The 108045-nt window shown below is 64.9% G+C and carries 113 protein-coding genes, 1 tRNA gene and 1 pseudogene (2 of these 115 cut by a window edge); 43 read left to right on the forward strand and 72 right to left on the reverse strand.

The window, feature by feature from the left end:
* On the forward strand, nucleotides 1-36 hold the end of the coding sequence (locus KJJ24_RS12150) for a molybdopterin molybdotransferase MoeA (RefSeq protein WP_214339052.1). The gene continues 1218 nt to the left of window position 1, outside the view; only the last 36 of its 1254 coding nucleotides appear in the window; the start codon falls outside the window, past its left edge; its stop codon occupies nucleotides 34-36.
* Between the two features lie 2 nt (nucleotides 37-38).
* Here the strand turns inward: KJJ24_RS12150 and KJJ24_RS12155 are convergent, their stop codons facing one another.
* Complete coding sequence (locus KJJ24_RS12155; RefSeq protein WP_214339055.1) at nucleotides 39-491, reverse strand: molybdenum cofactor biosynthesis protein MoaE; 453 nt, start codon at nucleotides 489-491, stop codon at nucleotides 39-41.
* A 10-nt stretch (nucleotides 492-501) separates the two neighbouring features.
* The gene (locus KJJ24_RS12160) at nucleotides 502-762 is read right to left on the reverse strand and encodes a MoaD/ThiS family protein (protein WP_214339058.1); all 261 of its coding nucleotides are present in this window, start codon (nucleotides 760-762) and stop codon (nucleotides 502-504) included.
* Between the two features lie 68 nt (nucleotides 763-830).
* Here KJJ24_RS12160 and moaB point away from each other — a divergent pair, with 68 nt between their 5' ends.
* Genes moaB through KJJ24_RS12175 form a run of 3 tightly spaced genes read left to right on the forward strand, consistent with a single transcriptional unit; the run spans nucleotide 831 to nucleotide 2604 of the window.
* Nucleotides 831-1337 (forward strand): molybdenum cofactor biosynthesis protein B, encoded by a 507-nt coding sequence (gene moaB, locus KJJ24_RS12165; RefSeq protein ID WP_214339061.1) that lies wholly within the window; start codon nucleotides 831-833, stop codon nucleotides 1335-1337.
* Entirely contained in the window at nucleotides 1334-1867 is a 534-nt protein-coding gene (locus KJJ24_RS12170) for an HPP family protein (protein ID WP_214339064.1), read from the forward strand. The genes moaB and KJJ24_RS12170 overlap by 4 nt, the downstream gene beginning before the upstream one ends.
* Nucleotides 1864-2604, forward strand: coding sequence for a sulfite exporter TauE/SafE family protein (locus KJJ24_RS12175; RefSeq protein WP_214339067.1), 741 nt, complete (start codon nucleotides 1864-1866; stop codon nucleotides 2602-2604). Before KJJ24_RS12170 ends, KJJ24_RS12175 begins: the two co-directional genes overlap by 4 nt.
* A 10-nt stretch (nucleotides 2605-2614) precedes the next feature.
* Here KJJ24_RS12175 and KJJ24_RS12180 read toward each other — a convergent pair whose 3' ends face one another.
* Both KJJ24_RS12180 and KJJ24_RS12185 read right to left on the reverse strand, forming a co-directional pair.
* Nucleotides 2615-3643: a GTP 3',8-cyclase MoaA gene (locus KJJ24_RS12180; protein WP_214339070.1), complete on the reverse strand. Its 1029-nt coding sequence runs from the start codon at nucleotides 3641-3643 to the stop codon at nucleotides 2615-2617.
* A complete protein-coding gene (locus KJJ24_RS12185) occupies nucleotides 3643-4185 on the reverse strand; it encodes a molybdenum cofactor guanylyltransferase (RefSeq protein ID WP_214339072.1) in 543 nt (180 codons plus the stop codon). Before KJJ24_RS12185 ends, KJJ24_RS12180 begins: the two co-directional genes overlap by 1 nt.
* 380 nt (nucleotides 4186-4565) lie before the next feature.
* Between KJJ24_RS12185 and KJJ24_RS12190 the strand changes: the two genes are divergently transcribed.
* Together KJJ24_RS12190 and KJJ24_RS12195 are read left to right on the forward strand one after the other, a co-directional pair.
* Complete coding sequence (locus KJJ24_RS12190; RefSeq protein ID WP_214339075.1) at nucleotides 4566-6122, forward strand: NarK family nitrate/nitrite MFS transporter; 1557 nt, start codon at nucleotides 4566-4568, stop codon at nucleotides 6120-6122.
* Nucleotides 6123-6212: 90 nt separating this feature from the next.
* Nucleotides 6213-8468, forward strand: coding sequence for a molybdopterin oxidoreductase family protein (locus tag KJJ24_RS12195; protein ID WP_214339078.1), 2256 nt, complete (start codon nucleotides 6213-6215; stop codon nucleotides 8466-8468).
* Here KJJ24_RS12195 and KJJ24_RS12200 read toward each other — a convergent pair.
* Entirely contained in the window at nucleotides 8429-8893 is a 465-nt protein-coding gene (locus tag KJJ24_RS12200; RefSeq protein ID WP_214339082.1) for a nitrate reductase associated protein, read from the reverse strand. The genes KJJ24_RS12195 and KJJ24_RS12200 overlap by 40 nt on opposite strands.
* A gap of 241 nt (nucleotides 8894-9134) precedes the next feature.
* On the opposite strand from KJJ24_RS12200, the gene KJJ24_RS12205 reads away from it, so the two are divergent.
* Entirely contained in the window at nucleotides 9135-9344 is a 210-nt protein-coding gene (locus tag KJJ24_RS12205) for a hypothetical protein (RefSeq protein ID WP_214339085.1), read from the forward strand.
* Nucleotides 9345-9346: 2 nt separating this feature from the next.
* Here the strand turns inward: KJJ24_RS12205 and KJJ24_RS12210 are convergent, their stop codons facing one another.
* Complete coding sequence (locus KJJ24_RS12210; protein ID WP_214339088.1) at nucleotides 9347-10432, reverse strand: anthranilate phosphoribosyltransferase family protein; 1086 nt, start codon at nucleotides 10430-10432, stop codon at nucleotides 9347-9349.
* A gap of 272 nt (nucleotides 10433-10704) precedes the next feature.
* Here KJJ24_RS12210 and cynS point away from each other — a divergent pair, with 272 nt between their 5' ends.
* On the forward strand, nucleotides 10705-11118 hold the full coding sequence (gene cynS / locus KJJ24_RS12215) for a cyanase (protein ID WP_250545028.1): 414 nt from the start codon (nucleotides 10705-10707) through the stop codon (nucleotides 11116-11118).
* A gap of 56 nt (nucleotides 11119-11174) precedes the next feature.
* Here cynS and KJJ24_RS12220 read toward each other — a convergent pair whose 3' ends face one another.
* The 5 genes from KJJ24_RS12220 to KJJ24_RS12240 form a co-directional block, all read right to left on the reverse strand.
* Complete coding sequence (locus KJJ24_RS12220; RefSeq protein ID WP_214339091.1) at nucleotides 11175-11972, reverse strand: hypothetical protein; 798 nt, start codon at nucleotides 11970-11972, stop codon at nucleotides 11175-11177.
* A gap of 3 nt (nucleotides 11973-11975) precedes the next feature.
* On the reverse strand, nucleotides 11976-12866 hold the full coding sequence (locus tag KJJ24_RS12225) for a formate/nitrite transporter family protein (RefSeq protein ID WP_214343660.1): 891 nt from the start codon (nucleotides 12864-12866) through the stop codon (nucleotides 11976-11978).
* Between the two features lie 67 nt (nucleotides 12867-12933).
* Complete coding sequence (locus tag KJJ24_RS12230) at nucleotides 12934-13068, reverse strand: ferredoxin--nitrite reductase (RefSeq protein WP_214339094.1); 135 nt, start codon at nucleotides 13066-13068, stop codon at nucleotides 12934-12936.
* 87 nt (nucleotides 13069-13155) lie between these two features.
* Nucleotides 13156-14730, reverse strand: a complete 1575-nt coding sequence (locus KJJ24_RS12235; protein WP_214339096.1) for a ferredoxin--nitrite reductase — start codon at nucleotides 14728-14730, stop codon at nucleotides 13156-13158.
* A gap of 282 nt (nucleotides 14731-15012) precedes the next feature.
* Nucleotides 15013-15231, reverse strand: coding sequence for a hypothetical protein (locus tag KJJ24_RS12240; RefSeq protein ID WP_010305959.1), 219 nt, complete (start codon nucleotides 15229-15231; stop codon nucleotides 15013-15015).
* Between the two features lie 9 nt (nucleotides 15232-15240).
* On the opposite strand from KJJ24_RS12240, the gene KJJ24_RS12245 reads away from it, so the two are divergent.
* Entirely contained in the window at nucleotides 15241-15900 is a 660-nt protein-coding gene (locus tag KJJ24_RS12245; RefSeq protein WP_250544773.1) for a CbiX/SirB N-terminal domain-containing protein, read from the forward strand.
* Entirely contained in the window at nucleotides 15897-16691 is a 795-nt protein-coding gene (gene cobA, locus KJJ24_RS12250) for a uroporphyrinogen-III C-methyltransferase (protein ID WP_214339098.1), read from the forward strand. Before KJJ24_RS12245 ends, cobA begins: the two co-directional genes overlap by 4 nt.
* Here cobA and KJJ24_RS12255 read toward each other — a convergent pair.
* Nucleotides 16678-17052 (reverse strand): hypothetical protein, encoded by a 375-nt coding sequence (locus tag KJJ24_RS12255; protein ID WP_214339100.1) that lies wholly within the window; start codon nucleotides 17050-17052, stop codon nucleotides 16678-16680. The two genes, cobA and KJJ24_RS12255, sit on opposite strands and share 14 nt — an antisense overlap.
* A 237-nt stretch (nucleotides 17053-17289) precedes the next feature.
* On the opposite strand from KJJ24_RS12255, the gene KJJ24_RS12260 reads away from it, so the two are divergent.
* A complete protein-coding gene (locus KJJ24_RS12260; protein WP_214343664.1) occupies nucleotides 17290-17766 on the forward strand; it encodes a redox protein in 477 nt (158 codons plus the stop codon).
* 9 nt (nucleotides 17767-17775) lie between these two features.
* On the opposite strand, the gene KJJ24_RS12265 is transcribed toward KJJ24_RS12260, so the two are convergent.
* From KJJ24_RS12265 to KJJ24_RS12285, 5 genes are all read right to left on the reverse strand, one after another.
* Nucleotides 17776-17979 carry a hypothetical protein gene (locus tag KJJ24_RS12265; RefSeq protein ID WP_214339102.1) on the reverse strand — a complete coding sequence of 68 codons (204 nt, stop codon included), beginning with the start codon at nucleotides 17977-17979 and terminating at the stop codon, nucleotides 17776-17778.
* Nucleotides 17980-18116: 137 nt separating this feature from the next.
* A complete protein-coding gene (locus tag KJJ24_RS12270; protein WP_250544775.1) occupies nucleotides 18117-20162 on the reverse strand; it encodes a transglutaminase family protein in 2046 nt (681 codons plus the stop codon).
* Between the two features lie 58 nt (nucleotides 20163-20220).
* A complete protein-coding gene (locus KJJ24_RS12275) occupies nucleotides 20221-21090 on the reverse strand; it encodes a transglutaminase family protein (RefSeq protein WP_214339104.1) in 870 nt (289 codons plus the stop codon).
* Nucleotides 21075-22112, reverse strand: a complete 1038-nt coding sequence (locus KJJ24_RS12280; RefSeq protein WP_214339106.1) for an alpha-E domain-containing protein — start codon at nucleotides 22110-22112, stop codon at nucleotides 21075-21077. The genes KJJ24_RS12275 and KJJ24_RS12280 overlap by 16 nt, the downstream gene beginning before the upstream one ends.
* Nucleotides 22106-23545 (reverse strand): circularly permuted type 2 ATP-grasp protein, encoded by a 1440-nt coding sequence (locus KJJ24_RS12285; protein WP_214339107.1) that lies wholly within the window; start codon nucleotides 23543-23545, stop codon nucleotides 22106-22108. The genes KJJ24_RS12280 and KJJ24_RS12285 overlap by 7 nt, the downstream gene beginning before the upstream one ends.
* Nucleotides 23546-23657: 112 nt before the next feature.
* Between KJJ24_RS12285 and KJJ24_RS12290 the strand changes: the two genes are divergently transcribed.
* Nucleotides 23658-24056, forward strand: coding sequence for a PilZ domain-containing protein (locus KJJ24_RS12290; protein ID WP_214339110.1), 399 nt, complete (start codon nucleotides 23658-23660; stop codon nucleotides 24054-24056).
* Here the strand turns inward: KJJ24_RS12290 and ureC are convergent.
* The 5 genes from ureC to KJJ24_RS12315 all read right to left on the reverse strand — a co-directional run bounded on the left by ureC (nucleotide 24041) and on the right by KJJ24_RS12315 (nucleotide 27645).
* On the reverse strand, nucleotides 24041-25753 hold the full coding sequence (gene ureC, locus KJJ24_RS12295) for an urease subunit alpha (RefSeq protein ID WP_214339113.1): 1713 nt from the start codon (nucleotides 25751-25753) through the stop codon (nucleotides 24041-24043). The genes KJJ24_RS12290 and ureC overlap by 16 nt on opposite strands.
* A 6-nt stretch (nucleotides 25754-25759) precedes the next feature.
* Nucleotides 25760-26077, reverse strand: a complete 318-nt coding sequence (locus tag KJJ24_RS12300; RefSeq protein WP_214339115.1) for an urease subunit beta — start codon at nucleotides 26075-26077, stop codon at nucleotides 25760-25762.
* A 14-nt stretch (nucleotides 26078-26091) separates the two neighbouring features.
* Nucleotides 26092-26394, reverse strand: a complete 303-nt coding sequence (locus KJJ24_RS12305; RefSeq protein WP_214339118.1) for an urease subunit gamma — start codon at nucleotides 26392-26394, stop codon at nucleotides 26092-26094.
* A 105-nt stretch (nucleotides 26395-26499) separates the two neighbouring features.
* The gene (locus tag KJJ24_RS12310; RefSeq protein WP_214339120.1) at nucleotides 26500-26673 is read right to left on the reverse strand and encodes a hypothetical protein; all 174 of its coding nucleotides are present in this window, start codon (nucleotides 26671-26673) and stop codon (nucleotides 26500-26502) included.
* A 36-nt stretch (nucleotides 26674-26709) separates the two neighbouring features.
* The gene (locus KJJ24_RS12315) at nucleotides 26710-27645 is read right to left on the reverse strand and encodes an urease accessory protein UreD (RefSeq protein WP_214339122.1); all 936 of its coding nucleotides are present in this window, start codon (nucleotides 27643-27645) and stop codon (nucleotides 26710-26712) included.
* Nucleotides 27646-27743: 98 nt separating this feature from the next.
* Here KJJ24_RS12315 and ureE point away from each other — a divergent pair, with 98 nt between their 5' ends.
* The 8 genes from ureE to urtE all read left to right on the forward strand — a co-directional run bounded on the left by ureE (nucleotide 27744) and on the right by urtE (nucleotide 34942).
* On the forward strand, nucleotides 27744-28238 hold the full coding sequence (ureE, locus tag KJJ24_RS12320; RefSeq protein WP_214339124.1) for an urease accessory protein UreE: 495 nt from the start codon (nucleotides 27744-27746) through the stop codon (nucleotides 28236-28238).
* Nucleotides 28235-28900, forward strand: coding sequence for an urease accessory protein UreF (locus KJJ24_RS12325; protein WP_250544777.1), 666 nt, complete (start codon nucleotides 28235-28237; stop codon nucleotides 28898-28900). Before ureE ends, KJJ24_RS12325 begins: the two co-directional genes overlap by 4 nt.
* Nucleotides 28901-28946: 46 nt before the next feature.
* Nucleotides 28947-29552 (forward strand): urease accessory protein UreG, encoded by a 606-nt coding sequence (ureG, locus tag KJJ24_RS12330; RefSeq protein WP_214339125.1) that lies wholly within the window; start codon nucleotides 28947-28949, stop codon nucleotides 29550-29552.
* A 197-nt stretch (nucleotides 29553-29749) separates the two neighbouring features.
* The gene (gene urtA, locus KJJ24_RS12335) at nucleotides 29750-31027 is read left to right on the forward strand and encodes an urea ABC transporter substrate-binding protein (protein ID WP_250544779.1); all 1278 of its coding nucleotides are present in this window, start codon (nucleotides 29750-29752) and stop codon (nucleotides 31025-31027) included.
* Nucleotides 31028-31152: 125 nt separating this feature from the next.
* Nucleotides 31153-32310 (forward strand): urea ABC transporter permease subunit UrtB, encoded by a 1158-nt coding sequence (urtB, locus tag KJJ24_RS12340; RefSeq protein WP_214339127.1) that lies wholly within the window; start codon nucleotides 31153-31155, stop codon nucleotides 32308-32310.
* 3 nt (nucleotides 32311-32313) lie between these two features.
* Entirely contained in the window at nucleotides 32314-33468 is a 1155-nt protein-coding gene (urtC, locus tag KJJ24_RS12345; protein ID WP_214339128.1) for an urea ABC transporter permease subunit UrtC, read from the forward strand.
* Entirely contained in the window at nucleotides 33468-34238 is a 771-nt protein-coding gene (urtD, locus tag KJJ24_RS12350) for an urea ABC transporter ATP-binding protein UrtD (protein ID WP_250544780.1), read from the forward strand. The genes urtC and urtD overlap by 1 nt, the downstream gene beginning before the upstream one ends.
* Nucleotides 34235-34942: an urea ABC transporter ATP-binding subunit UrtE gene (urtE, locus tag KJJ24_RS12355; RefSeq protein WP_214339130.1), complete on the forward strand. Its 708-nt coding sequence runs from the start codon at nucleotides 34235-34237 to the stop codon at nucleotides 34940-34942. Before urtD ends, urtE begins: the two co-directional genes overlap by 4 nt.
* Here urtE and KJJ24_RS12360 read toward each other — a convergent pair.
* On the reverse strand, nucleotides 34932-36530 hold the full coding sequence (locus KJJ24_RS12360; protein ID WP_250544781.1) for an APC family permease: 1599 nt from the start codon (nucleotides 36528-36530) through the stop codon (nucleotides 34932-34934). The two genes, urtE and KJJ24_RS12360, sit on opposite strands and share 11 nt — an antisense overlap.
* 70 nt (nucleotides 36531-36600) lie before the next feature.
* On the opposite strand from KJJ24_RS12360, the gene KJJ24_RS12365 reads away from it, so the two are divergent.
* Nucleotides 36601-37083: a hypothetical protein gene (locus tag KJJ24_RS12365; protein ID WP_214339132.1), complete on the forward strand. Its 483-nt coding sequence runs from the start codon at nucleotides 36601-36603 to the stop codon at nucleotides 37081-37083.
* A 12-nt stretch (nucleotides 37084-37095) separates the two neighbouring features.
* On the opposite strand, the gene KJJ24_RS12370 is transcribed toward KJJ24_RS12365, so the two are convergent.
* From KJJ24_RS12370 to gcvT, 9 genes are all read right to left on the reverse strand, one after another.
* A complete protein-coding gene (locus KJJ24_RS12370) occupies nucleotides 37096-37911 on the reverse strand; it encodes an aminotransferase class IV (protein WP_214339135.1) in 816 nt (271 codons plus the stop codon).
* Nucleotides 37908-39239 carry an anthranilate synthase component I family protein gene (locus tag KJJ24_RS12375; RefSeq protein WP_214339137.1) on the reverse strand — a complete coding sequence of 444 codons (1332 nt, stop codon included), beginning with the start codon at nucleotides 39237-39239 and terminating at the stop codon, nucleotides 37908-37910. The genes KJJ24_RS12370 and KJJ24_RS12375 overlap by 4 nt, the downstream gene beginning before the upstream one ends.
* A complete protein-coding gene (queC, locus tag KJJ24_RS12380) occupies nucleotides 39239-39925 on the reverse strand; it encodes a 7-cyano-7-deazaguanine synthase QueC (RefSeq protein WP_214339140.1) in 687 nt (228 codons plus the stop codon). The genes KJJ24_RS12375 and queC overlap by 1 nt, the downstream gene beginning before the upstream one ends.
* Before the next feature lie 27 nt (nucleotides 39926-39952).
* A complete protein-coding gene (locus tag KJJ24_RS12385) occupies nucleotides 39953-40603 on the reverse strand; it encodes a 7-carboxy-7-deazaguanine synthase QueE (RefSeq protein ID WP_371811732.1) in 651 nt (216 codons plus the stop codon).
* Entirely contained in the window at nucleotides 40600-42261 is a 1662-nt protein-coding gene (locus KJJ24_RS12390) for a CTP synthase (protein WP_214339142.1), read from the reverse strand. Before KJJ24_RS12390 ends, KJJ24_RS12385 begins: the two co-directional genes overlap by 4 nt.
* A 23-nt stretch (nucleotides 42262-42284) precedes the next feature.
* Nucleotides 42285-43463: an RNA polymerase sigma factor, RpoD/SigA family gene (locus KJJ24_RS12395; protein WP_250544783.1), complete on the reverse strand. Its 1179-nt coding sequence runs from the start codon at nucleotides 43461-43463 to the stop codon at nucleotides 42285-42287.
* A gap of 75 nt (nucleotides 43464-43538) precedes the next feature.
* The gene (locus KJJ24_RS12400) at nucleotides 43539-44642 is read right to left on the reverse strand and encodes a transporter substrate-binding domain-containing protein (RefSeq protein WP_214339144.1); all 1104 of its coding nucleotides are present in this window, start codon (nucleotides 44640-44642) and stop codon (nucleotides 43539-43541) included.
* Nucleotides 44642-46471 (reverse strand): aspartate--tRNA ligase, encoded by a 1830-nt coding sequence (gene aspS, locus KJJ24_RS12405; RefSeq protein WP_214339146.1) that lies wholly within the window; start codon nucleotides 46469-46471, stop codon nucleotides 44642-44644. The genes KJJ24_RS12400 and aspS overlap by 1 nt, the downstream gene beginning before the upstream one ends.
* 43 nt (nucleotides 46472-46514) lie before the next feature.
* A complete protein-coding gene (gene gcvT, locus KJJ24_RS12410) occupies nucleotides 46515-47642 on the reverse strand; it encodes a glycine cleavage system aminomethyltransferase GcvT (protein ID WP_214339148.1) in 1128 nt (375 codons plus the stop codon).
* 140 nt (nucleotides 47643-47782) lie between these two features.
* On the opposite strand from gcvT, the gene KJJ24_RS12415 reads away from it, so the two are divergent.
* The gene (locus KJJ24_RS12415; RefSeq protein ID WP_214339149.1) at nucleotides 47783-48019 is read left to right on the forward strand and encodes a hypothetical protein; all 237 of its coding nucleotides are present in this window, start codon (nucleotides 47783-47785) and stop codon (nucleotides 48017-48019) included.
* Between the two features lie 111 nt (nucleotides 48020-48130).
* Nucleotides 48131-48526, forward strand: coding sequence for a cyclic nucleotide-binding domain-containing protein (locus tag KJJ24_RS12420; RefSeq protein ID WP_214339150.1), 396 nt, complete (start codon nucleotides 48131-48133; stop codon nucleotides 48524-48526).
* A gap of 1 nt (nucleotide 48527) precedes the next feature.
* On the opposite strand, the gene speB is transcribed toward KJJ24_RS12420, so the two are convergent.
* Genes speB through KJJ24_RS12435 form a run of 3 tightly spaced genes read right to left on the reverse strand, consistent with a single transcriptional unit; the run spans nucleotide 48528 to nucleotide 51995 of the window.
* The gene (gene speB / locus KJJ24_RS12425; RefSeq protein WP_214339151.1) at nucleotides 48528-49388 is read right to left on the reverse strand and encodes an agmatinase; all 861 of its coding nucleotides are present in this window, start codon (nucleotides 49386-49388) and stop codon (nucleotides 48528-48530) included.
* Between the two features lie 10 nt (nucleotides 49389-49398).
* Nucleotides 49399-50262: a polyamine aminopropyltransferase gene (gene speE, locus KJJ24_RS12430; RefSeq protein ID WP_214339152.1), complete on the reverse strand. Its 864-nt coding sequence runs from the start codon at nucleotides 50260-50262 to the stop codon at nucleotides 49399-49401.
* Nucleotides 50263-50288: 26 nt separating this feature from the next.
* A complete protein-coding gene (locus KJJ24_RS12435; RefSeq protein WP_214339154.1) occupies nucleotides 50289-51995 on the reverse strand; it encodes a hypothetical protein in 1707 nt (568 codons plus the stop codon).
* 8 nt (nucleotides 51996-52003) lie between these two features.
* On the opposite strand from KJJ24_RS12435, the gene arfB reads away from it, so the two are divergent.
* Nucleotides 52004-52486: an alternative ribosome rescue aminoacyl-tRNA hydrolase ArfB gene (gene arfB / locus KJJ24_RS12440; RefSeq protein WP_371811734.1), complete on the forward strand. Its 483-nt coding sequence runs from the start codon at nucleotides 52004-52006 to the stop codon at nucleotides 52484-52486.
* Here arfB and KJJ24_RS12445 read toward each other — a convergent pair.
* The 5 genes and pseudogenes from KJJ24_RS12445 to KJJ24_RS12465 all read right to left on the reverse strand — a co-directional run.
* Nucleotides 52468-52836 (reverse strand): annotated as a pseudogene (locus tag KJJ24_RS12445) (MazG nucleotide pyrophosphohydrolase domain-containing protein); the annotation flags it as partial. The gene arfB and the pseudogene KJJ24_RS12445 sit on opposite strands and share 19 nt — an antisense overlap.
* Nucleotides 52837-52952: 116 nt before the next feature.
* The gene (locus KJJ24_RS12450) at nucleotides 52953-53726 is read right to left on the reverse strand and encodes a Coq4 family protein (protein WP_214339156.1); all 774 of its coding nucleotides are present in this window, start codon (nucleotides 53724-53726) and stop codon (nucleotides 52953-52955) included.
* A gap of 44 nt (nucleotides 53727-53770) precedes the next feature.
* Complete coding sequence (mazG, locus tag KJJ24_RS12455) at nucleotides 53771-54607, reverse strand: nucleoside triphosphate pyrophosphohydrolase (protein ID WP_214339159.1); 837 nt, start codon at nucleotides 54605-54607, stop codon at nucleotides 53771-53773.
* A 10-nt stretch (nucleotides 54608-54617) separates the two neighbouring features.
* Nucleotides 54618-55316 carry a class I SAM-dependent methyltransferase gene (locus tag KJJ24_RS12460; protein WP_214339162.1) on the reverse strand — a complete coding sequence of 233 codons (699 nt, stop codon included), beginning with the start codon at nucleotides 55314-55316 and terminating at the stop codon, nucleotides 54618-54620.
* Nucleotides 55317-55332: 16 nt separating this feature from the next.
* Entirely contained in the window at nucleotides 55333-55848 is a 516-nt protein-coding gene (locus tag KJJ24_RS12465) for a DUF2227 family putative metal-binding protein (RefSeq protein WP_214339164.1), read from the reverse strand.
* Nucleotides 55849-55886: 38 nt separating this feature from the next.
* Between KJJ24_RS12465 and KJJ24_RS12470 the strand changes: the two genes are divergently transcribed.
* Nucleotides 55887-55958: transfer RNA gene (locus KJJ24_RS12470), tRNA-Val, on the forward strand.
* 31 nt (nucleotides 55959-55989) lie between these two features.
* On the opposite strand, the gene KJJ24_RS12475 is transcribed toward KJJ24_RS12470, so the two are convergent.
* From KJJ24_RS12475 to KJJ24_RS12490, 4 genes are read right to left on the reverse strand one after another with little or no spacing between them, the layout of a single operon-like run.
* Entirely contained in the window at nucleotides 55990-56676 is a 687-nt protein-coding gene (locus KJJ24_RS12475) for an AAA family ATPase (protein ID WP_214339167.1), read from the reverse strand.
* Nucleotides 56673-58250, reverse strand: coding sequence for an NCS2 family permease (locus tag KJJ24_RS12480; RefSeq protein ID WP_214339170.1), 1578 nt, complete (start codon nucleotides 58248-58250; stop codon nucleotides 56673-56675). The genes KJJ24_RS12475 and KJJ24_RS12480 overlap by 4 nt, the downstream gene beginning before the upstream one ends.
* Nucleotides 58251-58276: 26 nt before the next feature.
* Nucleotides 58277-58429, reverse strand: coding sequence for a hypothetical protein (locus KJJ24_RS12485; protein WP_214339173.1), 153 nt, complete (start codon nucleotides 58427-58429; stop codon nucleotides 58277-58279).
* Nucleotides 58430-58481: 52 nt separating this feature from the next.
* The gene (locus KJJ24_RS12490) at nucleotides 58482-59381 is read right to left on the reverse strand and encodes an oxidoreductase (protein WP_214339175.1); all 900 of its coding nucleotides are present in this window, start codon (nucleotides 59379-59381) and stop codon (nucleotides 58482-58484) included.
* A 52-nt stretch (nucleotides 59382-59433) separates the two neighbouring features.
* Here KJJ24_RS12490 and KJJ24_RS12495 point away from each other — a divergent pair, with 52 nt between their 5' ends.
* Nucleotides 59434-60399, forward strand: a complete 966-nt coding sequence (locus KJJ24_RS12495; protein WP_214339177.1) for a hypothetical protein — start codon at nucleotides 59434-59436, stop codon at nucleotides 60397-60399.
* Here KJJ24_RS12495 and KJJ24_RS12500 read toward each other — a convergent pair.
* Nucleotides 60396-61208: a methyltransferase domain-containing protein gene (locus KJJ24_RS12500; RefSeq protein ID WP_214339179.1), complete on the reverse strand. Its 813-nt coding sequence runs from the start codon at nucleotides 61206-61208 to the stop codon at nucleotides 60396-60398. The two genes, KJJ24_RS12495 and KJJ24_RS12500, sit on opposite strands and share 4 nt — an antisense overlap.
* 8 nt (nucleotides 61209-61216) lie before the next feature.
* Nucleotides 61217-61471 (reverse strand): hypothetical protein, encoded by a 255-nt coding sequence (locus tag KJJ24_RS12505; protein WP_214339180.1) that lies wholly within the window; start codon nucleotides 61469-61471, stop codon nucleotides 61217-61219.
* 56 nt (nucleotides 61472-61527) lie between these two features.
* Here KJJ24_RS12505 and KJJ24_RS12510 point away from each other — a divergent pair, with 56 nt between their 5' ends.
* From KJJ24_RS12510 to KJJ24_RS12520, 3 genes are read left to right on the forward strand one after another with little or no spacing between them, the layout of a single operon-like run.
* The gene (locus KJJ24_RS12510; RefSeq protein ID WP_214339181.1) at nucleotides 61528-61989 is read left to right on the forward strand and encodes a protein phosphatase; all 462 of its coding nucleotides are present in this window, start codon (nucleotides 61528-61530) and stop codon (nucleotides 61987-61989) included.
* Nucleotides 61990-62040: 51 nt separating this feature from the next.
* Entirely contained in the window at nucleotides 62041-62802 is a 762-nt protein-coding gene (locus KJJ24_RS12515; RefSeq protein ID WP_214339182.1) for an outer membrane protein, read from the forward strand.
* Nucleotides 62802-63428, forward strand: coding sequence for a 2OG-Fe(II) oxygenase (locus tag KJJ24_RS12520; RefSeq protein ID WP_214339184.1), 627 nt, complete (start codon nucleotides 62802-62804; stop codon nucleotides 63426-63428). The genes KJJ24_RS12515 and KJJ24_RS12520 overlap by 1 nt, the downstream gene beginning before the upstream one ends.
* On the opposite strand, the gene KJJ24_RS12525 is transcribed toward KJJ24_RS12520, so the two are convergent.
* The gene (locus tag KJJ24_RS12525; protein WP_214339186.1) at nucleotides 63406-64680 is read right to left on the reverse strand and encodes a mechanosensitive ion channel family protein; all 1275 of its coding nucleotides are present in this window, start codon (nucleotides 64678-64680) and stop codon (nucleotides 63406-63408) included. The genes KJJ24_RS12520 and KJJ24_RS12525 overlap by 23 nt on opposite strands.
* Nucleotides 64677-65945 (reverse strand): ABC transporter substrate-binding protein, encoded by a 1269-nt coding sequence (locus KJJ24_RS12530; protein WP_214339188.1) that lies wholly within the window; start codon nucleotides 65943-65945, stop codon nucleotides 64677-64679. Before KJJ24_RS12530 ends, KJJ24_RS12525 begins: the two co-directional genes overlap by 4 nt.
* A gap of 77 nt (nucleotides 65946-66022) precedes the next feature.
* On the opposite strand from KJJ24_RS12530, the gene KJJ24_RS12535 reads away from it, so the two are divergent.
* Complete coding sequence (locus KJJ24_RS12535; protein WP_214339190.1) at nucleotides 66023-68812, forward strand: valine--tRNA ligase; 2790 nt, start codon at nucleotides 66023-66025, stop codon at nucleotides 68810-68812.
* A gap of 7 nt (nucleotides 68813-68819) precedes the next feature.
* Here the strand turns inward: KJJ24_RS12535 and KJJ24_RS12540 are convergent, their stop codons facing one another.
* The gene (locus KJJ24_RS12540) at nucleotides 68820-70328 is read right to left on the reverse strand and encodes a hypothetical protein (protein ID WP_214339192.1); all 1509 of its coding nucleotides are present in this window, start codon (nucleotides 70326-70328) and stop codon (nucleotides 68820-68822) included.
* A 137-nt stretch (nucleotides 70329-70465) separates the two neighbouring features.
* Here KJJ24_RS12540 and KJJ24_RS12545 point away from each other — a divergent pair, with 137 nt between their 5' ends.
* Complete coding sequence (locus tag KJJ24_RS12545) at nucleotides 70466-71083, forward strand: TVP38/TMEM64 family protein (protein ID WP_214339194.1); 618 nt, start codon at nucleotides 70466-70468, stop codon at nucleotides 71081-71083.
* On the opposite strand, the gene KJJ24_RS12550 is transcribed toward KJJ24_RS12545, so the two are convergent.
* Nucleotides 71059-71271 (reverse strand): hypothetical protein, encoded by a 213-nt coding sequence (locus KJJ24_RS12550; protein WP_214343793.1) that lies wholly within the window; start codon nucleotides 71269-71271, stop codon nucleotides 71059-71061. The two genes, KJJ24_RS12545 and KJJ24_RS12550, sit on opposite strands and share 25 nt — an antisense overlap.
* Between KJJ24_RS12550 and KJJ24_RS12555 the strand changes: the two genes are divergently transcribed.
* A complete protein-coding gene (locus KJJ24_RS12555; protein WP_214339195.1) occupies nucleotides 71270-71560 on the forward strand; it encodes a hypothetical protein in 291 nt (96 codons plus the stop codon). The two genes, KJJ24_RS12550 and KJJ24_RS12555, sit on opposite strands and share 2 nt — an antisense overlap.
* Nucleotides 71561-71562: 2 nt before the next feature.
* Here the strand turns inward: KJJ24_RS12555 and ligA are convergent, their stop codons facing one another.
* Entirely contained in the window at nucleotides 71563-73641 is a 2079-nt protein-coding gene (ligA, locus tag KJJ24_RS12560; RefSeq protein ID WP_214339197.1) for an NAD-dependent DNA ligase LigA, read from the reverse strand.
* A 31-nt stretch (nucleotides 73642-73672) separates the two neighbouring features.
* Entirely contained in the window at nucleotides 73673-74092 is a 420-nt protein-coding gene (locus KJJ24_RS12565; protein WP_214343678.1) for a DUF4864 domain-containing protein, read from the reverse strand.
* A 326-nt stretch (nucleotides 74093-74418) separates the two neighbouring features.
* On the opposite strand from KJJ24_RS12565, the gene KJJ24_RS12570 reads away from it, so the two are divergent.
* Together KJJ24_RS12570 and KJJ24_RS12575 are read left to right on the forward strand one after the other, a co-directional pair.
* Nucleotides 74419-74964 carry a SprT family zinc-dependent metalloprotease gene (locus tag KJJ24_RS12570; protein WP_214339199.1) on the forward strand — a complete coding sequence of 182 codons (546 nt, stop codon included), beginning with the start codon at nucleotides 74419-74421 and terminating at the stop codon, nucleotides 74962-74964.
* A 131-nt stretch (nucleotides 74965-75095) separates the two neighbouring features.
* Nucleotides 75096-75626 (forward strand): hypothetical protein, encoded by a 531-nt coding sequence (locus KJJ24_RS12575; protein WP_250544784.1) that lies wholly within the window; start codon nucleotides 75096-75098, stop codon nucleotides 75624-75626.
* Here the strand turns inward: KJJ24_RS12575 and KJJ24_RS12580 are convergent.
* The 5 genes from KJJ24_RS12580 to KJJ24_RS12600 all read right to left on the reverse strand — a co-directional run bounded on the left by KJJ24_RS12580 (nucleotide 75578) and on the right by KJJ24_RS12600 (nucleotide 80049).
* Nucleotides 75578-76105 carry a hypothetical protein gene (locus KJJ24_RS12580; protein WP_214339201.1) on the reverse strand — a complete coding sequence of 176 codons (528 nt, stop codon included), beginning with the start codon at nucleotides 76103-76105 and terminating at the stop codon, nucleotides 75578-75580. The genes KJJ24_RS12575 and KJJ24_RS12580 overlap by 49 nt on opposite strands.
* 61 nt (nucleotides 76106-76166) lie before the next feature.
* Nucleotides 76167-76805 (reverse strand): chorismate lyase, encoded by a 639-nt coding sequence (locus KJJ24_RS12585; protein ID WP_214339204.1) that lies wholly within the window; start codon nucleotides 76803-76805, stop codon nucleotides 76167-76169.
* 32 nt (nucleotides 76806-76837) lie between these two features.
* Nucleotides 76838-77644, reverse strand: coding sequence for a hypothetical protein (locus KJJ24_RS12590; RefSeq protein ID WP_214339207.1), 807 nt, complete (start codon nucleotides 77642-77644; stop codon nucleotides 76838-76840).
* A gap of 54 nt (nucleotides 77645-77698) precedes the next feature.
* Nucleotides 77699-79630, reverse strand: a complete 1932-nt coding sequence (gene mnmG, locus KJJ24_RS12595; protein WP_214339210.1) for a tRNA uridine-5-carboxymethylaminomethyl(34) synthesis enzyme MnmG — start codon at nucleotides 79628-79630, stop codon at nucleotides 77699-77701.
* Nucleotides 79631-79839: 209 nt separating this feature from the next.
* Nucleotides 79840-80049, reverse strand: coding sequence for a hypothetical protein (locus tag KJJ24_RS12600; protein WP_214339214.1), 210 nt, complete (start codon nucleotides 80047-80049; stop codon nucleotides 79840-79842).
* A 115-nt stretch (nucleotides 80050-80164) separates the two neighbouring features.
* Between KJJ24_RS12600 and KJJ24_RS12605 the strand changes: the two genes are divergently transcribed.
* Together KJJ24_RS12605 and KJJ24_RS12610 are read left to right on the forward strand one after the other, a co-directional pair.
* Nucleotides 80165-80335, forward strand: coding sequence for a hypothetical protein (locus tag KJJ24_RS12605; protein ID WP_214339217.1), 171 nt, complete (start codon nucleotides 80165-80167; stop codon nucleotides 80333-80335).
* 184 nt (nucleotides 80336-80519) lie between these two features.
* On the forward strand, nucleotides 80520-81776 hold the full coding sequence (locus KJJ24_RS12610) for an IS256 family transposase (RefSeq protein WP_214339220.1): 1257 nt from the start codon (nucleotides 80520-80522) through the stop codon (nucleotides 81774-81776).
* Between the two features lie 355 nt (nucleotides 81777-82131).
* Here KJJ24_RS12610 and KJJ24_RS12615 read toward each other — a convergent pair whose 3' ends face one another.
* From KJJ24_RS12615 to KJJ24_RS12630, 4 genes are all read right to left on the reverse strand, one after another.
* Nucleotides 82132-83757: a hypothetical protein gene (locus KJJ24_RS12615; RefSeq protein ID WP_214339223.1), complete on the reverse strand. Its 1626-nt coding sequence runs from the start codon at nucleotides 83755-83757 to the stop codon at nucleotides 82132-82134.
* An 80-nt stretch (nucleotides 83758-83837) separates the two neighbouring features.
* Nucleotides 83838-85253: a replicative DNA helicase gene (gene dnaB, locus KJJ24_RS12620; RefSeq protein WP_214339225.1), complete on the reverse strand. Its 1416-nt coding sequence runs from the start codon at nucleotides 85251-85253 to the stop codon at nucleotides 83838-83840.
* Nucleotides 85254-85389: 136 nt separating this feature from the next.
* Entirely contained in the window at nucleotides 85390-85848 is a 459-nt protein-coding gene (gene rplI, locus KJJ24_RS12625) for a 50S ribosomal protein L9 (RefSeq protein ID WP_214339228.1), read from the reverse strand.
* A gap of 44 nt (nucleotides 85849-85892) precedes the next feature.
* Complete coding sequence (locus tag KJJ24_RS12630; protein ID WP_214339230.1) at nucleotides 85893-86822, reverse strand: fatty acid desaturase; 930 nt, start codon at nucleotides 86820-86822, stop codon at nucleotides 85893-85895.
* 51 nt (nucleotides 86823-86873) lie between these two features.
* On the opposite strand from KJJ24_RS12630, the gene KJJ24_RS12635 reads away from it, so the two are divergent.
* Entirely contained in the window at nucleotides 86874-87656 is a 783-nt protein-coding gene (locus KJJ24_RS12635) for a hypothetical protein (RefSeq protein WP_214339232.1), read from the forward strand.
* Here KJJ24_RS12635 and KJJ24_RS12640 read toward each other — a convergent pair.
* Nucleotides 87644-88507: a fatty acid desaturase gene (locus KJJ24_RS12640; RefSeq protein ID WP_214343682.1), complete on the reverse strand. Its 864-nt coding sequence runs from the start codon at nucleotides 88505-88507 to the stop codon at nucleotides 87644-87646. The genes KJJ24_RS12635 and KJJ24_RS12640 overlap by 13 nt on opposite strands.
* Nucleotides 88508-88775: 268 nt before the next feature.
* On the opposite strand from KJJ24_RS12640, the gene KJJ24_RS12645 reads away from it, so the two are divergent.
* The 4 genes from KJJ24_RS12645 (at nucleotide 88776) to KJJ24_RS12660 (ending at nucleotide 93799) form a co-directional block, all read left to right on the forward strand.
* Nucleotides 88776-90041 (forward strand): methionine gamma-lyase family protein, encoded by a 1266-nt coding sequence (locus tag KJJ24_RS12645; RefSeq protein ID WP_214339234.1) that lies wholly within the window; start codon nucleotides 88776-88778, stop codon nucleotides 90039-90041.
* A gap of 55 nt (nucleotides 90042-90096) precedes the next feature.
* Nucleotides 90097-90486, forward strand: a complete 390-nt coding sequence (gene gcvH / locus KJJ24_RS12650; RefSeq protein WP_214339236.1) for a glycine cleavage system protein GcvH — start codon at nucleotides 90097-90099, stop codon at nucleotides 90484-90486.
* Nucleotides 90476-93454 carry an aminomethyl-transferring glycine dehydrogenase gene (gene gcvP, locus KJJ24_RS12655; RefSeq protein WP_214339238.1) on the forward strand — a complete coding sequence of 993 codons (2979 nt, stop codon included), beginning with the start codon at nucleotides 90476-90478 and terminating at the stop codon, nucleotides 93452-93454. Before gcvH ends, gcvP begins: the two co-directional genes overlap by 11 nt.
* Nucleotides 93455-93595: 141 nt before the next feature.
* On the forward strand, nucleotides 93596-93799 hold the full coding sequence (locus KJJ24_RS12660; protein WP_214339240.1) for a hypothetical protein: 204 nt from the start codon (nucleotides 93596-93598) through the stop codon (nucleotides 93797-93799).
* On the opposite strand, the gene KJJ24_RS12665 is transcribed toward KJJ24_RS12660, so the two are convergent.
* Nucleotides 93787-93990 (reverse strand): hypothetical protein, encoded by a 204-nt coding sequence (locus KJJ24_RS12665; protein ID WP_214339242.1) that lies wholly within the window; start codon nucleotides 93988-93990, stop codon nucleotides 93787-93789. The genes KJJ24_RS12660 and KJJ24_RS12665 overlap by 13 nt on opposite strands.
* Nucleotides 93991-94222: 232 nt before the next feature.
* Nucleotides 94223-96040: a diflavin flavoprotein gene (locus KJJ24_RS12670; protein WP_214339243.1), complete on the reverse strand. Its 1818-nt coding sequence runs from the start codon at nucleotides 96038-96040 to the stop codon at nucleotides 94223-94225.
* 100 nt (nucleotides 96041-96140) lie between these two features.
* Between KJJ24_RS12670 and KJJ24_RS12675 the strand changes: the two genes are divergently transcribed.
* Entirely contained in the window at nucleotides 96141-97706 is a 1566-nt protein-coding gene (locus KJJ24_RS12675; RefSeq protein WP_214339245.1) for a branched-chain amino acid ABC transporter substrate-binding protein, read from the forward strand.
* 35 nt (nucleotides 97707-97741) lie between these two features.
* On the opposite strand, the gene KJJ24_RS12680 is transcribed toward KJJ24_RS12675, so the two are convergent.
* From KJJ24_RS12680 to KJJ24_RS12715, 8 genes are all read right to left on the reverse strand, one after another.
* On the reverse strand, nucleotides 97742-99484 hold the full coding sequence (locus KJJ24_RS12680) for a diflavin flavoprotein (protein WP_214339247.1): 1743 nt from the start codon (nucleotides 99482-99484) through the stop codon (nucleotides 97742-97744).
* A 165-nt stretch (nucleotides 99485-99649) separates the two neighbouring features.
* Nucleotides 99650-100096, reverse strand: coding sequence for an Hsp20/alpha crystallin family protein (locus KJJ24_RS12685; RefSeq protein ID WP_214339249.1), 447 nt, complete (start codon nucleotides 100094-100096; stop codon nucleotides 99650-99652).
* Between the two features lie 162 nt (nucleotides 100097-100258).
* Complete coding sequence (locus KJJ24_RS12690; RefSeq protein WP_214339251.1) at nucleotides 100259-100768, reverse strand: MEKHLA domain-containing protein; 510 nt, start codon at nucleotides 100766-100768, stop codon at nucleotides 100259-100261.
* A 5-nt stretch (nucleotides 100769-100773) separates the two neighbouring features.
* Complete coding sequence (locus KJJ24_RS12695; protein WP_214339253.1) at nucleotides 100774-101700, reverse strand: SWIM zinc finger family protein; 927 nt, start codon at nucleotides 101698-101700, stop codon at nucleotides 100774-100776.
* Nucleotides 101697-101993, reverse strand: a complete 297-nt coding sequence (locus tag KJJ24_RS12700) for a nucleotidyltransferase family protein (protein WP_214339255.1) — start codon at nucleotides 101991-101993, stop codon at nucleotides 101697-101699. The genes KJJ24_RS12695 and KJJ24_RS12700 overlap by 4 nt, the downstream gene beginning before the upstream one ends.
* Nucleotides 101990-102427: a nucleotidyltransferase substrate binding protein gene (locus KJJ24_RS12705; RefSeq protein ID WP_214339257.1), complete on the reverse strand. Its 438-nt coding sequence runs from the start codon at nucleotides 102425-102427 to the stop codon at nucleotides 101990-101992. Before KJJ24_RS12705 ends, KJJ24_RS12700 begins: the two co-directional genes overlap by 4 nt.
* Nucleotides 102428-102431: 4 nt before the next feature.
* Nucleotides 102432-105563 (reverse strand): DEAD/DEAH box helicase, encoded by a 3132-nt coding sequence (locus KJJ24_RS12710; RefSeq protein WP_214339259.1) that lies wholly within the window; start codon nucleotides 105561-105563, stop codon nucleotides 102432-102434.
* A gap of 19 nt (nucleotides 105564-105582) precedes the next feature.
* Complete coding sequence (locus KJJ24_RS12715; protein ID WP_214339261.1) at nucleotides 105583-106050, reverse strand: hypothetical protein; 468 nt, start codon at nucleotides 106048-106050, stop codon at nucleotides 105583-105585.
* 41 nt (nucleotides 106051-106091) lie between these two features.
* On the opposite strand from KJJ24_RS12715, the gene alaS reads away from it, so the two are divergent.
* Nucleotides 106092-108045, forward strand: partial view of an alanine--tRNA ligase gene (alaS, locus tag KJJ24_RS12720; protein WP_250544785.1) — the 5' portion only. The gene runs 686 nt beyond the window's last position; 1954 of the gene's 2640 nt are visible here — the first part of the coding sequence; the start codon lies at nucleotides 106092-106094; the stop codon falls past the right edge of the window.

Consider the following 108045-nt stretch of genomic DNA (forward strand, 5'->3'; position numbering starts at 1 on the left):
CTTTGGGCGCAGCTGTTGCGGTTACCGCTGCTCTGAGTTCATAACGGCGTGTTGCCGGTAATCCAGGTGCTGCGGCCGTCGGTGTGCCATTCGCGTTTCCAGAAGGGTGCGTCGTGCTTGAGCGCTTCGAGTAGCTCCTGGCAACAGCGCTGGGCGGGGCCGCGGCGGTCGGCGCCGATGGCCACCAGCACGATGGCTTCCCCAGGGAGCACGCGGCCGATGCGGTGCTGGATCAGGCAGCTCATGGCTGCATGGCGCGCCATGCAGCCATGAGCTAGCTGCTCCAGTTGTCGTTCGGTCATGCCGGGGTAGTGCTCGAGCTCGAGGGCCGCAAGGGCACTGCCATCGGCCGCTTCGCCGCGCACCCGGCCGATGAACAGGCTCTCGGCTGCGCTGGGGGTCTGTCCCCCGATCAAGAGCTCCTGTTGCCACTGGGACAAAGCCTCCAGGGGCTCGAACGCCGTGGCGTGAAGCGTGATGCGCAGCGGCATGGCTGTGGCCTCAGCCCCCACTGATGGGAGGCAGAAAGGCCAGCTCATCGCCGGGTTGAAGCGGGGTCTGCGGGTCGGCGAACTGGTGGTTGATGGCGATGCGCACGCTGCTCAAAGGGCCTGGCAGTTGCAGGCTGTTCCAGAGGTGCTCGGGGGTGAGTGGTTCCTGAGCGGCTGCCGCTACAGGCACGTGCTGCTCCGCCCAGCCCGCCTGCTCCCTGAGCCCGGCGAACAAGCAAATGCGGATCCCGTTCGCTTGCGATTCACCCATGGGAGCAACGCTAACCAGAGCCCCCGGCGGCTTCCTTGCCAGCATGGTGATCGCCTGCATGCCTGGTCTTGAGCCTCGCCATCGCTCTGCTCACGGTTTCCGACACGCGCACCCGGGCGGATGATCGCTCCGGTGATGCCCTGCAGCAGCGTCTCGAGGCGGGCGGCCACCGCTTGGTGGAGCGCCGCATCGTGCCCGATAACCGTTATCAGATTCGTGCTGAGCTGAGCCGTTGGATCGCCGATCCGGCCGTGCAGGTGGTGATCAGCAGCGGCGGCACAGGTTTGACAGGCCGCGATGGCACTCCCGAGGCGGTGGCGCCGTTGCTCGATAAGACGATCGAGGGCTTTGGCGAGCTCTTTCGCGTGCTCTCCTTTGAAACGATCGGCACCAGCACGTTGCAAAGCCGTTGCCTGGCAGGCGTGGCCAATGGCACGGTGATTTTTGTGCTCCCCGGTTCGCTCGATGCGGTGGAAACGGCATGGGACCGGTTGATTGCAGCCCAGCTCGATGTCTCCACGCGCCCCTGCAACCTGGTGCAATTGCTGCCGCGGCTCACGGAGCCGGCGGGATGAGGAGGCTGCGGCGCCTGCGCGTGGTGACTCGGCGGGAGCGGCGGCGGGGCCGGCGTTATCAGCCGCACTTTCAGCTCAATCAGATCGGGGTGACCTCCCTGGCGGCTCTGTGCGCGGTGTTGCTGCTGGGTGTGCTCTCGCTGTGGAGCGGACAGGTGTTGATTGCGGCCCCCTTGGGGGCCTCTTGCGTGCTCCTGTTTGGCTATCCAGCCACGCCTCTGGCGCAACCGCGCAACATCGTGCTGGGCAATGTGCTCGGCGCTCTTGTCGGGGTGGCTTTGGTGAGCGTGGCCGGGCAGGGGCCTGTGGTGTTGGCGCTGGCCGTGGCCCTCACGATTGTTCTGTGCCAGCAGTTGCGCTGTTTGCATCCCCCCGCCGGAGGGATGGCGTTTCTGGCGGTGTACCTGAAGGTGGGCTCGGGCTTTTTGCTGTTTCCAGTTTTGAGCGGATCGGTGTTGCTGGTGCTGTTGGCCTGGGGCTTCAGCCGTTGGGTGCCCGGGGCACAGCCCTACCCCCGCCACTGGTTGTGACGAGCGGTTTGATCGCAGCAGCTCTGGCTGTTGTGGCCTTCTTGTATGCCTGCGTCGGCCATGCCGGTGCGTCGGGCTACATCGCCGTTCTGGCGCTGGCCGGTTGGCCCCCTGAGCAGATCAAGCCGTTGGCGCTGCTGCTGAACACCCTGGTGGCAAGCGTGGGTTGTTGGAACTTCCTGCGGGCGGGACACCTTCCCTGGCAGCGCCTTTGGCCGGTGTACGTGCTGGCGATTCCGGCTGCTTTTTTGGGCGGCTGGCTGGTGTTGCCGGCGCTGTGGTTTCGGCGGCTGGTGGGGGTTGTGTTGCTGCTGTCGGCCTGGCGGCTGGGGCGCCGTTTGCAGGATCCCCCGCTGCTTCAGGAGCCCAGGCCCGCTGTGTTGATGGCGGCCGGCGGGGGGTTGGGCTTGCTGGCCGGTCTCACTGGCACAGGCGGCGGGGTGTTTCTTACGCCGCTGCTGTTGCTCTGCCGCTGGTGCTCCACGCGTCAGGCGGCGGCGGTGTCGGTGCTGTTCATCCTCGTGAACTCGATTGCAGGGCTGGCGGGATTGGCCTGGGCGGGCGCTTGGCCTGCAGGGGCCTTCGCCAGGCCCGATCTGCTGCTTTGGCTGGCGGTGGTGGTGCTAGCCGGCGGGCTGGGGTCGCGCCTGGGGAGTCGCCACTGGCCGGTGGCCTGGATTCGCCGGGCCCTGGCGGCCGTGCTGCTGCTGGCGTCGTGGAAATTGCTCGGGCTCTGAGCTTCAGGCCTCAGCCCCCCAGATAGGCCATCTCCGCATGGACGCCTGGGGGGGTGGCGCTGCTGGAGCGCTCTTCGCTGTAGCGATTGGCGCGCTGCCTCCAGAGCTGATGTAGCGCTGCCTGTAGGTCGCCCTGATCGCGGCCGGCCGCCAGTGAGGGCCTGAGATCCAAGCCACTGCCGGGTGCGGCAAACAGGCAGGTGTAAGCGATGCCATCGGCCGTGACCCGCAGACGGTTGCAATCCCCGCAGAAGGGCTCGCTCACCGACGCCACCATCGCCAGGCAACCTCGACCATCGCGGTAGCGCCAGCGGTTGGCGGTGCTGGACCCCGCGCGCCCGAGGGGCTCGATTGGCCACTGCTCGCTGATCGTGCGCACCATCTCAGCGGCTGGCACCACCTCAGCCCGCCGCCAACAGTTGCGGTTGCCCACATCCATGTATTCGATTAGCCGCAGTTCCAGCCCCTGCTGCCGGCAGAGCTGGGCCAGGGGCAACACCTGCTCCGCGTTGCGGTTCCGTTGGATCACGGCATTGAGCTTCAGCGCCCCTTGGGCTGGATCGAAGCCGGCCTGGCGCGCGTGCTCGATCGCCCGCAGCACCTGTTCGAGGGCCCGTTCGCCGGCGGCCGGATCCGCCAGCCCCGCCATCGCCGCCACGCTTGTGCCGGTGGTGCCATCGAGGCTGAGGGTGAGGCGATCCAGCCCTCCCTCGCGCAGCTGTTGGGCCCGCTCGGCCGAAAGCAGCAGCCCGTTGCTGGTGAGGGCGATCTCCTGCAATCCTTCGCGCCGCAGTGGCTGCAGCGCGCCGATCAGTTCATCGAGCTCCTTGTAGAGCAGGGGTTCACCGCCGGTGAGGCGCAAGCTTTTGGCCCCTAGGGCGACCGCCGCCTTCGCCACCTGGAGTCGTTGCTCCAGGCTCAGGAGCCCTGATGGTTCCTGGCCATCCGGCAGGCAGTAGGGGCAAGCCAGGTTGCAGCGGGCCGTCAGCGAGAGCCGCAGCACGCCAAGGGGCCGGTCCAGCAGGTCAGCGACCGTCATCAAAGGTGGGGCAGCTGGGCCAGCTCATCGGCGCTGTTCACGTTGCGGATCGCTGTTGCATCCAAGCTCACGCTGCGGCACCGCGCCGCGCTGAGCCATGTCTGCAGCCGCCGCTCGCCGGTGGCGATGGCCGATGCCAGCGAACGGCGTGAGGCCGCATCACTGGGATACACCCCCAGGAGGGGTTGGCAGCGCGTGCCGTCATGGGCGAGGTGAATGGCCTCTGGCTCAGCCTCGGCTGCTTGGCTCAAGTCTTGAAGTGCATCGCTGTTCAGCGCCGGCATATCCACGGGGCAGAGCAACAAGCGCTGATCGGGGAGGAGGCTCATCAAGCGGTGCAGGGCCAGCAACGGACCTTCCCAAGGCTCCGGTTCCAGCAGGGTTTGCAGCTGGGGGAGGGGGAGCGTCTCAGCCCGCATCAGATGCTCCGGCCAGCGACTCAACAGCGTGATTGGGGCTTGGAGGCTGGCCAGTTGCAGCAGGATGTGATCGAGCCAGTAGCCGCATTTGGGATGGGGCAAGAGCGCCTTGTCCTGGCCCATGCGGCGGCTGGCGCCTCCGCTCAGTAGGCAGCAGTGGAGGTTCAGAACACCACCCGGATGCTGAGCCCGACCTCGTGCTTGCGCAGCACGTATGAGGAGGATCGTTTTAGAAGCACGACTGAAGACGGAGGGACTAGCGGAGCATTCAGGACCGAGCAGGAATCAAGTCGTAGCGCTCGATACTAAAAGCGGGCGTTGAGTATTCGTCCCCTGGGCTAGGTCTCGAGAGGCTCAGTGTTTCTGTAGCAGTCGCCACATCTGAAGGCGTGGATTAAGTGGTGCAATCCATCCAACGGTTTGCATTGGCGCCGTTTTCATCATTGTCCCGGTCGCTGCTGTTCTGAGGGCCAGGGTTCGTCTCGTTCCATCGAAGCCCGTTCATGCTTGGCGACCTCTGGTCGTTCCAGGGGAGATATCGAACGCTCCATCTCACCTGGTTCGCCTTTTTCCTCACCTTTGTTGTCTGGTTCAACCTGGCACCTCTGGCCACCACGGTGAAGGCCGATTTCGGTTTGACCGTTCCCCAGATCCGCACCCTGGCGATCTGCAACGTGGCCCTCACCGTGCCGGCCCGCATCCTGATCGGGATGCTGCTGGATAAATTTGGCCCTCGCATCACCTACTCCACCCTGTTGGTGTTTGCGGCCATTCCCTGCCTGATGTTTGCTGCAGCGCAGGACTTCAGTCAGCTCGTGGTTGCCCGCCTGCTGCTGTCCATCGTGGGCGCCGGATTTGTGATCGGCATCCGCATGGTGGCCGAGTGGTTCCCGCCGAAGGAAATCGGTTTGGCCGAGGGTGTGTATGGCGGTTGGGGCAACTTTGGTTCTGCCTTCTCCGCGCTCACCCTCGTGCTGGTGGCCGGCTGGCTGTCGTTCTCCGGCGGCTTTGAGCTGCCCACCGGTGAAATCCTCAACTGGCGTGGTGCGATCGCCCTCACCGGCATCATCTCGGCGGTGTATGGCTTCATCTATTACGCCAACGTCACCGACACACCTCCCGGCAAGACCTACCAGAAGCCTGCGAAATCGGCTGGCCTGGAAGTGACCTCGATGAAGGACTTCTGGGGCCTGCTGGGGATGAACGTTCCCTTCGCAGCCATCCTGGCGGTGCTGGTGTGGCGCCTTCAGAAGGTGAAGTTCCTGGATGCCACCGGCTACACGATCGGTATGGCGCTGGTGTTGATCTGGTTCGCCTTCCAGACCTGGGGCATCATCCGCACCAATCGCGACCTCATCCTCGGTAACAAGACCTATCCCAAAGAGGATCGCTACGAGTTCAAGCAGGTGGCCATTCTTGAGCTCACCTACATCGTGAACTTCGGTTCCGAGCTGGCGGTGGTGTCGATGCTCCCCGCTTTCTTCGAGAGCACCTTTGATCTGCCCAAGGCAACGGCCGGGATCCTGGCCTCCTGCTATGCCTTCGTGAACCTGGTGGCCCGCCCCGGCGGTGGCTTGATTTCCGATCGCATGGGTAGCCGCAAGGGCACGATGGGCTTCCTCACCATCGGTCTGGGCCTGGGTTATCTGGTGATGAGCCTGATCAAGCCTGGAACCTTCACCGGAACGACAGGTATTGCGATTGCCGTGTTGCTCACCATGGCCTGCTCCTTCTTTGTGCAGGCGGGTGAGGGCGCCACCTTCGCCATGGTGCCTCTCGTCAAGAAACGTGTGACCGGTCAGATCGCCGGCATGGTGGGTGCCTACGGCAATGTGGGCGCCGTGGCTTACCTCACCATCTTCAGCCTGCTTCCGATCTGGATGGGTGGTGATGCGGCCGAGCCCAGTGCTGAGATCGTCGCGGCATCCAACAGTGCCTTCTTCCAGATCTTGGGGATTGCAGGCCTGATTGTGGGCTTCCTTTGCTACTTCTTCCTCAAGGAGCCCAAGGGATCCTTTGCCGAAGAACACTCCGACGAAACGGCCCTGGCGCAGGTCTGAGTCTTCGGCCATTCATCAGCACCCAGCGATTGATGGGTGCCAGTAGGGGAGCCCTCCGGGGTTCCCCTTTCTCAGTCTTTTGCTTGCTCGATGGCCCTCTCCTCAACCGGCAGTGTGCGCAGCCAATGCCCCTACTGCGGTGTGGGCTGCGGGCTTGAGCTGATGCCTCCCGCCCAGCCGGGGCAGGCGGTGAAGCGTGATGCGGAGGGCAACCCAGTGTGGACCGCCCGCGGCGATCGCCAGCATCCCTCCAGCCAGGGGCAGGTGTGCATCAAGGGGGCCACGGTGGGCGACGCCCTGGCCCGTGGCCGCTTGAGCGAGCCGTTGTATCGCTCAAGCCTGGATCAGGATTTCCAGCCGATCAGCTGGGATCAGGCCTTTGACCTGCTGGAAGGGCGGATTCGCAGCACCCTGGCCGCGAAAGGCCCCCAGGCCATCGCCATGTATGGCTCAGGCCAGTTCCACACCGAGGACTATTACCTGGCCCAGAAGCTGCTGAAGGGAGCCCTGGGCAGCAACAACTTTGATGCCAACTCCAGGTTGTGCATGAGTTCAGCGGTGGCTGGCTACACGCGCAGCCTTGGCTCCGATGGCCCGCCCTGTTGCTACGAAGACCTCGATCACTGCAGCGTTGCTTTTCTGATCGGCACCAACACGGCCGAGTGCCATCCCGTGCTGTTTCAGCGGCTGCTCAAGCGCAAGAAACGCACGCCGAAAGACGTGACTGTGGTGGTGGTGGATCCCCGCGCCACCGACACCACCAAGGCTGCAGACCTTCACCTCGCCATTAAGCCCGGCAGCGATCTTGCGCTGCTGCACGGCATTGCCCATCTGGTGATCGCGGCTGGTGGTTTGGATGCTGATTTCATCGAAGAGGCCACCGAAGGGCTCGCAGACTTCGCGCAACTGGTGGCCTCAGCTACGCCCGAGCGAACGGCTGAACTCTGCGGGATCAGTGAGCAGCAGCTGCGGGATGTGGCGGCGCTCTGGGCGCGGAACGACCGGATCCTCAGCCTCTGGTCGATGGGGGTGAACCAGCGGCGCGAGGGCACGGCTGTGGTGTGCGGATTGATCAATCTGCACCTGCTCACCGGCCAGATCGGTAAACCGGGAGCTGGCCCCTTCTCCCTGACGGGTCAGCCCAATGCCATGGGCGGGCGTGAGGCTGGCGGCCTTGCCCACCTGCTGCCGGGATACCGGCTCGTGGCCAATGCCGAGCACCGTGCCGAGCTGGAGGCGGCCTGGCGCTTGGAGCCGGGATCGATCGCGGCATCGCCGGGGCTTGCTGCCTGGCAGCAGGTGGAGGCGATGGAGCGCGGTGAGCTGGATCTTTGGTGGGTGGTCGCGACCAACCCGCTGGTGAGCATGCCCAACCTCGAGCGGGTGAAGGCGGCGATGGCTCGCTGCCCACTGGTGGTGGTGAGCGACGCCTACGCCGACACCGAAACGGCCCACTACGCCCACTTGCTGCTGCCCGCCAGCCAATGGAGCGAGAAAGCCGGGTCGATGACCAATTCCGAGCGGCGCGTCACCTACTGCCCGGCCTATCGCCCGCGCCACGGCCAAAGCCGCCCCGATTGGGAGGTGTTTGCGGAGCTGGGCCGGCGTCTCGGCTACGAGCAGCAGTTCACCTACAACTCCTCGGCGGAGGTGTACGCCGAGTTTGCGGCGCTCACGACGGGGCGGGTGTGTGATGTCTCCGGTTTGAGCCATGCGCTGCTGGATCAGGAGGGTCCGCAGCAGTGGCCGTTCCCCCAAGGCTCGATCGCCAGCAGCGATTCCAAACGCCTCTACGCCAATGGCTGCTTCCCCACACCATCGGGTCGGGCCCGGTTTGTGGCGGATCCGGTGCTGGGCCTGGCGGAGCCTCCCTGTGCCGTCTATCCCCTGGTGCTCACGGTGGGCCGCTATCTGGGGCAGTGGCACACGATGACGCGCACGGCCAAGGTGGATCGCTTGCAAACCATGCATCCCGAGCCACTGCTCGAGATTCACCCCAACGATGCCAAGCGCTTCGGTGTTGTGGATGGGGAGCTGGCGGCCGTGAGCTCCAGGCGTGGCAGTGTCACCGCCAAAGTGCAGGTGAGCGACCGCATTCGCCCCGGTTCAGTTTTCCTGCCGATGCACTGGGGATTCAGCCAGGATCAGGCCTGTGAGGCCAACGTGTTGATGCACGATCAGGCCTGCCCGATCTCCAAGCAGCCCGAACTGAAGGCAACGGCCGTGGTGGTGGCCCCTGCCGTGTCGGTGGTGAAGCCGCTGGAGCAGAGCGAAGGGCGCTTGCAGCGTCTGCGGCGCCTGTTCCTTCAGGCGAGCACTTCGGAGAAAGCGGCCTCCAGGTTGTGATGATCGTGGCCAGTCCGGGCCAGTTTGCAGAGGGCGAAGCGCTCCAGTTCATTGAGCTCTTGCCACTGCTCAACGCCGAGGGCGATGCCGCGTTCGCTGGCGGCGGCCACCACGTGTTCGGCCACGCTCGAGCCGAGTTGCCAGGCTTCGCTGCAAGCGGGCGGTAGGGGTTTGGCTTCCCCGTCGGCCATCGATCGGGTCAGGCTGCGGCAGTGCTCGGCCATGTCAGCGAGGGCTGCTGGTTGATCGTCCCAATCCACCAATTCCTGCCGCTGCGCCTGGCTCATGGCCAGCCAGTGGTTCAGCTTCAGCTTGAGGCCGATCAGATCCAACTTGCGGCGCACGCAGAGCGGAATGCAGCGCCAATTGCCCACAAAGTCTTGTTCGAAGTCGAAGCAGTGGTTGGCTGTTGGATTTGGTGTCATCGGTTGCCGCGCGGAAAGCTCACTCCCACGACGATGCCTCCATTCAAGTGATCAAGCGATGCGCTTTGCGATTGCCCTGGGAATGAGCCTTGGGGTTTGCCATGGCTGGATCACATCGGATCAGCGTCAGTTGACTCTTTCCAGCTGGGGTGTTAGCGCTGCCTCTGCAACGTTTCTCGCGCCGGCTGCTGGCACGGGCTGGGCTGAGTCTCCATAGTGACCGCAGTGATGCTTCGGTCTGATGGCCCTTCGTTCCTCAGCAGTTTCCACTGAGCGCAGCCCCATCACGGTGGCTGCTGGCTTTGTCGGCGCTTTTGTGGTCGCCTCCCTGGCGGTTCAGCTGGTGCGCAGCATGCAAACAGCGCAAACCGTTGCACCGGCTCAGGCCAGCGCCGTGCAGCCCGTGGTGGCCCATCAAGCCACCCTCTGGCAAGACCTCGGCAGCCGCTGAGTTCAGGCCTTAGGGCCTGCGTGTTCCCGGAGCTGCTGCAGGCGTTGCAAGACGGCGCCGCTCTGCAACAGCTCCCGCGCATGATCAAGACCGCTGGCCTGATCAGGGTCGAGGCCGGCTTGCCAGAGATAGGTGCCGGCATTCCAGAGCAGGGGATTCGCTAGCTCACCCTGACCGCCGAGTGCGGCCATCGCCTGGGATCCCCAGGTTTCGATCCCTTCCCAGAGGGGATCGTGGCCGAAGCAGCCATGGTCGCGCGGATGCAAGATTTGGCGCCCATCGCCACCGCTGCTGGGCCGGCCGGTGACGCACGCCCGGCTGATGGGGAGATCGGTGCTGCCTTCCAGGCCTTTCACGGTGAGCACGTTGGTTTCGCCCGCCAGCTCCAGGGCTTGCCACGCTCTCGCTTCGGTCGGCGGATGCACAAATCCGCTCACCAGTAGGTGATCACCGTGGTGGGCCGTCCACATCAGTTCCAGGCTGGCCACCGGTGGCCGCTTGCCCAGATCTTCCCGGTAGCTGATCAGGGTTTCTGCGGCGGGGAAGTGGTCGGGCTGATGCACCAGAGCCAGCTGCAGCTGATCCAGTTGCTGCTGCACCCAGCTCAGGCTGCGGCCCCCGAGTGAAACCCCCAGTGCCTCAAACAGCTCGACGGCGGTGACGCCGTATTTCACCGGCATGCGCCCCGCTCCCTGCAGCACCACGGGCAGCCCGGCTGAGGCCAGCACCAGAGCGGTGAGCGGGTAGATCGGTGCGGTGCGGGTGCGCCCATCGAAGGGCATCCCGAAACTGATGGCTGGTTGGCTGGTGCGCAGCTGGGGGCCGCGGCGCCTGTACACATCCAGCATCCCGGTGAGCTCTTGGGGCTCGGGCCGGCGGATGCGGTGGGCGATGAGGAAGGCACCGATCTGGGCAGGGCTGGCACCCCCATCCAGAATCAGCTCCATCGCATCAGCGGCCTCGTCGCGGCTCAGGCCGCTGCTGGTGTGCTCGCCGCTGCCGATTTTGCGCAGATAGGTTTTGAAGCGTTCCTTGCTGGCGGCGCTGCACGAACGTTCTGGGGCAGTGGCAGGGGCAGCGAGCGTCAAGCGGGTTTCGCTAAAGCTGGGTCTCAACTGCGATTCTGCGCGCCGGTGGGGCCGCTTCTGGTAGCGACCGCTACCGGACTGCGGCGGCATTCGGTTGCAACGGCTGCATTGTTGAAGCCTCGGATCGGGCGATTCTTGAACCCGGAACGGCGCTTCTTTTCTGAGCGTTCCGTTGCTGTTTTGCCGCGAATGCGGCTTTTGGTATGACTGTTACCCCCGCTGCAATGCCCTCCCTTGCGGCTCCCTCTCAGGCCACAATCACGGCGACGCTTATGGCGGCCAAGAAGGCCAAAGGTTTGAGCTTCGCTGATCTAGAGGCGGCACTGGGTCGCGATGAAGTGTGGATCGCTTCTTTGTTCTACGGCCAGTCCACGGCGTCGGCTGAAGAGGCCAGCAAGTTGGCTGAACTCCTGAGCCTTGATCCGGCGATCACCGAAGCGCTGCAGGCCTATCCCACCAAGGGTGGTCTTGATCCTGTGATCCCTACAGATCCCCTGATCTACCGCTTCTACGAGATTATGCAGGTGTATGGCATGCCGCTCAAAGATGTAATTCAGGAGAAGTTCGGAGACGGCATCATGAGTGCGATTGATTTCACCCTCGATGTCGACAAAGTGGCTGATCCTGCTGGGGATCGTGTCAAAGTGACGATGTGCGGCAAGTTTCTGCCCTACAAAAAGTGGTGAAGTAATCCTTCACCTAGAAAGCCCGCTCCGGCGGGCTTTTTTGATGTCTTACTGAATCAGAGCGTCAGATTCTGCTCGCGCAGCTGTTGCTCCAGCCAGGTGCGATGACGCACCTGCGCCTGGAGTTGTCGCCGGATGCAGTGTTCCAGCGGTGTGTGCTCCAGCTGTCTCAAGCGTGCAATCAGCAGGCGGCAGCTGTCGTGGCTGCTGATGCAGCCCAAGGCTTGGATGGCTGTTTCTGCCACGCCGGGCAGCTGGTCGGCATCGATGCAGGAATCCAGAACGGCCAGAACTTCGGGTTCTTGGCGGCGTTGAAGGAGCCTCAACGTGGCAATCACCACCTCAGCGCGCAGATCGCTCAGGAGGGGTTGGGTCAGCGTAAGGAACGCATCGGTGCTCAGGCTGCGGCTGCGGAAGGTGAGCAGGGCTAAGCCCGCCAGTCGCTCGGCTTGAGCGGGCGCGGTGAGGGCCGATTCAATGATGGCCAGATCAATCTCCTGGCCCCAGCAGGCCAGCGCTTCAAGCACGGCTGGGCGCAGGGGTCCTGCTGGGTCCAGCCACTGCAGCAATTGATCCTTCGCTTGTGGGTGATGGCAGATGCCCAGGGCGCGGATCAGCGGAAGGCTGCACCCTCCATCGCAGCAGAGGTCCAAGATCAACGCAATCGCCCCAGGGCCGGCCATCCCCAGCCGCTCGCCAACAGCGAGGGCCAGATCAGGCTCGGCGATCCGGGGCAAGAGTTCAGCCAGTTCTTCTGGGCTGAGGGGTTGCCGCCGCCATCGACCCAGCCGGGCAGCGAGGTCTGCGTGCTCCTCAGCAGAGAGCACGCGTTTGGCAGCGGCAGTGGAGGGCATGGATCAGCGGGCGCCCAGTTCGGCGGCGAGCTCACGCTCGAGCTTCTCATCGTGCTCCTTGGGCAGCACGTTGCTGATCTTGGTGCGGTGGGTGCTGTAGAAGAGCATCCCGATGAACACCATCCCGCCCACGATGTTGCCGGCGGTGACCGGAATGAAGTTCCACACAATCACCTTGCTGAAGGGCACCCCGGAACCCAGCAGGGGACCGGCGGTGTGCAGGAACTGGTTCACCACGATGTGCTCCATGCCCATCGTTTGGAAAGCAGTGATGGGAAGCCAGCAGGCCAGAAGTTTGCCGGGCACGCTCTTGCTCACCAGAGCCATGGTCACGCCCAGGCAAACCAGCCAGTTCGCCACTACGCCACGCAGGAAGGCCAGGAAGAAACCTGTGCTGCCGAGGGCTTCGTATTTGGTCACCACGTTCAGCTTGTTGAGCTTGATGATCGTGGCTGCCACCACCTGCCAGCCTTTGCCGCCATCGGCAGCAGCCAGAGGCTCAACGGTGCCGGCGCTAGTGAGGCTGGCCCACATGATTAGGGCGACAACGGCTGTGCCGATGAAGTTGCCGATCCACACCCAGATCCAGTTGCGGAAGGTGGCACTCCAGCTGCTCTTGCCTGCCCAAACGCTCATGGGCAACAACGCAAAGTTGCCCGTGACCAACTCCATGCCGAAGAGCACGATGCTGGCGAAGCCGAAGGGAAACAGCAACGATCCCAGGAAGGGCATGCCCGACTGTGCGGCCACAGTGAGAGCGAGGATCACGGCCAAGCCCAAGATTGCGCCGGAGTAGAAACCGCGGATCAGCAGGTTCTTCACGCTGACCGTGGCTTTTTTGCCTCCGGCGGCAATCATGCCGTCGACAAGTTCATTGGGTAGGACGTAGTCCATCTGTGAGGCTGTTGCACTCATGGGTTGCGTTGCGCTGGTTTGGGTTAACTGGAATGAACGGCTGAATTCAGCCGCTGATGCGGTTCATCAGGCGTGAGAAGAGATCGCGGCTGTTGCGGCTGATCGGGGGAGTGTCCTGGCCGCTGCTGCTGAGCCAGTTCACAAAGCGAGAGAAGAGATCGCGTTGGTTGGAGGAAGGCATGGCGTGTGGAGGATGGGGGTGCGGCAGGCAAGGGAGCCGGGCTTCAAAAGAGCAGCGCCGCGGCCGTGATCTGCGCACCAGGACCGATCAGTGCTGGCGCGGCTTGGCGCCGAACTGCTCGATCAGCAGCTCCTTGAGCACCTGTTTCACCTCGCTGGCGGGTACGGCTTTGCGGTGCAACTCGCCGATCTGAGGGTTGGCCCCCTGGGATCCACCGATGGTGATGTCGTAGCCCTCGCCCATGCCGCCCTCAGGGTTGCGGGCTTTGGTGCCGGTGAGGCCAATGGCCCCCATGTAGGCCTGGCCGCAGGTGTTGGGACAGCCGGTCCAATGGATCTTCAGCTCCTCGGGCAGCTCCAGCTCGCGGTCGAGTTCTTCGGCGGCGGCGAGGGCCTGATCCTTGGTGTTGGTGAGGGCGAAGCTGCAGTAGGTGTTGCCCGTGCAGCTCACGGTGCCGGCCGCCAAGTGGCTCGGGGCCAGGCTGAAGCGCTGCAGCAGTGGCTCGGCCTGCAAGGCAGGGATTTGCTCGGAGGCGATCCCGCTGAGGATCACGTTCTGGTCTTCGGTGAGGCGGATGTCGCCGTCGCCATAGCGTTCCGCAAGCCCCGCCAGATCCTGGAAGTCGTCGGCCTTGAGGCGACCCACCGGCACGTGCAGGCCGGCGTAGTGCAGGCCTTCCTGCTTCTGGGCATGAATGCCGTAGTGGCTGCGGGGTTCGTGATCAAACACCGAGCCCGGGTCCGGGGTGAGCGGGCCGAAGCGCTCTTCCACCATCGAACGGAAGGCGTCGAGCCCAACCTGATCGAGATACAGGCGGAAGCGGCCTTTGGGGCGCTTGTCGCGCTCGCCGTTGTCGCGCCAGATCTTGATCACCGCTCCGGTGATGGCGCAGATCTGATCGGGGCGAACCCAGGCGTTGAGGGGAATGGCGTAGGCATTCATCTGCGAGGAGAGAATGCCGCCGATCCACACCCCGAAGCCCAGTTCACCGTTGCGCTCCACCGGGTGGAACACGATGTCGTTGTGGAGCAGGAAGTTGTCGCGAGCTCCGGCAACAGCGGTGTTCCACTTGCGCGGCAGGTTGGAGAATTCCGGATTGCCGGCGCGGTTGTTGGTGAGGTAGTTCTCCAGCTCAACCGTGTAAGGCCGCGTGTCCACGATTTCGTGGGGGTCGATGCCGGCAATGGGATTGCCGGTCACGTTGCGGGGGTTGTCGAAGGCGGATTGGATGGTGGTGAGCCCCACCTCCTGCAGACGGCTCAGAATCTCGGGGAGATCCTCCAGCAGAACACCGCGCAGCTGGATGTTCTGGCGGGTGGTGATATCGGCACTGCCGTTCGTGCCGTAGCGGGCCACGATGCCGCCCACCACGCGCAGTTGTTCGGCGCTGATCGCACCATTGGGCACGCGCAGCCGCAGCATGAACAGCCCTGGCGTTTTCGGGCGCCAGAACATTCCGTACCACTTGAGCCGAAGTTGGAGGTCGGTCTCATCGACGTTTTCCCAGCCGAGCTGGGCAAACCGTTCGATCTCGCTGCCCACGAGCAGACCGTCTTTCGCGGCTTTGTTCTGCTCGATCTTGTTGAGTTTTTTGCCCTCGAGCCAAGACGCCAAGGCGCCGGGTTGAGGGGACTCGTCAGTGATGGATGGGCTAACCACCATGGCTGCTGTTGAGGAAATGGTCTGAGTGGAACTGGAGCCAGCGTTGTCGGGCTCGAACCGAGAGACGGTTCGGCGCGCTGCATGGGGATGCGCTGTCTCCAGGCCGCTTCAGAACGAACAGCACGGCTTGGTTGGTGTGATTAAGCCATTCCTGCCGGCAGGGCGTTTGTTGCTGTTGCTACGAATGTCGTGGGCTTGGCGAATGGTGTCAACCGCTACTTGAGAAGGGCGCGTCATCCGAGTTGATGATGCGGTTCTCAGATGCTCGTGGTGAGCCGATCTTCAGTATTGACGGCCGATTTCGCCGAGCATCCGCACAGCGCCGTAGCGGATCATCTGCCAGACCCGGCCCATCGCCATCAGATCGGCATCCAGCTCGCGGCGCCAGCGTGTGTCGGTGGTGTCGGCGTTGAACCGCTCGCTGGAGCGGCGAGTGCTCCTGCTTTGCGGCCGAGCGGTGCGGCTGCGTCTCGAGCTGGGGATGGGGCGCTGCGATGGCATGGTGAAGGCATGACAGGCGATGTGCCGACTTCACCAGTCCACGGCTCCAGGGAGTGGTGGCCGTTGCTACGGAACCTGCGGCGCCGTGGCCCCTGGTCGCTGTTGGTGGTGGTTCATGGCCACAGCGGTGGTGTGGTTCCTACCGTGCTCGAGCAGGCGTTGGGCGCCTTGGCTGAGCAGCGATCTGCGCCGGTGTGGGTGCAGCCGCTCACCGCTGATCCGGTGGCCTTGCCCTCTGGAGAGCGGCTGTTGGTGGTGCCGTTGCTGCTCACGCCCGGCAGCCATGCCCGCTTTGATCTTCCAGCCCTGCGGGCCCGGCTGCGCACGGCTGGCCATGAGGTGGTGCTGTTGCCGTTTCTGGGGGCTTGGCCTGCGTGGCTGGAGCACCTCCGCCACCAGGTGGCTACGGCTGGCTCTGGTTCGGTGTTGCACCACCCCTTGCGCCCCGGCGTGGCCGATCGCTATCTGAGCGCTCTGTCGCAGCGTGTGGAGCGGCCATTGATCAGTGAGTGGATGGTGGACGGAGCTGGTGGCGGCCCGTTCCCCCTCGCGTTGGCCCCCAACCGGATCACTGCTCAGCTAGAGGATGCGGGCTTCGACGCTCCGGCCTTGCTCGAGCGCCCTGCCACCCGAGACCTGGTGTTCACCCTGCTGCGCAACCTGCCATGACGGAGTCCAGCATCGGCAAGGTGTATCTGGTGGGCGCGGGTCCTGGCGATCCCGATCTGCTCACGATCAAGGCCCATCGGCTGCTGAGCAGCTGCGATGCCCTCGTGTACGACTCGCTCGTGCCGCGGGAGGTGTTGGCGCTGGTGCCCGAGACGGCCGAGCAGCACTTTGTGGGTAAGCGACGCGGTCACCACTCCGTGCCCCAACCGAGCACCAACGCGGTTCTGGTGCAGTTGGCGAGCCGGCATCGCTGTGTGGTGCGCCTGAAGGGTGGTGATCCTTTCCTGTTTGGTCGCGGTGGCGAAGAAGCGGCGCACCTAGAGCGCCATGGAGTGGCGGTTGAAGTCGTGCCGGGTGTGACCGCCGGCATTGCCGCTCCGGCCTACGTGGGCATTCCGGTGACCCACCGGCGCGCCGGCAGCTCGGTCACCTTCGTGACCGGCCATGAGGAGATCGATAAGGGCCGCCCCAGCGTGGATTGGCGTGCCCTTGCCGGTAGCAGCGATGGGCTGGTGATCTACATGGGCTTGCACAACCTTCCCCACATTTGTGAAGAGCTGATCGCCGGCGGTCTGGCACCCACCACGCCGGCCGCGGCGGTGCAACAGGGCACGGTGCGCGGGCAGCGCTCGGTGATTGGGGATCTCGCTGGCTTGGCTGTTGCGGTGCGTGAGGCGGAACTCGCCTCCCCCTCGATTGTGGTGATCGGTGAGGTGGTGAATCAGCGGGTGGAGAGTTGCGCGCCCGAGCCGGCCGCAGTGGAGATGCCGATTCCGATCAAGCAGGGTTGAGCGCTGCCTGCGGCCGCCGCAGGCCATGCCCCAGGTGCAGGTGCCGCAAACTCCAGCCCCGCGGCTGAAGGGCTGCATGCGCCTGAATCCAGGCATCATCCTGTTCGGCTACCGACTGGCGGTCGCTGCCGTCGAGGCCGCAATAGAGCAAATGGAGGATTCGATCCGGATCGATCTCCAGGGCAGCCACTTCCCGCCAGAGGCGATCCGTGCTTTTGGCATCGGCGCGCACAAACTGAGCATCCATGAGCTGCTGCGTCAGCAACAGAACCAACGCCTGCTGCTTGCGGGCCGTGAATGCTGCACTGGTGATGCCTGATCGCCACCCTTGATGGGTGCAACTGCTGGAGGGGGCCGTCATCGGGAGGCAGTGCGTGGAGGTAACCAACGCTACTGATTGCAAAACCACCTGATGCACTGGTCTATGGAAAGGTTGATTGCGTAGTGCTGCGAACCTTTAAGCATCGCGTTGTGCGGTTCATTGGCCCATTCCCAGGCCACCGCCTTTCGCCTTGCCATGGCAGCTCTACCTCTGCAGCAAGATTCCCTCGAACGAGAGAGTCGATCCCAGGAGCCCGTTTCGAGCGCGCGGGCTCCGATGTTTGAGTTGATTCCCTATGAGAAATTCCGTGATACTCCCGCGGTGCGGTTTTTTGATATCACCGTTGCCGAATCCAACGCCCGCGATCTGGTGATTCATGCAGGGCCCGCTGTAAGTCCTCCCGATGAGGAGAACACAGGTGCCTGGCAGTTTTATCTACACCCGCATCAGGAAGACAACCTGCTTGCGCTGCATGGCGGCCGCACCTTCTTCCTGGTGAACTTCGGCTGGAATTACCCGTACCACCTTGTTCGCCTGGAAACCGGCGGCGACATCCTGCGCATCCCGCCAGGCACCTTCCACCGCTCCGTGTCAGACCCCGATGGATCGGTGGTGCTCAATCAAGCCGTGCGTGAGGAAGGTGCCAGCGTGATGCGTGAGTTCAGGGTTTATAACAGCCGCTTGATTCCGCGCCTGTTCGCCACCACCTTCAAAACAGCTCCACTGCCGAAGCTGCACGGGGTGAGCTGGTAGGCCGCAGGCTCAGGCCTGTTCGCGGCGGCGAGGTAGCGGCACCACATCGCGCTGATTGAAGCGCTCGCACACGGCATAGGCAGCGGGGAGATTGGCCACCCGCTGCCAGGTGCCATCCACCTCCGCGTGGTTCACCACGTAGCCGCCGGCGCCATCGCGCGCGATTCGGCATCCATCGCCTGTGAGGCCAACAAGGTGCAGCTGCCCGCCCATGGATCGGCTCCGTACTGATCTGTTTCTACGTCTGCTGGAGGGGCGCTGGCATGTGTGTTTTTGCCCACGCAATCAATCTTGAGGCTCAGGAAAAAAAGCTGAAAGCGAAGCCTGATTCCCTTCCGATTTGCCCGCTTCTACAGCCGTAAATCCACTGTGCTGCAGTGCTCCCCAGCTCCGCGCAGGGTTGCTTGTAAGCCCTGGCCTTGCGCCGCGGCCTTCCGATGCGTCTCGTCGACGTCAGTGAGGAGCTCAAAACCCCTGGACTCATCCAGCCATTGCCAGCTCGCCACGGGATCACCGCTGCAGGCATCACACAGCACCAGCTGCAGTGGCACGTGGACCGGCAGGCAGGGATGCAGGCAGGGAAACAGCGCCTCCTGGCGGAAGCGCACGGCCAGCAGCTGATCCGCATCCTTGGGCCAAGGCAGCTGGCGCCCTTGGATGCGCAGCGCATAGCGCTGCTGGAAGCCGGGGGTGGCGATCACTTCAAAGCGGCGCAACGAGCTGTCCACAAAACGGCTGGTGCTGCCTCCTTCCACTGGCGTGTCGCACAGCAGGGGCCAAGGTTCAAGCGCCTGGCGAATGCTTAGCGCAGCCTCCCCTTGCTGCCAGTGCATCAGCTGCGGGAAGCGCCATTCCCAGATGGCGCGGAAGGGCTCGGGGTCGAGGGGCAGCCCATCAGCGGCGAGATCGGCCAGCAGCAGCTCCAGATCACTCCAGAGGGCACTGGGCAGTAGCGCGTGATCATGCAGGCTTTCGCCCCAGGGCCGTAGGCCCTGGGGGCGCAGCTCCGGCTTGAGTAGCCGCACCGCCAGGGCCCGGAACAACAGCGCTACGGCGCTGGTCCAGCGGTGATCCGGCAGGGATTCGAGCGCACGGAACTCCAGCAGGCCCTGGCAGCCGGCGGTCCAGGCGGGGTTCCAGAACTTGTCGAGGCTGATTTCGCTGCGGTGGGTGTTGCCGCTGCGATCGGCATGGAGATGACGCAGGGTTTCGCCGATGGCCACCCGCTGGTCGCCGGGTGGCAGATGCTCGAGGGCGCCGTGCGCTAGCCGCAGATCCAGCAGGCTGGCGCTGCCTTCATCGGGTCGTGGCGCCTGGGAGGCGGGGCCCACGCTGCGGCCGCTGAAGAGATAGGCCAAGCAGGGATGGTGCTGCCAGTAGCGCAGCATCCCCACCAGCCAGGCCGGCCGTGAAAAGAAGGGATGCTCGTCCAGGCTGGGGCCGCCCAGCAGCAGGTGGTTGCCGCCGCCGGTGCCCTCCGTGCGTTCCCCTTGTTGCTTCCAGCTGCGCAGGCCCACCGCTGCACCGGCTTGCTCCAGCAGCTCGATCCAGCCCGCGTACTCGTGCCAGCTGTGGCAGATCGGCAGGTTCACCTCCAGTACGCCGGGATCGGCGGTGAGCCCCAGCACCTGCCAATGCTCATAGGCATCCCAGGGCAAGACGCCACTCAGTTCCGGCTGCTGCCAGGCGTCGCTATGGGCGGCCAAGCTGCGCAGCAGCTGCTCCAGCGGTTCGCGCTCCAGCGGCGGCAGAAACAGTGCCCAGCTGGCGGCATCGCGCTCCAGGGTGAGCACCTGGCGTAGGGCACCAGGAGGGAAATGTTGGAGCGGCAACCGCAGTCCCGCCGGGCCTGGAGCGCCGCTCAGCTCCCGTAAGGCATCCTCCAGGGGCCAGGGGATGGAACGCCACTGGCCGTCTTCGCAGCTCAGGGGGATTGCCCACACCTGCCGGTCGCTCTGCAGAGGATCGCGCAGGGGCAGGGCCTGCAGCGGGCAGCCCAGATCGGTGCCGATTGCCGCCAGGAGCATCTCGAGCGCCGCTGGATCGGGGATCGCCGTTGCCGCGTCGGCTTCGGGCTGTAGCGGCACCAGTGGCTCGCCGCTGGTGCCGGTGATCAGGCGCAAGGCCCAGCGGGGGTTCACCTCCCCGTCGTATCGCTTACCTGGGCAATAGAGCAGGGTGCTGCCAGGCCAGGCGCGGCGCTGCAGTTCAGCTGCCAATCGCCGCGCGTAGCGGAGTTTGGTGGGCCCATCGGCCGCCACGCTCCACTCGGCACCCTTTGGATCGATCGGCACCAGCGTGGGTTCACCGCCCATGGTGAGGCGGATGCCTGCCCGCTGTAGCCGCGCTTCAACGGCGGCGGCTGTGGCCTGGTTGATGCTGGCGGTGGCTGTCACGGCCGATGGTGTCTGGCCCTGTCATCGCGCGGGTGCGTCGATCCGGCAGCACCAATCGCTACCGCAGTGCGGAACTGAGGATCTCGGCGCTGATCTCCCACTCCAGCTCGCTTCCCACCCCGGGGGGGCCGGAGAAGGTGCCGCTCACGGCCGCGGTGAGGTCGGAGCGTGAAGACGTGGCCACCGGGAGGTAGCGGTCGTTGACCGCGCCCTGGCCGCTCGGATCAAAGCCGCGCCAGCCGGCGCCTTGCAGATACACCTCAGCCCAGGCGTGCAGGTCATAGCGCTCGGGCTTGGGTTCTACCAGGTGGTAGCCGCTCACGAAGCGGGCGGGCAGCCCCACACTGCGGCAGCATTCGATCATCAACATCGCCAGATCGCGGCAGGAGCCCACCCGTTCCTTGAGGGTTCGGCCGGCGGGCCAGGCGGGTCCCACATGGCGCTGGGTGTACTTCACCCGGTCTTGGATCACCTCCACCAATTGCTGCAGGAAGTTGAGGCTGCGGCCATCGCTGCCCATCAGTGCTTCTTGGGCTAGATCCACCGCGGCGGCATCGTGCTGTCCGTTGGGCAGCCAGCCCTGCAGATTGCTGAGTAGATCGGGGTTGAGCTTGCCGATCTGCACCGGCAACTGCGCCATCTGCTCATCGAGGCAGGCCTCCAGCAAGGGAGGTGTGAAGGTTTCCACCTCGCTGGTGGCCACCACCGTGAGGTGATCGCTCTCCCCCAGAAATCGTGCGCGGGTGATCGTGTCGCCACCGGCGGCCATCAGCTCATAGAGCTGACTGGGGTCTGGGGAGATCTCCAGGCTGTAGTCGATTAGTCGTTGAAAGCCGTGGGGGCGGGGACGCAGGCAAAAGCGATGCGGCCCCAGCAGCACGGGTTTGCTGTAGCGGTAATCGAACCGGTGAATCAGGCGGGCGCGCATGCCAGGTGGTGACTGGTGGCGGTGACGGAGACGGAAGCCTGAGCAGGCATAAGGGCTGCCGCTTCCTCGGCTGTGGCCAAGCTCGGCAACACGAAGTAGCGCGCGTGGATCAGCTCGTGCAGGTTATTGAGATCGAGCTGGAGCGCGTCGATCGCTTCATGCAGCCCACCGGCCACCAACTCATCGATGCCCGTGTAACTCCAGCGGGCCCGGGTGAGGCCGCTCAAGCATTCGAGCGCGTCGGGTTTGCCGGGCACCGGGCTGGCGGCTACCACCTGCAGGGTTTCGTGAATCCGTTCGAGGCAGTAGCGCACCGAGCGGGGGAAGCTGGGATCCAGCAGCAGAAAGGCGGCCACAGCGCGCGGAGTGATCACTCCCTGTTGCGACTGGCGGAACATCTGATAGGCCCCAGCCGTGCGCAGGAGCGAAATCCACTGCAGTTCATCCAGCACGCCACCCACTTCTTCCGGGCTGGGCAGCAGCAGGAAGTACTTCACATCGAGGATGCGGGTGGTTTTGTCGGCGCGCTCGATCAGGCGGCCCAGGCGGCTGAACTGCCAGGAGAGATCACGGCTGAGGGTGGCATCGGTGATGCCATAGAAGAGCTGGCAGCCGCGCCGGATTTCGCGCAGTTGCTCCTGGGGTGGTTGCAGCCAGAAGCTGTCGCTTTCCAGCAGGGTCCAATACAGATCATTGATCTGCTCCCACATCTCGGTGGTGATCACATCGCGGATCTGGCGAGCGTTCTCCCGGGCTAGGGCAACGCAATTCACGATGCTGCTGGGGTTGGCTTCTGCTCGCACCAGAAACTCCACCACCTGATCGGGGCCACCGCCGGGGTAGAGCTCATCGAACAGCTCACGATCGCCGCTGGCATCAATCAGGGGCTGCCAGGGCTCGGCGCTGCCGGGGGGGCAGTCGAGCGCCATCGCTTCGCTCACCTCCACGAAGCGCGAGAGGTTCTCGGCGCGCTCCACGTAGCGATTGATCCAGTAGAGGGAGTCGGCAACGCGGCTCAGCATGCGGCTTCCTCCACGATCCAGGTGTCCTTGCAACCGCCGCCCTGCGACGAATTCACCACCAGTGAACCTCGCTTGAGGGCGACTCGGGTGAGGCCGCCGGGTGTCACCCAGGCGTCTTTGCCCCGCAGCACATAAGGCCGCAGATCCACGTGGCATGGATAGAGCTCGCCTTCGCTGAGAGAGGGCACGGTGGAAAGCTCCAGGGTGGGCTGAGCGATGAAGTTGCGCGGGTTGGCACGGATCTTCTCGGCGAACTCAAGGATCTCGCTTTGGCTGGCGTGGGGGCCGATCAGCATTCCGTAGCCGCCCGCTTCCGACACGGCCTTCACCACCAGCTCACCCAGATGGGCCAGCACGTAGGCCTGGTCATCAGGCCGTGCGCACAGGTAGGTGGGCACGTTTTCGATGATCGGCTCCTCGCCGAGGTAGTAACGCACCATTTCGGGCACGTAGGCGTAGATCAACTTGTCGTCGGCCACGCCGGTGCCGGGCGCATTGGCGATGGCCACGCGGCCTTGGGCATACACCTCCATCAGGCCGCGCACTCCGAGCATTGAATCCGCGCGGAAGACATCGGGATCGAGGAAGTCGTCGTCGATGCGGCGGTAGATCACATCCACCGGCTCAAGGCCTTGCGTGGTGCGCATCCACACCCGCCCGTCCTGGCAGGCCAGATCGCGGCCCTCAACCAGGGAGATGCCCATCTGCTGCGCCAGGTAGCTGTGCTCGAAATAGGCGCTGTTAAAAACTCCTGGGGTGAGCAGCACCACCCGTGGGGTTTCGGTCCAGGGGGCCAGATCCCGCAGGGTTTGCAGCAGCTGAGAGGGGTAGTTGTCGATCGGCTGCACGGTGCGGCCACTGAACAGGCTGGGGAACATGCGCTTCATCACGCGCCGGTTTTCCAGGAAGTAAGCCACGCCTGAGGGGCAGCGCAGGTTGTCTTCCAGCACCCTCCAGGTGCCCATCCCATCGCGGATCAGATCGAGGCCGGAGATCTGGCACCATCGCCCCAGGGGTGGGCGGAAGCCACGCAGCTGCGGCCGCCAGCCCTGGGAGCTTTCCACGTCGTCGCGGGGGATCACCCCATCGCGCAGGATCGCCTGATCGCCATACACATCCGCCAGGAACAGATCGATCGCTTCCAGGCGTTGGATCAGGCCGCGCTGCAGGCGCTCCCAGTCAGCCGCACCGATCAGCCGCGGCAGTGGATCGAAGGGGAGGATGCGTTCGCCGCCGCGGTTGCCGGACTCGTTGAGGCGAAAGGTGGCCCCCAGCCGTTTCAGCAACATGCCAGCGGCGGCATGGTTGCGGTTGAGCTGCTCCAGCCCGAGGGCGCCGAGGGAGGAGAGCAGGGGCTGCAGGGCGCTGCGGGGCTCTTCGCTGGTGCTGAAATATTCGTCGTAGCCCTTGCTGGGCCGGTAGTCGGTGAACATCGCCGAGCCTGCGGTGGCGTGATCATGCAGATCTGTGGGCTCCCCTCAAGTGGCTGTTGCTACGGAAGCTGTGGGTTGCTCAGCCCCGGGTGCCTTCCCTAGCGTTTGGGCCATGACCAGCCCCTTCCCACCGCTGGATCAACCCCTCTGGGATCAGGCGGGCCAGGCGCTGAATCGCCGCCGCGAGGTGCGGCTGGCGGTGGGCAGCGTGCTGCCGGTTCAACTGCGGCCCATGCCGCCCGGCCAGCCCCCCGGGGCCTGGTTCAGTGCCGACATTCTCGACATCAGCCACGGCGGTTTGGCGCTGCTGCTCCCCGCCAGCGCTGCCATGCCACCGCTGGTGCCGTTGCTGCTCGATCTGAGCAACCACCCCGGCTTTGGCCGGGTGCGGCTGCCAGCCACCCTGCGTTGGCGAGCTCCTGCTGATGGTCTCGGTGCGTTGCAGGTGATCGGGGTGCAGTTTGATCAGCCCCTGCCACTGGTGCCGCCGCTGGTTCAGAGCAGGAAGTAGCGCTGCGCCATCGGCAGCACGTCGGCCGGTTCGCAGGTGAGCAGCTCGCCATCGGCGAACACCTCGTAGGTCTGCGGGTCGACCTCCACCTTGGGCAGGGCAGTGTTGTTCTTCATCGCTGCTTTGTTGATGCCCCCGCGGGTGTTCTGCACCGGCACGCACAGCCGCTCTAGGCCCAGCTTTCGGGGCACGTCGTCGTCGAGGGCGGCCTGGCTCACAAAGGTGAGGCAGCTGGGGGCCAGGGCCTTACCGAAGCTGGCAAACATGGGCCGGCCATGCACGGGGCCAGGGGTGGGGATCGACGCGTTGGCATCACCCATCTGCGCCCACACGATCGAGCCACCTTTGATCACCAGCTCAGGCTTCACGCCGAAAAAGCCAGGTTTCCACAGCACCAGGTCTGCGAGCTTGCCCACCTCGACTGAGCCCACTTGGTGGTCGATGCCATGCACGATCGCCGGGTTGATCGTCACCTTGGCGATGTAGCGCTTGAGGCGGGTGTTGTCGTTGCGCTCCGAATCTCCCGCTAGGGCACCGCGCTGCACCTTCATCTTGTGGGCGGTCTGGAAGGTGCGGGTGATCACCTCACCCACGCGGCCCATGGCCTGCGAATCGCTGGCGATCAGTGAGAAGGCGCCGATGTCGTGAAGGATGTCTTCCGCGGCGATCGTTTCGCGGCGGATGCGGGATTCGGCGAAGGCCACATCCTCGGGAATCTTGGGATCGAGGTGGTGGCACACCATCAGCATGTCGAGGTGTTCCTCGAGCGTGTTGCGGGTGTAGGGGCGCGTGGGATTGGTGGAGCTGGGCAGCACGTTGGCTTCCCCGCAGATCCGGATGATGTCGGGCGCATGGCCGCCGCCGGCCCCTTCGGTGTGGAAGGTGTGAATGGTGCGGCCACCGATGGCGCGGATCGTGTCTTCGACGAAGCCGGCCTCGTTGAGGGTGTCGGAGTGGATCGCCACCTGGATGTCGAAGCGATCCGCCACCGATAGGCAGCAGTCGATCGCGGCGGGGGTGGTGCCCCAGTCTTCGTGGAGTTTGAGAGTGATCGCCCCGGCGCGGATCTGCTCTTCGAGGGCATCGGGAGTGCTGGCGTTGCCCTTGCCGAAGAAGCCCAGATTCACCGGTAGGCCTTCGGCGGCCTGCAGCATGCGGGCCATGTGGAAGGCGCCCGGGGTGCAGGTGGTGGCGTTGGTGCCGGTGGCTGGACCCGTGCCGCCACCCAGCATGGTGGTAACCCCGCTGGCCAGAGCGGTTTCCACCTGCTGCGGGCAGATGAAGTGAATGTGGGTGTCGATGCCGCCAGCGGTGAGGATGTGCCCCTCGCCGGCGATGGCTTCGGTGCCCGGGCCCACCACGATGTCCACCCCGGCCTGGGTATCGGGGTTGCCCGCCTTGCCGATCGCCACGATGCGGCCGTCGCGCAGGCCGATGTCGGCCTTCACGATCCCCCACCAATCGAGGATCAGAGCGTTGGTGATCACCGTGTCCACCGCGCCAGCGGCGCGGGTGGTCTGGGCCTGGCCCATGCCATCGCGGATCACCTTGCCGCCGCCGAACTTCACCTCATCGCCGTAAACGGTGAAATCCTTCTCCACCTCCAGGATCAGTTCGGTATCCGCCAGCCGCAGGCGATCGCCGGTGGTGGGCCCGTAGGTCTCGGCGTAGGCGCGGCGGGAGATGCGATAGGGCATGGGAGGTCAGTCGAGGGGGCCGTTCACCAGGCCGTTGAATCCGAAAATGCGCCGTTCACCGGCGAAGGGCACCAGCTGCACCTCGCGGCTGTCGCCGGGTTCGAAGCGCACGGCCGTGCCAGCTGGGATGTCGAGCCGTAGGCCGCGGGTGGCCTCGCGATCGAAGCAGAGGGCTGCGTTGGTTTCGAAGAAGTGGAAGTGGGAGCCCACCTGCACGGGGCGGTCACCGGTGTTGGCCACCAGCACGGTGGTCACCGGCCGGCCGGCATTGAGCTCGAGGTCGCCGGGTTCGGGAAGCAATTCGCCGGGAATCAGCGGGGCCATGGGGTGTGTACCGATCAGCGGATGGGGTCGTGCAGGGTCACGAGCTTGGTGCCGTCAGGAAACACGGCTTCGATCTGCACGTCATGCACCAACTCGGGGATGCCTTCCATCACCTGATCGCGGCTCAGCCAGGTGGTGCCTTCCTGCATCAGTTCGGCCACGCTTTTCCCATCGCGCGCCCCTTCGAGCACTTGAAAGCTCAGCCAGGCCACCGCTTCGGGGTAATTGAGCCGCAGGCCGCGATTGAGGCGCCGCTCCGCCAGCAGGGCTGCGGTCACGATCAGGAGCTTGTCTTTCTCCTGAGGGGTCAGATGCATGGCAGGTGAAAACGAGGGCGCACAGCCAGCAACCCACCGATCAACCTTCGCAGTGCGGTGGGCTGCCTTTGGTTCATGTTGAACAGTTGCCGCTTTGCGGAACCGTCAGCTCTCTGTTGATTTGAGGGTGATCTCTTTGATGACTGGCTGCGTTGTCTTGTTCTTGTTGGGCATGGCCCCGCCTTGCACGATCAGGTAACCGGCCATGGATAGGGCGAGCCCCAAGGCCGCCATGCCGTTCCAGCGCCTGTCGCTTCGGTTGCGCATCCCTTGCTGCATGGATCCAACCTCACCATGCCATGGGGCAATCACGCTTCAACCAGGAGTGATCAGGCCTTTTGTAAGAGGGTCTTCTTGGAACGGCCACACCCGGGGCAGTTCCGCTGCCGCCAGACCCCGCTGCTGGCGAATCAGCGCCCACAACCGGCAAAACCAGAAGCGCGCCGCCTGGCTGGAGGGGCCTCGGTAGCGGGCCACGAGCCCTTGTCCCAGGGGCCCGCAGGCCATCGAGCCCACCAGATCGCTGCGGGCAGCGCGGGCTTGATCGAGCAGGAGCTGCAGCGTTTCGGTGGCCAGGTGCTGCGGTGCTGCCCACACCAGTGAGCCAAACACCGGCTCGTTCGCCATGCCGTGCTCAGCCGTCAGAGCGTCACCGGCGAGCTCCAGACGATCCACCAGCTCCCAGCGGGCAGGGCTGGTGGCTGTGGCCAGCCGTTGGATTTCGATGCTCGAACGCCAGCAGCCGTTCTGCAGTTGTTCTTCTGCTGCGGTGCGTCCGAGTCGCACCACCTCCATGGCCAAAAAGCTGGCGCCGGCGGCCAGCTCCACCCGCATCTCCTGCTGATACAGGGCATCGGCGTAGAGCACCAGCTCCTGGGGCAGCCATTCCAGATCACTGCCGGCGGCTAAGTGGAAGCGCAGCTGCTGCTGTGCCCAACAGCCCTGGGGGTGGCGGCGCGAGCGGCGCACTGTTCCATACACCTTCTGGGCGGCCACGCTGGTGATCAAGGCGCGGCTGGCTGGCTCCAGCTCTGCCGTGAGCTGCAGCTGATCGCCCCCCACAAGCCCGCCTGCGGTGTGGAGTAGCGGCAGTTCGCAGTGGCCGCTGGCCTGGGCGAAGCTGCGCATCAGTTTCAGTGGCGCGCTCGCTCCCCCTTGATGGTGGGTGATCCCATCGCGCTGCTGAAAGCGCAACGTTGCCGCGCCGTGCCAGCCCTCGGCTGCGTTGGGGTTGGCAGGGGTGGCACTCATCGCCGCATGTTCCTGGCCAGCGCCACCGTGCATGGGTAGCGATGATCACAGAGTGCCACCCGAGCACCCTTCAGGGTGCTCGGGCCCCAGGAGCCGAGATGCCCCAGCAAGCCGTGATTCAGCTGGTGAAGCGTCTGCCCGAGCAGGCGCCGCTGCCCGCCGATGGCGGCCTACTGCAGATGCCCCTGGCGGCAGACGCGCGCACCAGCCTGCGCGGCCACCGGCGTTCCGCTTGTGGGCGAGATTTGTTGTTGCAGCTCCCCCGCGGCGCTGCTCTTCAACCCGGCGAGCGCTTGCTCAGCCAGGACGGTGCCCTGCAGGTTCTGGTGGAAGCGGCTCCTGAACCGGTGATGCAGGTGCGCAGCGGCGATCCACTGGCGTTGCTTCAGGCGGTGTATCACCTTGGCAATCGGCATGTGGCGATGGAGCTGCATGCCGATCGCTTGCTGCTGCTGCAAGACCCGGTGTTGGCCGAGCTGTTGCACCAGCGGGGGCTCGCGGTGGAGTTGCTCGAGTTGCCGTTCCAGCCGGAAGCCGGGGCGTATGAGGGGCTGGGCCATCACCACCACCAGCACGGCCACAGCCACCCGTGAGCCAAGCCGATGCTGCCCGCCTGAAGCTGTTCCAGCTGGTGAGCCCGGCCCTGCCGGTGGGCGCGTTCAGCTATTCCGAGGGGCTAGAGGTGCTCGTGCAACAGGGCCTGCTTGCTGGCCCGCAGGATCTCGAGCCTTGGCTCTGCGCCGAGCTGCAGCGTGGGGCGGTGGCGATGGAGGCTGCAGCCTTGGGCACGCTGTTCAGTGCGCTTCGCGGCGGTGATCGGGCCGCGGTCCTGGAGCTCGATGGCTGGCTGCTGGCCCAGCGAGAAGCGGTGGAGGTGAGGGCGCAGCAACGCCAGATGGGGCAGTCGCTGCTGTTGCTCTTGGCCGATCTGGGCTGGCCGCTTCCCGGCGGCGCGCCCCTGGCCTGGCCTGCGGCCTTCGCCTGGGCCGCGCTTTGTCTGGAGCTCGGCTCCCCCGACCTCGAGGAGGCCTATCTCTACAGCTGGGTGGCCAATCAGATCAGTGCGGCGGTGCGGCTGGTGCCGTTGGGACCCACCCAGGGGCAGCGCCTTCAGCTCGCCTTAGCCCCCCTAATCGCTGAGCAGGCTGCTGAGCTGTCGTCCTCTGATCCAAGACAGCTCTGGAATGGAGGCATCGGAGCGGGCCTGGCACAGCTGCAGCACGCCGAGCTCTACTCCCGGTTGTTTCGCAGCTAACGGTGCCGCAGGATCAAAGCCAGTGTGCTGATCAGGAGCTGCAGGGATGACGGCCAGTCGTCTGCGGGTTGGAGTGGCAGGGCCGGTGGGATCCGGCAAAACAGCTCTGGTGGAGGCCCTGTGCCGGCGGCTGCGCGATCGCCTGCAGCTGGCGGTGGTCACCAACGACATCTATACCCAGGAAGACGCTCAGTTTCTGACCCGCGCCGGGGCCCTTGAGCCAGGCCGTATCCGCGGGGTGGAAACCGGGGGATGCCCCCATACCGCCATCCGTGAAGACTGCTCGATCAATCGCGCGGCGGTGGCTGAGCTGGAGGCGGCCTATCCGGGCCTGGATCTGGTGCTGGTGGAGAGCGGCGGCGACAACCTGGCCGCCAGCTTCAGCCCGGAGCTCGTGGATCTGTGCATTTATGTGATTGATGTGGCGGCGGGCGACAAGATCCCCCGCAAGGGAGGGCCCGGCATTACGCGCTCCGATCTGCTGGTGATCAACAAGATCGATCTGGCCCCGATGGTGGGTGCCAGCCTGGAGGTGATGGAGCGTGACAGCGAGCGGATGCGGCCGGGGCGGCCTTGGTGCTTCACCAACCTCCAATCCGGTGAAGGGCTGGAGCGGGTGGAAGCGTTTTTGTTGCAGCAATTGCCGCATTGATGGCTGCTTCCGTAGCAGCCGACACAGCGGAAACGATCGCTTTGTATAGCTAAGAGCCCTTGCGGGGCAGCGAGTCTCGCGGGTTGGAGAAACTGTTCGAATGGATACCAAGGTGCTGCTGCTCGCGCCGATACGTTCCGCAGACCGCTGATCGGCGGCAGCCCTTTTGTGACTTTCCTTTCATGATGTCCCCTTCGATGCGGAAGACTTCGCTGCGTCTGCTGGGTGGTGCCACGGCCCTCGCCACCTCCATCACCCTGGTGGCCTGTGGTGGCGGTGAACAGGCCGGTGGTGATTTCGACGGCGAAGTGAAGGTGGGCATCCTTCACAGCCGCTCCGGCACCATGGCCATCTCCGAAAACACGGTGGCCGAAGCCGAGTTGATGGCCATCGATGAGATCAATGCCCAGGGTGGCGTGACCATCGACGGCAAGAAGCTGAAGATCGTGCCCGTTGAGGAAGACGGTGCTTCCGATTGGCCCACCTTCGCGGAGAAGGCCACCAAGCTGATCGATCAGGACAAGGTGGCCGTTGTGTTCGGCGGCTGGACCTCAGCCAGCCGTAAGGCGATGCTGCCGGTGTTCGAGGCCAAGGATCACTTCCTCTTCTACCCGATTCAGTACGAAGGGCAGGAGTGCTCCAAGAACATCTTCTATAGCGGTGCTGCCCCCAACCAGCAGGCTGAGCCTGCTGTGGATTGGCTGCTGCAGAACAAGGGCAAGGAATTCTTCCTGGTGGGCTCGGATTACGTGTATCCACGTACCGCCAACACCATCATGAAGGAGCAGCTCAAGGCCAATGGTGCCAAGGTGGTGGGTGAGGACTACCTGCCTCTGGGTAACACCGAAGTGGCTCCAATCATCGCCAAGATCAAGCAGGCGATGCCCAAGGGTGGTGTGATCGTGAACACCCTCAACGGCGACAGCAACGTGGCCTTCTTCAAGCAGATGAAGGCTGCCGGCATCACCCCGGCGAATGGCTACTCGATCATGAGCTTCTCGATCGCTGAGGAGGAGATCGCGGCCATTGGACCTGAGTATCTCGAGGGCACCTACGCCGCCTGGAACTTCTTCCAGAGCCTCGATACCCCTGCCTCGAAGGAGTTCACCAAGAACTTCAAGGCCAAGTACGGCGAAAACCGGGTCACCAGTGACCCTGCTGAAGCCGCTTACATGATGGTGTATCTGTGGGCTGCCGCTGCCGAGAAGGCCAACAGCGTTGACGACAACAAGGTGCGCGAAGCGCTCGTCGGCGTGAGCTTCGATGCTCCCGAGGGCACGGTGACTGTGATGCCCAACCACCACGTTGAGAAGCGGGTGCTGATCGGTGAGGTGCAGAAGGATGGCATGTTCAAGATCCTTGAGGACAAGGGCTTTGTGAAGCCTGTGGCCTGGAACCAGTACGTGCCTGAAACCAAGGGCTACACCTGCGATTGGACGCAGGATCGTCCTGACGCCGGCAAGTACAAGATGTGATTGAAAGGGCGTCGCCTGCCGGCTCCGCCTTTCCACATCGATTGAGGGATGGGGGGAGAGCAATCTCCCCCTTTTTTCTTCCTCCGCTCCCAATTTTTTCTTTTGCCTGATCCCTGCAGGTTGCGATGGATCTTCTTTACGACACGCTCTTCAACGGCCTAGCCATCGGCTCGGTTCTGGTGCTGGCAGCACTGGGCCTGGCGGTGGTGTTTGGCTTGATGGGTGTCATCAACATGGCCCATGGCGAGTTGATGATGCTGGGTGCCTACACCACGTTTGTGGTGCAGAACATCTTCAAAGCGGTGCTGCCGGATGCACTGTTTCCCATCTACATCCTGGTGGCCCTGCCCTGCGCCTTTTTGGTGAGTGGCCTGGCGGGTTTACTGCTGGAAAAAACAGTGATTCGCCGTCTGTATGGCCGGCCCCTGGAAACGCTGCTCGCCACCTGGGGCGTGAGCCTGATCCTGCAGCAATTCGTGCGTTCGGTGTCCAGCGCCTTCGCCATCGGCCTGGTGGTGGCGGTGGTGGCCGGCCTGCTGATCCCCCGCTTCACGCCGAAACGCTGGTGGCAGCAACGCTGGACTCCATTGCTTGGCACAGGCAGCTGGGTGCTCACCGCCGCGGTTGGCATCGCCCTGGCTTCTCTGTTGGGCGGACAACGCGTGTTGGATCAGCCCTGGTTCAGCGCCCGCAATATCGATGTCACCGCTCCAGTGTGGCTGCGTGGCTCGATCGATGTGGGAGCGGTGAATATGCCTGCTGCCCGTTTGTTCATCATCGCCCTCACCGTGGTGGCGCTGCTGTTGGTGAATTGGTTCTTGCAGAAAAGTGTCTGGGGTATGCGCATACGCGCTGTGACCCAGAACCGCACGATGAGCGATTGCCTGGGAATCCCCACCGAGAAAGTTGATGCGCTCACGTTCCTGATCGGTTCAGGCTTGGCGGGTGTGGCGGGCGTTGCCGTCACCCTGTTGGGCTCGGTGGGCCCCAACCTCGGCGGCAACTACATCGTGGATTGCTTCATGGTGGTGGTACTCGGTGGTGTGGGCAAGCTGGCCGGCACCGTTCTCGCCGCCTTGGGTATTGGCGTGCTCAGTTATGTGGTGGGTTCTGGCTCACTGCTGCTCGTGTGGCCGGCGATGCCAGAAGGCCTTAATGCGGTGATCACCTTTTTCGCCACCACTTCGATGGCGAAGGTGTTGGTGTTCGCCTTGATCGTGGTGTTTCTGCAGATCAGGCCGGCTGGCCTATTCCCGCAGAAAGGTCGGATGGTGGAGGCTTAATCAATGGCGGACCTGTTGTCGTCTCGCGCGCTGCGTCGTTGGCTGCCCTGGCTGTTGATCGTCGTGGCAGCCCTGGTATTGCCGGTGTTGCTACCCCCCTTCCGCCTCAATCTGCTGGGCCGTTTTCTCTCGCTGGGCATCGTGGCCCTCGGTGTGGATCTGATCTGGGGATTCACCGGCTTGCTCAGCCTGGGGCAGGGCATCTTCTTCGCCTTGGGCGGTTACGCCTTGGCGATGTATCTGACACTTCATGAGCTCAAGCCCGGTGAACTGCCGGAGTTTTTCTCCCTCTACGGGGTGAAGAGTTTGCCGGCGTTCTGGCAGCCCTTTGGCTCACCGCTGTTCACCTTGTTGGCGATCTGGGTGATTCCAGCCTTTGTGGCGGGTGCCCTGGGTTATCTCGTGTTTCGCAACCGCATCAAGGGGGTCTACTTCTCGATCCTCACCCAGGCTGCTTTGCTGGTGTTCTTCAACTTCTTCAATGGCCAGCAGAAGTTGATCAATGGCACCAATGGTTTGAAAACCTCGACGGCTCGCCTCTTCGGTGAGCTCATTGGCAGCGATGCCATGCAGCGCAATTTCTTCTGGCTCACGGTGGTGTTTGCTGTGGCTGCGTTTTTGCTTTGCCGCTGGCTCACCCGTGGTCGCTTTGGTGATGCCCTCATTGCGATCCGCGACGATGAACCGCGTCTGCGCTTCACCGGCTACAACACCACCGCATACAAAACCGTGGTCTTTGCGGTGGCTGGTGCTCTGGCGGGCATCAGCGGTGCGCTTTACACCGTGCAATCGGGCATCGTCTCGCCCCAGTTCATGGCCGTTCCTTTTTCGATTGAAATGGTGATCTGGGTGGCCGTCGGTGGCCGCGGCACCCTGATTGGTGCGGTGCTCGGTGCGGTGCTGATCAATTACGCCAAGAGCCTGGTGAGTGAAGCTCTGCCGGAAACCTGGTTGTTCATCCAGGGAGGTCTATTCCTCTTGGTGGTGTTGGCCCTGCCCGATGGCTTAGTGGGTTGGTTGCGCCAAGGCGGCCCCTCCCGGTTGATCGCCATGGTGGGTTGGCCACCCCGCAGTACCACCTATCCAGCCCTGGAGCTTGATTCGCAGGTGCTGGCTGAGCAGGAGCAACTGGAGCGTCGCCAAGGAGGCCAGCGCTGATGACCACCACCCATGCCATGAATCTGCTCGAACTGCAGGGCGTGACGGTGAGCTTCGATGGCTTCCTCGCCCTCAACGATCTCAACCTGCAGCTCGCTCCCGGTGAGCTCCGGGCGGTGATCGGTCCCAATGGCGCTGGTAAAACCACCTTCCTCGATGTGATCACCGGCAAGGTGAAACCCTCCCGGGGTGATGTTGTCTTCCGCGGCCGCTCGATTGTGGGCCGCAGTGAACACCACATCTCCAGGCTGGGGATTGGGCGAAAGTTCCAAACCCCCCGCGTGTATCAGAACCTCTCGCCCCGTCGCAATCTTGAGCTGGCGGTGCGCGGGCCCCACAACCCCATCGAGTTGTTGTTCGGTGCGCTCAGCTCCGAGCAGCGTGACCGTGTGCAGCACCTGCTATCGGTTGTGGGGCTGGAGCGGCAGGCTCACCAGTCCGCCGGTGGCCTTTCCCACGGCCAGAAGCAATGGCTCGAGATCGCCATGTTGGTGGCCCAGGATCCTGAACTGCTGCTGGTGGATGAACCGGTGGCTGGCCTCACCGATGAGGAAACCGAACGCACGGCCGATCTGCTCAAACAGTTGGCCGGTGATCACACCGTGTTGGTGATTGAGCACGACATGGAGTTCATCCGTGATCTGCAGGCACCGGTCACGGTGTTGCATGAGGGGCATGTGCTTTGTGAAGGCTCAATGGATCAAGTGCAGAACGATCCACGTGTGATCGAGGTGTATCTCGGTAGCGAAAATCCGGAGGACAAGGCATGACTCTGCTCGATATTCGTGGCTTGAATGTGTACTACGGAGAGAGTCATATCCTGCGGGATGTTGACCTGAGCGTGGCCCCCGGTGAGATGGTGTGCCTGATTGGGCGCAACGGTGTAGGAAAAACCACCCTGCTCAAAACGGTGATCGGTCTACTGCGCCAGCGCAGTGGTGATCTCTGCCTTCAAGACCGGCCGCTCACGGCGTTACCGCCCCATCGGCGGGCTCGGGTTGGGGTTGGCTATGTGCCCCAGGGCCGGGAGATCATTCCCCAGCTCACCGTGCGGGAAAACCTGCTGCTTGGGCTCGAGGCCCTTCCTGGCGGGATGGCCAAGAACCGCCACATCGATCCGTTGGTGTTTGAGCTGTTCCCGATCCTGGAGACATTCCTCGCCCGCCGCGGCGGCGATCTCTCCGGAGGCCAGCAGCAACAACTGGCCATCGCCCGAGCGCTCTTGGGTAAGCCCAAGTTGCTCCTGCTCGATGAGCCCACCGAAGGGATTCAACCTTCGGTGGTGCTCGATATCGAGCGTGCGGTGCGCCGGATCATCGAAGCCACCGGGATCAGTGTGTTGCTGGTGGAGCAGCACCTGCACTTTGTGCGCCAGGCGGATCGCTACTACGCGATGCAGCGGGGCGGCATCGTGGCCAGCGGTCCCACCAGCGAATTGAGCAAAGACGTGGTGGATCGCTTCCTCACGGTGTGAGCTCCACGGCCACCTGGGCCTCCTCTGAGGTTCTGGGTAGCCGCGAGCGCACCGCCAGCGGAAAGATCAGCAGTGCGAACAGGGCCGTCAGCACCAGCTGGCCGCCCTCGCCGCCCGGCAGTACACCGGTTCGGCCGCTCAGCTCAGCGATCAGCAGCAGCCCACCCAGATACAGAAACCACCAGCTACCCGCAGCGGCGTCAAGTTGGTGTCCGCGCCGTTGTTGCACAAGCCCGAACAGCAAAGAGGGCAGCACCACCAATGCCACAGCACCCTCCAGAGCGCTGTGGCCACACCAGAGCACGGCCCAACTGGCTGCCACGAAACTGGCGGGGCAGAGCACCCGGGCCCAGGGCAGCCGAAACGCCCGAGGGGCTTGGGGGCGTTGCTGCCGCAGGGCTATCAGGCTCACCGGTCCCACGGCCAACGCGATCACCAGGGTGGCGGTGAGGAAACTCACCACCCGCTGCCAGCTGGGGCCTGCCAACAGCATCACCACCCCGATCGCGAGACTCCAGAGCAGCGCTACCACCGGCACAGCCTGGCGATTGAGGCGGCCCATCGAACCCGGCAGCAGTCCGAGGCGACCCATCATCCAGGCCACCCGCGCGGAGACGCCCATGTAGGTCATCGCAGTGGCACCAGGAGAGATCACGGCATCGCTAAGCAGCAGGGCTACCACCCAGCCCATGCCCAGTCCCATGGCGATCGCCACCAGGGGGCCGCCGTGCTCGCTGAGTTGTAGGCCACTCCAGCCCTGGCCGAGGGCCTGGGGCGGCACGGCCACCAGAAAGCTCAGCTGCAGCAGCAGATAGATGGCGAGGGAGATGCCCAGCCCCAGGCCCATGGCCAGTGGCACGTTGCGTTGCGGCTGGCGGGCCTCGCCTGCCAGATCCATGGCGGTGCGGAATCCCAGCAGGCTGAAGAGAATCCCACCGCTGCCAATGGCGCTCACCACCCCGCTGAGGTTGGCTCCCGCCACGGAGCGATCCAGGCTGAGATTGCTCCAATGGCCCGCTGCCACCATCAGGCTCAGCGACACCAGCAGTGGCACCACCAATTTCCAGCTGGTGAGTCCATCGATCCAGCGGGCGAGCGAGCTCACCCCGGCCAGATTGATCCAGGCCATCAACACCAACAGCACCGCCGCCACGCCGATGCCGGCCGCGCTGAGCACCTGCCCTTGGCCGCCATCGGCGGTGAGCCAGGGCATGGTGCTGGCCACGTATTCCACCATCGCCAACACCTCGATCGTTGGCAGGGTGAGGTAGGCGATCCAGGCGCACCATCCGCCGATGAAGCCCGCCCAGCGGCCGTGGCTGAGCAAAGGAATTTGCGCCAGTGCACCGGAGCTGGGCACCAACGAGCCGAGTTCGGCGAACACCAAAGCCAAGCCGAACGCCATCACCCCTCCCGCCAGCCAGGCCAGCAGGCTGGCGGGCCCGGCAAAGCGCGCTGCATAGAGCGGTGCGAACAGCCAACCCGAACCGATGGTGCTGGTCACCACCGCCAGGGTGAGGCTGCGCAACCCCAGGCTGCGGCGCAGGACTTCCGGTGCCGCTTGTGATGGATTGACGGCCGACAACAATCAAGGAGCATCTGACCCCACTGTGTGAGATCAGATGCACAATCAGGGTTGATGTTCACCAATTCTGCTGATGCAAGCGTCCATGCGCCTTCTGTTGCATTCGGCCGTGGCCTGCGCTGGTGGCTGCCTGCTCACGGCCGCCGTTCCAGCGTCTGCCCAAACCTGTCAGTTCCTGGCCCCTGTGGGCGGCAATGGAGTCACAGACATCATCACCAAGACGATCAGCCCGGGTAATCCGCTGCCTTTCAGTCGGCCCAACTGGAACACAGACTTCTTCGTGACCCAGCCCTACAGCTCCTACAAGTTGTTCTTCACCGCCAACTCCTCGGTGAGCGCCACTTATCCAATCCAGGCTTATCTCAAATTCACTGATGGTTCTAACCTTCAGGTGATCAATGATTCCTATGCCCCTCAGACGGGAACGGGGCGTCAGTGGAATGTGCAGGCGGTGCCCGGTAAAACCGTGAGCCAGGTGAACTTCAAGATCGGTGCCAGTGGCGATCAGGCTGCCACCGGCTTCACCTATCGCATTTCGGCGCAGGGTTGCAATTGAGGCGCCAATCGCTCACAGCAGGCTTCGCCACAGCGCTTCGGCGTCGGGGTGAAGCCCAAGTGGGCGGCCATTCACAGCGCTGAGGGGCCGGCAGCCCAGGCTGTTGATCAGCAACCACTGGTCGCCCGATTCGGGCTCGGCCTGCAGCGCAGCCTCCTCGGCGATGCCCAGCTCGAGTAGCCGTGCGCGCATCACTCCCGGCAGGCAGCCACTGCTCAGCGGCGGGGTGAGCCAACGCCCCTGCCGCTGGATCAGCAGGTTGGCTGCGGTGGCGCAACAGAGCTCGCCAGTGCTGCTCAGCAGTAGCGCGTCATCGGCGCCCGCCTGCCGCGCCTCAAGGCGGGCCTGAATCGCTTGCCCGTAGGCGAAGGTTTTGTAACGGCTCAGGCGGCTAGCGCTGTTGCGTCGTTCATGGCTGCTCACGATCGCCGTCTGGGCTGTGAACAGCGGGATGTGGGGGCTGAGCTGCAGCCAGAAGCGGTGAGGTGTAGGTGCATTCGGCAGGTCAAGGCCTCGCCCCTGGCCATCGCCGCGGCTCCAGTTCAGGCGCAAGGCGCCACTGCCGGCTGCCAGGCCGGCCCGGTTGATGGCCTCGTTGATCAGCGGTTGCAGCGCATCGATGTCCGGTGGTGCCGCCATGGCGAGGAGCATTGCGCTGCGCTGCCAGCGCTCGAGATGGGCCTCCAGCAGTTGGGGTTGGCCGTCGAGCACCAGCACAGTTTCAAACAGGCCATCGGCCAGCAGCAGCCCCCGATCGCTGAGTGGCAGGGTCAGCTGCTGCGGCTCACCCCAGCAGCCATCCATCCAGGCCACGGCTCGGCTGTTCATGCCAGGGCCTCGAGCAGTGGGTTGAGTTTCCAGCCCAATTCACTGGCCTCCTCCCTGGGGTCGGAGTCGGCCACGATGCCGCAACCCGCATGGCAGCGCAGTTGTTGCCCTCGCAGGAGCAGGCTGCGGATGAGGATGTTGCTGTCGAAGCTGCCGTCAAAGTCGCGCCGAAGCAGGGAACCGCAGTAGGGGCCCCGCGCCACCGGTTCCAGTTCCGCGAGCCTCTGGCAGGCCCGTAGCTTCGGGGCACCACTGATCGAGCCGCCCGGCCAGCAGGCCCGCAAGAGATCGGCCCAGGTGCGACCCGGTTGCAGCTGTCCGCTCACCACCGAGGTGAGGTGATGCACCTGGGGATAGCTCTCCAGCCCCACGAGCTGGGGCACGTGGATGGAGCCCGGCACGCACACCCGGCCCAGATCGTTGCGGAGCAGATCCACGATCATCACGTTTTCGGCGCGGTCTTTGGCGCTGCACACCAACTCCGCCGCCTGATCCGCGTCGCGGTCAGCATCGCGATGACGCGGCCGGGTGCCCTTGATCGGCCGGGTTTCCACAAGCCCTGTGGCGCTCACCTGCAGGAAGCGTTCGGGCGAGGCGGAGATCACCGCCTCGCTGCTGGCCCCTTCGCCTGCCACCACCAAGCCGGCGAAGGGGGCGGGGCAGCGTTGCCGTAGCCGCTCAAACAACGCCAACGCTGCAGCGCCACCGGCCTGGCTGGGTTCGGGCAGTGCTGCGCTGCAGCAGGCGGTGAGGTTCGCTTGAAACAGATCACCGCCGGCGATCAGCGCACGGATCCGCTCCACCCCGCTGGCGAAGCTGGCCGGATCACTGTGCCCATACCAGCTCTCAACGGGCAGCACCGGAGGCTGGAGGGGGTTGACCTCCCCTGGCTCAGGCAGACCCGCCAGCCAACGGGCCATCGCCTCCAGCCGCTCTGGATCCTGCCCCTCAAGCCAGAGCCGTTGCTCCAGAAGGTCGAAACGCAGCACCGGGTCATGGCGAGCCAGCCAAAGGGTGGCCATGGTGTCGGGCTTCCAGGGGTTGCCTGGCTCCACCCAGGCCCCCGCCTCATAGCTGAGCCAGCCGCACCAATGGCCTGGACCCAGCTGGGAGAGCACCGCAAAAGGATCGGTTGCGCCCGGCTCCCCCGGCAGGCCGCGGCAGCAGTGCTGTTCCAGCGGATCGGCCGCCAGGGTGGCCCAGCGACCGAGGGGCGTGCCGTCGCCGTCGAGCCAGATCAGGCCTTCATGCCCCCAATGGGCGGCCAGGAGGGGAGCCAGGCTGGTAGGAGAGCGCCAGGCCAGCGGCAGGCGCGTGCAGGCGGGCATCACCGGCTGGCCAGATCGGGCCTGCCGGCTTCGATCAGCGCGGCATCGCGGATGCGGCAGCTATCGCACACACCGCAGGGTTGATCGCCACCGCTGTAGCAGCTCCAGGTTTCTGCGATCGGCACCCCCAGCCGCAGCGCTTCTTGCACGATGCGCGTTTTGCTCCACGCAACGAGGGGTGACCACAGCTGGCTGCCATGGCCTTCCCGGCCGGCTTTGCTGGCCAGATCAGCCAGTTGCTGGAAGGCCGCGAGGTAGTCGGGCCGGCAGTCCGGGTAGCCGGAATAGTCCACCGCGTTGACGCCGAGCACCAGCCGCTCGGCGCCGCGCGCCTCCGCCAGGCTCAGGCCGATAGCAATGAACACGGTGTTGCGGCCGGGCACATAAGTGCTCGGAATCACATCGCGCTGCACCCCATCACTGGGCATCGCGATGCGGCTGTCGGTGAGGGCGGAGCCGCCCCAGGCCGCGAGGTTCACATGGATGGTGTGGTGCTCTGCCAGGCCGAGCTGTTCGGCCACGCGGGCTGCTGCCTCCAGCTCACGGCGATGGCGCTGGCCGTAATCAAACGACAGGCCGATCACGCGCTGGCCTTGCTCCAGGGCCAGAGCTGCGGCGGTGGCGGAATCGAGTCCGCCGGAGAGCAGGGCGATGGCGGTGGGCAAGAGCTGCGAATCGATCGCCATCACCATGATGCCGAGCGGCTTGCCGCCTCAGCGAACCCCCAGCCATTTGTGGCTCTGCAGGCTGAGCCGCCACTGGGGATGGCGGCGCACGTAGTCGATGGCCAGCTGCTGGCCATCGGGGCAGGCCCACCCCGGTTGCAGCAGCAGGTGCGGCGGCGGTTGAACAGCGCTGCGCTCGCGGACCGCAGCCATGGCCATCGCTTCGGCGAAGGCCAGATCGCTTGCTTCATGCACCACCACTTTCAGCTCGTGGCAGGCGTTCAGCACAGGCTGGTGCGGAGGCCGGTGGGGCTTGGGCGAGAGGGTGATCCACGTGAAGGCACCACTGAGGGGGCCCACGCCACTGGTTTCCAGGTGCAGCGGCAGGCCGCTCGGCACAAGGGCTTCACACAGGGGAGCAAGGGATTGCTCCAGGGGTTCGCCGCCGGTGATCACCACAAAGGCCGCTCCGGCCGCGGCAGCCTGCTGCGCCTCTTGCTTCAGCACCTCCAGCGGCACCAGAGGATGCACGTCGCTGGGCCAGGAGTGCTTGGTGTCACACCAGCTGCAGCCCACGCTGCAGCCCCCCAGCCGGATGAAGAAGGCACTGCGGCCGGCGTAACTCCCTTCGCCCTGCAGCGAATGGAAGGTTTCCACCACCGGGAGACTGCCGGAGTCAATCGACTCCACAATCGTCACGCCGTTTGGGCTGAAGCTTGCATGCCTTGGTTGTGTCCAATAGCTTCGCTGGGGCTACCCGGCAGGCGTTGTTGGGCGGCGGCCACCAGCCCGCGGAAGAGGGGGTGGGGCCGGCCAGGGCGTGAGAGGAATTCGGGGTGGTACTGGCAGGCTGTGAAGAAGGGGTGGTTCTTCAGCTCGATCAGTTCCACAAGGCGGCCGTCGGGGGAGGTGCCGCTGATTTCGTAGCCCGATTCCAGGAACAGGTTGCGGTAAGCGTTGTTGAACTCGTAGCGATGGCGGTGGCGCTCATACACCACCTCATCGGCGTAGAGCCGGTGGCCCATGGTGCCGGGGGACAGGCGGCAGGGATAAACGCCGAGGCGCATCGTGCCGCCGAGATCCACCACGTCTTGCTGTTCGGGCAGCAGATGGATCACGGGGTGGGCGGTGTCGGCATCCAGTTCGGCGCTGGTAGCCCCGGCCAGGCCGGCCTGGTTGCGAGCCCACTCGATCACGGCGCACTGCATGCCCAGGCAAAGGCCCAGGAAGGGAACGCGCTGTTCTCGGGCCCAGCGGATGGCTGCCACCTTGCCGTCCACGCCACGGTTGCCGAAGCCGCCGGGCACCACCACCGCATCCATGCCGCGCAGCAGTGGGTCGGCGCCTTGCTCCTCGATCTGCTCGGCACAGATCCAGTGCAGGTCGAGGCCGGCCCCCAGATCGATGCAGGCGTGGCGCAGGGCTTCCACCACCGAGAGGTAGGCGTCGTTGAGCTGCACGTATTTGCCCACCAACGCCACCTTCACCACCGGGCCGGGGTTGCGCAGCTTGGCCACCATCTCGGCCCAACGGGCCATATCGCTGTCGTGATCGACCAAGCCGAGCAGATCGAGTACCTCGCGGCACAGGCCTTCCTGCTCGAGGCTGATCGGCACGGCGTAGATGCTGTCGGCATCGAGGGCCGGGATCACCGCCCGTCTGGGCACGCCGCAGAATCCGCCGATCTTGCCCTTGAGGTCTTCGCTGATGGATCGGTCGCTGCGGCACACCAAAACATCGGGCTGGATGCCGATCGAGCGCAGCTCCTTGACGGAGTGCTGCGTGGGTTTGGTTTTTAGTTCGCCTGAGGTGCCGATGTAGGGCAGCAGGGTCACATGCACGTAGGCCAGGTCGTTGCGGCCCACATCGCCTCGGAATTCGCGGATGGCTTCGAGGAAGGGCAGCGACTCGATGTCGCCCACGGTGCCGCCGATCTCGGTGATCACCACATCGGCACCGCTGTTGGCGGCCACCCGATGGATGCGCTCGCGGATCTCACCGGTGATGTGGGGGATCACCTGCACGGTGCCGCCGTTGTAGTCGCCGCGGCGCTCCTTGTTGATCACCGATTGGTAGATCGAGCCGGTGGTCACGCTGTTTAGGCGCGACATGGCCGTGTCGGTGAAGCGTTCGTAGTGGCCCAGGTCGAGGTCGGTCTCGGCGCCGTCTTCGGTGACGAACACCTCACCGTGTTGGAACGGGCTCATCGTGCCCGGGTCCACATTGAGATACGGATCCAGCTTGAGGATCGAAACGCTGTAGCCCCGGCTCTTGAGCAGGCGCCCCAGGCTGGCGGCCACGATCCCCTTGCCAATGCTCGATACCACGCCACCGGTCACGAAGACGAATTTGGCCATGGCATCCGTAGCGACCCTTTAATTTACCGGCCGGCATCGGGCCGGTCGCTGTCCAAGCTGCGCATGTAGTCCTGCACGCGGCAGCGGCGTTGGGGTTGGCGCAGCTTGAGCAGGGCGCGGGATTCGATCTGGCGCACCCGCTCGCGTGACAGGTGCAGGTCTTCGCCGATCTGGGAAAGGGTCTGGGGGGTGTCGTCTTCCAGGCCGTAGCGCAGTCGGATCACGGCGGCCTCGCGGCTGGTGAGCTCCTCTAAGAGGGCTTCGAGGTCGTCGTGCAGGGCTTCGCGGGTGAGTTCTTGCTCTGGGGTGGCGTGGCTGTCTTCGAGCAGATCGCCGAGTTGGGTGTCCTGCTCGCGGCCTACCCGCGTGTCGAGTGACACGGATCGCGGCACCCGCATCAAGGTGAGCCGCACCACCTCCTCGCTGAGGCCCAGCTCGCGGGCCAGGTCGCTCACGGAGGCCAGTCGGCCATGTTCCGTGGCGATCTGGCGCTGCGCTTTCTTGATCCTGTTGAGCTTTTCGGTCACATGCACCGGCAGCCGGATCGTGCGGCTCTGGGTGGCGATGGCCCGGGTGATGCCCTGGCGGATCCACCAGTAGGCATAGGTACTGAAGCGGAAGCCCCGGGTGGGGTCGTATTTCTCCACAGCACGCTCCAGGCCGAGGGTGCCCTCCTGCACCAGATCAAGCAGCTCCATGCCCCGCTGCTGATACTTCTTGGCCACGGCCACCACCAGGCGGAGGTTGGCCTGGATCATGCGGTCGCGGGCGCGGCGGCCGTGGTGCAGGGCTTGCTTGAGCTCGGCCACGCTGAGGTTGCTGCGCTCGGCCCAGGCCTGTTGTTTCTGGCGGATCTGTTCCCGCAGCTCGCTCACCGTGCACCGCTGCTGTTCAGCCCACTGCTGCACGGCAGGCCAGTGGCCGAGCTGGGAAGCCAGACGCTGTTGGTCGTCTTCCAGATTGATCAGCTCTTGCAGTGCTGGATGCGTTGTCGCTAGCCGTCGCCGTTCCCGTAGCAGGCGCTCCCGCCGTTGCACCTGGCGCGCCAGGGTGAGCTCCTCCTCATGGCTGAGCAGGTCAACGCGGCCGATGTCCTGCAGGTAGAGGCGCACCAGATCAGTGCTGCCGCGGCGGCTGCCGGATGAGGGCTTGGGGCTAGAAGGGCCCTGGGGCACGAGCACACCCGTAAACAGCTCTCCCATGGTCAAGTCTCGCTTGAGACCGGTGGATGAATCGCGCGTTTCTGTTCGGGTTCTGCCGTGGTGCGCGGTGCAGCGTCAGGCCCCGTTCCAGCGCTTCAGGATCGGCTCGAGCGCTCCGCTGAAGCGCATGGTGGAGATCCTCAGGTTGATCTGATCGCGTTTTGCCTTGCTCAGTCCGCTGCCGAAGACAAAAGCCTGAGGTGTGCGATTGAACGTTTGCGCGGAGATCTGATAAGCGCTCGGATCGTTGATCCGGCGGCTCATCCGCTGAATCCGGCCGGTGTCGGCCATCACATTGCTCACCGTGCCGCGCTTCAGAGCTCTGATCAGGGCCTCATCTCCGCTGATCGGCTCGATCCTCTGTTCAAGAGCCGGCTGGCCCAGCGCCCTGGCCTGCTGTTTCAGCCAGAGCTCACTCACGGTGCCACCATCCACGGCCACGCCCTCACTCAGCGCTCGGATCAGCCATTCCTTCTCGGAGAGATCCACCGGTTGGTAATCCTGAAACACCAGTGTGGCTGCGGTTCCAACAAAGATGGAGGTGATGATGAGCCTCGAGATGTTGATCAGGGTGAGGATCGCCATGGAAGGCGGTGAATCGCCCATTTTGTAGATGCCGGATCCCACTACGAGCATCATCCAGCCCTTGAAGAAGGTGAATGATCGGCGTTGCTGGCTGATGTCTTTGTGGTGAAACCCTTTGCCGATCCACCAGAGCAATGCTGCTCCAAGGGCGGTGATTCCCATGAGAAGAACAATGGCATCCTGCAAAGTTGAGTCGCTGCTTAGATTTTTGAGCAGGGGCAGGAGCGGGTGCTGTTGGGTTTTGCGTGACAGAAAGGCCAGGCTGTCTTCCTGATAAGGGATGGAGAAATCCGCCTTCTCCAGTCGCTCCGGGATGATGTTGAGGCACGACACCGCCAGATCAACCTCCCCGTTCGCCGCAGCGTCAATGGCGGCATTGGGGGTGCGCAGGGCCACGGTGGTGTATGTCCAGCTGCGTTGCGTGGCAATGCTCTGCCAGAGCTCTACGGCCGAGCCGCGAGGCTGGCCGTTCTCCAGCTCGGAACAGGGCATGGCGTTCTGCACCACACCAACCCGCAGCGGCTGAGCCTCGGCCGCTGAGACGCAGCCAAGCAGGCCAATCCCCACCCATGCCAGGCCCAGCGCTCGGCGCATCAGAGCTCGGCCTCGTCCTCCACCCAGGTGCTGGCCACGTGCAGCTCCTCGAGCTGCTTGGTTGCCACGCCGCCAGGCGCGCCGGTCATCAGGCAGCGGGCCTGCTGGGTCTTGGGGAAGGCGATGGTGTCGCGGATCGACTCTTCGCCCGCCAGCAGCATCACCATCCGGTCGATGCCGAAGGCCAGGCCGCCGTGCGGCGGAGCGCCCATGTCGAGCGCGTCCATCAGGAAACCGAACTGCTGATTGGCTTCCTCCAAGGGGAGGCCAACGGTTTGGAGCACCTGGCGCTGCAGGGCTGAATCGTGGATGCGCAGGGAGCCGCCGCCCAGCTCCAGGCCGTTGAGCACCAGGTCGTAGGCCTGGGCACGGGCGCTGGGCAGGGTGTCGGCCCAGGCGGCCGGGTCGTTGCCCAGGTCGTCGGTGTTGGGGGCGCAGAAGGGGTGGTGCAGCGCCTCGTAGCGGTCCTCGTCGCCGTTGAATTCGAACATCGGGAAATCCACCACCCAGAGGAAGTTCCAGCTGTCGTTTTCGCTGTCGGGCTTCACCATGCCCAGCTCGCGAGCGAGGTATTGGCGCACCCGATCGAGCGCCTTATTCACCGTGGCGGTGTCGCCGGCGCCGAACAGGATCAAGGTGCCGGGCTCAGCGCCGGTGCGCTGCAGCAGCTCGGCTTTTTTCTCTTCAGAGAGGTTGTCTTTGATGGCGCCGATCGTGTCGATCTCGCCGCCCTCGCGCACGCGGATGAAGGCCAGGCCGCCGGCGCCGGCTTTCTGGGCCTCGCTGAACACATCCCCGCCGGGCTTGATACGCACGTTGCTCACGGCGTCGTTACCGCCGGGCACGGCGATGCACTTCACCGAGCCGCCGGCGGCCACGGCGCCTGAAAACACCTTGAAGCCCATGTCGGCTACCAGGTCGCTCACGTTGGTGAGCTCCATGCCGTAGCGGGTGTCGGGGCGGTCGGTGCCGTAGCGCTCCATGGCGTCATGCCAGGTGAGGCGCGGGAAGGGGCGAGGCAGCTCCACGCCCTTCACGGTTGTCCAGATCGAGGCAATCAGGGATTCGTTGAGCTCCAGGATCTGCTCCTGGTCCATGAAACTCATCTCCATGTCCAGCTGGGTGAATTCCGGCTGGCGATCGGCGCGCAGGTCTTCGTCGCGGAAGCAACGGGCCACTTGGTAGTAGCGCTCGATGCCGCCCACCATCAGCAGCTGCTTGAACAGCTGGGGCGATTGGGGTAGGGCGAACCACTCACCGCCGCAGACGCGGGAGGGCACCAGGTAGTCGCGGGCGCCTTCGGGGGTGGAGCGGGTCAGCACCGGTGTTTCCACCTCGATGAAGCCCTGGTCTTCCAGAAAGCGACGAGCGGCCTGGATCGTCTGGGCCCGCAGGCGCAGGTTGCTGTTCATGCGCTCGCGGCGCAGATCCAAGTAGCGATGGCGCAGCCGCAGCTCTTCGCGGGTGTTTTCCTCGTCGTGCACTGACACGGCGAAGGGCAGGTTTCCCTTCACGCTGTTGAGCACGGTGATGGCGCTGGCCAGCACTTCCACGCGGCCGGTGGTCAGCTTCTCGTTGATGGCATCGGCGGGGCGCTCGCGCACCTTGCCTTCCACCTGGATCACTGTTTCGTTGCGCAGGTGTTCCGCCACGGCGAACATCTCGGCGCCGTTGTCGGGATCCACCGTGATCTGCACCGTGCCGCTGCGATCGCGCAGGTCGATGAAGATCACACCGCCGTGATCACGGCTGCGGTCCACCCAGCCGCACAGTTGCACGGCCTGGCCGGTGGCATCGGGGCGCAGGTCGCCGCATCCGTGGCTGCGCATGCTGAGGAGGGAAACGCAATCGGCGATTGTCCCACCCAGCGGCTCAGCGCCTGTAGAAGGGGCGCCTCACCACCTGGGCTGGTTCCGTTTTGCCACGGATCTCCACCGCCAGCTCCGAGCCAAGCGCGCAGCTGCTGCTCTCCACGATCGCCAGGGCAATGCCGGTTTGCAGGCAGGGCGACCAGCCACCGCTGGTGACCCGGCCGATCGGGGTTGAGCCGGGCTCGGCGCCAGCGCCCAGCACGGGATAGCCATGGCGTGGGATGGCGCGGCCCTGCAGTTTCAAACCCACCAGGCGGCGTTGTACTCCGCTGGCGGTCTGGCGCTCCAGGGCCTCTCGGCCGATGAACGGCTTGGGCATCTCCAGGTGCACAAGCCAACCCAGGCCCGCCTCCAGCGGAGTGGTGGCTTCGTTCATGTCTTGGCCATAGAGATGCATGGCCGCCTCGAGCCTGAGGGTGTCGCGGGCACCGAGGCCGCAGGGTTCCACACCGCGCTCCAGCAGCAGCTGCCACAGAGCTAGGCCGGCCCCGCGTGCCAGCAGCAGCTCAAAGCCGTCTTCGCCGGTGTAGCCGGTGCGAGCCACAAAGGCCGCGCCGATCCCCGGCAGCGTTAGATCGCGGTGCCCGAAGCGCGGTAGGCCGCTCAGATCCGTGCCACTGAGGGCTTCCAGCTGGGCCTGTGCCTCCGGGCCCTGGAGGGCCAGGAGTACCCCATCGCCCTTGTGGTCGTGCACGCTGATGCCAGCGGGCTCAAGCTGGCTGCTAATCCAGCTGGTGTCGGCCTCGGCGCAAGCCGCATTGATCACCAGCAGCAGCTCATGGGCCTGAGCGGTGTCGTCCCAGCCGCGGTCGTACACGATCAGATCGTCGCGGATGCCGCCCTGCTCATTGAGCAACACCGTGTAGCTCGCCTCTCCGGGGCCGATGCGGAAGAGATCGGTGGGTACCAGACCCTGCAGTGCGTCCTTGGCGCCGGGGCCGCTGAGGCGCAGCACACCCATATGGGAGATGTCGAACAGACCGCAGCGCTCGCGCACGGCCTGGTGCTCCTGCAGCAGGCCGGCGAATTGCACGGCCATCTGCCAACCGGCGAAGGGCACCATGCGGCCGCCGGCGCTGCTCGCTGCAGCAAACAGAGGCGTGCGCTGCAAGGCTTCAGGAACGGCCATGGCGGCAGGGCATCGGCCCGGATCCTATGGAGGGTGATTCACAGGTGGGCTTCAACAAGGGGAAGAGATCCCGCAGGTTCGGTTGTTGCACTGGCCACCACCCAGCGGCGTGCCTACGTTGAGCCCCCTTGCCGCCCCCCATGGGCACCCGAGCCTGCTGCCGCAGCTGCCGCCACTGCACGCCCCCCAGCGGCGTGGAGATGGGCTGGTGCCAGCTGCGCAAGCTGCCGATTCATGGGGAGTTGGCGTCAGAGCTGTGGTGCCACCACTGGACGGCGCGCCCTCCCCGGCTGCCGGTGATGGGCGATACCTCTTCAGCGCTCGACCCCCAGCCCACGGATCGCCAGCTGGCCTTGGCCGATGTGCTCGAAAGCTGAAGACAAGCCGAAGATTTCCGCGCAGACCGCGGCGAATGTGTTCCAGCACGCCACTGCGGTGATTGGGCGGTGCCAGGCTGAGCCTCACACAGCTTCATGGAGGCATCGTTGATGGCTGTTGCCGCGGTTGCCAGTCCGATCGAACTGATGGCCACCCAGGTGGACAGCGAGACGGTGTCCTTTGCCACGGGCGCCGTGATCTTCAGCCGAGGTCAGGCCGCTGATGCCATCTACGGCGTGCGCCGCGGCATCGTGGAAGTGATCAACGCTCAAGGCGACAAGCTCTGCTACCGCCCCGGTGAGCTGTTCAGCTACGAAGACATCGTCTGGAACGAAGATGTGCGCCACAACGACGCCGTGGCCCGCACGCCGGTGGAGTTGGTGCGCCTAGACCGGCTGCGCTTTCTCAACCTGCTCCACAACCACCCCACCATGGCCATCCTGCTGATCGGTCAGCAGCACGAACGCCTGCGGGAGCAGCGCTCCAGCGGTACCTGCGCTTATTGACCTAACGGTCGAGCAGGAACAGCAGGCTCCGCACCACCTTGGAGGCGAGCACGCTGCTGACGCCGCTGGGATCGAGCATCGGGGCCAGCTCCACCACATCGGCCGCCACCAGGTTGTGGTGGCGCAGTTCATCCACCAGGGCGGCGAAGTCGCTCCAGAGGAAACCGCCGGGTTCGGGGGTGCCGGTGCCAGCCATCACGGCAGGGTCGAACCAGTCGAGATCCACGGTGAGATAGACGGGCTTGCCGCGCAGGGGCTTGAGCGCTTCGACCATGCGTTCGATCGCCACGAGGCGGCCCGTTTGGCGCAGTTCGCTGAATTCCTCGCGGGTGCCGCTGCGGATGGCGATCTGCAGCAGCTGTTGGCTGGGCAGCACCTCGAGGCAGCGGCGCATGGCACAGGCGTGACTGTGGTGGGCACCCAGCCACTCGTGGCGGAGATCGGCGTGGGCATCGAGCTGCACCAAAACCAGTTCGGGGTGCTTCTCTGCCACGGCCGCCACCGCACCGGAGCTGATGGAGTGTTCGCCGCCCAGCATCAGGGGCTTGAGCCCGAGGGTCAGCACGGTTTCGGTGGCCTGCTTCACCGCTGCCACCACTGGTTCCGGTGCACCGAAGGGAATGTCCACGGCGCCCAGATCAGCGATGGCCAGCTCTTCAAGGTCGCGATCGAGCTGGGGGCAGTAGCTCTCCAGGCCCGGGCTCACCTCGCGGATGGCGGCCGGCCCGAAGCGGGTGCCGGGGCGGAAGGACGTGGTGCCGTCGTAGGGCACGCCGAACAGGCCCACCCGGCAGCCGGCGGGATCGCGCTGGCTGCCCATGTAGATGGCGCCGTCGGTGTCGAACAGGGAGAGGTCGGGCATGGCGGGCGGGTCAGGCGTTCAGTGCTCGCTCGATGGCGGCGGGGATGGCGTCGAAGGCGCCGCGTTGCCAGCGGGGGCTCCAGATCTCACAGCCATCGACCACGGCCGCGGCACGGGAGGCATCTGGCTCCAGATACCGACGGCCGTCGGTGGCGGCGAACGTCCAGCTCCACCAGCCGCTTGGATACATCGGCACCCAGCCGTATAGGGGATCGGCGTGGCCGAACACCTCGCGGATCACCTTCACGGTGTCGATGTGCACCTGACGGAAGGCCTCGGGCGATTCGCTCTGGGTGGCGAACACCCCGCCGGGTTTGAGGATGCGCCGGCACTGCTCGAAGAAGGCGCGGTTGAACAGGCCCTCAGCCGGGCCGGCCGGATCGGAGCCATCCACGATCACCACGTCGTAGCTGGAGGCTGGAGCATTCGCGGCCCAGGCGATGCCATCCCCCACGGTGAGGTGGAAGCGGGGATCACTCCAACAGCCCCCGCCGATGCTCGGCAGGTGCTGCTGGCTCCACTCCACCACCAGCCCATCGATCTCCACCATGTCGAGGTGCTGCACGCCGGCGTGGCGCAGGCATTCCCGCGCCGTGCCGCCATCGCCGCCGCCGATCACGAGGACGCGCTCAAGCTCTGCGGCACCACAGAGCGCCGGGTGCACGATCGATTCGTGGTAGTGCCGCTCCTGGCGCTCCGCGGTCATCCAGCAGCCATCGAGCAGCAGACCCTTGCCGTAGCGCTCGCTCTCGATGATCGTCACCCGCTGGAAGGGCGACTGCTCCTCTGCGATCACCCGCCCGGCCAGGCCGTAGCGCACGCCATCAAAAATCTCGTCGACCCAGCCTGGGGTGGGGGCAGGGGTGGTGCTCACAGGCCTGGGCTGATCGATGCTTCCAGCTAAGCCTCCCACCCGCCGGTTAGGGCTGCGTTAGGGAAGGCCACGCTGTAGAAGGCCACGCCAGCGTTGCTCCAGCCCTGCTCCAGCCAATGGTTGCGCTCAGCGCGGGAGCTGGCCAGCTGATGTTGTCCATCCGGTGAGACGAGCTGCCAGATCGGATCGAGACCTTGCAGGGGCTCGTTGTAGGCGGTGAAGACATTGCCCTTGTTGTTGTATCCAGCCCGCTCGAGCCGTTTGATCTGGCGTGGATTGGCTGAATAAGCACGGTCATGGCTGCTGCTGTTGCGCAGTTCCACCACGTTCACGGTGTAGCTGTCATTGGCGTTGGCAGCGAAGGGAACATCCACCAGCTCCCAGTGGCCGGCGTTCACCCATTTGCCCGCCTGGGAGGAGCTGCTGGTGAGACGCGCTTCACCGGTGATTGGATCCCGCAGCCGGAAGGCCACGGCGAGGTCGTCTGCGCTGTCGTAAGCATCAAGGCGTTGATCGGCCCAGCTCACCGTGGCTGGATTCTTGAGGGCGACCTCCACGTTGATGGTTTGCCCTGGGGATGGTTGGGTGTAGTTGTACGCAGGTAGGGGGGCCGTGCCGGGGCCGCCGGGGTTGTAGATGGGGCTGTGGGTGCCAAGGCGCGGATCCGGCAGCACCACGGCATTGAGAGCGCGGATCGCTTTGGGGCTGGATGCCTTCACGATCACGTCGAACTGGTTGTCGTGGTCTTCCGAATAGGTGTAATCCGGATCGGTGGAGAGGCCGTTGCCCAGATCGGCGATGCCTTTCACTTTGAGCGTGCCGCCTTGCACCTTCACGCTGGTGCCGGCTTCGTCGATGGTGATCGTGTTTCCACCTCGGCCTGTTGCGGTGAGCTGGAAGAAGCGTTCGAATTCTTGGGGCAGGAAGCCGCTCACGCCATCGGGTGAGAAGCCGCCGGATGTGAACAGCCGGAGCCGGTAGAGCTTCTCGCTGGTGCCGTAGTACTCCACACCGTGGTTGGCCACGGAGTTGGGAAAAGCAGGTGGTGCGTAATCCCCAGCGAGCGAGAGCCGGCTGAGCTTGGCGCCCACCAGCGTGGGGCCGTTGTAGGGGTTGTAGGGGTTGTTGCTGGTCTGGCTGAGGCCTGTGCCGTCCACCAGGCCATCGGGGGTGATCAGCTGCACTGGGGTGCCGCCGTTCACTACCTCGAACCGCACCGGGTGCACGGCAGCTGGGTCGCTACTGGGCAGGCGGTTCGCGTAGTAGCCAAAGGCCACCACGGTCTGGCGTTCGTTGAAGTCAAGGTTGGGGTTCTGGGCCACGTAGAGGGGCGTGACCACCTCACCGGTGTTCAGGTGGATGCGGAAGTTGTCGGGCAGCACCGTGCTCGGTAGCAGCGGGTGACTGAATTCGATCGGCATCGCATCCATGAAGGTCTGCGTGGTCGGGCTGTTGCTGAAGCCTGCCTGCTGAATCCCGGCCGGAAGAACGCCAGAGGTGATGTTGCGGAGCGGTGCGGCTGGATCCAGGCCCAGCAACTCCTGCACGACACCTGCACCCGCTGCCTCGGCCAATGCGATCTGGTTTTCGCTGAGCAGGCCAGGGATACCCGTAATGCCCTCAAAGCCGAGGCCCGCCGCCAGGATGCGGGGTTTGCCGTTGGCGCCGCCGTAGATGTCGGCGCGGATCACGATGTTGCGATGGAGCTGGTCGTAGGTGGAGCCTTGGCCCATGGCGATCGTTGCAGCGGTTGCAATGCAGGCATGCTGAGGGCTGGGCTTGGTTTCGGCAACTGGATCTGCAGCTGATCCCGGGCGTTGTGATCCCCGCAGCGGAGCTCCGCTGGCGCTTCTCGCGCTCCGGTGGGCCGGGCGGCCAGAACGTGAACACCACCGATTCGCGCGTGGAGCTGGTGTTTGACCTGGCGGCAACGGCGTCGCTCCCGACGCATCTGCAGGCGCGAGCGATGCAGCGGCTGCAAGCGCGGCTGGTGGAGGGCTGTGTGGTGATCGCCGCCAGCGAGCACCGCTCCCAGTGGCACAACCGGGTGGCGGCGCAGCGGCGTTTGGTGGAGCTCCTGCAGGACGCGATCAAGCCGCCGCCGCCGCCGCGGCGGGCCACCAAGCCCACGCGCGGTTCCGTGCAGCGGCGGCTGCAGGCCAAGAAACAGCGCAGCGCTGTGAAGCAGCAACGACGCGGCCGGGATCAGCTGTCAGACGACTGAGCGGCTCGGATCTCCGCTTTCGCCTGCTGCCAGAGGCTCTCTAGTTCGCGGATGCTGCGGCCCTGCAGGTCGCCGCCCAGGGCGGCCTCCACGCGGGAGAAGCGATCCAGAAAACGGCGGTTGGTGCCAGCCAGGCCGGTTTCGGGATCGATGCCGCACCAGCGGGCCACGTTCACCAAGGTGAACAGCACATCCCCCAGTTCTTCTTGGGCATGGGCTTTGTTGCCGCTGGCCACGGCCTCCTTGAGCTCATCGAGCTCTTCATGCACCTTCTCCCACACGCCGGCCATGTCGTCCCACTCGAAGCCGGCTGCGGCGGCCTTTTGGGAGATGGTCATGGCGCCGGCCAGGCCGTAGCGCACGCCATCAAAAACCTCGTCCACCCAGCCTTGGGTTGGACCAGGAGCGGCACTGTCGGCGATCGCGTGGGCGCGGGGAGATCTCTCCAGATTTGCGCACCGCCGGGCTAGGCCTTGAGGGCCTCGATGAGCTCAGGGCAGCTGTGCCAGCTCCAGGGGCCGCTGGTGACGGCATCGATCTGCAGCTCCCGGCGCAGGTCCTCCAGGTTGCGGGGCATCAGAGCTTCCCAGGGCTGTGCAAAGAGGGGTTGGGCGTTGGCACCCATCTCCAGCCCTTCACTGATGCGGCCAAAGGCATAGGCCGTGGTGTGGGCCTTGTCGGCGTGGCTTTCCAGCTCGTCGATCGGGGTGTCATCCCTGAACCAATTCAGCAGCAGGGACATCAAGTCGGTGAAGGCCAATCCTGGGTGGGAGAACTGGGCGACGCTGACGCTGATCACCCCCAATTCGCCGAAGTTGTCCAGGCTGAATCCCGTGAGGATGTGGTGCAGGTCGTGGGTCGCGTAGACCCGGTAGTTGATGTAATCGGCGTCGGTCTCGAGATTGCTGAAGAAGCTGGGCTCGGGGAAGAAGTTGATGTCGTAGCCCAGCGCCCCGAGCACGGTTGCGTAGGTGTGACCCAGGCTGCCTTTGGGCAGGGCTTTCAGGGCCGCTGGGTCGTAGGGCCCGCTGAGCTGCCGGGTTTGGATCAGCCGCTCGGCTTCGGGATCGCGGGCCAGGCGTTTGCGGCAGAGCTTCATCGGGTTGGAGTCCCGCAGCCGGTGGGAGAGCTCAAAGACGTTCTGGGCTGACTCTCCTCCTCCAGCCGCCAGGTCCATCAAGCCCAGAAAGCCCTGGATTTGCTCGGGGCTGGCCAGGCGATCGAGGTAGCGAAAACCCATGGGGGCTCCAGTGCCGGCCCCTCAAACTAGAAATGGTTTTTCGATCAGACCGCGTCCTGCTGCTCCTGTCGGATCTGGGCCTTGGCCTGCTGCCAGAGACCCTCGAGTTCGCGGATGCTGCTGCCCTGAAGATCGCCCCCCAGGGCGGCTTCGACGCGGGAGAAGCGATCGAGGAAGCGCCGGTTGGTGCCCGCGAGGCCTTCCTCGGGTTCGATGCCGCACCAGCGCGCCACGTTCACCAGGGTGAACAGGACATCACCGAGTTCCTCCTGGGCGTGGCGCTTATCCCCTGAGGCCACAGCTTCCTTGAGCTCATCGAGCTCCTCGTGCACCTTCTCCCAGACACCGTTCATGTCATCCCATTCGAAGCCCGCCTTGGCTGCTTTCTTGGAGATGGTCATGGCCCCGGCTAGGGCGCCTTGGCCGCGCACCTTGCCCGCAAGGCGATCGCTGAGGGGGCTGGCGGAGGGCGGGCTGCTGGGATCCTTGGCCTGTTCAGCAGCCTTGATGGCCTCCCAGCTGGCTTTAACCGCAGCGCTGTCGGTGGCTTCGGCACCGGCAAACACATGGGGGTGGCGGCGCACCAACTTTTCGCTGATGGCTGAAGCGATCTGACCCAGATCGAATCGTCCCTCCTCCTCGGCGATCTGTCCGTGCAGCACCACCTGCAGCAGCAGATCCCCTAGCTCCTCTTTGAGATGGGCGTCATCGCCGTGGCGAATGGCATCGGCCACTTCGTGGGCTTCCTCCAGCACGTAGGGAACCAGGGAGGCGTGGGTTTGCTCCAGGTCCCACGGGCAGCCGGTCTCGGGATCCCGAAGCCTGGCCACCACATTGATCAGCTCAGCAAGGGCTGTAGTGGTAGCGGGATCGGCGGCCATGGGCTGGCGTTCAGGCGGTGGCGCCACCCTCGCATCGGCGACTCAGCCAGAGCCTGTTGAACAGGGCCTGAACCAGCTGAATCGGTGGTTCGAGGCCGGCCTGCACCAGTTGAGTTTCGAGGCGTTGACGATCCACCGAGAACACCTCCCTATTGCGAGCGGCCATCACGGCCTCGATCATTGAGGGATCCATACCCATTGCTTTGAAGCGGGTCACCCCGATCTGGAGGCCCAGCTCCAGCTCTGGCGGCTCTGTTTCGCTGTAGCTGCTCACGAGCAGGCAGCCTCCTGGTGCCACCCGCTCGGCCATCTGCCGCAGCAGCCGTTCTTGTGCATCCGGCGTGAGTACATGGAGCACGTTGTGGCTGATCACGGCCTCGAAGCGTGTGCGACCAAGCGCATCGAGATCATCCGGACCCCACATCACCCGATCGCTCGCTCCGATGCGTTCGATCAGCGCCTCGCACAAACCGCGCATCTGGGCGCTGGGTTCCACCAAGGTGAAGCGGGCCTGGGGCATGGCAGTCAGCAGACCAGGCAGTTCCGTTCCGGTGCCAGCGCCCACCACCAGCACCTGCTGCGCCAGCGGTTTCAGGGCGGCGGTTGCTGTTGCGGCGAGTTCAAGGATTGCCGAGTAGGCCGGTATCAGCGTGCTGATGCGCGCGTCGTAGGTGCGGCCGTAATCCCCATCGAAGTCGAGCAGAGGCAAGGTGTGGGGAGGCTGCTCAGCGCAGTGTCTTGGATCGGCGGCGCTTGCGGCGCAGCAGGCGGGGCAGGCGCGGCACAGGATCCCCGTCTTGGATCAGATGCAGCCAGGCGCTGGCTTCCACGCCGCACAGCGCCGCCAGGCTCAGGCCGCGTTGGTGAGTCCACCATCCCTGGAGCCCCTCAAGCAGAGCTTGTGGGTGCGGTGCGCCCCAGGGGTGCAGCAGCCAGCTCAGTCCGGCGACCAGGCCAGCCAGGTAGATCAGGCGCCCGGCGCTGCCCATCAAGGGGGAATGGGAGAGGAGCGAGCGATGGCGGAGCAGCCGCCGGTAGGGCCACCAGAGCAGCCGTAGCGGGCCCCAGCGGCGGCTGGGGTTGGAGCGAGTGTCGAGATCGGGGGAGAGCCAGAGCCCTCCGATCAGAAAGGCCAAACCACCCACCATCACGCCGCCGAGTCCCAGCCACGGGCCCCACAGCAGCCCGAAGGGCAGGGCCAGGATCCAAGTGGCGCGGTCGTGCTGCTGGCCGCTGGCCATCGTTGGTGGCGGGGTCTGCGTTGCAGAATGGCGCAGCCGCCCGGTTAGCTCAGCGGTAGAGCGCCTGCCTTACAAGCAGGATGTCGCTGGTTCGAAACCGGCACCGGGCATCAAGGATGCGTCTGCTGGCCATGGAGCCCTTCAGGCCATTCCGATCAATCGCTCCAGCTGCATCACCCGATCAGGCCTGGAGCCGCTGATTTCCACCACCCGGCAAGACCCGGCGCTTCGGTTGGGTAGGTCGTGGCGATAGAGCTGCTTGAACGCAACATCAACCCAATCGCGGTAAGCCCGTTCCACTGAGCGGATGCCGTCGTTCTCCATGCAGGGGTCGCGGCTTGGGTCGCCCGTGAGGGGCACGAAGGCAATGAGGTCGTAATGGCTGAGGGCTTGGCTTTCCGTGATGGTGCGCCAAAGCTCTTCGATGAAGGCAGCGTTGATGTCGGAGGGAAAGGGCAACCCGTTTTTCTCCTGCATGTCTGGGCGGACCTCCGCTGTTGTGAGCCGTTGCTGCAGTGGCAGGCCCTCGCTGCTGCCCATGGCTCGGGCGTAGTGGGAGTAGGGGATGAAGTCGAGGCAGCTGCGGTCGCAGATCAGTGGCGTGTTGGGCCTGTGCAGCCGTGCCTGGTTGATGCGGTCGATGGCGTGCTGCGTCATCAGTCGGTTGCAGCGTTGGCTGGCCCGCTCAGCGAAGTGAATGCGTTCGTGGTGGGCGACGAGCTCCCGGTAGGGCTCATCCAACAGCTCAAATTCTGGATGTGCCGCCTGGAAGTCGCGCACCAACGTTGACTTGCCGAGGCTGTGGGATCCGCTGATCGCGATTCTCATGGCTTCACGCGGCTGGCCAAACCAAACACCACAGCCATCAGTAGATAGCCCAGGGCCCAGCTGCTGCCCACACCCCAACCCAGCTGCAACACGCTGTCGGAGGCGGTGAAGCGCCAGGCATGAATCACCCCGAGCCAGGCGCAGCCCGAAGCCACCACCGCACACAGGCTGGCGGCCAACAAGCGCCGCTCGATCACGTACACCACCATCGCGGCCAGCAGCATTGCGGTGATGATCTGCCCCTGCTCCAGGGCAAAGGCACCGCTTGCCCATACGTCGGCTTGTTGCAGGGGCGCGAGCACTGCCGCCGAAAATGGCTGCTCGGCGGTGCCAGTTCCCCCGGCCCGCAGGCCTGCCTTGAGCAGCATCGCTCCCCAGCCCGCCAGCCCCGGTAACAGCCCCAGTGCCACGGCCGGGGCATGGGCGCTGGGGGTGGCTTGAAAAGCTTGCGCAACGATCACCAGCCCGATGTAGAGCACGATCGCCATGCCTGCTTCGATCGGCACCAGCTGGGCAATCACCCCGAAGAGCCCCAGCAGACAGGCTCCGCCGATCACCAGGCCGTTCAGCCACGAGTATCCGATTCGTGCACCCATCGCTTTCCAGGCGGGGTGGCCGATGTAGATGGTTGTGGGAAAGCAGCCCCCCAGACAGGCTGCGGCGATGGTGCCCACCCCATTGATCAGCAGTGAACTGCGCACCGGATAGCGATCGCCTGCGGCCTCTGCGCTTTCGATGTTCTGGAGCGAGCCCAGCAGGTTGAACAATCCCATCGGCACGATCACCCCCAGCCAGGGCACCAGCTGCCCCCGGGCTTGCCACAGGGCCGCCAGCTCCAGATGGGGTGGCCGCACGCCCACCTGGCGCAGTTGCTCTTGCCAGAGCACCGGGTCGAGGCGGATCAAGCCCATCCCCCAGGCCAGCGCCATGCCCACCAGCACCGCGAGCAAGCCCCCCGGGATCGGCAGGCGCAGCTGGCCGTAATAGGTGACGAGGATCAGCGCCAACACCGTGAGGCCCACCACGGGTTGGGCATAGGTGCGCAGCAGGAAACCCAGGGCGATGTAACCCAGGGCAATGCCCGCCAGGGTGGAGAGCAGTGCGGCCCTTGGTAGCCAGCGCCGCAGCAGGTGCGCGCTGAACGAACCTGCCGCCTCGATCAGGCCGGAGCCAAGACAGGCCACCATGCCGGCCTGCCATGAGAGGCGCACTGCGGCCGCTGGATCGAGGCCAGCACTCAGGGCGCCTAATTTCACCGGCAGCATCACCAGAAACACGTAGGCGAACAGGCTCACCGTGTTGATGCCGTAGGGCAGTGCCGTGCGATCACTGCGTCCTTCGGCGGTTGCGAGCCTGTAGGCCTGCCATGCGTAGGCGAAGTTGCCCAGCAGCAGGCTGATCCCCGTGGCGGGGAGAATCGTGCCCAGCAACAGCTCAGTGGGATAGCCGAGCACCCCGCCGCATAGCCCCAGGATCAGCAGGATCTGGATCAGGTTGTTGAGCGCTAGGCCGAGAAAGCCATCCAGATCGCTCTCTACGAACCAGCGTGGGCCGTGGGTAGGAGGAGTGGTCATCACTCCACCATGGCCACTGTGTTGCATTAATGCCGCAGCTGCCGCCAGGCTTCCTGGGGGTCGATGCCGCGCTGGCAAAGGTTGACCCAAGGCCGCAGCGGGCCGAGCCAGTCTTCGGGATCCGGGCGGCGCAGCAGGTCAAGCACCGTCGGCTGGGCCGGGGTGAGGGGTCGTGGCATGGAGCCCAAAGGCGAACTGCAGGGAGCATTCCCCCGATTTGGACCCGTCGCTTCAGGCGTTGCAGAGCTCCTCGCTCACCTCCCAGAGCTGGTTGCAGGCCGCGGCATCGAGCGCGGCTGGAGCGATGCGGCAGGCCTTGGGGTAGCCCTTGAGATTGCCCAGACCGCCGGGGCCATAGAAGCCACCGGGTTCGGCATCGGACGCCGTGGCCGCAAACAGCTGGGGCAGAGCACCCATCGCGGCGCTCTGGAACAGCGGATCCATCAGGCGGTAGGCCAGGGCCTCCACGCGGGAGCCGCGGGCGGCCACGGAGGTGGGCTGGAGGTTGGTGCGCGCCAGGCCGGGGTGGGCAGCGATCGAGAGCACCGCAGCGCCTTGGCCGTTGAGCCGCCGCTGCAGCTCCAGGGCTGTCATCACGTTGGCCAGCTTGCTTTGGGCGTAGGCAGCCCAGGCGTCGTAGCGCTGTTCACCCTGCAGGTCATCGAAGGCGATCCGGCCGAAGTAGCTCGCCCCCGAGCTCACGTGCACCACCCGGGCCCCCTGCCGCAGCAGCGGCAACAACTGCTGTGTGAGCGCGAAGTGGCCTAGGTGATTCACGGCGAACTGCAGTTCGAACCCCTGGGCGCTGAGCTGGCGGGGAGGGGCCATCACCCCGGCGTTGTTGATCAGCAGATCGAGCCCGCCCCAGCGCTCAGCCACCTCCGTGGCGCCGCGGCGCACGCTGGCCAGGTCGGCCAGATCCAGCTCCAGCGGGATGAGATCCCCCCCGTTACCTGGTGTCAGCTTCTGGCAGGCAGCTTCTGCTTTGCTCTGGTTGCGGCAGGCCATCACCACCCGCGCCCCCTTGGCAGCCAGGGCGCGCGCCGTTTCCAGCCCTAGGCCGCTGTTGGCGCCAGTGATCAGGGCGGTGCGCCCCCGCTGATCGGGGATGGCGTCGCAGGTCCAAGTCATCGGCGCGCTCACAAAGCTTCCCTAGGTTGCTGGGATCACGGGTGATGCTGCGGTGGGGATTGCTCCCGGGTTGATCCAGCAGGATGCGGAAAGCCTGGATCTGCTGCGCCAGCTCTTCCCCCGCCAAGGCTCTGCCTCCTTGGTGCTCTACGGCCTGGCTTCAGCCGGGGTGGATACCGGTGCCCTCACCGGCGGTGATCAACCGGGCTCGGCAGCCCTGCGGTTCACCGCTGAGGAAGACGCGTTCATTCAGCAGGTGTTGGATCGCTTGGCTGGCTCGATTGCCATCCAGCCGCAACGCTCTGCCGATGCGGCATGGCCGTTTCAGCTGGCCTCGGTGGCGCAGGTGCAGGGGGAGGACAGCATCACCGGGATCACCTACTCCGGTTTCACCACCCTGGGGCGTCCACCTCGGCTGCTGCCCGAGGAGTCGTATCTACTGATTGAGCTCGAACTGCAGGACGAACCAGGGCTCAGCGTTGGGGAGCAAAGCACGATCGTGCATGAGCTGGGTCACGCCCTTGGTTTGGATCATCCCGGTGGCAACCCTGACGATCCTGCCTATACCGATCGCGACACGATCATGTCGTACAACACCGGTGGCGATCTGCCTGCCACCTGGTTCAGCGATAGTGATCTCGAAGCGCTGCGCTTGATCTGGGGTGCCGCTGCATCGGCATCAGAAAGCAGCGAAGGATCAGCTAACACCAGCTTCCGCATCGATGGTCTGATCAGTGGCGGCACAGCATTGCCGGGGTTTGACCCCGATGCGGGTGATCAGTTGCAACTGAATGGTGAGCTGGTGCCCAGCGGTTCCACGCGCCTCAAGATCGCTGATACGAGGCGAGGGCTGAAACGTGCACAACGCGGCCCTACGAATCTTGTGTTCGATGATCGCACCAACAGCCTTTACCTCAACAGCAATGGCGCTGGCAGAGGTTGGGGTGTTGATGGTGGTTTGCTGGCGGTGTTTGATCCGGAGGTCTATCTCGTGGCCTCCGACATCCAGCTCGTTTAGTTGCGACGGGCCCTGAGTTCGAGCACGGTGGGCCCCACCCAGAAGCTGCCGGGATCGGAAGCGGCGGCAGCGATCTCGCGGTGCGCTTCGGTTGCATCGCGGCTGCTCCACAGGCCCAGCTCCTGCAGCCGCACGCCATACACCTCCACAAAGCGCTGCATCCACTGGCCCGCCATCGCCTGGCCATGGCCGGCAACGGGCAGCGGGCGCAGCTCCTCGATCCGCCATCCCCGCGCCGCCAGCAGTGAGGGCAGCCGCCGGTTCACATCCGGATCACCGCCGGCCTCACGGAAACTGCGCTGGCAAGCCTGGCCGAAGCGCGCGATGGCTTGTCCACACGGGTGAAGCCCAAAGGTGTCCCAGTGCACGTATTCATGCAGCAGCAGCTGTCCGCCGCTGCGCACGCTTTGCTGCAAACCATCGAGCAAAGGATCCAGATCGCTCAGAAACATCGCCACCCAGCGGCACCAGGCCAGATCAAACCGTTCCACTGGCCAGGGATCGCGGAGGAGGTTGTGCTGGCGGAGCTCAAGCTGAGGCAGCGGCTCGCTGCGGGCCATGGCCTGTCCGGCGGCCACATAGGTCTGGTTGAGCTCCAGGCCCAGCACTCGGCCCGTTGGCCCCACCGCACGAGCGAGTTCGATGGCCGCGAAGCCTGGCCCCGCGCCCACATCGAGCACCCGTGCACCGGCGGTGATCCCGGCCCGTTGCCAGGCTTCCTGGGCGCTGGGCAGCCAGAGCTGGTGCTGGAAGCCCAGCCGCTCCAGCTCCTCGGTGTGGGTCCCGAGGAGGTAGCTGGAGTCGGCCATGGCGGGCTTCAGTCTTCGGGGAAGAGCAGAGCAGCGAGTTCATCGGGATCCACGTCGTAAACGCGGGCCAGGCTGGTTTCGATGGCGGCGGTCACCTCACCAGGTAGGAAGCGCATGGCGCTGAGGGCCTCGTCGGTGATCTCGTCGCTGAGCAGCTTCTCGCCCTCGAGCTTTTCATCGTTGATCACAGCCATCACCCAGCTCTGGTAGGCGTACACCAGATCGGAGAACTCCAGATCGGGATCGTTGAAGTCCAGGGCCATCGCGAAAGCAGGCGCAGCTCTCTGCAGTCTGCCGGCCGGTGGGGAGGATGGACACCATGACGACACCATCCCCTGATCCAGTGGCTCTGCAGGCCACCCTGGTGGACTTCGCCCTGGCGGAACTGGTGCGGCAGCACCGCGAGAGCTTTCCCCCGCTTTGGAGCCAGGAGAGCTGGGCCAAGCTGCTGATCTGGCTCGCCCTCAACTGCGGCTGCAGCGGAGACGAGGCGGGCTTGAAGGCCTTTGCCGAAGCGATCGGCGCCATGCAGATGGGCCGTTTGCGGCGGGTGTTCTTTGAGCGGGAGCTGGGGGATCTGGAGCTGCAGCTCATGGCGGATCCAGCCGAACAGCAGGTGCTGGTGCTGCCGCAAGGGCCGGTTGACGCGGTGCTGAATCCTGCCTCCATTGCAGTGGCGCTGCAGCGGGTGGGGCTGCAGGACCAGGTGGTGACCGATCAAAACCGCTGGCAACGTCTCGATGCTTTGGTGGCACTGCCGTGGGCGAATCGGCAGGGGTGATAGCGGACCGGTGATTCAATGGCCGCGCATCTGGATTGGAGAGCGCAACGCATGCTTCATCGGGCCCATGGAGCCGCGCTGCTGTTGATCGGCTTTGGCGTGCTTCCAGCGCAGGCAGAGCCTTACCTCCGGTTCGGCGTGGGAGGCGATGGATCGGTTCCGGCCACGTTTCGTGACTCCACGTGCCAATCGGTTCAACCTCCGGCTCTCTTCGGTTGCGGGGCGGGGCGCAATGGAGAGCCCCTTGGTGCGAGCGGTGCTTTTGGTTCCGGTGTGGTGCTGGATGCAGGCCTGGGCTATCGCTTCAACCGTTGGCTGCGGGTTGAGGGTCTATTCAGCTATCGGCCGGCTTACGAATACAACGGCCAGGCCAACTTCATCCAGTCGGCCCCGCCGCAGCCGGTATACGCCAATCTCAGTTCGGTTGCGGCCTTTGGTGTGGGCTACATCGATCTTCCTAAGGTCAGCACAGTGCAGCCGTTCATCGGCGCCGGGCTGGGTGCAGCCCGCAACCGCATCAGTGCGGTGACCTATGGATTCCCGGCGTTAGCGCCAGATGCCTCCACCACCATCGCTGGGGGCACCACAACCGGCCTGGCCTGGCTGCTCACCGCCGGTGTGGCGATCCCATTGAACGAGCAGCTCACGCTCGATTTGGCGTATCGCTACACCGATTTAGGCACTGTTCAAACCGATGCAGGTTCGGCCACGATCGTGAGGCCTGCTGGCACCAAAACCCTCGACATTGCTGGCACGCAATCGTCGTTGCAGACCCATGGCGCCATGCTCACCTTGCGTTATGCCTTCCGCTGATGGACCTGATCGCCCCCTACCGCAACGCCGGTTTTGAGGCGCTGGCCGATGGTGTGATGGCCTTCTTTGAGCGCCGCGCTGATTTGCAGCGTCCAGGGGTGGCTTTCGGGCCGGACGGTGATTCTGAGCCGGCCAAGGTCTCCACCGACATCAGCTTGGTGGCGATCGATCGCTCCGATCCGGAGGCTTTCGCGCTGGCGGAGGTGATCTTGCGGGGGGTGACGGCTGGCCTGGAGCGCTACCTGCAGGAGCGGCCCCTCTTTCGCGACTGCTGCCCTGAGCAGCAGCTGTTCGTGAATCCGATTTTTAACCTGCAGCGCTATGCCCCTGGCGAAGGGTTCAAGCGCTGGCACTGCGACTGGACGATCAGCCATGAAGCCACCGAGCCCGTGCACCGCGTGCTCGCTTGGATCCTCTACTGCAACAGCGTTGAGGAAGCTGGCACTGAGTTTCACTGGCAGCAGCACCATGAAGCTGCGGAGCGGGGCAAGCTCGTGATCTTCCCGGCTGGTCCTTCTCACATTCACCGCGGCCGGGTGAACCACACCCATGGCAAGACGATTGCCACGGGTTGGATTAACGCCGGCAGCCGCGAGGCCTATCTCAAACGGCTGGCTGCTGGTTAGGACTGCGGCTGTTAGTGCGGTGCTCCTCGGGTGGCCACTGCATGGAGTATTCCACCTGCTGTGGGAATGGAATCTCGATGTTGTGCTCTTGAAAGGCCTGCCAGATGGCCTGGTTCACTTCGCTGCAGATGCCCACATTGTCCATTGGATTGGAGATCCAAAAGCGCAGGGCATAGTTGATGGCGTAGTCGCCATAGTTGAGCATCAACGCTTTCGGCGCGGGCTCCGGTAACACCCGTTTCACCTGAGCGGCGGTGGCTTCCAACAGGGCGATCACCTCGGCTGGATTGTGGTGGTAAGCCGCCCCAATGCTCACCTGGCTGCGGCGCATGCGGTCGCTGGCGGTGTAGGTGGTGGCTGATTCCGTGAAGAAGGTTTGATTGGGAATGAGCAATTCAGCGTTATCGCGGTCGCGCCACAGCAGCGTGGCCCGCAGGCCCAGGCGCCGCACTTCACAGGGATCACCATCGAGCATCAGCACTTCACCGGGGCGCACCGAACCCTCAAACAACAGCCAGAGGCCACTCACGAAGTTGGAGAACACTTCTTTGATGCCGAAGCCCAGACCCACCGATAAGCCCCCGGCCACTGCGATCAAGGCTGTGGTGTTGAGCCCGAGGTGCAGGGCCACCGCCACCAGGCCGATGGCGACCACGCTGTAGCGCAACATCAGCTCCATGGCCTTGCGGCTGCCGTCGCTGAACCCCACGGCCCGCTGCACCAGCCAGGCCAGGCCCGCTGCAGGCGGACCGCAGCCCACCAGCACCACGTACACGATCACACCCGCCTGAAACAGTTTCCCGGCCGTGAGGGGCACGCCAAACAAGGCGCCCAGCGGAGCCACGGCCAGGTCTCGCAGGCTGTCCAGCTCGCTGATCACCAGCAGTGTGGCCACGAGCAGGTAGGCCGGCCGCAGCAGTCGCGATTCCAACTGGTGCACCCTCCCCGGCTGCATCCAGCGGCCGAGCAGTCGGTGCAGCAGCGTTAGAGCAAACCAACCCAGCCAGAGCTGGCCCAGCAGGCGCGCCAGGCCATAAGGGTGGTTGAGGTGATGGAGCAGCCCACTGGCCAGTCCCAGGGCCGCGAGCCCCAGTGGCGCGTAGGCCAGCCTGGGCCAGCGCCCCAGCCAGTGATGGCGGCGGGCAATGCGGGTGAGCGTCATCAACCCCACGCTCACCAGCAGCTGCACCACCACCGCTGGGCGTTCCAGGTAGCCGAGCCACCCCAAGACTTCCAGCAGCAGTTCTTTCATCGTTGTGGTGCTGGTTTTGACTGCAGCACCGTGATCATCCGCTCGGTGGCTTCGCCGGGGGTGATCTCACCGAAGACCAGCTGGGTGATCAGGTGCTCGTTGGTTCGGATGCGGGGATCGTTGCTGTGCAACATCGACACCATTTCATTGATCTGGCTGCCCTGCTCGCCCGCTTTCACCATCGCGGCGAGCACCGTGGAGCTGCTCACGGGCACCTTCACAAACCGATTGGCTGGCAGCACCGTTTGGGCTCCCATCGTGAGGTTGCGTTGCACAAGAGGATTCACGGCGAACTTGGTGAAGGCCAGGGCGCGTTTGCGTCCCATCGCGCTCGAACTGGTGCTGAGCGCAAGCACCCGCAGCCGGTTCACCGGGCTGGCCTGGCCGTAACGGCCGTCCGGCAAGGCACTCACGCCCAGGGATGGGCCTAGGTGCCGTCTTAAGCGGAGTAGGGCTGTGCTGCGGCAGGGGATCCAGGCCAGCCGGCCGGCCATGAAGTCAGCCTCAACGGCTTGTTGCGTGCCATAAAAGCTGACGCCTTGTTGCTTGCTGGCGTTCTGCAACCAACTCAGCCAGCGCTCGATGTCGCGGCGATCTTGCTCGGTGATCGGCTGACGCAATAGCGCTCGGTTGACGGCAGGAATCGCACCTTGGCTGCCGGCTGTCCAGAACAAGTTGTAGAGGTCGATGGAGAGCCCGCTTGGCTTGCCCCGGGCGCTGTTCGCCAACAGCTCGTTCAACGTGGTGGGAGCGGCTTGAACAGCGGTGCGGTTGAAACAAGCCAGCTGGGCCTTGATCAGCACTGGCAGTCCGGCGAGTTGACCGTTCGGCGCGCGCAGGCGCTTCACCGCTTCGGGGTCGAACAGGTTCAGCTGCGCCGCCGTTGCCGGGTAGGGCTCCACCAGGCGGTGTTGCATCAGGCGTAGGGCTGTATCGCCATTCACAAACAGCAGATCAGGTCCGAGGCCGCCCAGGGAGCGCCGCCGGATGGCGGCCTCGATCTGGTTCTCCGGATAGAGGCTGAACTGGAAGCGGGTGTTGCTGTTGATCTGCCGGAACCCCTGCTCCAGCAGCCGCAACCGCCCGCCGAAGTCATCCAGCAGCTCTGCATCGATCGTTTCATCGCTGTTGGTGCCGCCCGCCAGATAAACCACGGAGGGCAGCCCACCGGCCGCGCAGCCGCTCAAGACCACGCTGCAGCTCAGAGCCAGGGCACGCAGCCAGCCCTGACCGGCGCGGGGGATGAAGCGGGGGTGCAGCGCCATCGCTCTGCTCAGAACCCCCATCATCCCTGGCCGGGTGCTGTTTGCGAGCATGGCCGGATTGCCTGCCGCTACCTGCCGTGACCGACGCTCTGCCCAAGACTTACGACCCGGTGGGCACCGAAGCGCGCTGGCAGCAGGCCTGGGAGAGCACGGGGGCCTTCCATCCTGATCCCAACGCTCCGGGCGAACCGTTTTCCGTGGTGATTCCGCCGCCGAACGTGACCGGCAGCCTGCACATGGGCCATGCCTTCAACACGGCCCTGATCGACACGATCGTGCGCTTCCAGCGGCTGCGCGGCAAAAACGTGCTCTGCCTGCCCGGCACGGATCACGCCTCGATCGCGGTGCAGACGATCCTCGAGAAGCAGCTCAAGGCCGACGGCAAGCGCAAAGAAGACCTGGGCCGTGAGGCGTTCCTGGAGAAGGCCTGGGCATGGAAGGCCCAGAGCGGCGGCACGATCGTGGGCCAGCTGCGCCGGCTCGGCTATTCGGTGGATTGGCGCCGCGAGCGCTTCACCCTCGATGCCGGCTGCAGCGAGGCGGTGATCGAGGCCTTCAACCGCCTGCATGAGCAGGGGTTGATCTACCGGGGTGAATACCTGGTGAACTGGTGCCCCGCCTCCGGCTCCGCGGTGAGTGATCTGGAGGTGGAGATGAAGGAGGTGGACGGCCACCTCTGGCATTTCCGCTATCCGCTCAGCGCAGGGGCCGCGACTGACGGGCGTACGCACCTGGAAGTGGCCACCACCCGCCCGGAAACCCTGCTGGGCGACACGGCGGTGGCGGTGAACCCCAAGGATCCTCGCTACGCCGCTCTGGTGGGCCAGACCCTCACGCTGCCGCTGGTGGGCCGCGAGATCCCGATCGTGGCCGACGACCACGTGGATGCCGAGTTCGGCACCGGCTGCGTGAAGGTGACCCCCGCTCATGACCCCAACGACTTCGCCATCGGTCAGCGCCACAACCTGCCGCTGATCACGGTGATGGCCAAAGACGGCTCGATGAACGAAGCCGCTGGCCGCTTCCAGGGGCTTGATCGCTTCGAGGCCCGCAAGGCTGTGGTGGCCGCGATGGAGGAGGAGGGCTTCCTGGTGAAGGTGGAGGACTACCGCCACAGCGTGCCCTTCTCCGATCGCGGCAAGGTGCCGGTGGAGCCCCTGCTCTCCACCCAGTGGTTCGTGAAAACCGAGCCCCTGGCTGCCCGCTGCCGCGAGGCTCTGGCAAACGCCGATCCGCGCTTCGTGCCGGAGCGTTGGAGCAAGGTGTATCGCGACTGGCTCACCGACATCCGCGATTGGTGCATCTCCCGCCAGCTCTGGTGGGGCCACCGCATTCCGGCCTGGTTTGTGGTGAGTGAAACCGGCGGTGAGATCACCGACACCACGCCCTACGTGGTGGCCCGCAACGAAGCCGAAGCCCTGGAAAAGGCCCAAGTCCAGTTCGGCGGCGGTACCCACGCCCATCCCCTCCAGCTCGAGCAGGATCCCGACGCGCTCGACACCTGGTTCTCCAGTGGCCTCTGGCCCTTCTCCACCTTGGGCTGGCCCAATGCTGAGGCCGCCGATCTGCAGCGCTGGTACCCCACCAGCGTGCTGGTCACGGGCTTCGACATCATCTTTTTCTGGGTGGCCCGGATGACGATGATGGCCGGCGCCTTCACGGGGCAGATGCCTTTCCAGGACGTGTACATCCACGGCCTGGTGCGCGATGAAAACAATCGCAAAATGAGCAAATCGGCGGGCAATGGCATCGACCCGCTGCTGTTGATTGATCGCTACGGCGCCGATGCGTTGCGCTTCGCCCTGGTGCGCGAGGTGGCCGGCGCCGGTCAGGACATCCGCCTCGACTACGACCGCAAATCCGACACCTCCGCCACGGTGGAGGCTTCCCGCAACTTCGCCAACAAGCTGTGGAACGTCACGCGTTTTGCGCTGATGAACCTCGATGGCGAGACGCCCGCGAGCCTTGGGGAACCGGATCCCGCCGCACTGCAGCTGGCCGATCGCTGGATCCTCTCCCGCCTGGCTCGGGTGAACCGCGACACCGCTGAGCGCTATGGCAGCTATGGCCTCGGTGAAGCCGCCAAGGGCCTCTACGAGTTCGCCTGGAACGAGGTGTGCGATTGGTATGTGGAGCTGATCAAGCGGCGCTTGCTGGTGCCGGCTGATCTCGATGGCGCTGCCCGCGAGGCGGCGCTGGCTGATCAGCGCACCGCCCGTCAGGTGTTGGCCAAGGCGCTCAACGAGTTGCTGGTGATGCTCCAGCCGCTGATGCCGCACCTCACCGAGGAGCTCTGGCACGGCCTCACCGGCGCCGGTGAGGAGACGTTCCTTGCCCTGCAGCCCTGGCCGCAACTCGATGAAGCCGCCCTCAACGACGAGCTCGAGGCGTCGTTCGCCGATCTGATCGAGGCGATCCGCGTGGTGCGCAACCTGCGGGCCGTGGCAGGCCTCAAGCCCAGCCAGAGCGTGCCTGTGCGCTTCGTGACAGGCCGCAGCGAGCTGGCGACTGTGCTGCAGGCCGCCACCGCAGACATCACGGCCCTCACTCGGGCGGAGCGCGTGGAGGTTCTGGATCCGGCCGCGGCGGAGTCCAATCCCGCGACCAAGGCCCTGGCCGGTGTGAGCGGCGAGCTGCAGGTGCTGCTGCCGATTGAAGGCCTGGTGGATCTCGAGGCCCTGCGCGCTCGCCTGGAGAAAGACATCGCCAAGGCCGACAAGGAGATCAAGGGCCTCGCCGGCCGCCTCGCCAACCCCAACTTCGCGGGCAAAGCACCGCCGGAGGTGGTGGCCGAGTGCAAGGCCAACCTGGCGGAGGCCGAGACCCAGGCGGCACTGGCCCGCAGGCGTTTGGCGGATCTGGGCTGAGGCCGGTTCAGTTGGGCGTGATCATCACTTTGAAGATTTCGCCCGAGGCCACGGTGTACGTGGAGTTGCCGTAGGTGCTGAGGTCGTTGAAGTTGTCAGCCACTTGCGATTCGATCCCTCCCACCACGTAGCCCACCAGCACCGACTCTCCAGCTTCGGTGCGGCGTTGTAGCCGATCCAGGTCGACCACGCCGTCGGTCAGATAGCGCACCCGCTGATCCTGGCCTGGGGCCAGGGGGAGGAACACGGAGGAGGCGCCGTAGGTGAGTGGCTCGCCGGCAGCATTGGCAAGATTGGGGAAGCTACCAGCGAGAGATTGTGTCCAGCTGTTGTCAGCGTTGCGCTTGATGGCTGCGATCTGGGATGTGAATGGGTAGGAGTGGGCCAGGTCGGGATTGTTATCCCGATTCACGTAGTAGGGCTGGCCATTGGGATCGAGGGTGATGGCAGAGATTCCACCAAAGATCAGGCTGGTCTGACTGTCGTCGCGGCGGGAGTAGAGCCCGAGATTGGCTGCTGTGTATTGATTGATGCCCTGGCGAAAGGTGCTCGAATCATCGGCATTGGCCATGCTGGGTTGGCCGGTGAGCAGATCGATCTGCACCGGAACGGTCCACACCCCTTCGCCGTCATAAAACACGCCGCCGAGAGCCTCGCCGTGGCGGCTCGGCTCACCCTTACCGTTGCGCTTGAGCTGGTTGACGACATTTAAATCACGCCGGTGAAAGGCACTTTCCACCGGTGTAGAGACGCTGTTCAGCTTGTAGCCGAGCTTGCCTTTCTTCGGCTTGTGGCGGATGTCAATGTTGCGGACTTGCTCGGTGTAGAGCCCATTGCTGCCTGGTGTGTAACCACCGCTGAAGTCTTGCCCGAAGATCAGTTGAGCTTGATGCTTCTGTTCACCTTCGAGCATCTCACCGCCGGTGACGGCGAACAGATGGGTGTCCTGCCCGTTCACCTGCAGCGCTTCGCCCGCTGTCGACAGCACGCTGTGCTTGGGAAGGCGCGTCGTGTCTCTCTTCACCCAGGCGGCCAGATCATCCAGCTGGATGGCGGAGAGGCGGTTGCGAGTGGAAAAGCTCTGGGTTGCCTGGTCGTACACGTAGCCGCCCACCCGGAACAGCACATCACCTTGTTGAAACTGCTGGGCGTTGGTGGTGGAGAGCGAGAGTTGGTGGCCGGCGCCGAGACCCGATTTCGCCAGCGGCCGCGACCAGCTGCGCTCCCGCACCGGGTCGTACACCCAGATGCGTTTGTTCTGATGCGATGGGGGGAAGTTGGCTTTGCCATCGGCCGTGAAGCTGTGCAGGCCGTTGGTGCGTCCGCCGATCAGGATCCACTCGCCCGTTTCAGTCTGGGCAGCGCTGAAGGACTGCAGTGTTGGAAATGTGGCGCTGCGTTGTTGGTGTTGCTTGAGCTCCACGCTCCAGGGTTCGTTCCAGCTGCTCAGGGGGCTGGCGCTGGCGGTCTGGTCCGCTCCCGTTGAACTGAGCGGTAGATCAGCGGAGTCGGCCATGGTTTGGAAGCAGCCTGTTCCTGAATGGTGGGTTGGAGTTCTGCAGGTGTCAGCACAGTGCGGGTGTCTTCTCACCCTGGAGGCACCCGCGCGGTTGGGAAGCCCGTCATCCTGAACGGGATCACGGATGTGTATCGGTGCTCAGCTCGCTTGATCTACAGCTTCTGCTGCCGGCGCTGCAGTCGCCGGCCGGCGCCATTGCCTTCGTGCCCCTCTATGCCCTCTGGGTCACGTTGCTGTTGCCGGGTGTCTGGGCCTCGATGCTGGCCGGCGCTCTCTATGGCCCTTGGTGGGGCAGCCTGATTGTGTTCGTGGGAGCCTCTCTCGGTGCGGAGGCGGCCTTTCTGTTGGGACGCACCTGGCTGCGCAGCTGGGCCCAGCAGCGCTTGGCGGCCCTGCCCAAGCTGCAGGCTGTGGAACGGGCCGTGAGCCGCGAGGGCCTGAAGCTGGTCTTGCTCACCCGCCTCTCGCCAGCCTTTCCCTTCTCGCTGCTCAACCTGGCCTACGGCCTCAGTGAGGTGAGTCTTCGCGATTACACGATTGGTTTGATCGGCATCCTGCCTGGCACGCTCTTGTTTTGCGGGCTGGGGGCTTTGGCGGGTGATGTGGCCCGCTTCGGGGAGGTGCTCAGCGGCGAGGCAGATCCCAGCACGTGGGCCCTGCGCATCGTTGGCATCCTGGCCACGGTGGCGGTGGTGTGGCTGGTGGGCCGGGCGGCGCGCCAGGCGCTTCAGGATTCGGAGCCGCCGGGCTGATCCGGCAGCCGCCAGTCGCGCAGCGATGCAAGCACCACAAACCAAGCCAGCCGGAGCCGGGCCGTAGCCCCCGGACGCGCAGATAAGTCGGCGTATTTCGCTCTGCCGCACTCGGTCTTGATCCAGCGGTGGATGGCGGGCTGCTGCATGCGTGCCAGGGTAAGAGCGTTATCGAAACAGAACACCATGGCTCTGCGTTGGTTGATCCAGGCTGCGGCTGGGGTGGGTCTGTTCGCAGCCGGCCCGCTCCAGGCCGCGGTGGTGTGCAACGGCCCTGGTTATCCGCCTGGCTGTGTGGAGGTGGAAGCGGTGCCAGCGCGTGTGTATGCCCGGCCTGTGGCTGCACCCGGTGGTCCGGTGGTGAATCCATCGCCCGGCGTTGGCTATGGCGCTCCGGGCGTTGGTGTTCGCCCCGCTGCTGGTCCCGGCGTTGGCCCGAATGCAGGCGGGCCGGTGAATCGTCCCGGTTATCGCTGAGCTCAGGCGGCCTCGAGCAGTGCCTTGAGGCCGGCTTCATCCAGCACGGTCACGCCCAGGTTTTCGGCTTTGCTGAGCTTGCTGCCGGCTTCAGCGCCGGCCACTACATAGCTGGTTTTCTTGCTCACCGAGCCGCTCACCTTCCCGCCAGCGGCTTCGATCAAAGCCTGGGCCTGGCTGCGGCTCATCGAGGGCAGAGTGCCCGTGAGCACAAAGGTTTGGCCGGCCAGCGCGGCCGCGTTCTCGGCGCGTTGGGCAGCCGCTGCCAGCTCGTGTTCGCTGAGCGCCAAGGAGAAGCCGAGGTGCTCCAGCTGGCTCAGCAGCGCCTGATTGGCGGGGGTGGCAAACCACTGCTGCAGGCTCTGGGCGATCTCGGTGCCGATGCCATACACCGCTGTGATCAGCTCGGGTGTGTCGGCCGCTGCGGTGGCTAGATCAGCCGCACAGGGGAAGGCCGCTGCCAGCGCTTTGGCATTCACCTCGCCCACGTGGTGGATGCCAAGGCCGTAGAGCTGCTGGTGCCAGGGCTTCGCGCGCGAGGCATCCAGTGCTGCCACCAGGTTGTCGGCACTCTTTTGGCCCATCCGCTCCAGGCTGGCCAGCAGCGCTCCATCGAGCCGGTACAGATCGGCGATGGAGCCCACCAGGCCGCGATCCACCAGCTGCTCAATCAGTTTGCTGCCGAGCCCATCCACATCCAGGGCCCCCTTGCTCACCCAGTGGCGCAGGGCGCCGCGCAGGATCGCTGGGCAGCTGCTGTTCACGCAGCGGGTGGCGGCTTCACCCTCCTCACGCACGAGCTCCGAGCCGCATTCCGGGCAGGTGTGGGGCAGCTCTAGCCGCTGGGCAGTGGCGGGTCTGAGCTCCGCCAGCACCCGCACCACTTCCGGGATGATCTCCCCCGCTTTGCGCACCACGATCGTGTCGCCGGCGTGCAGATCGAGCTCCGCCAGCCGATCAGCGTTATGCAGGGTGGCGCGGCTCACCGTGGTGCCCGCCAGCGGCACCGGCTCGAATTCGGCCACCGGCGTCACGACGCCGGTGCGGCCCACCTGACAGGCCAATCTCAGCAACTTGCTGGGTGCTTCCTCGGCGGGGTATTTGAGGGCGATGGCCCAGCGCGGTGCTTTCTGGGTGAAGCCGGCCGCATCCTGCAGCTGCAGGTCGTTGAGCTTCACCACCACTCCGTCGGTGGCGTAGTCGAGCTGGCGGCGGCCGCTATCCCAGTGTTGGAAGAAGGCTTCCACCGCCGCGAGATCCGGCAGCAGCTCGGCATTGGGGTTCACCTTGAAGCCGGCGGCCTTGAGCCATTGCAGCGATTCCCACTGGCTGGCCGGCGCTGCGGGATCGTTGCCGGCGGCTGCCCAGCCTGGGGGCAGATGCAGGGTGTAGGCGAAGAAATCCAGACGCCGCGCCGCCACCACCTTGGGATCGAGCTGCCGAAGGGTGCCGGCGCAGGCGTTGCGGGGGTTGGCGAACAGGGCTTCCCCGCGCGCTTCGCGCTCGGTGTTGATGACCGCAAAGGTGCCATCGGGGATGAAGGCTTCGCCGCGCACCTCCAGCCACTCCGGAGGGTTGGCGAGCTGTAGACGTAGCGGCACCGCGCCAATGGTGCGCACGTTGGCGGTGATCTCTTCGCCCTGCTCGCCGTCGCCGCGGGTGGCGGCCCTTACCAGCACGCCGTGCTCGTAGCTAAGGGCCAGGGCGTTGCCGTCGATCTTCAGCTCGCCCACCATCGGCAGCGCGGTGGCGGGCTCGCGGTCGAGCACCTTCAGCAGGCGGCCATACCAGGCCTCCAGTTCGCCTGTGTTGAAGGCGTTGTCAAGGCTGAGCAGGCCGATGCGATGGCGCACGCTCTGAAAACCCTGGGCTGGTGCACCGCCCACCCGCTGGGTGGGGCTGTCGGATGCAATCAGCTCGGGATGATTGGTTTCGAGATCGAGCAGCTCCCGGTAGAGCCGGTCGTAGACCGGATCTTCCATCTCCGGAGCATCGAGCACGTAATAAGCATGGGCGGCACGATTGAGCAGCTCCCGCAATTCAGCGGCGCGGGCTCGGTGCTCGCTGGTGGTGCTGCTCACGACGATCAGAGTTTGCGCCTGCGTTGTCGGTTCAGGCGGCAGCCTTCTGGATCCGATCCACTTTCCAGTCGTCTTCCACCTTCACGAAGGTGAAATCGAGGGGCAGTTCTGCGTTGTCTTCGGCCTTGAGCTTCACCGTGAGGGTGATCTGGTCTTCCTGGATGCGGGGCCGACCCGACTTGAGGTTGCGGTACTTGTTGAGTTGCAGCCCTGCCAGGAAGCGGATGAATTGCTGCCGGTTGACGTGGGAGCGGTAGTTCTTCGTGGTGAGGAGGTAGGCGGCATCCACCCGGCCTGAGGCCACTTGGGTGAAGAACTGCTTAATCACCGGATTGATCCCGCGCGCGTTCAACACCAGCTTCACGGCGTTGATCGTCCAGTAGAGGAGGAGCGTGCCTGCGCCGGCCAGAAGGGCCTTGGTGCCGATCGTCTGCACCAGTTGTCCGTCCATGGGCGCGCGGGGAGGAGTGGGGGTGATTCTGCAGGACCAGCCCCCTTCCCCCGCAGTGCGGGTTACAGCACCAGACCGGCGTCGTCGCTCATGCCGCCGCCTCGGGCGTTGCTGGCTTCCCTCGCGTTGGCGCCGCATCGGCTCGGGAGGGTCTTTGGTTTTGGTGAAGCTGTCACGGCGGTTGTGGCGGACGTTGCCGGTCACCAGGTCGAGGTGAGCTTCACGGGGCGCATGGCTTGCCCTGGAGAAGGCACGAGGGGTGGGGTTGATCAGTTGCTGCCCCCTGTGGATCCGCCAGACTGCCGACGCCGCAGACAGCCTCAAGCGTGCCCCTGGTTCCGCTGCTGCCGCTGTTTCACCGGCTCAACCGCGAGCATTTCCAGGGCTCCCTGGCCGATCCGGATGGCCAGGCTCTGGTGGCGGTGCGCTGGAGCGATGGTCGGATGCGCCGCAGTGCCGGCCTTTACCGCTACGGCCGCGATCGCCAGGGTCGATCCATCAGTGAGATCGTGCTGTCGCGCCCACTGCTAGAGCCCCTGCCCCAGCTGGCCGCCACCAGCACGCTCTGCCACGAAATGATCCACGCCTGGGTGCATCGGGTGATGCAGGCCGATGAAGTGCATGGCCCCCATTTCCGTGCGCGCATGGCCGCCATCAATGCGGCGCAGCAGGAGTTTGAAGTGAGTGTGCGCCACCGCTTTCCCGTGCCCAGCGAGCCGGCTCGTTGGATCGCCCAGTGCCCGAGCTGCGGGCTGGAATCGCCCTATCGGCGCCGGCGGCCTGGCGTGGCCTGCCGCCTCTGCTGCGAGCGCCATCACGGTGGCCGCTGGCATGCCAGCTGCCAGCTGGTGTTCAAGCCCGCTGCCGCCTAGGTTGCCGCCCATGGGCACGGCCTTGTGGACACTGCAATGGAGCGGGGTGGCGATCGCCCTGCTGGGTTTGAGCCGGGAGCGCTGGTTGCGGGCCAGGCGCCTGGGGCGTTGAGGGCTTCTAGCCTGGGTTGATGGTGGATGCCTATGACGACTGGCGCGACGAGCGCCCAGAGGAGCGCCCCGAGCGACGGGGACCTCGCCGGTCTGAACCTCGTTTGGAGCAACGCCTGGATCAGTGGGTATCAGCAGGCCGCCAGCTGGTGGATGGTGTGGCGGGGGCACGTCCCGGTTCCCGCCCCGGCGCCCGCGGTTCAGGCCTGAAGCTCGATCACCTCGGTCGCTGGGTGGAAGACAAGCTCGATTGGCTTTTGGAAGACGAGGAAGGCTGGCGTGAATCCTGGGAAGGTCAGCCCGCTGGGCCGCAGCCCCAGCGGCGCAGCCGGCGTGAGCCGCTGCAGGCGATCTCCCGGCGCCGGCCCAAGCCTGCAGCTCTCGCTGTGGAGCCAGCCGCCGATGCAGAGGCCTGGCCGGATGACGACAGCTTCAGTGTGCCACGCTGGCAGCGTGGTGGCGGCGGATCACAGCCGGAGCCGCCGTCCCCCTCGTCACGGCTTCAAAGCGGGCGCACAGTGCCGCGCTCTTCGCGACGCCGCTTCGATTGACGGCTGTGGCGAGCGGGGCTCCGTCCGGCCACCTGAAAACTGCAGCCGATGGTGCGCAGCTCGGCGTTTACCGGCTCCACTAGCTCGCGGGGTAGTTCCTCCGCCATCTGATCGGCGCTGGTGTTGATCGAAGGAGAGCCTTCGGTGAGGGCGCTGAGCAGCTGGGCCCATTGCTGCACCAGGGTGGTGCGCTGGATCGGCTCCAGACCCGCTCGCTGGAAGACGGCCTGGCAATGGCGGCGATGCCATTGGGTGGGGCCATGGGAGTGGGGTTGATGGCCACGGATGGCACAGCCGGTGCGCAGGGCATGGCGGCTGGGTTGGCCGCTGCTGTCACGCAGGCCTGCCTCGCTGAGCAGCCGGCCGCAGTGCACCGCCGAGATCCCGTAGATGCGCCCCAGATCGGTGAGCGAGAGCCACTGGGGCTCAGCGGCGCTGGTTGCAGGAGGGGGCTGGCTGCAGCGGATCGGTTGAATCATCGTCCCGTTGTGAGTGAGCTCATGCTCGCGATCAGCACATCCCCGCGCAACCTGTCAATCTTTAGTTGTAGCCACTCGTATCCTTTGTTGGAATTTGTAATGAAGCTGTGTGTTGGGCGGGGCCCAGCCACCGCTCCAGGGCCGGAGAGAACACCTCGCGGATCACCGTGAGCTCACGCCCGCCCCGAAAGAAGCGGTAGTGGCGGCTCCAGTAGGGGCCGGGTCTGCCGAATCCCGCTTCAAGGGCTGGAGCCTGCACCAGAGCCAGGCCATCCACTTCTCGGTAGAGCTCGGCACGGTTGGCGGTGAGGCTGCGCCAGATCGGTTGGCTGCGCTCCTGCAGATGGCGATCGGCCTGGGTTTGGTTCCACCAGCTCTCCGCCCAGGCCAGGGTTTGCGTGCCGCAGCGCAGCCACACCTGCCGGCGCAGCAGCGGCCGATCCAGCTCCTCCACTTCAACCGGCGCTTCTCCGCCGGCGTCGGCGTCGGCTTCCATGGCGATCACCTCCACCTCCACCGCCAGCCCGGTGAGCGATTGCAGGTGGCGAGTGGGGCTGCCGTCGCCCAGGAGCAGCAGGCGCCAGGGGCCGCTGAGGGCGGCACGCTCGCCATCCAATTGGCCGCAGAGCCCCGCGGCCACCGCTTCGGAGGGTGCCTGCCAAAGCGGCAGGGGCGATGGCCAAAGCTTGGTGGGGGGCATCAGTGCGCAGCGATCGGGGGTGGTGGGCTCCCCTAGAAACCGCTGCTGATGCTGACGCGCCGGCTCATGCCACCGCGTGCAATCACCGCGCTATCGCCGCTGGTGGACACCAGCGTCCAGCCACTGCTGCCGATGCTTTCGCCCACCAGGGCATTGGTGGAGCTGCTTCCAACCTGGAAGATCGCCGACCCAGGCTTGCCCGGGATCTGCACCACCCCGAGCAATTCGGGTGTTGCCTCGGCAGCGGTTGCCATCGGCGCCGTTGCCGAGGCGGGCGGCGCCGGTGCCTGCAGGGTGCCGGTGAGGGGAACCTGCAGGGGGGCAATGGCTCCGGATGGAGTCGAGTGAGCCTCCAACTGCCCTAACTCCTCGATCCAGGCTTCGTTGGGTGGTGGTGGTGGCAGGGCTTCGCCTGCGGGCGTTGCGGGAGTGTCGCTGCTGATGCTGGCTTCGGGGGTGGTGCCCAGGCTGCGAATGCCTTCCAGTAGGCGCAGATTGCGTTCCTGCCGCAGATCGTTGCGCGCTTCGCTCCAGCCCTGCCACAGGCTCACGCCCCCGAGCAGGGTGAGGCAGCCCAGGGATGCCGCGATCGCCAGGCTGATCCGCGCTGGCAGCTCCAGGCCGCCGATCTGCCACGGCTGCTGCCAGATGCGGTGGGGCTCACGCACCTCCACCTCGATCGGCTCTTCCGCGGTCGCATGGCGAGGGTGCGGGGCGGGGGGCAGAGGAGACGTGGTTGCAGCGGTGCGGCCGGCGTTGTCGAACACGCGATCCATCACTTGCTCGGCCTTGAGCTCCCAGTAGGCCCTTGACGTGTTGGTGGGACCTGAGGTGCTCAAGCGGGGGCGGAACTCGGCTTTCGCTGCAGCGCTTCTGCAGGGTTGGGCCGCACCCTATCGGCCATGAGCGCTGTTGACGAGCCGCTGACGCCGTTGCTCCAGCTCAAGCCAGAGCATCAGGGCCGTCACGTCGGCCGGGCTCACGCCTGGCACCCGTGAGGCCTGGCCGAGGTTCACCGGTTGCACCGCCGCCAGCTTCTCGCGGGCTTCGCGCGACAGGGTGCCGATGGCGGTGTAGTCGATGTCGGTGGGAATGAGCTTGTGCTCCTGCTTCTTCACCTGATCGATCTGTTGTTGTTGGCGTGCGAGATAGCCGCTGTATTTGATGTCAATCTCGGCGCCTTCCCGCACGTCGAGGGGGAGGTCGGCATCAGCCAGGCCATGGCGCACCAGATCAGTGCTGTGGAAGCCGGGACGTCGCAGTAGATCCGCCAGGGTGATTGAGCCCTTGATGGCGGCGCCCGTCTGCTCCACAACCGCGGCAGCAGCCGGATCGCTCACTTTGAGCCGCACGGTTTCCAGGCGCTGGCTTTCTGCCTTGATCGCCTCCTGTTTGCGGGTGTAGATCTCCCATCGGCGATCGTCGATCAACCCCAGCTCGCGGCCCAGGGGGGTGAGGCGTCGGTCGGCATTGTCGCCCCGCAGCACCAGCCGGTATTCGCTGCGGCTGGTGAGCACCCGGTATGGCTCGCGCAGATCCTTGGTGATCAGGTCGTCGATCATCGTGCCGATGTAGCTGCCCTCCCGCGGGACGTGCGCTGGCTCCTGGTTCCGCAGCTGGCGCACGGCGTTGAGGCCAGCCACCAGGCCTTGGGCTGCTGCTTCTTCGTAGCCGGTGGTGCCGTTGAGCTGGCCAGCGGAATAGAGCCCGTGCACCCGCTTGGTTTCGAGGCTGGGCCGGAGCTGAGTGGCGGGCAGGTAGTCGTAGTCCACGGCGTAGGCAGGCCGCAGCATCACGCACTGCTCCAGGCCTGGGAGTGTGCGCAGCAGCTCCAGCTGCAGCCGCTCTGGCAGGCCTGTGGAAAAACCCTGCACGTAGATCTCTGGGGTGTCGCGCCCTTCGGGTTCCAGGAAGATCTGGTGGCTGTCCTTGTCAGCGAAGCGCACGATCTTGTCTTCGATCGAGGGGCAATAGCGCGGACCTTTGCTGTCGATGAAGCCGCCGTAGATCGGTGTGAGATGCAGGTTGTCGCGGATCAGTTGATGGGTGGCGGCTGTAGTGCGGGTGATGTGGCAGCTCATCGGCTCGCCGCTCACCCAGCTGGCGGGGTCAAAGGAGAAATAGCGCTCATGGGCGTCGCTGGGTTGTTCCTCCAGTTGGTCGAGGGCGATGCTGCGCCGGTCCACCCGGGCGGGGGTGCCGGTCTTGAGACGACCCATTTGGAAGCCCAGTGCTTCGAGGGCTTGGGTGAGGCCTTCGGCGGCCTGTTCGCCAGCTCGGCCGGCGCTCATCGACTGGTTACCCACCCAGATCTGGCCGCCCAGGAAGGTGCCGGCGGTGAGGATCACGGCGCCGGCGCTGTAGGTGCTGCCGAAGTAGGTGCGCACGCCGGCGATGCGGGCGTCTTCGCCGGGTGTGCCTTCCACCTCCAGCCCCGTCACCATCGCTTCGCGCAGGGCCAGGTTGGAGGTGTGCTGCAGCAGCTGCAGCATCTGGCGGGCGTACTGGCGTTTGTCGGTCTGGGCGCGCAGGGCCCAGACGGCCGGGCCGCGGCTGGCGTTGAGCACGCGCTTCTGCAGGGCCGTGGCATCGGCCAGGCGGCCGATCACGCCGCCGAGGGCATCCACCTCATGCACCAACTGGCTCTTGGCCGGTCCACCCACCGCCGGGTTGCAGGGCTGCCAGGCGATGCGGTCGAGGTTGAGCGAAAAGAGAGCTGTGGAGCAGCCCAGCCGCGCTGCCGTGATGGCTGCTTCACAGCCTGCGTGGCCGCCCCCCACGACGATTACGTCGAAGTGTTCGGTGGGCGCGGTGGTGAAGGCCATCAGCCAATTCTCTATTGCCGCGATGCCCGCTGCAGGCTTGCTGCTGTGAGCAGATCGCTGAGGCCGATCACCGCTGCCACCCCCCAGCCGTACGCGGCGCAGCTTCTGAGGAGGGATGGCGCCGCTGCGATCACCGGCATTGGCAAGCGCTGCTTCCCATCGCCACCCTTTCGGTCAGCCCGCTGCCGGGCTCAAAGCGTTCCGATGTCTCAGACCTCGCTGAGCTGATCCCAGTGGCTCAGATCCGCTTGGCTCACCAGTGCTACGCCTTCGGCGAGTTCCCGGACGATGCGTTGCTGTAGTTGCTCACTGAGCAGTCGCTGCTGCAGTATTCGCAGGGCCTCGTTCATTGCCTCGCCCAGGGGGATGTGTGCTTCTTCCCGGAACCAGCGCACCAGTGCAGCCTCCACGTGCACCATCACGATCTGCTTATCTACCAACTACACCATAAAGAAGCGCTACTTGTTTGTGGTTCGTGTCTTCGAGTGGCTTCGCTGAGCTGGCTCAGCTTGCAGTGCCGAGCAAACTGATCCCATGCCGATGAGCTCTCACGACGCCAATCTCCTGCACTCGTCTGAAGCGGATCAGGCCCTTGAGCCTCTTCAGGCGCAACGACGTCTGGGCTTCCTGCAGGCTCAGGCGGTGCTCGATGCCGACTTGAAGGCCCACTTCGCGGCCGAGATCGGGACGATGTTCGCAGCTTGAATCCGCGATGGCTCGAGCCCCAGCGGATCTATCGAGTGGCGTCCCAGCAAGTGGTGTAACTCGGGGGGATCAGCCCCGGCGTAGCCGGGGCTGACGGCTCGCTTCCCTCACGTCTGTGCTGTGGCAATGGGTGGGCCGGTCTGTGACCCTGTTCGGAGCACTACCACCAAACCGAACACAGACCATGACCCGCACCCATAGTGGCGCCTCCGAGCTGGGTCAGCTCATGGAGGGCACCACCGCTGGCGCCCTGATCCTTGAGATTGTGCGCCGGGGTTTCCAGGATCTGCTGGAAGCCGAGGTCTCCGCTGCCATTGGTGCCACGCGCCATGAGCGCTGCCCTGACGAGCGCTCCACCCACCGCAACGGCTACCGCGAGCGGGTGCTCACCACCCAGGTGGGCGATCTCAGCCTGGCTATCCCCAAACTGCGTCAGGGCAGCTTCTTCCCCGACTGGCTCGAGCCGCGCCGCAGGGTCGACAAAGCTCTTTACGCCGTGGTGATGGAGGCCTACACCGGCGGCATCTCCACACGAAAGGTCGATTCACTGGTCGAGGCGCTGGGCGGGGCGAGCGGCATCTCCAAATCGGAGGTGAGCCGCATCTGCGCTGGGCTCGACGAACAGGTGAAAGCCTTTCTGGGCCGGCCACTTGACCACGCCCGCTTTCCCTACGTCTACCTCGATGCCACCTATCTCCATGGCCGGCTCGGCCGCAACATGCAGGTGGTGTCAAGGGCGGTGGTGGTGGCGATCGGCATCAATGCCCTCGGCTATCGGGAGGTGCTCGGTATCGCCGTGGGAGACAGCGAAGCTGAAGGCTTCTGGCGGCAGTTCCTGGGTTCGCTCAAGGAGCGCGGCCTGGACGGTACCCGGCTGGTGATCTCAGACGCCCACCTGGGGCTGACCGCGGCGATCAAGCGGATGTTCCAGGGCTGCTGCTGGCAACGCTGCCGGGTGCACTTCCTGCGCAACATGCTGTCCCACGTGCCCAAAGCGGGCCAAGACATGGTGGCGGCGGCCATGAAAGCGGTGTTCGTGATCCAGGCACCGGATCAGGTGCGTGCCCACTGGCAGCGGGTCACCGAAATGCTGCGCAAGCAGTTCCCCACCGCTGTGCCGGTGATGGAAGCCGCCCGTGACGACGTGCTGGCCTTCCTCCACTTCCCACAGGAGCACTGGCGCAAGGTCTGGAGCACCAACCCGCTTGAGCGCCTCAACAAGGAGATCAAGCGGCGCACCAACGTCGTGGGGATCTTCCCCAACGACGCGTCGATCGTGCGGCTGGTTGGCGCTCAGCTACTGGAACAGCAGGAGGAATGGCAGCTGGAGCGCCGCCGCTTCTTCTCTGAGGCCACCATGGCCAAGATCCCGGAGCCAGAAGAGGCCCTGGAGCTCGCCGATGGTGAAGGCGCTGATGAGGAACCTGGAACACTCAGCTGAACATCGCCACCAATGCTTCCGTCAACACAGAACAGAGCGATTGCTGAATTGCACATTCAGCGATCAGGATTCATAGTGGATGAATGGAGCTGAGCAATCAGCTTCCAGGCAGTCATCCTCTGACTGCTCCTGTTCACCCTCCGGAAAGGGTCACAGGACCACCTGAGTTACACCACTCAGAGGGGCGCTACCATCTATCGGGATCCCTTCAATCGGTCGTTGGTTGTGGCGGCCTGTACAACCGGCTGCTGGTTGATCCCTGCGGACACCACCCTGTTGGCTTACGGGCTGGCTGGGCGCTTGACTCAGGGCGTTGATCCGCGTGATGTGGGAATCGGGCTGAGCCCTTACGGCATCAATGAATCCTCACGCTCCAGGATTTCATCCCAAGGCTGTCGGAAAACTCCCAGCTCAAGAACTTATAGACGCCGTCGTCGTCTCGTTCTTCTCCGTCAATGTAGATGGATGCCTCGCGTGGGAATGCGTGATTGTCAGCGCTGATCTTGATGGACTCACCGCCTTTAGAAATAACCCCCTGTACATCTTTGCTGTCTCCCTCTGAATAGCCAGCAACCTGAAATCCTTGCTCATTATAAATCGATACTTCATCGTACTTAAATTGAGGGCTTGATAGCTTGGCGCGAACTTCGCTACTGGATTTGTTGGTGACAATAATCCTTGTTGATTCGTAGCTGAGGCCGCCGTTCATATCGCTGGCATCCAACTGATAGTGCCTTGTATCCCCGTAGGTGATATCTCCGGCGAATTCCGAACTCCAGCCATGGTTGGCAATAAAGAACCGCGCATCGGTCAGATTAGCACTGCGCATGTTGTTGTTTTCAAAGAAGCTCGGAATCCAGATGACTTCGCTCACGGGGACCACGGGTGTCCCCCACTCCGATTCCATTGAGGTGAGATTGGCTCCCTCTAGGTTGTTGCCCTTGACATTAGAGGCGAAAAATGTCACATGGCTCCAGTCTGCGGCTTTGAGGTCGCGGCCGATGACATTCACTTCTTTATAGTATTTCCCTGGTTCTGGAGTGACGTCATCGTTGCCTAACGATGTCCTCGAATCTCTTGATTGGCTGTTCAGCGATTGACCTTGCAGTTCTATTGAAGCGCTTTGCGAGCGTCCATAGAGATTCTCGTATTTGATGTCAGCGAGATTGCTTGATGTGTCTGATTTGTGTTTCTTGCTGAGGAGGTTGATCGACTTTGAGCGCACGAAGCCGAAGTTGCCATCGGTGTTGCTCGGATCCTGGCCGTATCGGGAGTTGAGCGAAAAGTGAAGGCGCTTGAGTTCTGCAGGATTGACCTCCAGTGTATTCGCTACACTCATATTGATTTTTCCGGTTATTTTGTCTTTGCCGTTGTAGTCGATGTCGCGGCGGTCTGCATCGGCTGCGATATACTTTCCATCTTCTGTCGTTGAGCCTGCCAGCCTGAAGGTGAGTTCATTGCCGTAATTTCTGAATTGGCTGAGGTGTAGGTCGTCCAGCGAGTAAGATAGCTTGAGATTTCCCGTAATCGGGTCATAGTCGCTGGAGGTGATTTCGATCTCTCCGTTGTTGGCAGGGGCAAACCAGGCGATGCCTTGATTTTTCCAGCCAGCCTCAACACGCTCTTTGACCAGGTTCTTGTCTGAGAGCCAGGTCAGGTCTCCCGTGGATTTGTTTTTTAGCTGATAAATTGGGTCGAGACCTTTCCCTTTTTTATCGCTGGCGTCGAATGTTGTCCCCTTGTTGACCCATCCCTTGCCTTCAAGTCTGCGTGTCTTCTTGGATTCCAGGCCCCAGAAGTGTTGCCCACTGTCCTTGTTGAAGAGGTGAAAAACGGGGCTGGCGCTGTCGCCAAGGTAGGAGTCAAATCCTGACGCGGTAATTTCCCATCCTTGGCTTACGAGTCGATTGACCTTGCCAGGGCTTGTCGCAAAGTAAAACTGCGATTCGTCGTTGACAAGGCGAGTTAGCGACTCTTCCATTGGAAAATGAGTACAGCACTAATGACGGTACTCACTGCATCTGCTTCGCTTTGTTCCCATCCTTTTTTCTTCGCTTTTGCTCAGGCCGCCAGGTTGCGGAAGCGGGTGTACTGGGGCTCGAATAGCAGCTTCACCGTGCCCACCGGGCCGTTGCGGTGCTTGGTCACGATGATTTCGGTGATGCCGCGATCGGGGGTATCGGGGTTGTAGTACTCGTCGCGGTAGATCATCAGCACCAAGTCGGCGTCCTGCTCGATCGAGCCCGATTCCCTGAGGTCGGAGAGCATTGGGCGTTTGTTGGTGCGGGCCTCCACGCCGCGGCTGAGCTGGGAGAGGGCAATGACTGGCACGTTGAGTTCGCGGGCCATCTGCTTGAGGCCGCGGGTGATGCGCGAGAGCTCCTGCACGCGGTTGTCGGAGCCGCTGCCTTCCATCAGCTGGAGATAGTCGATCACCACCAGCCCAAGTTCCTTGCCGGATTCGGCCATCAGCCGCCGGCAGAGCGAGCGCATTTCGAGCACGCCGGCGTTGGGTTTGTCGTCGATGTAGATCGGCATCTGGCCCAGGGTGCTGATGCCCTGGCCGAGCAGCGGCCATTCCTCCGGTTGCAGGCGGCCGGTGCGCAGGCGGCCGCTCTCGATCCCCACTTCCATCGCCAGCAGGCGGTAGGTGAGCTGCTCTTTGCTCATCTCCAGGGAGAACACGCACACCGGCAGCTGGTGCAGCTGGGCCACGTTCTTGGCCAGGTTGAGCGTGATCGCGGTTTTACCCATGGCGGGGCGGCCGGCAATGATGATCAGATCGCTGCGCTGCAGCCCCTGGGTCATCGCGTCCAGGTCGTAGAAGTTCACCGGGATGCCGGCTACGGCGGTGCCCAGCGAGCGGCTTTCGATCTCGTTGAAGGTGGCGGTGAGGATCTCGGCGGTGGGGGTGAGGCCGACGCTCGGCTTCTCCTGGCTGATGGCAAAGATCTTCTGCTCCGCTTCATCGAGCACCTGCTCCATCGGCTTGCTCTGATCGAAGCCCAACTGGATCACCTCGTTGCCCGAGCGGATCAGCTGGCGACGCAGAAATTTGTCCATCACCAGGCGGGCCACCTGGTCGATCGAGGCGGTGGAGAGGGTGCGCTCCACCAGTTCCACCAGCCGGCTGCTGCCGCCCACCTTCTCCAGAGCACCGGTGTCCGCCAGCCAGGCGGTCATCGCCGTGAGGTCGGTGGGTTTGCCCTGGCCGTGCAGCATCAGGGCGGTGCGGTAGATCTCGCGGTGGGCCGTGAGATAGAAGGCCTCCGGCTGCAGCACATCCGCCACCCGGCCGATGGCGTCTGGGTCGAGCAGGATGCCGCCCAACACGGCTTCTTCCGCCTCGAGGTTTTGAGGCGGCACCCCATCGGGCATCGCCTCGAAGCTGGCCTCATCCCGCGGGCGGCCGCGGGAGCCAGGCCGGCGGCCCTGGCCCTCCTCAGGGTCGAGGTTGCTGAGGGGAACGCTCACCATGACCAGTTGCCGCCTGCGGAATCAAAAAACCGCCAGACCCTGAAGGGCCTGGCGGCAAAGGGGGGCACCATTCTCTCGCGCTGCCCAGAGGCTGCAAGAGCGGTGTGGACGTGCTGCGCGATCGCGATCAGCTGAATCAGTGGCTCACCACTTCCAGATTGATCTCAGCGGTCACTTCGCTGTGGAGCTTCACCTGCACCTTGTAGCTGCCGGTGCGGTGGATTTCCGGAACGATGATGTCGCGGCGATCCACCTCTTTCTTGGTGGCGGCTTCGATCGCCTCAGCCACGTCGCCGTTGGTCACGGTGCCGAACAGCACGTCGTCACCGCCGGTTTGCTTCTTCACGGTGAAGCGGCCGATGGTGTCGAGGGCGGTGCGGAAGGCCACAGCATCAGCCTTGAGAGCGGCCTGGCGCTCGGCTTCCTTGGCGCGGCGGTGCTCCACCTGACGCATCACTGCAGGCGTGAGGGGCACAGCCTTGCCCTGGGGCAGGAGGAAGTTGCGGGCATAGCCGGGGGCAACTTCCACCAGATCGCCGTCCTTACCCAGGCTGAGGACGTCCTCGCTGAGGACCACGGAAACGCGCTTGGCCATGGGATCTACGAACTAACGATCGACAATTGGGGCGATGAATGAGCCTACGCCACAGGTGCATGAGCCTGGTTGACCAGTGGTGCTGGCAGGCGCACCTGGGTGGCGAGGCCGAGGCGCTGCAAGGCGCTGATGTGCATCCAGGTGAGGTCAGGCTCGCGGCGGCCCCAGCCGTGGCGGGCGGAATGGGGATAGGCGTGGTGGGTGTTGTGCCAGCCCTCACCGAAGGTGACCGCGGCCACCCAGGGGTTGTTGCGGGAGCCGTCGCCGCTGTCGTGGAGCACGTAGCCCCAGCGGTGGGTGGCGGAGTTCACCAGCCAGGTGGCGTGATACACGAGCACCAGGCGGAGTGGGATGCCCCAGAGCACCAGGGCCCAGCCGCCAGCGCCCGTTGCCGTGCCGATCCAGAACAGCAGACCGGCCAGGGGTAGCTGCAGCAGAAGGAAATTGTTGTTCAGCCAGCGGTAGTAGGGGTCGGCGGTGAGATCGCCAGTGAGGCGAGGCACAGCGCCCATGGCCGGGATCGACTTGAACATCCAGCCCATGTGGCTCCACCAGAAGCCGCGATGGCTGTTGTGGTGATCCGGTTCCGTATCGGAAAACTTGTGGTGATGGCGGTGCAGGCCCACCCAGTCGATCGGGCCGTGCTGGCAGCTGAGGGCGCCGCAGGTGGCGAAGAAGCGCTCCAGCCACAGGGGTACTCGGAAGGCGCGGTGGCTGAGCAGACGGTGGTAGCCGATGGTGACGCCAAGGCAGGCGGTGAGCCAATAGAGCACCACCAGCGTGGCCACCGCTGCGACGCTCCAGAACTGGGGCAGCAGGGCCACCACGGCCAGGGCGTGAAGGGCAACCATGAAGCCGATCACGGCCCAGTTGCGCCCCTGGGAAGGCGTGGCAACTGGGGCCGTGCCGTGTTGCGCGCCGTGCGGCCGGTGCAGATGCTGCACGCTGGCGCGGCTGGTGATGGTGGCCGTCATGGCCCCTCCGGTTGTGTCCGATAAAATGGTAGCAGTACGGATCCGTATCGAGTGGATTATCGAAGCGAACTCGAAGCGGGTCGCGATGCGTTCGGCCATCTGATCAAGGTGTGGCATGAGCGCAATGCTTGGAGCCAGCGGGTGTTGCCGGCCTTGGCGGATGCGCTGGATCTCGGCCGGGTGCACAACTCCCAGCTCTCCAACTTGCGCAATCGCAAGCTCGCCTCCCCGGGGCCGGAGCTGTTCGTGGCCTTGGGGCGGATCAATCAACTGTTGGCCCAAAGTGCAGGACCAGCTGGCCTGTCGGGGGGGCTCGCTGAGCAGCTGGCTGAGCAGCCCGAATTGCTCGCAGCCCTCCAGGCTTCAGCGCTGCCTTTGCTGGCCGACGACGGCTCAGCCTTGGGGCCAGCCCAGCTGTTTGAGATTTTCGTGGGCCTGCGCCCGCTGCCGAGCGCGTTTGATTTGCGCATTCAGGCATCGGAGGCGGCTGGTCTGAGTGCGGCGCTGGCGGAGCTGTTTACGGCGGGGCGGCCTTGGCGCCTGTGCCGTGAACAGGTGCTGGCCGCCTATCCGGCTGAGAAACGGCAGCGGCGTGAGCGCTTCGCTGAGGTGATGGCCGGCCAGCGGGACTACACCGCTGAGGAGCTGGATGGTGAACTCGGCGACCTGCGCCTCACCTTGGCGGCCATGGGGGCGGCGGCTGAGGAGGAGCTGAGTGCTGATCAGTTTCTGGAGCTGCTGCGCCAAAAAGCCCGGCTGCTGCTGCAACCGGGCTCGGGTGATCAGGCTCTCGATCTGGCCGAGGCAATCCGCCGTGAGCTTCAGGCGGGGTAGCGCGCCTCGCGGATGCGCTTGGCCCAGCCCAGCGTTCGCAGCAACTTGATGTGCTGCCAGGTGATGTCGAACTCAAACCAGCGCAGGCCGTGGCGGGCGCTGGAAGGGTGGGCGTGGTGGTTGTTGTGCCAGCCCTCGCCGAAGCTGAGGATCGCCACCCACCAGCAGTTGCGTGAGAGGTCGGGGCAGTCGAAGTTGCGATACCCGAAGGCGTGGGTGGCGGAGTTCACCAGCCAGGTCACGTGATACACGAGCACGAGGCGCAGCGGAATCGCCCACAGCACCAGGCCCAGGCCGCCGCCGTGCACGTTGGCGGCGTTGCCGTACCAATAGAGAGCAGCGCCCAGGGGGATCTGCAGGAGCAGGAACCAGCGATCGAGCCAGCGATAGAAGGGGTCCTGGAGCAGGTCGCCAGTGAAGCGGTGCAGTTCCCTGATGGCGGGGATGTCGTGCAGCATCCACTCGCTATGGGCCCACCAGAGGCCGCGGGCCGCGTCGTGGTGGTCGTTGGGTTGGTCGGAAAACTTGTGGTGGTGGCGATGCAGGCCCACCCACTCGATCGGGCCGCTCTGGCAGGCCAGGGTGCCCATCAGCACCAGCACGCGCTCCACCCATTTGGGAGCGACGAAGCTGCGGTGGGCCACGAGGCGATGCAGGCCGAGGGTCACCCCCAGCACGGTGGCCCAGTAGAGAATCGCCAGCGCCACGAGGCCCTGCCAGCTCCAGTACTGCGGCAGCAAGGCAAACACCGCTCCCACGTGGATGGCGAGCATGAAGCCAGTGGTGCCCAGCTTGTATTTCTTCTGGCTGCGGGGCAGTGGTGCGCGGGGGACCACGAGGGCTGCCCGCATCCGGGCTTCCTGCGCGTCGCTGTAGCTGCCTGACCCACCCTCCAGGTCAGCGCTGGTGCGCTGGGCGCGTGCCGCGGAGGCGGTGTCTGGGGCTAAGACCAAAGTGAACTCCTCAAGGATGCGCAGGCGCCGGTTCGCTCGGGGGCCTCGTGACCCCGCGCACCACTGCCTGGGTGCCCCGCTGTAGCCGAGGCACCAATCCGAAAAAATCTAGACGGATGGTTGAGCGTCACGCGGCCGGCAGCATGGAGATTCGTTGTTTCTTGCCATGAGCGCATCCCATCAGGCCTGGGCTTCCGATCAGCTGGCTGCCGCGCTCGAGCGCACCACCGCCCTGGCTCGTGAGCGCCGGGCCGGGGTGAAGCCTCGGCTGAAGCGGGTGCTGCAGGCCTTCAGTGCCGAGAGGCTGGGGGTGCATCACTTCGCCTCGGTGAGTGGCTACGGCCACGGTGATCTGGGCCGGGAGGTGCTGGATCGGGTGTTCGCCCAGGTGTTGCAGGCGGAGGCGGCTGCCGTGCGGCTGCAATTTGTCAGCGGAACCCATGCCATCGCTGCCGCGCTGTACGGGGTGCTGCGCCCCGGAGATCGCCTATTGGCTCTCACTGGTCGCCCTTACGACACGCTCGAGGAGGTGATCGGCATCCGTGGCAGCGGCCAGGGCTCGCTGGCGGAGTTCGGCATCGCCTACGACGAGCTCGATCTGCTGGCGGATGGTGGTGTGGATGAAGCGGGCATCGCCGGCGCCCTGGCTGTGCCGACCCGCATGGTGCTCATCCAGCGCAGCTGCGGCTACAGCTGGCGCCCCTCGCTCACCGTGGAGCAGATCGGTCGGCTGGTGGAGCAGGTGAAGGCGATTCAGCCCGACTGTGTGGTGTTTGTGGACAACTGCTACGGCGAGCTGGTGGAGCTGCAGGAGCCCACAGCTGTGGGTGCAGATCTGATGGCGGGCTCACTGATCAAAAACCTTGGCGGCACCATCGCCCCTACCGGCGGCTACGTGGCTGGCCGTGCCGAATGGGTGGAGCAGGCCTGCTGCCGGCTCACGGCGCCGGGTATCGGCAGTGAGGGGGGCACGGGATTTGATCTGCACCGGCTGCTGTTTCAGGGGTTGTTCCTGGCGCCGCAGATGGTGGCGGAAGCCTTGCTGTGCGCGGAGCTCGCCGCGGCTGTGTTCGACGGCCTCGGTTACGCGGTGAAGCCCTTGGTGGGCGGCTTGCGCAGTGATGTGATCCAGGCGGTGCGTTTCGGGGCACCGGAACCGCTCAAGGCGGTGTGCCGTGCGTTTCAGGCCTGTTCGCCTGTGGGCAGCTACCTCGATCCGGTGCCGGCCCCGATGCCCGGCTACGCCAGTGAGCTGGTGATGGCAGGCGGCACCTTCATCGATGGCAGCACCAGTGAGTTCTCAGCCGATGGCCCGCTGCGCGAGCCCTACGTGCTCTACGCCCAGGGAGGCACCACCACAGCCCACGCAGAGCTGGCCCTGGAGCAGGCGTTGCTGGCGCTGGCGGACGGCGGGTGGTGCGGGCCTGCCTAGCCCGCATGCGCCGATTTCCGACAGACTGCAGATCAGCAACCGCCCAGGCGGCCCCATGGCCCTCAGCTATCCCGACGACTGCCGTTATGCCGACAGCCACGAATACGTGCGAGCCGAAGGCGAACTGGTCCGCATCGGCATCAGCGCCTTCGCTGTGGATCAGCTGGGCGACATTGTGTTTGTGGAGCTGCCTGAGGTGGGGGCAGCCCTAGGCCAGGGCAGCAGCTTCGGTTCGGTGGAATCGGTGAAGGCGGTGGAGGAGGTGATCGCTCCGATCAGCGGCACGATCGAAGTGCGCAACGAAGCCGTGCTCGCTAGCCCCGAGGAGTTGCAAAACGATCCCTATGGCGAAGGTTGGTTGCTGCTGGTGCGGCCCAGCGATCCTGCCCAGCTGGACGGTCTGATGGATGCCGCCACCTACAGCGCCAAGGTGGATGGCCACTGAGTTCCGCCCGGCGGCCCTGAGCCCCTTTGTCGCCCGTCACGTTGGCCCTGATGCGGCCGAGCAGGCCCAGATGCTCAGCGATCTCGGCCTGAACGACCTGGAGCAGCTGGTCGCCGAGGTGGTGCCCGACGCGATTCGTCTCGAGCCCCTGGTCGCTGCAGAGGGGTTGCCGGTGGGCTGCAGCGAGGCCGAAGCCCTGGCAGAGCTGCAGCAGATCGCTGCTGCTAACCAGGTGCGCCGCAGCCTGATCGGCCTGGGCTACAGCGACTGCATCACCCCGGCGCTGCTGCAGCGCCACGTGTTTGAAAACCCGGCCTGGTACACCGCCTACACCCCTTATCAAGCTGAGATCAGCCAGGGGCGCCTCGAGGCGCTGCTCAATTTCCAAACCCTGATCAGCGAGCTCACCGCTCTGCCGATCGCCAATGCCTCGCTGCTCGATGAGGCCACCGCTGCGGCCGAGGCGATGAGCCTCAGCTACGGCGCATGCCGCGATGCCAGTGCCCACCGCTTCCTGGTGGATGCCGAGGTGCTGCCGCAAACCTGGGCGGTGTTGCAGACCCGCGCTGAACCCCTGGGTATCGAGCTGCTCAAGGTGCGGCCGGGTGCGCTCCTGGCAGAGCAGGCCCGCGGTGCGGAGCCCTTCGCTGGGGCGTTTGGTCTGCTGGTGCAGCTGCCTGGAGCCCGCGGTGCGCTCTGGAATCCGGTTGAGCTGATCGCCGCCGCCCGCGCCGCTGGAGTGATGGTGACGGCCGCCGTGGATCCCCTGGCCCAGGTGCTGTTGGCGCCAGTGGGCGAGCTCGGCGTGGAGATTGCCATTGGCAGTAGTCAGCGCTTCGGCATCCCTCTCGGGTTCGGCGGCCCCCATGCCGCCTTCTTCGCCACCACCACCACTCATCAGCGCCGGATCCCGGGTCGGTTGGTGGGGCAGTCGCTCGATGCGGAGGGGCGCCAGGCCTTGCGCCTGGCTCTGCAAACCCGCGAGCAGCACATCCGCCGCGACAAGGCCACCAGCAACATCTGCACCGCCCAGGTGTTGCTCGCGGTGATGGCCGGCTTCTACGCGGTGCATCACGGTCCGGCTGGTCTGGCGGTGATCGCCAGGCGGGTGCTGAAGCTGCGGGAGCTGTTGCGCCGTGGCCTTGCGCAACTGGGGCTGGAGGTGGAGCCAGGGCCTGGCTTCGACACAGTGCTGGTGCACAGTTCCCAGCCCGCCGGTCTGCTGGCCGGGGCGGAAGCCGCTGGGTTCAATCTGCGGCCTGAGCTTGATGGCCTCGCAATCAGCCTGGATGAGCGCAGCTCGTTGGCTGAACTGCAGCAGCTCCTGGCGGCGATCGCGCTGGCCGATGCAGCAGGGGCAGTTCCCTCGGTGGTCGAGCTGAACACCTCGCTTGAGCAGGAGCTGGAGGCTTCTGGCTGCAGCGAGGCCCCCGAGCAGCTGCTTTGGGGTGATGCCGTGCCCCAGCGCCATCGGCCCTGGTTGCAACAGGAGGTGTTTCAGCGCTATCGCAGCGAAACGGAGCTGCTGCGCTACATCCAGCGCCTGGCCGCCCGTGATTTTTCGCTGGTGCACGGGATGATCCCGCTCGGCAGCTGCACGATGAAGCTCAATGCCGCTGCTGAGCTGCAGCCGGTGAGCTGGCCTGCCTTTGCCGGGCTGCACCCTTTCGCTCCCGAGGCCCAGAGCGCGGGATACCGGCGCCTGGTGGCGGATCTGGAGCGCTGGCTGGCGGCGATCACCGGCTTTGCCGGTGTGTCACTGCAGCCCAATGCCGGTTCGCAAGGGGAATATGCGGGTCTGCTGGTGATCCGCGCCTGGCACCACAGCCGGGGTGATCAGCAGCGCACGGTGTGCCTGATCCCCACCAGCGCCCATGGCACCAACCCCGCCAGCGCCGTGATGGCGGGCCTGCAGGTGGTGCCTGTGGCTTGCGACGCCCAAGGCAACATCGACCGCGCCGATCTGGCGGCCAAGGTGGAAGCCCATCGCGCTGAGCTGGCGGCGCTGATGGTCACCTATCCCTCCACCCACGGCGTCTTTGAGCAGGGGATCCAGGAGATCTGCGCCTTGGTGCATCAGCACGGCGGCCAGGTGTATCTCGATGGCGCCAACCTCAATGCCCAGGTGGGCCTGGCCAAGCCAGGTCTTTATGGGGCTGATGTGTGTCACCTCAACCTGCACAAGACCTTCTGCATTCCCCACGGCGGAGGTGGCCCCGGTGTGGGTCCGATCGCCGTGGCCAAGCACCTGCTGCCGTTCTTGCCGGGTCACCCACTGGCGCAGGCCTGTGGAGGTGCTCAGGCCATCGGCCCGGTGAGCGCTGCCCCCTGGGGCAGCGCCAGCATCCTCCCCATCAGCTGGATGTATATCCGCTTGATGGGAGGTGCCGGCTTGCGCCAGGCCTCAGCGGTGGCCCTGTTGGCGGCGAACTGGATGGCGGAGCAGCTGGAGCCTCATTTCCCCGTGCTCTACAGGGGGGCAGGCGGCCGCGTAGCCCATGAGTGCATCCTCGATCTGCGCCCGCTCAAGCGCAGCGCCGGCCTGGAGGTGGATGATCTGGCCAAGCGCCTGATGGACTACGGCTTCCATGCCCCCACCGTGAGCTGGCCGGTGGCCGGCACCGTGATGGTGGAGCCCACCGAGAGCGAAGGCCTGGCGGAATTGCAGCGCTTCTGTGCTGCGATGGCGGCAATCCGAGCCGAGGCCGCGGCGATCGAGAGCGGCGCAAGCGATGCGGCCGATAACCCGCTCAAGCGCGCTCCCCACACCCTGGCGGCCATAACCGCCGACGACTGGTCGCGTTCTTACAGCCGCAGCACGGGGGGCTATCCCCTTGGTGTGCAGCAGCTGGCGGCCAAACTCTGGCCGGCGGTGGCCCGCATCGACAACGCTTATGGCGATCGAAATTTGGTGTGCACCTGCCCGTCGGTGGAGGAGCTGGCCACGAGCTTGCCCACCGGGGCTTGATTCTGGCCGGGTTGCGTTTAGATTTCGCCGCAATGAAAAGTGCGGAATTTCTTCCCGCCTTCACCCTTGCTTTGCCGGCAGGATCTGCTGCAACTGCAGGCATCACTAGCCATCGGGTGAAACCGGTACTGGAACGACACCATGAGCTCTGACGACCAAGGCAACACTTCGATCAAACTTTTCACCGATCAAACGTTGCGGGTTGAAGGCACCAACGTGGTGCGTGTTCCTTTCGGCGTGCGTCGTGCGCAACGGGTCCGCCCGGCTCGCCCTGAGCGTTGGGCCACGGTGGTGCTGCCGTTCGTGGCTGGTGGTTCCACCCCGCCACCGCCTCAGGCAGCCTGATTCAGGCGCCAGTCGATTAAGGCCTTCACATCGTCAACTGAGCTGGCTGGTGTTCGGAAAGGCAGCAGCGTCATCGGGCTGCGCTCAGGTCGTACCAGCCAGGTGAGATCGGTCTGCGGGATCAACACAAAGCCGCGGTAGCGCACCACCCAGCGCTGATGAACTGGAGTGGAAGTGGCGGCGGTTGCCATCGCCCAAGGAATCGATTGGTGTTATTTGAGCGCCCAATCGTGCGTTGCAGAGGGTCTTTGGTTTTTCTTCGGGCTTAGATCAAAGCTCTTTACAGAATTAGATCATTCATCGCCAAGAAAACCTGCCATCACTGGGTTTTGCCGATTTTTGGTGCGAGGTTAACACTTAATTTTGGTGTGTTGGGATACAGCACTCTGATCAGGTGATGTGCTGGTTCGGCTGCATCGCGATTCAGTAATTGGCGCCGCTGCGGCGCTGGTGCACGGCGGTGGTGGCGCTGCTGTCGAGCACGGCCCCGGCCTGGGCCTCGGCATAGAGCAGCCAGTGGTCGCCGCATTCCATCCGCTGCTTCACCGTGCACTCCATCCAGGCCAGGGCCTCGGGCAGCACCGGTTGCCCCGTGGGGGTGTGCTCCAGCTCTAGGCCGGCGAAGCGATCAGCGCCCGGCGCAAAGGGCTGCAGAAACTGTTTCATCGCTCCGTTCTCGCGGCCGGCTGCCAGCACGTTGAGCGCAAAGCCGTCGCCCACATGCAGCAGCGCTTCCACAGCGCGGTCTTTCGCCACGGCCACCGTGAGCCCCGGTGGCGAGAAGCTCGCCTGGCTCACCCAGCTGGCCACCATGGCGCCGCTCAGCTGGCTTTCACCACTGCCCTTCACGGTGGTGAGCACGCACAGGGAACCCACCACGCGGCCCAGGGCCAACACGGCAGGGTTGCTGCGGCTTTCGCTCATCCCGCCAGCACCGGCGCTGCGCCGTTGTTCCTTGCGTTGGGTGCTGAGCAGCTGGCGGCCCAGGGCCGTTCCGGTTTCCTCGATGGTTTTCAGGGTGGCGGCATCGGGGCTGAACTTCACCTTGATCGGCTCAAAGGCCAAGCGGAAGCCGCCATCACGCAGCTTGCTCTCGAGCAGATCGAGCGCTTCACCGCTCCAGCCGAAGCTGCCAAACACCCCCACCGGCTTGGCGCGATCGCCTTCGGCCAGCAGCGTGCCCAGTGCTGACACGATCGGTGTGGGTGCATGCCCCCCCAGGGTGGGGGAGCCGATCAACACCGCATCGCAGTTGCGGATTGCCTCCAGCAGTTTCTCGGCTGGGCTGAATTCACAGTTGATGCTCTCCACCCGCACGCCGGTGCGGGCCACGCCCTGCGCTAGCCCGTCGGCGATGGCAGCGGTGTTGCCGTAGGCGCTGGCGTAGAGCAGGGCCACCGAGAGCTTGGCGCGCTCCTGCGTTTCACCCCAGCGGCGGTAATCCACCAGCAGGCTGCGCCAGCTCTCGGCGATGGCTGGGCCGTGGCCGGGTGCAATGGTGCGGATCGGCAGCTCATCGATGCGATCGAGCACCGCTTCCACCTGGCGCACCATCGGCGCCATCAGGCAGTCATAGAAGTAGCGGCGGTCTTCTTCGGTGCTGCTGCGGTTGGCTTCGGCCCAGGCTTCGGTGCAGAGGTGGCCAGCGAAGAACTTGCCACTCATCAGGAGGCCGCTGCCTGCTTCGAAGGCCATCAGCCCACCGGGCCAGCGGGGCGTGGGTGTGGGCAGTAGCGCAAGGGTGCGGCCATCGGCCCGGGTGAGTTCGGTGTCTGTGCGCACCACCTGTAGGGGCGGCAGGGGTGGCAGCGCTTCTGGTTCGGCTGCTGCATCGCTGCCCGGGGGCACGGGCTTGCGCTGATCCCACAGCTCACGCAGCAGCTGGGCGCCGGGGTTGGAGCTGATCAGTGTCAGCTGCGGCCAGCGCTGGGCCAGCTTGCGCAGCAGCTTCACTCGGTTGGGATTGGTGTGGCCCACCACCACCTCCAGCGGGCACGTGGGTGGAACCAAGGCCGCCAGCGTTTCCAGGTAAGGCCCGGCGAAGGAGTCGCCAGGCGGGTGCACCAGCAGCGCGGTGTCGCCGTTGTCTGGGAGGTAGAGAAAGCTGTTGGCGGTGGTGCCCCGCTCGAGGCCGTACTCCACTTCAAAGCGCAGCCGGGTGGGGCTTAAGCCGCGCAGGCACACCAGGCCGGGCTCGATCGGTAGCTGGATGACCTGTCGTTCAGTGTCGTTCCCGGCCATTGTTTCCCCAGCTCTTGCAGCGATTTTACGAAGCTTTCTGAGAGTTCTAGGCCATGTTCCAGCGACACTTTTATGTTTGGCGCGCCTGAGGCCACTGCTGATGTCGACCAATCCGTTTCTTTCCGGTGTTGATGGCCTCGGTGCTGTTGCTGTTGAGCAGTCGCAATGGTTTGAGGCAGGTCGGGGTGATCCGATTGTGATTGGTTTAGAGGCGCCGCTCAGGGGTGACCAACGTGGCAATGGGCGCGATATGTGGCGTGGAGCCAAGTTGGCTGTTGAAGAGTTGAATCGTGAAGGCGGGATTCTCGGGCGTCGGGTGGAGTTGGTGAGAGCCGATGACCGAGCTGATCCTAAGCGTGCTTTGTCTGTGGCGAAGAAGCTGAATCGCATCGATGCTGATGCGGTGATTGGCCCCTACAACTCGGGAGTGGGGTTGATCAATCTCCCCTACTACCTCAAGAAAGAGATCCTGCCTGTGCATCTCACCTCCACCGATGACACCAGTGGAGAGGGGGTGACAGTTCAGCCCAAGAACAGCCAGATCGCTCCGGTGGAGGAGGCCTATATCCTCTCGCAAGGGATCCAGCGTGTGTCGATGTTGGTGGATCCCTCCGCCTACACCGTCGGCATGGCTGATCGCTTGGAAGCATCCCTCACGGCTAAGGGTGTGCAGGTCAAACGCTTCACGATTGCGCCCGGCAGCGCCGATTACAGCGCTGTGATTGAGCAGGCCCTCGCGGTAGATCCTGGCCTGGTGTATGTGAGCACGTATTACCCCGAAGGCAGCTCCATCGCCCGTGGCTTAGAGGCCAGTAATACGGCGGCTCAGCGCTTTTTCGGGCTTGCCAATGTGGATCCAGCTTTCATTGCCGAGGCGGGTCTGAAAGCAGCCCGCAGCAGTGTGTTCAGTGGGGTTCCGGAGGCTGAGCAGCTTCCCCACGCCGATGCCTATGTGCAGGCTTATGAAGAGCGTTTTGATCGCACTCCTGGTGTATGGGGCACCTTCACCTATGACTCGATGAAGGTGTTGGCCGACGCGATGGAAACGGCAGGTACTGCCGCCTTTAAGCCAGCTTTGGATAGTCTGCTGCAGACTCGGAATTACAAAGGTGCCACCGGCAAGATCAGTATTGACCCTCTGACGGGCAACCGGGTGAAGGTGCCTGTCTTCATCCTCAATGTGGATGCGGATGGCGTGTTTGTGCCCAGCTCTGCGCAAGAGGAGGATCCGCAGACGCGTGAGCGCTTGTCGCTATCACTCGATCCCTCTACTGGCTCGCTGAACAGTGCGGCGCTTGGATCTGGAACCAAGCCTGCGCGCTTCTTGAAGGGTACTTGGGTTGGTACGGGCTCGGGTTACAGAAGTGAGGGCTATAAGTCAGAAGGCGACTACAAATTCGTGATCAGCAAGGCTCGTGGTTTTGCTGCTCAAGGCACCAAGCAATACCGCGACGAAGACTCGGGTAAGTGGAGCGAGCCGGAGGCGTGTTACTTCACATTGCTCACTGAGGATGGCGATGGGCAATGGCAAATCAGTGGAGCGGAAGGCGATGGCATTTATCAGGGCACAACCACTGAAGGAGGAGGCCTTATTTTGAATTATCTTGAGGCCGGTGGCGGTGCCGATGACGCCGCATTGCGACTCACGCTGAGCAAGCGCCGCTGATGATGTGAGCGGACCCCGATCGCCTGTGCTCGCGGTCAGTAGTGGTTCCCTACCTTGCGGTGGTGTACGGCGGTTGAGGCCTGGCTATCGGCCACATTGCCCTGCTCCACTTCGGCGTAGATGATCCAGTGATCTGGGCCTTCCATGCGCTGCAGCACGCGGCAGCCGAGGAAGGCCAGGGCATCGCCGAGCACGGGGCCACCCTCGGCTACGCCATCGAGTGTGGACACGCCGGCGAAGCGATCGGCGCCGGGTGGGAAGCGCTTGAGGAAATGGCGCAACAGGCCCTGGTGGTTGTCTTCGCGCAGGATGTTGAGCACGAAGCGATCGCCCACCTGCATCAATGCTTCGATGGCGCGATCTTTGGCCACGGCCACGGTGATTCCGGGCGGCTCGAAGCTGGCTTGGCTCACCCAGCTGGCCACCATCGCTGAGGCCCGCTCTTCCTGCCGGGCGGTCACCACATACAAACCACCGGAGAGGCGGCCAAGTGCTTTATCGAGGTCACCATCCAGCGACTTCATCGCGGCGATGGTTTTGGCGCGGGTGAGCAGCTGGCCCAGGTCGGTGCCGGCTTCTTCACAGCGCTGGTAGTCGTTGCCGTCGGGCACCTGGCGCACCCGTAGCGGCTCAAAGGCTTCCTTCTGGCCTAGACCCCGCAGCTGGGAGGCCACGGTGTCGATCGGTTCGTCATTGCCGCCGTAGGCGTCGTAGGTGGCCACCCACTGCTTGGGTTGCAGGGCCGCCAGCAGCGTGCCGATCGATGCCTGCAGGTCGGCATCGGGGTTGGCGGGCCAGGTGGGCACCACCACGGCGCTGGCTTCGCCGATCAGGGCACTCAGTTCCTGGGCGTCGGTGGCGCGCAGGTCGACCAGTTGCACTTGGGCCTCGGCCTTGCCGATGCCGCGGGCGATGGCCTGGCTGAGCCGGTCGCAGAAGCCGTATTGGCTCACGTAGCAAACGGCGGCGTAAGCCTCTCCTTTGCTGCGGCCTTCACTCCATTCGCGGTAGTCGGAGAGCCAGAGGCTGAGGTGATCGCGCAGTAGCGGTCCATGGCCCACCGCGATGGTGTTGATCGCCGGCAAGGCGTCCATGCGCTTCATGGCCTGGAGCACGCTGCGGGCGTTGGGGCCCATCAGGCAGTCGTAGTAGAAGCGGAAGTCCGGGGCGATGGCGCCGGGATCCACATCAAACAGGTCGTCGGAGCAGTAATGCAGGCCGAAGGCATCGCAGGTGTAGAGGATGCCGGTGCCGTGATCGAAGGAGAAGATTGTGTCGGGCCAGTGCAGGTTGGGAGCGCTCAGAAACTCGAAGCGGTGCTGCACGCCGCTGTCCGGGTTCGTGCCCAGATCCAGCTCCTCGCCGCTCTTCACCGCCCGGCTCTTGAACGGGCGATGCACCTGGTTTTCCAGAAACTGAATCGCCACTTTGGATCCCACAATCTCGATCTCAGGGTTGAGGTCGATCAGGTGCCCGATCAGGCCCGAGTGGTCGGGCTCGGTGTGGCTCACGATCAGGTGATCGATCGCCTTGGGATCGATCTGCTCCTGGAGGATCGGCAGCCAGGTGCTCTCGAACTTGAGGTGGCTGCTATCGATCAGGGCGGTGCGCTCACCCCGCACCAGAAAGCTGTTGTAGGTGGTGCCGTTGCGCAGGCCGAACTCAATATCGAAGCGGCTGCGGTCCCAATCGAGCGAGCGGATCGTGGTGGTGTCAGCCCCGATCGCCTCGCACTGCAGGCTTAGGCGGGGCGTGCTGGCTACAGCTGTCTCAGCCATGGGTCCGCGCGCGGTTGGGGGCAACTGTAGGAAGGGCTCTCGGAATCGGGGTTCGGGTCGTGGGGCCGCTTAACCCCCAGCAAAAAGCCCCGGCACTGAGGCCGAGGCTGGCTCCCGTCTCGGTTGGTGTGATCGCGATGGCGGCGGGGTGCCGCGCTGCCTGGTTCAGCCCTCCACCTTCACGCTCACGCTGGTGAGGGTTTGGGCCTTGGGCACCTGCACAGTGAGCAGCCCGTCGCGGTAAACCGCCTGGACGCCTTCGCGGTTGATGCCTGAGGGGAAGCGGAAGCTGCGGCTCCAGGTGCCATAGCGGATTTCGCTCAGCAGCTTGGCGGGTGTTTGGGTGGTCTCGGTGGCTTCGGTGCGCTCGGGCTGAGGGGCGCGGCGTTCGGCGCTGATCACCAGGTGGCGATCGGTGGCTTTCACATCGATCGAGTCGCGCTCGACGCCGGGCAGCTCCAGGCAGATGCTGTAGCCGGCTTCGGTTTCGTGCACTTCAGCTGCAGGCACGCGCTCGGCGGTTTGGATCTGTTGCTCGAGGCGCTTGAACAGATCGGTTTCGAGGCGGTCGAAGGCAGAGCGGTCGAAGGCGGATTGACGAAGGGTGAGCATGGCTGGTCTTCCAGGATATGCGGGTGCGGGGTGTTCACCCGCAACGCCAATGTGCCCGGCTTGATTGACAGCTAGAAGCGTGAGAACCGACCCATTGAGTGCGGTGCTCACACCCTCAGTTCGGCTGCTACACCAGGGTTGTCGGGAGAGCCGAACGCGTGTTTAAAGCCACCACCAGCTGCTGAACGCCGCCGCCTGGCCGCAGGGCTGATCACCGGGGCCCCAGAGGGTCCACAGGCGGGCGTTGTGGATCTGGAAGCGGCGGCCGCTCTTGCTGATGCGCACGCCGGTGTAGCCCTCGCTGGCGTGTTGCTGCAGGGCGGTGGCGAGCATCCGGGCGCGGCCGGCGCGCTCCTGTGGTTCGGCCGTGAGCCGTGAGGGCATGCCGATCATCTCGGCCCAGGGGCGCTCCCAGAGCTGCAGGGCGGCGGCGTTGGCATAGATCAGCGTGGGATCGGTGCCGCCGTCGTGGGCGAGCACCACGGTGTCGGCCCCGAACAGCTCCTGGGGGGCATGCGTGTTGAGGCCGCCGGCAAGGAGTGGGCGGCCGAAGGCCTTATCAAACGAGCTCAGGATGCAACTAGCCAGGTGTTGTTTGCCCGGCGTGAGCCAGGGGGCCGGCGCCTGGGCGACGGCGAGGCGCCGCAGGCGCCGGCGGCGGGCCTGCAGCATCATGCTCAGCCCGTGTCGGCGTCGCCGTTGTGGCTGCCGGCAGCCATGGCGGTCGCCATGGCGCTGGTGCTGCAGGCCGCCCCATGGGCCTTGAGCTGCTCCACAAACTGCTTGCCGGCTTCGGGGAAGCGGCCGTCTTCCGCCAGAGGTAGCGGACCGGCTTCATCCAGACCTGTATCGCCCTCCATCGCCGGGGTGATCACCACGAGCCCCGGATCAAGGGCTGCGCCGTAGCTCCACCAGCGGTTGGGATCGCGGATGGCGGCGGGAGCGGGATTGAGAGAGCCTTCGGCGGTGGGTGGAGGGGGGGCGTCGGCTGGAGCTGCCTCCTGTGCTGCTTTGGCCTCTTTGGCTTTCTTTGCCAGCAACGCCCGCCGCTTCACCGCCAGATCGCTGAGCAGCTGGGCGCGGGTGCGGCCCCGCAACTGGAAGAGCACGAAGGGGTCTTCACTGAAGCGCTCGCCCATCAGGTAATAGACGGCGCTCACGTGTTTGCAGGGATTGATCTTGTCGGGGCAGGTGCATTCGCTGCGCACCTCCTGCAACTTGAACGGGAACAGGCGGCGGCCGCTGGCGGCGAAGGCGCGTTCGATGTCTTGCGGCATCACGCCGGCTAGAAGCTGGGCCGACCAGCGCGCTTTTTGGCCAAGGGCCTCGAGCACGTAGCCCCAGTCGTCGTCGCTGAGCACATCGAGCCAGAGCTTCACCTTGTAGGGGTCTTCGCCGCTGCCCTGCACGCGGGCATGCACGCGGCGCCCTTCAAAGCGGATCGAGAGCACGTTGCCGCTACGGGCGTACTCCCAGGCGCGCTCGAGCCGTTTCTTGAAGCGATAGCCATTGATCAGCTCCATCCACTGCTCCACCCACCAGGGCTGCTGGCCCAGGCCTTGATCGCCCAGTTGGGTGGTGATGCCGTTGGGGGTGATGGTCATGGCAGAGGAATACCGACTCGCTCGATGTGCTGGCGCAGGCCGTTGTGCTGCAGAGATTCCCAGTGGGTTACATCAAATAGATAGGGGGTGGGCAGTTGGTCGAGGGCGTCGAGGAGGGCGGCACTGCAATTCTCATCGGCGCTGAAGGCCAGGTCGATATCGGAGCCGCGCCAATACCGCCCCATGGCTCTGGATCCATACAACTTCACCCAATGCAGTTGGGGGAAGCGGTCGTGCAGACAGCGGTGGATCGCTTGGAGCGTCTGCTCCGGCAGGCCCGTATCGGAATTCATGGTGTCTCCTCCTCCAGGCGCTGGATCAGGGCGTGACGAAGCCACTGCAGTTCAGCCAGATAGCGGTCGGTGATCAAGCGTGTGGCCTCTGCGGCCCTGGCCTGGTCATCGGTGTGGGTCATCAGATTGCGCTGCTCGAGCATGTCGATCCAGAGCTGACCGTGTTCCACCAGCCCGGTGGCGAAAGCTTGTTTGATCACCTCGCGCGGGAGCTTGGCATCGATCCCGTTCCAGGCCAGCAGATCCTTGAGGGTTTTCCAGCTCAGCTCAAAGCTGAACTCATAGGCCTTGATCAAGGCGATCACCATCAGCTCGTTGGTCGGTATCGCCTGGTGGGCCTCAACCGCCGCCTCCAGCTGCCGCAAGGCCCGTTGCAGGTTTTCAAAGCGTTGTTTCCAGCGCACATCGCTTTGCTCGGGTCCCAGCGGCGTCATCGCGTCAGTCCTCGCTGAGGGTCACCAGGTCCTTGAGCTGGCGCACGTCCATGCCGCCGAGCCAGTCTTCGCCGGAGCCCACGATGTCTTCGGCCAGTTTCGACTTCTCCTTGATCATCCGGTCGATGCGCTCCTCCACCGAACCGCTGGTGATGAACTTGTGCACCATCACGCGGTTCTGCTGGCCGATCCGGTAGGCACGGTCGGTGGCCTGGTTTTCCACGGCCGGGTTCCACCAGCGATCGATGTGGAACACGTGGCTGGCGCGGGTGAGGTTGAGGCCCACGCCGCCAGCCTTGAGCGACAGCAGGAACAGCTGCGGGCCGCGGGGATCGTCTTGGAAGCGGTCCACCATCGCCTGGCGTTCGGCCTTGCTGGTGTTGCCGTACAAGAACGGCACTGGCTGCTTCCACTTCTGCTCGAGGTGGGCCTTGAGCAGATGGCCCCATTCGGCGAATTGGGTGAACAGCAGGGCGCGATCGCCTGCTTCGATCACTTCTTCGAGAATCTCTTCAAGGCGCTGCACCTTGGCGCTGCGGGCGGCGAACTCCTTGAAGAAGCCCACATCGCTGGGGTCGGGATCCTGCTTGAGGGCCAGGGCTGGGTGGTTGCAGATCTGCTTGAGCTTGGTGAGCAGCGCCAGCACCTGGCCGTGCTTTTGCCCCAGTGGAGCCCGGGCGATCGCATCGAGGCTCTCCTCCACGGTTTGGTTGTAGAGCTTTTTTTGCTCGGGGGCGAGCCCCACCCATTCGCTCAGCTCCACCTTCTCCGGCAGGTCGGAAATGATTGATTTGTCGGTTTTCAGGCGCCGCAGGATGAAGGGGCTCACCCGGCTCTTGAGGTCGCGCAGCGACGACATATCGCCATAGCGCTCGATCGGCAGCCGGTAGCGCTGGCGGAAGAAGGGTTCATCGCCGAGCACCTTGGGATTGAGGAAATCCATCAGTGCCCACAGTTCGCTGACGCGGTTTTCCACCGGCGTGCCGGTGAGGGCGATGCGGAAGCGGGGGCCGCATTTGCTGCCTCGCCCGGGGCGGCCCAGATCCCGCGCTGCCATCGATTGTTTGGCGTTGTGGTTCTTGATCGCTTGGGCTTCATCGATCACCATGCCCTGCCAGTCGATCGCTTCGAGCAGTTCGCTGTCGCGCTGGAGCAGGCCGTAGGTGGTGAGCACCAGGTCCACGCCCTTGAGCGCTTTCTTGATCGCTTCGGGGCTGTTGGGCCGGCGCGGGCCGTAGTGCTCGTTCACCACCAGATCGGGGGTGAACGCTGCTGCCTCCCGCTTCCAGTTGGTGAGCACCGAGGTGGGCGCCACAAGCAGCACCGGCCGCTTCAACTCTTGCTCGGCCTTGAGATGTTGCAGGAAGGCGAGCAGCTGAATCGTTTTGCCCAGACCCATGTCGTCGGCCAGGCAGGCGCCCTGATCGAAGCGATGCAGGAAGGCGAGCCAGCCCAGACCGCGCTCTTGATACGGGCGCAGCTGGCCGGCGAAGCCAGGCGGGGCCGGCAGGGGGTCGGGGGCTTTCTGCTGGTGGTACTGCTCGAGCACCGCCTGCAGCCGTGGGCCTGCGGTGAAGGCATGCACGGGCAGGCGCTGCAGGGTTTCGCCTTCGTTGCCGGTGATGCGCAGGGCGTCGTCGAGGCTGAAGGGGGGCTCGGCGGCGCAAAACTTTTCGGCGTTTTTGAGATCAAGGGGCCTCAGCTCGATCCAGGCGCCCTTGTGCTGCACCAGTGGGCTGCGCTTCGCCGCCAGCTTCTCCAGATCGCGCAGGTTGAGGGTGACGCCGCCGATCATGAACTCCCAGCGCCACTCGAGCGTTTCGCCGAGGGTGAAGCCGCGGGATTTTTCGGGTAGCTCGGCGGTGATCGCCAGGCCCAGGCGCGAGGCCAGGCCGCCCGAGAGGCTGGCGGGCAGCACCACGCCCACGCCCACATCCCGCAGGCGGCTGGCGGCGGTGCGCACCAGCACGAAGGCCTCCGCCGGGGTGAGTTGCATCGCTTCGGGGGTGGCGGCATCGAGGCCCCGCTCGATCGGCTCAAACGCCAGCAGCGCTCGGCCCAGACCTTCCAGCAGCAACGCCCCGGGTTGCTCCAGTTGAATTTCACCCAGGGCCAGATTGCCGTCGCCAGCACCCCAGACGATGCCGGCGGGCACCCGCAGGCTGGGGTCGGCCTCGGCCTGCAGCCCGAAGCGCAGTTCCCAAAGCTCCTCCCCCTCGGGCGGGGTGAACAGCTCCAGGCAGGCTCGGGCCGGCGCCACCTTGCCGGCCACGGTTTCGCGCCAGTGGTGGCTGGCGATGGCCAGGCGCTCCTGGTCTTCCTCATCCAGCTGGAGCTTGCCGTCGTGGCTGGACAGCCCCTCCTGCCAGGCCTCCAGCAGCGGATCAAGGCCCTCGCCGCCAGGGGCGAAGGCGGCCCGCAGCTGGCCATCCACCAGCTTCTCCACGATGCTGGCCACCAGCAAACGGTTGGAGCGGGGGCGGCCGCAGGCCAGATGGGTGTCGGCGCTTGAGGCGGCTACCACCTGGGGCATGCGCAGGGCCAGTTCTTCGAGGCGGCGGCGATCGTCTTCGCGGTTGAGCAGGGGCAGCCAGCTGGCCTTGTCATCGGCGGTACCGGGCAGCCAGCGGCCGCGGGCGATCAGGCTTAGGCACCAGCGCTGGAGGTGGCACCACCACAGCAGGTCATCGCCGAGGCCGGCCGCCTCGGTGCCGGACAGTGGCAGCTGATTGAGCCATTCGGCCGCAGGGCCGGGCTTAAGGAACCAACCCTCCAGCTGCCAGGGCCACCAGGTGAGGTCTTTGGGCAGGGGCTCACCGGCTTGCATCGGCAGGCCGCTCCAGGCGGCGGCGGCACTGCTCTTCTGGCCGCGGCTGAGCTGCTGGCGGCTGGGCAGGGTGAGGGTGATGGCGGCTTGGCGCAGGTCTTCCGACCAGAACTGGTTGTCGTCCAGCCAGGTGGCCAGGTCGTCGAGGTTGAGGCTGAGGGGGTGCAACGGCGCTTCGCCGCTGGGGCTCACCGGTTCAGCTACGCGCCAGGTGTCCGCCCAGATGAACAGGCCCGCGCTTGGGGCCTTGCCCTTGGCGAAGCTGCCCTGCGGAACGACGGGCAGCCAGGTGGCATGCAGCAGGCTCATGGAGGCGGGGCCTGGGGAGTCAGGGGCGCGGGATCACGGTGGCCCGTGCTGCGAAAACTCGCGGCAGAACCTGCGATCCGTGCAACACCAGTGCGGCGCCGATCAGCGGCAGCCAAGCACGAACGAGCTCCATCATCACAGTTGGACCGACCTGCGCCAAGGCCGGCAGCCAGGGTTGGGGCAGCGGCCATGGGCTTAGGGGCGGTAAAGCCAGGCTGTGGATGCCGCACACGGCTCCTACCAAACCAGCTTGGAGGTGGCTGTCGTCGGGGTCGGCGCGCTGCAGATGAAAGGCCAGAAGGCCATAGAAGAAGCCGCAGCCTCCGCCGCGTAGTGCTGCCTCCAGGCCCCAGGGCAAGCCAAAGATCAACGCACTCAGCCCGGCCCCCACAGCCCAGCCAATCGAGCGCAGCCTCAGCTGGGCGCGCGATGGACCTGGGGCTGTGGAGGCTTCGCAGCTGCTGGTGGCGGCGGAAGGGGCGCTCATGCTGCGCGATCATGCCCGGTTCAGGCTTTTCTTGCTTCGCCATGGCTGCCGCCGCCCCTCGCACCGGTGCTGAGATCCGCGCGGCCTTCCTGGATTTCTATGAGCAGCGCGGCCACAAGCCCATGGCCAGCGCTTCGCTGGTGCCGGAAGACCCCACGGTGTTGCTCACCATCGCCGGCATGCTCCCGTTCAAGCCGGTGTTTCTGGGGCAGCAGCAACGGCCGGCGCCACGCGCCACCAGTTCCCAGAAGTGCATCCGCACCAACGACATCGAAAACGTGGGCCGCACCGCGCGCCATCACACGTTCTTCGAGATGCTCGGCAACTTCTCGTTTGGCGATTACTTCAAGGAGCAGGCGATTCAGTGGGCCTGGGAACTGAGCACTGGCGTGTTCGGTTTGTCGCCACAGAACCTCGTGGTGAGTGTGTTCCGCGAAGACGACGAGGCCGAGGCGATCTGGCGTGACGTGGTGGGGGTGAACCCCAAGCGGATCATCCGCATGGATGAGGCCGATAACTTCTGGGCTTCAGGCCCCACTGGCCCCTGTGGTCCCTGCTCCGAGATCTATTACGACTTCAAGCCCGAACTCGGCGACGACGGCATCGATCTGGAGGACGACTCGCGCTTCATCGAGTTCTACAACTTGGTGTTCATGCAGTTCAACCGCGACGCGGAGGGCACCCTCACGCCGCTGGAGAACCGCAACATCGACACCGGCATGGGCCTCGAGCGGATGGCGCAGATCCTGCAGGCCGTTCCCAACAACTATGAAACTGACCTGATCTATCCGCTGATCGAAACGGCGGAGCAGTTGGCAGGGGTGGCGTATCCCGCCCTCGATGAGAAGGGCAAAACCAGCCTGAAGGTGATTGGCGACCACTCCCGCGCCATCACCCAATTGATCTGCGATGGTGTCACCGCCAGCAACCTCGGCCGCGGCTACATCCTGCGCCGGTTGCTGCGCCGCGTGGTGCGCCACGGACGTCTCCTCGGTATCGAGAAGCCGTTCCTGACGGCGATGGGTGAAGCGTCGATCGCGCTGATGCAGAGCGCCTACCCGCAGCTGGTTGAGCGGCGCGAGGTGATCCTGGCCGAGCTGCAGCGCGAAGAGGCCCGCTTCCTGGAAACCCTGGAGCGCGGCGAAAAGCTCCTGGCCGATGTGCTGGCGGCTAAGCCCAAGCAGATCTCTGGTGAGCAAGCTTTTGAGCTCTACGACACCTATGGCTTCCCGCTGGAGCTCACCGAGGAGATCGCCGAGGAGCACGGCCTCAGGGTGGATCTCGCAGGCTTTGAAGCGGCGATGGAGGCTCAGCGGCAGCGGGCCAAGGCCGCGGCAGTGAGCATTGATCTCACCCTGCAGGAAGCCATCGATCAGGTGGCGGCTGCTCTGGATGCCACCGCCTTCAAGGGCTACGAGGAACTGGAGCATCCCAGCTGTGTGCTGGCCCTGGTGGTGAACGGTGAGCCCGCCGAGCGCGCCAGCGCAGGCGATGCCGTGCAGCTGGTGCTCGATGTCACCCCCTTCTACGGCGAGGGCGGCGGCCAGATCGGCGACCGCGGTGTGCTCTCAGGCGATGGTGTGATCGTGGCGATTGAGGGCGTCAGCCGCAATCGCAGCGTGTTTGTGCACGGCGGCCGGATCGAGCGCGGCAGCCTGGCAGTGGGTGATCTGCTCACGGCCCAGGTGGACCGCAGCTGCCGCCGCCGCGCCCAGGCGAATCACACCGCCACACATCTGCTGCAGGCTGCGCTGAAGCAGGTGGTGGATCCGGGTATCGGCCAGGCCGGTTCGCTGGTGGACTTTGATCGCCTGCGCTTCGACTTCCACTGTCCCCGCGCTGTGAGCGCCGCTGAGCTCGAGCAGATCGAAGCCCTGATCAACGGCTGGATCAGCGAGGCCCACAGCCTCGAGGTGCAGGAGATGGCGATCGAGAAGGCCAAGGCCGCCGGCGCTGTGGCGATGTTTGGTGAGAAATACGCCGATGTGGTGCGGG

This window comes from Synechococcus sp. LA31, from assembly GCF_018502385.1.
Classification (GTDB): Bacteria; Cyanobacteriota; Cyanobacteriia; order PCC-6307; family Cyanobiaceae; genus Vulcanococcus.

Bases quoted from the DNA above. Each gene is read 5' to 3' on its own strand.
- KJJ24_RS12565 (WP_214343678.1), bottom strand. From the start codon at position 74,092: ATGGACGGACAACTGGTGCAGACGATCGGCACCAAGGCCCTTCTGGCC.
- KJJ24_RS12230 (WP_214339094.1), bottom strand. From the start codon at position 13,068: ATGCCTTCCTCCAACCAACGCGATCTCTTCTCTCGCTTTGTGAACTGG.
- gcvP (WP_214339238.1), top strand. From the start codon at position 90,476: ATGGCCACTGAGTTCCGCCCGGCGGCCCTGAGCCCCTTTGTCGCCCGT.
- mnmG (WP_214339210.1), bottom strand. From the start codon at position 79,630: ATGGCCTTCACCACCGCGCCCACCGAACACTTCGACGTAATCGTCGTG.
- KJJ24_RS12185 (WP_214339072.1), bottom strand. From the start codon at position 4,185: ATGGGCCAGGACAAGGCGCTCTTGCCCCATCCCAAATGCGGCTACTGG.
- KJJ24_RS12575 (WP_250544784.1), top strand. From the start codon at position 75,096: ATGGTGGATGCCTATGACGACTGGCGCGACGAGCGCCCAGAGGAGCGC.
- KJJ24_RS12715 (WP_214339261.1), bottom strand. From the start codon at position 106,050: ATGAGCGCCCCTTCCGCCGCCACCAGCAGCTGCGAAGCCTCCACAGCC.
- KJJ24_RS12540 (WP_214339192.1), bottom strand. From the start codon at position 70,328: ATGGCCGACTCCGCTGATCTACCGCTCAGTTCAACGGGAGCGGACCAG.
- KJJ24_RS12280 (WP_214339106.1), bottom strand. From the start codon at position 22,112: ATGCTGAGCCGCGTTGCCGACTCCCTCTACTGGATCAATCGCTACGTG.
- KJJ24_RS12670 (WP_214339243.1), bottom strand. From the start codon at position 96,040: ATGGCCGGGAACGACACTGAACGACAGGTCATCCAGCTACCGATCGAG.
- urtB (WP_214339127.1), top strand. From the start codon at position 31,153: ATGGATCTTCTTTACGACACGCTCTTCAACGGCCTAGCCATCGGCTCG.
- cynS (WP_250545028.1), top strand. From the start codon at position 10,705: ATGGCGGCCAAGAAGGCCAAAGGTTTGAGCTTCGCTGATCTAGAGGCG.
- KJJ24_RS12695 (WP_214339253.1), bottom strand. From the start codon at position 101,700: ATGACCATCACCCCCAACGGCATCACCACCCAACTGGGCGATCAAGGC.
- cobA (WP_214339098.1), top strand. From the start codon at position 15,897: ATGACGGAGTCCAGCATCGGCAAGGTGTATCTGGTGGGCGCGGGTCCT.
- KJJ24_RS12260 (WP_214343664.1), top strand. From the start codon at position 17,290: ATGTTTGAGTTGATTCCCTATGAGAAATTCCGTGATACTCCCGCGGTG.
- KJJ24_RS12645 (WP_214339234.1), top strand. From the start codon at position 88,776: ATGAGCGCATCCCATCAGGCCTGGGCTTCCGATCAGCTGGCTGCCGCG.
- KJJ24_RS12155 (WP_214339055.1), bottom strand. From the start codon at position 491: ATGCCGCTGCGCATCACGCTTCACGCCACGGCGTTCGAGCCCCTGGAG.
- KJJ24_RS12505 (WP_214339180.1), bottom strand. From the start codon at position 61,471: ATGGCCCTGGACTTCAACGATCCCGATCTGGAGTTCTCCGATCTGGTG.
- KJJ24_RS12525 (WP_214339186.1), bottom strand. From the start codon at position 64,680: ATGAAAGAACTGCTGCTGGAAGTCTTGGGGTGGCTCGGCTACCTGGAA.
- KJJ24_RS12500 (WP_214339179.1), bottom strand. From the start codon at position 61,208: ATGGCCGACTCCAGCTACCTCCTCGGGACCCACACCGAGGAGCTGGAG.
- KJJ24_RS12275 (WP_214339104.1), bottom strand. From the start codon at position 21,090: ATGCGCGCCCGCCTGATTCACCGGTTCGATTACCGCTACAGCAAACCC.
- KJJ24_RS12240 (WP_010305959.1), bottom strand. From the start codon at position 15,231: ATGCCATCGCAGCGCCCCATCCCCAGCTCGAGACGCAGCCGCACCGCT.
- KJJ24_RS12365 (WP_214339132.1), top strand. From the start codon at position 36,601: ATGCAAGCGTCCATGCGCCTTCTGTTGCATTCGGCCGTGGCCTGCGCT.
- KJJ24_RS12580 (WP_214339201.1), bottom strand. From the start codon at position 76,105: ATGATTCAACCGATCCGCTGCAGCCAGCCCCCTCCTGCAACCAGCGCC.
- KJJ24_RS12180 (WP_214339070.1), bottom strand. From the start codon at position 3,643: ATGACGGTCGCTGACCTGCTGGACCGGCCCCTTGGCGTGCTGCGGCTC.
- KJJ24_RS12665 (WP_214339242.1), bottom strand. From the start codon at position 93,990: ATGGCAACCGCCGCCACTTCCACTCCAGTTCATCAGCGCTGGGTGGTG.
- KJJ24_RS12490 (WP_214339175.1), bottom strand. From the start codon at position 59,381: ATGACTTGGACCTGCGACGCCATCCCCGATCAGCGGGGGCGCACCGCC.
- KJJ24_RS12395 (WP_250544783.1), bottom strand. From the start codon at position 43,463: ATGGGAGAGCTGTTTACGGGTGTGCTCGTGCCCCAGGGCCCTTCTAGC.
- ureG (WP_214339125.1), top strand. From the start codon at position 28,947: ATGACGGCCAGTCGTCTGCGGGTTGGAGTGGCAGGGCCGGTGGGATCC.
- KJJ24_RS12170 (WP_214339064.1), top strand. From the start codon at position 1,334: ATGAGGAGGCTGCGGCGCCTGCGCGTGGTGACTCGGCGGGAGCGGCGG.
- KJJ24_RS12285 (WP_214339107.1), bottom strand. From the start codon at position 23,545: ATGTTCACCGACTACCGGCCCAGCAAGGGCTACGACGAATATTTCAGC.
- KJJ24_RS12480 (WP_214339170.1), bottom strand. From the start codon at position 58,250: ATGACCACTCCTCCTACCCACGGCCCACGCTGGTTCGTAGAGAGCGAT.
- KJJ24_RS12585 (WP_214339204.1), bottom strand. From the start codon at position 76,805: ATGCCCCCCACCAAGCTTTGGCCATCGCCCCTGCCGCTTTGGCAGGCA.
- KJJ24_RS12465 (WP_214339164.1), bottom strand. From the start codon at position 55,848: ATGGCCAGCGGCCAGCAGCACGACCGCGCCACTTGGATCCTGGCCCTG.
- KJJ24_RS12220 (WP_214339091.1), bottom strand. From the start codon at position 11,972: ATGCCCTCCACTGCCGCTGCCAAACGCGTGCTCTCTGCTGAGGAGCAC.
- KJJ24_RS12420 (WP_214339150.1), top strand. From the start codon at position 48,131: ATGGCTGTTGCCGCGGTTGCCAGTCCGATCGAACTGATGGCCACCCAG.
- KJJ24_RS12600 (WP_214339214.1), bottom strand. From the start codon at position 80,049: ATGGTGCACGTGGAGGCTGCACTGGTGCGCTGGTTCCGGGAAGAAGCA.
- KJJ24_RS12530 (WP_214339188.1), bottom strand. From the start codon at position 65,945: ATGGCGCTGCACCCCCGCTTCATCCCCCGCGCCGGTCAGGGCTGGCTG.
- KJJ24_RS12710 (WP_214339259.1), bottom strand. From the start codon at position 105,563: ATGAGCCTGCTGCATGCCACCTGGCTGCCCGTCGTTCCGCAGGGCAGC.
- KJJ24_RS12200 (WP_214339082.1), bottom strand. From the start codon at position 8,893: ATGACACCAAATCCAACAGCCAACCACTGCTTCGACTTCGAACAAGAC.
- KJJ24_RS12190 (WP_214339075.1), top strand. From the start codon at position 4,566: ATGCTTGGCGACCTCTGGTCGTTCCAGGGGAGATATCGAACGCTCCAT.
- KJJ24_RS12510 (WP_214339181.1), top strand. From the start codon at position 61,528: ATGACGACACCATCCCCTGATCCAGTGGCTCTGCAGGCCACCCTGGTG.
- KJJ24_RS12415 (WP_214339149.1), top strand. From the start codon at position 47,783: ATGGGCACCCGAGCCTGCTGCCGCAGCTGCCGCCACTGCACGCCCCCC.
- dnaB (WP_214339225.1), bottom strand. From the start codon at position 85,253: ATGGTGAGCGTTCCCCTCAGCAACCTCGACCCTGAGGAGGGCCAGGGC.
- KJJ24_RS12195 (WP_214339078.1), top strand. From the start codon at position 6,213: ATGGCCCTCTCCTCAACCGGCAGTGTGCGCAGCCAATGCCCCTACTGC.
- KJJ24_RS12640 (WP_214343682.1), bottom strand. From the start codon at position 88,507: ATGCGGGCAGCCCTCGTGGTCCCCCGCGCACCACTGCCCCGCAGCCAG.
- KJJ24_RS12370 (WP_214339135.1), bottom strand. From the start codon at position 37,911: ATGAACAGCCGAGCCGTGGCCTGGATGGATGGCTGCTGGGGTGAGCCG.
- KJJ24_RS12475 (WP_214339167.1), bottom strand. From the start codon at position 56,676: ATGAGAATCGCGATCAGCGGATCCCACAGCCTCGGCAAGTCAACGTTG.
- KJJ24_RS12515 (WP_214339182.1), top strand. From the start codon at position 62,041: ATGCTTCATCGGGCCCATGGAGCCGCGCTGCTGTTGATCGGCTTTGGC.
- KJJ24_RS12310 (WP_214339120.1), bottom strand. From the start codon at position 26,673: ATGCAGCAAGGGATGCGCAACCGAAGCGACAGGCGCTGGAACGGCATG.
- KJJ24_RS12255 (WP_214339100.1), bottom strand. From the start codon at position 17,052: ATGACGGCCCCCTCCAGCAGTTGCACCCATCAAGGGTGGCGATCAGGC.
- ureE (WP_214339124.1), top strand. From the start codon at position 27,744: ATGCCCCAGCAAGCCGTGATTCAGCTGGTGAAGCGTCTGCCCGAGCAG.
- KJJ24_RS12390 (WP_214339142.1), bottom strand. From the start codon at position 42,261: ATGGCCAAATTCGTCTTCGTGACCGGTGGCGTGGTATCGAGCATTGGC.
- KJJ24_RS12450 (WP_214339156.1), bottom strand. From the start codon at position 53,726: ATGGGTTTTCGCTACCTCGATCGCCTGGCCAGCCCCGAGCAAATCCAG.
- queC (WP_214339140.1), bottom strand. From the start codon at position 39,925: ATGGCGATCGATTCGCAGCTCTTGCCCACCGCCATCGCCCTGCTCTCC.
- KJJ24_RS12550 (WP_214343793.1), bottom strand. From the start codon at position 71,271: ATGGTGTTCTGTTTCGATAACGCTCTTACCCTGGCACGCATGCAGCAG.
- mazG (WP_214339159.1), bottom strand. From the start codon at position 54,607: ATGGCCGCCGATCCCGCTACCACTACAGCCCTTGCTGAGCTGATCAAT.
- KJJ24_RS12305 (WP_214339118.1), bottom strand. From the start codon at position 26,394: ATGCATCTGACCCCTCAGGAGAAAGACAAGCTCCTGATCGTGACCGCA.
- urtC (WP_214339128.1), top strand. From the start codon at position 32,314: ATGGCGGACCTGTTGTCGTCTCGCGCGCTGCGTCGTTGGCTGCCCTGG.
- urtA (WP_250544779.1), top strand. From the start codon at position 29,750: ATGCGGAAGACTTCGCTGCGTCTGCTGGGTGGTGCCACGGCCCTCGCC.
- KJJ24_RS12160 (WP_214339058.1), bottom strand. From the start codon at position 762: ATGGGTGAATCGCAAGCGAACGGGATCCGCATTTGCTTGTTCGCCGGG.
- KJJ24_RS12675 (WP_214339245.1), top strand. From the start codon at position 96,141: ATGTCGACCAATCCGTTTCTTTCCGGTGTTGATGGCCTCGGTGCTGTT.
- gcvT (WP_214339148.1), bottom strand. From the start codon at position 47,642: ATGGCCGTTCCTGAAGCCTTGCAGCGCACGCCTCTGTTTGCTGCAGCG.
- KJJ24_RS12605 (WP_214339217.1), top strand. From the start codon at position 80,165: ATGCCGATGAGCTCTCACGACGCCAATCTCCTGCACTCGTCTGAAGCG.
- KJJ24_RS12680 (WP_214339247.1), bottom strand. From the start codon at position 99,484: ATGGCTGAGACAGCTGTAGCCAGCACGCCCCGCCTAAGCCTGCAGTGC.
- KJJ24_RS12685 (WP_214339249.1), bottom strand. From the start codon at position 100,096: ATGCTCACCCTTCGTCAATCCGCCTTCGACCGCTCTGCCTTCGACCGC.
- KJJ24_RS12245 (WP_250544773.1), top strand. From the start codon at position 15,241: ATGACAGGCGATGTGCCGACTTCACCAGTCCACGGCTCCAGGGAGTGG.
- rplI (WP_214339228.1), bottom strand. From the start codon at position 85,848: ATGGCCAAGCGCGTTTCCGTGGTCCTCAGCGAGGACGTCCTCAGCCTG.
- KJJ24_RS12520 (WP_214339184.1), top strand. From the start codon at position 62,802: ATGGACCTGATCGCCCCCTACCGCAACGCCGGTTTTGAGGCGCTGGCC.
- KJJ24_RS12400 (WP_214339144.1), bottom strand. From the start codon at position 44,642: ATGCGCCGAGCGCTGGGCCTGGCATGGGTGGGGATTGGCCTGCTTGGC.
- KJJ24_RS12435 (WP_214339154.1), bottom strand. From the start codon at position 51,995: ATGGGCCAAGGCTCCACCTACGACCAGCTCCATCGCAACATCGTGATC.
- urtD (WP_250544780.1), top strand. From the start codon at position 33,468: ATGACCACCACCCATGCCATGAATCTGCTCGAACTGCAGGGCGTGACG.
- KJJ24_RS12700 (WP_214339255.1), bottom strand. From the start codon at position 101,993: ATGAATTCCGATACGGGCCTGCCGGAGCAGACGCTCCAAGCGATCCAC.
- KJJ24_RS12265 (WP_214339102.1), bottom strand. From the start codon at position 17,979: ATGGGCGGGCAGCTGCACCTTGTTGGCCTCACAGGCGATGGATGCCGA.
- ureC (WP_214339113.1), bottom strand. From the start codon at position 25,753: ATGCCCTATCGCATCTCCCGCCGCGCCTACGCCGAGACCTACGGGCCC.
- KJJ24_RS12610 (WP_214339220.1), top strand. From the start codon at position 80,520: ATGACCCGCACCCATAGTGGCGCCTCCGAGCTGGGTCAGCTCATGGAG.
- KJJ24_RS12235 (WP_214339096.1), bottom strand. From the start codon at position 14,730: ATGGTGGTTAGCCCATCCATCACTGACGAGTCCCCTCAACCCGGCGCC.
- KJJ24_RS12630 (WP_214339230.1), bottom strand. From the start codon at position 86,822: ATGACGGCCACCATCACCAGCCGCGCCAGCGTGCAGCATCTGCACCGG.
- KJJ24_RS12615 (WP_214339223.1), bottom strand. From the start codon at position 83,757: ATGGAAGAGTCGCTAACTCGCCTTGTCAACGACGAATCGCAGTTTTAC.
- KJJ24_RS12290 (WP_214339110.1), top strand. From the start codon at position 23,658: ATGACCAGCCCCTTCCCACCGCTGGATCAACCCCTCTGGGATCAGGCG.
- KJJ24_RS12660 (WP_214339240.1), top strand. From the start codon at position 93,596: ATGAGCTCTGACGACCAAGGCAACACTTCGATCAAACTTTTCACCGAT.
- KJJ24_RS12705 (WP_214339257.1), bottom strand. From the start codon at position 102,427: ATGACGCCGCTGGGACCCGAGCAAAGCGATGTGCGCTGGAAACAACGC.
- KJJ24_RS12315 (WP_214339122.1), bottom strand. From the start codon at position 27,645: ATGAGTGCCACCCCTGCCAACCCCAACGCAGCCGAGGGCTGGCACGGC.
- KJJ24_RS12225 (WP_214343660.1), bottom strand. From the start codon at position 12,866: ATGGACTACGTCCTACCCAATGAACTTGTCGACGGCATGATTGCCGCC.
- KJJ24_RS12375 (WP_214339137.1), bottom strand. From the start codon at position 39,239: ATGCCCGCCTGCACGCGCCTGCCGCTGGCCTGGCGCTCTCCTACCAGC.
- gcvH (WP_214339236.1), top strand. From the start codon at position 90,097: ATGGCCCTCAGCTATCCCGACGACTGCCGTTATGCCGACAGCCACGAA.
- KJJ24_RS12485 (WP_214339173.1), bottom strand. From the start codon at position 58,429: ATGCCACGACCCCTCACCCCGGCCCAGCCGACGGTGCTTGACCTGCTG.
- urtE (WP_214339130.1), top strand. From the start codon at position 34,235: ATGACTCTGCTCGATATTCGTGGCTTGAATGTGTACTACGGAGAGAGT.
- KJJ24_RS12205 (WP_214339085.1), top strand. From the start codon at position 9,135: ATGGCCCTTCGTTCCTCAGCAGTTTCCACTGAGCGCAGCCCCATCACG.
- KJJ24_RS12690 (WP_214339251.1), bottom strand. From the start codon at position 100,768: ATGCTGCAGGCCCGCCGCCGGCGCCTGCGGCGCCTCGCCGTCGCCCAG.
- KJJ24_RS12555 (WP_214339195.1), top strand. From the start codon at position 71,270: ATGGCTCTGCGTTGGTTGATCCAGGCTGCGGCTGGGGTGGGTCTGTTC.
- KJJ24_RS12300 (WP_214339115.1), bottom strand. From the start codon at position 26,077: ATGGCCCCGCTGATTCCCGGCGAATTGCTTCCCGAACCCGGCGACCTC.
- aspS (WP_214339146.1), bottom strand. From the start codon at position 46,471: ATGCGCAGCCACGGATGCGGCGACCTGCGCCCCGATGCCACCGGCCAG.
- speB (WP_214339151.1), bottom strand. From the start codon at position 49,388: ATGCCCGACCTCTCCCTGTTCGACACCGACGGCGCCATCTACATGGGC.